This window comes from Alphaproteobacteria bacterium PA2, assembly GCA_002256425.1.
Taxonomy (GTDB): Bacteria; Pseudomonadota; Alphaproteobacteria; order Caulobacterales; family Caulobacteraceae; genus Phenylobacterium.
On sequence record NKIZ01000001.1, the window covers coordinates 281,919 to 393,333 of the forward strand.

A 111,415-nucleotide genomic window follows, 5' to 3' on the forward strand; every position below is an offset into this window, starting at 1 on the left:
GTGGCCACCCACATGTCGGCCGCCGCGGCCGGACTGGTCTGGGCCCTGATCGAATGGCGCCGGTTCGGCCGGGCCAGCATGGTGGGCATGGTCACCGGCGTGGTCGCCGGTCTGGCCACCGTCACGCCGGCCTCCGGCTTTGTCAGTCCCCTGGGAGGCGTCGCCCTGGGGGTCGCCGGCAGTCTGGTCTGCTATCAGGCCGTCGAATTCGTCAAACAGACCCTGAAGATCGATGACAGTCTCGACGTCTTCGCCGTGCACGGCGTGGGCGGCATTCTCGGAACCCTGGTGGTCGCCATCCTGGCCAGCCCGCAGTTTGGCGGTGTCGGCTATGCGTCGGGGGTCACCATGGGCGGTCAGGCCCTGACCCAGGTCATCGGCGTAGGGGCGGTGTGCGCCTGGTCGGCTGTGGCGACCCTGATCCTGGTTCCGGTGGTGCGTCGTCTGACCGGTCTGCGCGCCTCGGACGAGATGATCGATGACGGCCTTGACCTCTCCTCCCACGGAGAGCGGGCCTATAATCCCTAGGCTGTCGGGGCGGGACCGAAGGCCGATGTCAGGTCGGCGGTCCCGAGCCCGGCTATCTCCAGGGTCTTTACCCGGGCGGTTTCGCCGGAGACGATGCGCACACTGGATCTGGGACGGCCCAGGACCTTGGCGATCAGGGCGATCAGAGCCGTATTGGCCTGCCCATCGGTGGGGGCGGAGGTAACCCGGGCCTTCAGATAGATCCGGCCTGCGGCGTCGCGATCCCAACCGTCAATGGCGTCGCGGCCGCCCCGGGGGGTCAGGCGTACGACCAGCCTCTGGCCTGTACTCAGAGCAGGGGCCGGAAGATCAGGGGCAGCAGGCTGTGCTGGGCCGCCTGGATCACCAGAAGGGCGATGACCGGGGTGATGTCCACGCCGCCGAGGGGCGGGATGAAGCGCCGGAAGGGCGCCAGGACCGGCCGGCTGACGGCGCTGAGCGCATGCGCAATGCTCGCCACAGCCCGGTTCCGCAGATTGACCACGTCAAATGCCACCAGCCAGGACAGGATGGCGTCAGCAATGATGACCCAGACAATCAGGCTCAGCAGGCCGTTGCAGATTTCGTACAGAAAGCTTCCCATGGGTTCCGTTTAGCTGGCCTTGCCGTCCTGTGGCAAGGGATGGCGAAAATCCGGGCCTTGACAGGTGCGGGCTGAAACCGCTTATTCCGCGCCTTCCTGGGGCCGTAGCTCAGTTGGTAGAGCGTCTCGTTCGCAATGAGAAGGTCAGCGGTTCGATTCCGCTCGGCTCCACCAGGAAGCTAATAAGATCAACATCTTAGACATATACTAGCCAGCACACTCTAGGGCTGAATTGGCTTGGTGTATCACTGGGGTATCAGCGGCCCAAAATTGAAGCCGCCTTGTCACTCATTGCCTCTGGCCTCGCGTCCGCCCCGGTGGGGGGTTCGGGAGGCCACACTTGCGCGTCATATTTGAAGAGCCGGGAGGCCGGTCTAGATCCTCTAGTGTACCGGTGGTCTGTGAACTGGGTCCTCCCCCGGCCCGGTGGCCTTATACGGTGGGGCTAGGCGCGACCCTGTGTTCATTGGAAGTTCACCGCCATTCTGAACCGTGAACTATCGAGCTGCACTGCACCTTGAGAGGGTGGGGCCGCAAACTTTGGAGCGCCTGGAGCTGGGACCGGCGTCCATCATCCGGAAATTCAGCGCAGGTTTCCGGAGCCAGATTGATTTTTAGGGAGCGCCCAGGGGGGGGTGTGAAAAGTCTGCGGACCTTTACGGCGGGACCGGCATCCCCGTTTCGCAAATGTTTTCAAGAGTTTCCGGAGATATTTTTTTGCCGGGTCGGTCTGGGGGCGGCGACGTGCAATGCGGAGGCGGGAAAACAGACTGGGAACTGTGGGAACTCTGGGAACCTGCCTACTAAGTCTTTGAAGTTAGAGAGGTTGGAGGGCCGATGGCGGTTCCCAGTCTCTAACTATTGACTGGGAACTACTGGGAACCGCTCCCCCGCCTCACCACCGCCGTCCGGCGCCCAGATCGGGCCTGGCTAAAGGGTGAAGTCGGAAGCGAGGGTATGCATGGCGAACCCGGTTCGTATGCCCGACCGCGCGCGAGTGTGGCCCCCTCCCCACTGAATGGCGGCGGGCGGTGGTTTCTGGCGGCTCTGGGGGTTCGGGCTAGTTGGTCGACGGGCTGCCACGGGAATGGGGGCGCTGGCCAGCTCCAAGGCTGGGCGGCGGTAGTGACCATTGTCACCACCGCCTACCCCTATTTGCGCCTAGGCGTTCACGGTTGCCAAGGCGGCGGAGTGCTGGGCCTTCAAGTCGTCTATATCGGCAATAACTGAGGCCACATCGGCGAGCGCCTGGTACTTGTCCAAGACGGGCTGCATCTCATTGAGGAAAGAATAGAACGGCTCGCCGTTGTCGATCTTGCCTTCACCGTCCCCTAGCATGGTCAGCATGACCCGGTACTTGATTGCGACCTCCTGGGGGGTCTGGGCGGTCATGGCGAGGATCTGCTTGGAAAGGTCGTCTGCAGTTTTCGAGGTCCGGTTCGCGGCTTCCTCCAGGCCTGGAATCCCGAAGGAAGAGGCAATAGCCCCCGTTTGCTTGTCCCAAAGGTAGAAGGCCCCCTTGTCCTGAATGGGGGGCTGCGGCGGATAGAGCTCCATTGCCGCACGTTCTGCCGTGCCGAGCCGCGCAAACTCCTGCCGAGCCTGGTCATAGGCGGCTGACCACCGGGCGGCGAGGTCCGCCATCGAGGGCGCGGGATCGGCCTCAATCTGCAAGGTCTGTAACTGGGATTTCATTTGGGGATCTCCTTCTGGTTTGAGTTGGCGAACGGCGTTCGCCGGGGGGAAATTCGATGCCGAGTCCCGGGCCGCCATGGCGTCCGGGCGGCGGAGGTCAGGCCCCTATGCGGCTTGTGGCGTAACCGGCGGCGGCGGCGTTGGTCCTGGCGTAGGGGCTGGAGCCCAGGGCGCGGCGAATAGGGCTTGCGATCATGGAGCGGAGCTGAATGGTCCGCGTCACCACCACCGGTGCGGCTTGGCGAGCAACCCAACCCTTGATGAAGGTCCAAGCGGCGCGGAGCTGGTCGGCGAAGGTGGAAGCCTCACCATTGCGGATTGCGCCGCGGTGGTAGTTCCAGGCCCGCTTCATGATGGTGCGGAGGTTTTCGCGAGTGATGGTGGTCATGTGCCCAGCTCCTGCAATGAATACACTTGTATCCAAAATGGAGGGCTTGTCAACCATATAGATACGCTTGTATCCTCTTTCCCAGAATTAGAAGCGAGGTATCTAAATGCGGGTCACTCCCGAAGCCTGCCGAGCGGGTCGGGCTATCCTGAAATGGTCAATGCGTGACTTAGCCGAACATAGCGGCGTGGCCTGGACCACGATCAATCGGCTTGAAGCTGGGACCGAAGCCAGGGCGACCACCGCCGAAAAGATCGTGGCTGCCTTTGAATCGCACGGGGTCGAGGTCAGCACGGATGCCGACAAGACAGGCGCGGTACTGGTCTACGCTAAGCGGGTGGCCTGAATTATGGTTCTGCCCCGGTTCCTAGGCGCTGACGGTGTAACTCATGAGCTTTCGTGGACCCGGCTCAAGAGAGTTGCAGAGGTTAGCGTTACCGTGCCCCGGCTCCCTGAGCCAGCTTGGCGAGAGGATTTGAGCCTTGACCCACCGGTGGTCAAAGAGGCCGGAACTGCGTTTGACCGGCGTGTGTGGCAGGAAAGAACCGTAAAGGACCTAACCACCGGTCTCCGAACACGCGACGGGAGACCGATTGGTGGTCGCCTAAAGATTGGCGATAAAGTTTCATTCGAGCCAGATCGCCGACTAGCGGCAAGTGACCTTGAATGGGCATTGATAGAGGCGGAGAAAATCTTGGCGGCCCATGACTTCCCAGTGGGGCGACCATGGCCAGCTCCAGCCGCTTGGGCCTGGGATGGTGATGAGCTTTGGTGGGCGGATACACCCTGCGAGGGTCGCCTGGATATCGAGAGGCCAGGGCCAGATCAGGGAATGTCCGGCATTGATAGAGGCGGCTTACGATCAGTCCAAGGGATGGTCAGAACTGAGGATGAGCGTCGGCCCGCTGCCAATGGCTGGCCAAAGTTCTCGCCCTTTGATTGGGCTCTGACGATTTACGACGCGCTCGACCACACTAGAACCCTGCGAGCAGCCCTCAATGAGGGCCTAAAGGCTGCCTTCCAGGGATTCCCGGTAGGAGCAGGCCTGGCAGTCCCTTCCGATAACAAAGTAGATCCTGAAGAAGTAGGAGGGGGCCGCTTTGCGCGGGACCTGGAAATTGATTTGTTGTGGCTTCGACATCAGTCGTTTGAGCTGGGCGCGTACCTAGCTGAGTTTCAAATTCGGTCGGCCTTTGAGCCGTTGGTGAGGCGGGGCGAAGCGAACAAAGCCCAAACGAGTGACGGTGGATTCGCTGCCAAGAAGGCTAAAGCCGAAAAGCAAAAGAGCCGCCGAGATGAAGTTATGGCTTTGGCGCTCGGAAAGCTAAGTGGTTCAAGTGCCTGTCCCAGGGGTAAGCGCTGGAACGCGACTTCGCTAGGGACCCAAGTATGGGACGCCATGGACGTGAATTCTCGACCACCGGTTTCCACGATCATCAGCGATGTGGCCGCATTTAACTTGGAGTTTCCTCCGCTGCCTAGCAAACGGTAGACACGCGCTAGCGCGTGTCAGGCAAATACTAGCGTAACTAAGAGCGACGCTAGTGACGCATCTCTCAAATCGTCTTGTCCCTTCAAGCGGCCCCCACACATGCCCGGGGCGGCATCTTGAAAGGCTAGACCACTATGGATTTCCCCAAGTATCTTAACGTGAATGAGGCTGCCGACCGCCTTGGCGTGTCTGTCAGTTACCTCAATAAGCTGCGCCTCACTGAGGGTGACGGCCCCCCCTTCGTAAAGATGGGCGCTCGCGTCGTTTATGACCCTGCGGACCTGGCCGCCTGGGCAGAGTCGCAAAAGCAACGCTCCACTCGCTCACCCACCGCAACTTTCCCAGATCATGAGCTGCGGGCCGCGATCATCGACCAGTGCGGCGAGGCGTTTGCGGCGTCCTATCTGGACCCCTGCGCCTGGAACCCTAGGGCGCGCACTCTTACCCCTAAGACGGAAGTTGCCCGCCGCAAGCTGAGCGACCCGCTCGTTGTCCACATCATCGTTTCTCATGCCGTCACTATCGCCCATTCGCCTGGTGACGAGGCTCCCCAGACAGAAGGGGTTGCGGCATGACCGAGGCAAGCGAACGGCGTTCGCGCCGGGTCGATTTCGCCCGCATTAATGAGGCCGCGCTACGCAATTGTGAGGCGGTGGTGAGCGGGCTTCTACCGGATGGGCGCCGCTCCGGGCATGAATGGCTAGCCCGGAATCCGGCCCGGGCTGATCGCCGCCTGGGGTCCTTCAAGGTCAATCTGACCACCGGAAAGTGGGGTGACTTCTCATCTGGGGACCGAGGTGGCGATCTAACGTCGCTCGCGGCTTTGGTGGCTGGGCTTTCCCAGCGCGATGCCGCTATCAGGCTGGCTGAAAGCCTGGGCGTCGATCCCTTTGAGGGCGGGTGGTAACGGCATGAAGCGATATCAGCTCACGCCCGGACCGGTCCCGGAGCCCCATTGTCCTGCAATCATCTTCACCACCGGCGAAGAATTCTTCGTGACGCCGGGTCGCTGTCGCCTCGCCCGGTCTGCCCTGGGCTGGTCGCGCCAAAGGCTCTCCACTGAATGCAAGGCCACCGCCGACCATTGGCGACGCGGCGGGGTGTCGCCCTGGGTGATAAAGCTTTTCGAGGAAACCGGCGAGCTCGCTGGGCATGACCGCCCAGTCTTGGAAGAGACCCTCGCCAAATATGTCCGCTTCCCGGTGGTGCCTCATGAGTTGGGCGTGATCCTGCGGGGGGACGAATTGGACCTCATCACCGGCTCTCCAATTGAGTATTCCCGCCAATGACCACCGATAATGATAGCCCCAAGGGCGACCCCTTTGCGCGTGTGGCCAAGGCTGCGGCGGGGCAATCCCCCGTCGCCGCCAAGGCGAAGGACCGTGACAAGGGCGACCACCTGGCGCCCGCTCCCGACGACGCGCCAGAGCTGCCGGCGCAATGGAAGGGCTTAGGCGCTCATGCGAAGGCCTGGTGCTATAGGGATTCGGCGGGCCGGGTCCTGCGGTGGGTTCTCCGCTTTGAAAAGACCACCGGCGGCGAGGTCGAGAAGGACATAAGGCCGGCGACCCTATGGCGCGATGCGGCCGGAAAATTGGCCTGGCGCTTGGCAAGCGAACCCGGTTCGCTTCGGCCCCTGTACGGCCTGGACAAGCTGGCCTCCCGCATAGGCGCGCCGGTGCTCTTGGTTGAGGGTGAAAAGGCCGCTGACGCTGCGGGCGAGCGCTTCCCTGAATTCTTAGCCATGACGTGGCCCGGTGGGTCCAATGCGGTCGGCAAGGCCGATTTCGGCCCGCTGACCGGGCGGCACGTCTTGGTGTGGCCAGACGCGGACGAACCGGGCCGCAAGGCCGCCCAGGCGGCGGCGCGGGCCGCCCTGTCCGCTGGGGCATTGTCGGCGGCGGTGGTCGAGCTTCCCGGCTACTTGCCCAAGGGTTGGGATCTCGCCGACGAATGGCTATCCGCCTTCACCCATGCCGACGCTGCGGCCCTCATTTCGGAAACCCGCGAAGCCGCCCAGCCTGGCGGCGTCGTCTGGCCTTGGGCCTTCCGAATGGATGGCGGCGGCCTATGGTTTGACGCTCCCGCCCAGGGCGGCGGCAAGCCCGTTCCTTCCAAGATCGCGGGGCCTTTTGAGGTTGTCGGCGAGGCCCGCGACCCGGAAGGCGATGGCTGGGCAATCGTGATCAAGTTTCGGGACCGCGACGGGCGGGAGAAGATGCTGCCTATCGCCAAGAGCCGCCTCGCCTCCGGTGGTGCTGATGTGCGGGCGGAGTTGGCAGGGGCAGGTCTCATGGTCTCACCGGCGCGGGGCAAGTCGGACAAGTTCTGTATTGCCCTAATGGAGGTCGAAGCCTCTTGCCGCCTGGTCCTCGTATCGGCGACGGGCTGGACCACCGGGGAGCGGTTCGTTCTGCCCTCGCAAACAATCGGCCTAGGTCGCGGTGAAGACGTGATTTTCACCGGCGAAGCGGGCGCGCTGCATTATCGGCGGTCGGGGTCCCTGGACGGCTGGCGGAGCGCTGTGGCGGCCTTCGCCCCTGGAAACGACCTTCTAACCGTCGCGACCTCTCTGGCCTTCCTGGGGCCATTGCTGCGGCCTTTGGGTCTAGATGGCGGCGGGCTGCACATAAATGGAGGGTCGAGCAGTGGGAAAACGACTCTCATCCTGGCCGCTGGGTCCGTGTGGGGCGGGGGCGGCGAGGTGGGCTTCGGGGCCACATGGCGTCAAACAAGCAATGCTGCCGAAATGGTCGCATTCGGACACAATGACGGACTCCTAATTCTGGATGAATTGCAACTCTTGACGCCAGACGAGGCAGGGCCGGCGGCCTATTCCCTAGCTTCAGGACAATCAAAAGCTCGATCGAAGGCCGATGGAAGTCTTAGGCGCCGAGCGGAGTGGCGGGTTGCTATTCTCTCAACTGGCGAGGTGAGCCTATCAACGCACATTAGGTCGGGAAGCCGAAATTCTAAGCCAATGGCTGGCCAAGAGTTGCGGCTCTTGGATATCGCTGCGGATGCGGGCCAGAAAATGGGCATTTGGGAAGACCTGCATGGCCTGGCGGGACCTGCAGCCTTGTCAGACGCCATAAAGGCCGCATCCGGCAAACATTACGGCCATGCGGGTCCTGCTTTTGTGGAAGCCTTCATCGCCAAGCGGGAGGACTCCCTAAGAGCCGCTAAGGCCTTCATAGACGAATTTGAGCGCACGGTTAGGAGGGATGGGGATACTGGCCAAGTTCAGAGGGCTGCGAAGCGCTTTGCGGCTATCGCTGCGGCGGGCGAGCTGGCCACAAGTTTTGGTCTAACCGGCTGGCCAAAATCACAGGCCTTTGAGGCCAGCGCTCGGCTTTACCACCGATGGGCGGCGGCCTTCGGTCGCGATCAATCGTATGAGGTCCGCGCCGTCCTGCGGAAGGTCAAGGCGGTGATCGAAAGCGAAGGCGCAAGCTTTGCCCCTTGGGATGATTTTGAGGCCGAAGCGTCCATAGAGCCTTCCCGGGCTGGCCGGGATGAACAAGCGCGGGGTCTCAAGTCCTGGGGTTATCGCGTCAAGGTCGCCGGTGTTCTCGAGTTTCGGTTCAATGACGCCGGATTCGAGTATGCGACCCAAGGATTCGGCCAGAAGGCGGCGGCGGCGGCTTTACACGAGGCCGGACATTTTGAGCGGGGCGATGGGGACCACTGGAAGAAAAAGCACAAGCGCAAGGGCGTGAGTAGTCGCTATTGGACCGTCAAGGGCTCGATCCTAGAGGCCGATCTTGGCGATTGATGAGGCGGCCCGCGCCGCTGTCCTGGCTGTTCATGCCATGCTGTCCGGGCAGCCCCAGGCGGCGACGGAGGGTCGGCGGGAGCCGGAACCGCTAAGCCCAGGCCATGACGCCCCCTCACAAGCTGCTGTGGCCCTAGATCCTGAGGCCTTGGCGGAGTGGGAGGAGCGGGCCGCGATCTTGGAATTCGAAGGGGGCTTCAGCCGGGTGGATGCGGAGCGTCGGGCGTCGTCTGAATTGCAGGTCAGTCAAGTCGCTTTGGATAAAATCCTCGCCATACCCAAATTGCCAAAGCAATAAGACCGCCAACTATGACAGGAACGGCGATACCAATTTTAATAAGTACAGCTATTGATGCCTTGGCGGATTCCATTCGTTCGTAATATGTATTTGCCATATCTACGATCGACAGGTCGATCTCATCGAGTGGGCGACTTAAACCCTCTGCTGATATTTTCAGGGAGGTGTTGTACTGTCCGAGTGCATTTTTCCATTCAAGGGAAAATTTGACAATCAGGGTTGATATCGTCAGAGCCCAAATGCCGCTAGCTGCAATAATAGCCCTAAGCGCTCCTTGGCGGAGCGGAACCGTCGCGGGCATATTCATGTAACGCCACTTTCCATTCTTGGACCTTTACTTGATGGCTTACCTTCCTCGCCGCGGAGCGCATGATGTACATAACCGTCACTATTTTCCACGACGCGGCTGAGAGTTCGGAAGACGCATGGACCTTGGCAATATTAAAGGATCTGCCGATACGCGAAGAGCCCACGCAGACCTCTGGCAGTCGGTGGTTCTACTTGACCGGCAATGTCGAAGCCAAGGGCCTTCTAGATGTCATCGGGAAGATTTCAAAATGATCCAGCACATGGGAGAGGCGTCTTGGCAATTTGATGCCTTTCGCGGTTCCCAGTGATTTCCGACTGGGAACCGCATTTCCAAAAAGTGGGAACCATTTTAGCTGAATTAAATCATACGATTACGGGGTCCGGTTCCCGGGTTCCCAGGGTTCCCAGCAAAAAACAATAGGTATGGCCACGCACGGCCCGAAGGGGCCAGCTAGGCCCGGAGCTGAACCACGTTCTGCGGTGGTGTGATCGTCTTAACCACCGCGTTCACGTGAAGGCCCCAAGCAGTGAGAGCAGCCTTCCTCTCTGGCCTGTACTCGTGGCGCTGGTAGACTCCGACAAGCCCGCTTTGAGTGCCTGAGATGTGGTTTAGAACGCGCTCGACCACGTGGGGCGGAAACGACATAGCAGCCATGCCGGTGGCGGCGCTCCGGCGTAGATCGTGAAGCCGCCAAGCCCGGAGGGTGACAACTTGGCCCTTGGCCTCTTTGTCGGCGATCTCCTGCATAAGCTTATCTAGGCGGCGCTTGGTCGCTGAGAAACCGCGTACCGGGCCTTCATTGCGGGCCGGGAAGACAAGGCCCTTGGACTTGGGGATTTCCTTGAGCAGCTCCAGCGCCTGGGCGCTTAGGTCGACCTCGTGAGCCTTTCCATTCTTTGAGCGTTCAGCCGGTATGCGCCAAATGCCCTCCTTTAGGTCCAGCTCGCTCCAGGCCATGCCCGCGACTTCGGCTCGCCGCTGCCCTGTCAACATTAGGAGCTTCACCACCGGGCCGAAGGGATAGCCCAGGCTGTCGCTCGCAAGCCAGATCAGGCGCAACTCGTCGTCGCCTAGAACCCGGTCGCGCGCTGTCGGTCGCGGTGGTGCGGTCAGGCCATAGCAAGGTGAGGTCGCGATAAGGTCCCGCTCCAGACACCACGCAAAGAGGCCGCGCAAAGCTGCATAGGTGGCGCGGGCAACGGCTGGCGAGCGCTTCTTGATCGCGTCCATTAGGTCGGCCACATCGGAGCGCCTGATCTCGGCTATGTGTCGCTCGCCCCAGGCCGTCATGGGGCCGACGCCCTTAGCGGGCATTGTGCTGTGACCGCTCCGGCGCTTGGCCGGCTTGCTGACCACTTCGCCGAACTGCAATAGGCGCTCGGTTTCTGCCCAGGTGCGGTTAGACTTGGCGGCGGCGTCGATATAGCGGGCGGTGACGGCCCGGAAGTTTTCATTCTGCCTGATCTCGGCTTCACGCTTCGCCCTGGCCTCCTCCTCCGCTTCGGCGCGCCGCTTGGCCACTGCATCGGCGAATGGATCCTGGCCTATGTCCACCGGCGCTAGGAGCTTGCGGGCGGCGGCGCGGGCCTTGGTGGCGTTCCAAAGTTCGCCGTCATGTTTGCCTATCGAGATTTTGCGGATCTTCGAGGGTTCACCTGGTGCGGCCTTTGCTCGGTATTGGACCATGTAGATCTTGGATCCCGCCGGGGTGATGCGAAGGCCAAACCGGGGAAGCTCTGAGTCCCAGATATAGGCGTCCTTAGAACCCGGTTCGGCCCGCTCTACAGCGCCGTCTGTCAACTTGATTGCAGGCATTGCCGGAGGCCTCCGCTAGCATGATCCTTCCCCCCTCCGAAAATCTCTGGGGGATCGCTGGGGTATCCTCTTTTCAACCTTTCCGACAATGTCAGGCCGATTGATTGAGGGGCATAGGTATTCCCAATTCTTGAAACTCGCAATAGGCCAGAAGTTCCTAACGAATTCATTTCACGTAGGATATTGCCCACGAGGTCGAAGCCTTGGCCTTCACAAGACAGTACAGAACAAGGCGGCAAACACTGCCTTAAGGTGGTATAGCTTCTGTGAGAAGGTCAGCGGTTCGATTCCGCTCGGCTCCACCAGGAACTCCCGAAAACATTAAGCCGTCCCACCTGTGATCAGGTCAGGCAGGTTTTCCGCCAGGTCCCGAAAGCTGACCTGAGGGACCTAGCAGGTCTTGTGGGCGCCGTTGCCCGGGCGGGCCGGAAGGGCGTGGATATAGGCGCCGATGGCGGCCAGGTCAGCGTCGCTGAGATTGGATGTCGAGGCGACCACGTCCCGCATGCCGGTGGGCTCGTTGAAGCACTTGTCCGTGCCGGATTTGAGGAAGTCGGCAATGTCCTGGGCGGTCCAGTCCTCCAGACCATCCTTGTGCGGGGTGATATTGGAGGCAAACCGGCCGCCGGCTTCAAGGTGTGGGGCTCCGGCGTAGAGACGGCTCATCACCATCCCCCCAAGGGCCCCGCGGGGGGTATGGCACTCGGCGCAATGGGCGGGACCTTCGGCCAGATAGGCGCCGCGATTCCATTCCGCCGTCCGGTTCGGGTCGGCCTTGAACTCTGTCGGCCTGAAATAGAGCGCCTTCCAGAAGCCGACCGCCGGCCGCAGGTTGAACGGGAAGTTCAGCTCATGGGCCGCGGTTGCGCCACTCACGGCGGGCAGGGTCTTCATGAAGGCGAACAGGTCCCGGACATCGGACGTGGTCATCAGGCTGTAGGCCCCATAGGGGAAGGACGGATAGAGGTGCTCCCCCCGTCGGCCGACGCCCCGCTTCATGGCGTTGGCGAACTGGAGCTCGGTCCAGCCGCCAATGCCGTGTGTCCTGTCAGACGAGATATTCGGGGTGACGAAGGTTCCGAAGGGCGACTTCAGCTTCACGCCCCCGGCCAGCTTCCTGCGGTCGGATTCGCCGGGCGCCGTATGACAGGCCGAGCAATTGCCCGCGATGAACAGGGTCTCGCCGTTCGCCAGGTCAGGCTTGTATCCGGCCGCAAGGCTTTGCGCCGGCAGGCTGTGCGGCGCGACCATGAACCAGACGCCAATGGTCAGCACCAGCAGGACGGACGCCAGGGTCGCCAGGATTGGACGGGACATGCTCAGCCTGCCTTATGCTGCCGGCCGCAATCAGGCGGGCTTTTTCATGCGATAGATGTCGTGGCAGGACTTGCAGCTGGCGCCCAGGGCGCCGAGGGCCGGCTTCAGGGTCTCTGGCGAGGTCGCCTTGCCTGCCGTGGCGGCGAGGCTTCCCATGTCCGTCAGGCGCTTGTCGAAATCCGCCTTGCTGGCCCAGACCTTCGGGTCGGAGGCCGACTTGGGGTCAGCCGCGCTGGTGGCCGGAAACAGCTTGTGCAGTTTCACCGTCGCGGCGCTCACCTGACCAAGGGTGGACTTCACCACGGCGGCGTCAAAGGGCTTCTGACCGGAGGCGAAGCCCGAAACCTCCTTCATCGACTGGGCGATCAGTTTCATGGCGGCCTGCCGGTCAGCCACGGGATTGCCGGCTGCAGACGCGACTGAGGCAATGGTCAGGGAGAGGGTGACGCCAGCCGCCAGCCAGGCCGCCTTGCGGGTCGATTTCATTTGGAACTCCAGCTTGCATCCCACCCGGGGGATATTGTGTCCTCACGGCCGTTGAATTACCGCGTGTCTCACTCATAAGCCATGATCTGATACGCCCAGATTTCAACATTGGAATTTTGTCCCTCTCAACGGCTGAGAGGGAGGCGCCATCATCAGCGGGAAAAGGCTGCGTCAAACTTCCCCAGGGGCAATTTGAAATTCTCTCCTGGCGCCCCGCAGGCAGTTGAATTCCTGCGCCTCTGCCCCTCATATCGCCGCCAATCACAAGGCGTGGGAGGGTGTCGTCATGCAGACCGTTGATCCGAAGGACCTGGCGGCGTTCGAGGCCGATGCAGACGCCTGGTTCAACGAGAATGTCGTCCGGGATCCGGGCTTCATGCTGCCCCTGACCTTCATGGAAGTCGGCACGGACCAACAGTTCAACTTCCTCCGCGACTGGCAGAACAAGGTCTATGAGGCCGGCTATCTCGGCGCCGCCTGGCCGAAGGAATACGGCGGCGGCGGCCTCGACCAGGCTTTCCAGAATGCGGCCACCCGGGCCATGCGCCGTCACCACGGTCCGATCATGCTCAACGCCATCGGCCTGAACTGGACCGGCCCCCTGCTGCTGAACATGGGCTCGGAAGAGCACAAGAAGGCGCACCTGAAGGGCATTCTCTCGGCCGAGGACATCTGGTGTCAGGGCTTCTCCGAGCCGGGCAACGGGTCGGACCTGGGCAATGCCCAGACGAGGGCGGTGCGGGACGGCGACCACTATGTGGTCAATGGTTCGAAGATCTGGACCACCCTGGGCCGCTACGCCAAGTACATGATCCTTCTGGCCCGGACCGATCCTGACACGCCCAAGAAGTATGACGGCCTCAGCTTCTTCCTGGCGCCCATGAAGATCCCGGGCGTCGAGACCAATCCCATCAAGAAGCTGACCGGCGAACACGGCTTCACCCAGACCTTCTTCACCGACGCCCGCATTCCGGCCACGGGCCTGATGGGGGTCGAGGGCGGCGGCTGGAAGGTCGCCATGCGGACCCTGGAATTCGAACGGGGAACCCGTGGCGGCCAGGCCGGCGGCTATGTGGCCGTGGGCAGCAACGCCTTCGAAGTCCTGGACCTGGCCAAGCGGATGACCCGGTCGGGTAAGCCTGTGCTGGACGATCCCCAGGTGGCCGACCAGATGGTGGAGTTCCTGATGGAGATCCAGGCCCTGTCGCTCAACGGGCAGAGGACCCAGGTTCCCAACCTCGTGGCCGACCATCCCCAGGGCATTCCCCTGGCCTCCAAGCTGATGGGCACGGAAATGTCCCGGCGGCTCAATGAATTCGCCATCCGCCTGACCGGCGCCCGGGGCGCCTATTATGTGGGTGAGGAAGAGGCCGTGGATCGGGGTGTCTGGGCCCGGGCCTATCTCAACTCGTTCTCGGCGACCATCGGCGGTGGCACCTCGCAGATCCAGGCCAATATTGTCGGCGAGCATGTGCTCGGCCTGCCGAAGTCCTGAGGGGAGCCGCAGACATGCAAGATCTCGGACGGATCGGATTTTCCGAAGACCAGGCTGCCCTGCTGGACGTGGCCACGGACTTCTGCCTGCAGCGCTCGCCGGTCTCCACCGTGCGCCGCCTGATCGAGGACGAACTGGGCCATGACCCGGCGGTCTGGAAGGAAATGGGCGAGCTGGGCTGGCTGGGCATAGCCATTCCGGAAGACTTTGGCGGATCAGGCCTGAGCCTCGCCGAAGTGGTCCCGGTGGTGGAGCAGATGGGGCGGCGGCTGATGACCGGCCCCCTGATCTCGGCAACCCTGGCCGCCCAGGCCCTGGCGGTTGGCGGAACCGAGGCCCAGAAGCTGGCGGTTCTGCCCAGGCTCGCCGAAGGCCTTGCGGCTACCATCGCCCTGGCCGAGCCCGACTTTGACTGGGAGGCCGACACCGTGGCCTGTCAGGCCCAGGACGCCGCCGACGGCAAGTTGGCCCTCTCAGGTCAGAAGGTGCTGGTGGCTGACGCCGGCGTGGCCCAGTGGATCATCGCCTCGGTCCGCTACCAGGACGCCCCCGCCCTGGTCCTGATCCCGGCGGCGGCCCTGCCCGCAGGCGCCCTGCGCCGGGAAACCGTCATTGACGAGACCCGCCGGTCCTTCGCCCTGAACCTCGACGGGGTGTCGGTCTCGAAACAAGACTTACTGGATCCCGCCCTGGCCGGGACCACCCTCATGCACCTGCATCTGGCGGCCAACCTGCTGGCGGCGGCGGACATGGTTGGCGGGACCCAGTCCTGCATCGACTATACGGTGGACTACCTGAAAACCCGGGTTCAGTTTGGCAAGCTGATCGGCTCCTATCAGGCCCTGAAGCATCCCACGGTCGACGCCTACTGCAAGTATGAGCAGGCCAGGTCGCACCTCTATGCGGCGGCCCACTGTTTTGGTGAACAGGGGACAGGCGAGATCGCGGTGCGCATGGCCAAGGCGGCCGCCGACGCCGCCTACAGCTTCGCCGCCGACCGGGCCATCCAGTTCCATGGGGGCTTCGGCTTCACCTATGACTGCGACGCCCAGCTCTATCGCCGCCGGGCCATCTGGCACGCAGCCAACTATGGCGACGCCGGCTTCCACAAGGCCAAACTCGCCAGACTCCTCTTCTAGATCTCCGAAGGTAATCCATTCCATGGCCGACGCCGATCGCCCGCAGACCCGCCAGGCCGCCCTGGACATCCTCACCGCGCCGGGACAGCCCTATGAGCTGGAGACCCGCCAGATCGGCGGCTATGGCCGCCGGGTCTTTGCCTCCGCCCCGACCTCCCTGCGCGAACTCTTCGCCCAGACTGTCAGCGATAAGACCTTCCTGGTCTATGAGGATGAGCGACTGACCTTCGCGCAGACGGCGGCGGCGGCGGCGCGGCTGGGTCACGCCCTGGTCCACCGGTTTGGTGTGATCAAGGGCGACCGGGTGGCCATATCCACGCGGAACTTTCCGGAATGGGTGATCGCCTTCCAGGCCGCGACCTCGGTGGGCGCCATCGCCGTGGCCCTCAACGCTCTGTGGCAGGCCGACGAGCTGGAATACGGACTGAAGAACTGCCAGGCCAGGGTCTTCATCGCCGATCAGGAACGCCTGGACAGGCTGGCCCAGTGCGAAGACGCCCCGGACATTCCGGTCATCGCCGTGCGCGCCGAGCGCTTTGGCCCCAGGGCCATTTCCTGGGCCGCCCTGATGGCGGAGACCGGCGAGGTAGCCCTGCCTCAAGTGGATGTCCAACCCGACGACGACGCCATCATCTTCTATACCTCGGGCTCCACTGGCCATCCCAAGGGCGTGATCTCCACCCATCGCAATGTGATTTCAGCCCTGTTCTCCTGGGAGCTGGACTTGCAGGCCGGCGCCCTTGTGGCAGGGCTCGAGCCGGCAGTTCCGGAACATCAACCGGCAACCCTGATGGCTGTGCCCCTGTTCCACGTGACGGGCTGCCATGCCGTCTATCTGCAGTCCTACCGGGCCCAGCGCAAACTGGTCTGCATGTACAAGTGGGATGTGGCCCAGGCCGCCGCCCTGATCGAGCAGGAGAAGATCACCTCGGTGGTGGCGCCGGCCGCCATGACCGGCGACCTGGTGCGCGAGGCCCAGAGGACGGACCGCGACCTTTCCAGCCTGGTGGCCCTTGGCGGCGGCGGCGCCCCCCGGGCGCCGGAACAGGTGCGCCAGATCGCCGCCTTCACCAAGGCCATGCCCAATACGGGCTGGGGCATGACCGAAACCAACGCCATCGGCACGGGCATTGGCGGCGAGGACTATCTCAACCGCCCGGCCAGCTCGGGCCGCTGCTCGGCGGTTCTGGAATTGAAGGTGATCGATGACAATGGCCTGACCCTGCCAGCCGGGGAGCGGGGAGAGCTCCTGGTCCGCGGCGCCAGTGTGTTCCGGGGGTACTGGAACCGCGACGACCTGCGCGACACCACCTTCGAGGACGGCTGGTTCCGGACTGGCGACGTGGCCTATCTGGACGACGAGGGCTTCCTGTTCATCGTCGACCGGATCAAGGACCTGATCATCCGCGGCGGGGAGAACATCGGCTGCGGCACGGTGGAGGCGGCCATGGTCCTGCACCCGGGCATCCACGAAGCGGCGGTCTATGCGGTGCCCGATGAGCGGCTTGGCGAAGAGGTCGGCGCCACCGTATTTGGTGATCCCGGCCTCGATCCCGAAGAGATCCGCAACTTCCTGGGCGCGCACCTCGCACGGTTCGAGGTGCCGAAATACATCCATATCTCGCCAGAGCCCCTGCCGAGGATCGCCTCAGGCAAGATCCTGAAGCGTCAGCTTCGGGATGAAGCCGCCAAGCGCCTGGCCGACAGCTAGACGCTCTTGCGGTAGATGGAGCGCTTGGGGTGGGCCACCACCCGGCGGATCATCGGCTCGAAGGCTGAGAGCGGCATGGACTCATAGGCCGGATCGAAGCTGTTCTGATCGTAAAGGTGACAGAACTGGGCGGTGTATTCGAACCATTCGTGGCCGCGATACTCATCGCGCATGTCGCGATCCAGGCCCAGGTGATGGAAGAAGTAATAGCCCTGGAAGATGCCGTGCTTGTCCATCATCCAGTAGTTCTGCTCGGAGATGTAGGGCTTCATGATCATGGCCCCCAGCTCGGCATGGTTTGACGGGGCCAGAATGTCGCCGACGTCGTGCATCAGGGCGCAGACCACATATTCCTCATCCCGCCCGTCCCTGTGGGCCCGGGTGGCGGTCTGAAGGGAGTGCTCCAGACGGGTCACGGCGAACCCGCCGCTGTCGTCGGCCAGCATGTTCAGGTGGGCGATCAGTCGATCCGGAAAGGCCTGGTGGAAAGGCGCGCCTGCCCGGCCGATGGCGGCCCAGTCCTCTTTCGTGGACTCCACCATGGTGTGGAACTTCGCCTTGTCGAGGATTTCACCGTCAGCCATGTCCGTCTCCCGCAGATTTTCCTGAAGGTGGCCCTGCAATTTCCGGGCTGTCAACTTGGACATCGATGTCAAATTGCCGGGTCGCCGGACTTGGGTTAAGCCCAGAGGCCAGAACGGTCGGAAACAAGCCGTCCACGCACCCGGGGGAGAGACACATGGCGAACGACTTCAACAACCTGTTTTCGGTCAAGGGCAAGACGGCCCTGGTGACCGGCGGCTCCCGGGGCATTGGCGAAATGATCGCTGCGGGCCTGCTGGCTGGGGGCGCCAAGGTCTATATCTCGTCGCGCAAGGCCGATGTCTGCGACGCCACGGCAAAACGCCTCGCCGAAACCTATGGCGGTGAATGCATTTCCCTTCCAGCCGACCTGTCCCAGATGAGCGGCATCGTGTCCCTGGCCGGGCGCCTTTCCGAGGCCGAAGCCAGGCTCGACATACTGGTGAACAATGCCGGCGCCGCCTGGGGCGCGCCCATTGACGAGTTTCCCGAGGTGGGCTGGGACAAGGTCATGGACACCAATGTCAAGGGCGTCTTCTTCCTGACCCAGAAGCTCCTGCCCCTGCTGCGCAAGGCCGGCGCTGCCGGCGAACCGGCCCGGGTGATCAATATCGGCTCCATTGACGGCCTGAAGTCGGCGGCCTTCGACACCTTCTCCTACGGCGCCTCCAAGGCCGCGGTGCACCACCTGACCCGCTTCCTCGCCTCGCACCTGACCAAGGAGCGGATCCTGTGCAACGCCATTGCGCCAGGCCCCTATCCAACCTGGATGTTGTCCACCGGCGTCGGCTTTGGCGGGGACACGGAAAACGCTGACTGGGACCGGATCGGCCAGGGCAATCCCAGTGGCCGGGTCGGGACGCCCCAGGACATTGCCGGCCTGGTCATCTTCCTGTCCTCCCGGGCCGGGGAATATGTGGTGGGACAGACCATAGCCAGCGACGGCGGGGCGGTCGGGACCTCCTGACGTCGCCGGGACCAGGAAGAACACTTTAGGGGGATGGCATGCTGCTGCAGGGACTGAAGGTCGTGGAACTGGCGACCTGGATCGCCGCGCCGGGGTGCGCCGCCATCATGGCGGACTGGGGCGCCGACGTGATCAAGGTTGAGTCCCTGACCGGCGACGCCACCCGGACCTTCTTTCCCGAGAGCGAGGAGAGCCCTGGCAGCCCGATCTTCACCATGGAGAACCGCGGCAAGCGCGGCGTGGCCCTGGACATTGCCTCCGAGGACGGCCGCCAGGCCATGCTGGCCCTGCTGAAGGAGGCTGACGTCTTTGTCACCAATGTCCGGCCAGGCGCCCTGAAGCGGGCCAAGCTCGACTATGAATCCCTCAAACCCCATATGCCCCGGCTGATCTATGCCAGCGTCTCCGGGGTGGGCCTCGAGGGTCCGGACGTTGACCTGCCGGCCTTCGACATCACGGTTTTCTGGACCAAGAGCGGCGTGGGTCGCTCCCACATTCCGCCCGACCAGGAGCCCTTCGCCTGCCGCCCCGGCTTCGGCGATCACGCCACCGCGCTTGCGACACTGTCGTCGGTCCTGGCTGCGGTCCATGAGCGGCATGAGACGGGCCGCGGACGGCTGGTGGAATGCTCCCTGCTGCGCACGGCGGCCTATGCCCTGGGCTGGGACATGGCCACCCATCTGAGGTTCGGCGAAGCGCCGGTCACCCAGTCCCGTGACCAGAGACCCCATCCCATTTCCGGAGTCTATTTCCGCACCTCTGACGACCGCTGGCTGTGCTTTGTCCTGAAAGGCCCCGGCTGCTTCCCCAATCTGATGACCGTGCTGGGTCATCCCGAGGTGGTGACCAATCCCCGCTACGCCCTGCCAGCCACCGACCTGGAGATCGTCCGGGAAATCCGGGCCTATGCCGAGGACGCCTTTGCGAAAATGACCCTGGCGGAAGCGGCGAAGATCCTCACCGAGGCGGATCTTGCCTGGGCGCCCCTGCAGACCCTGACCGAGGCCATCACCATGCCCCAGTTCGAAGCCACCGGCTGCCGGGTCGAGGTGGACAATGGCTGGGGCGGTCGGATGTCCACAGTGGCGGCGCCGGCCCGTTTCCCGGAAGGGGCGCCAGAAGTCACGAGGGGCGCTCCCAAACTCGGCGAACACACCCGGGAAGTCCTCGAGGAAGTCGGTCTGTCCCCCGAGCTGGTGGCCAAGGTCATGGCGCGCCTCGGTGGATAACTCATCCTCAGACCAGATAGCGGTCCCGCAGGGCTCCCACAGCCGCAGCGTCGACCCCGAGGTCGGCGAGATAGGCCTCAAGGCTTCCGCACTCCCGGGCAATGGCCTGCAGGGCCGCGTCCAGATACTTGCCGTCCACCCCGAGGAACAGGCGCACGGCCGTGTCCGAGGGAACCTTGCCGAGGCTTTGCGCCAGGGCCTGGGCCACCATGGGGGCGCGGGCCTCGACCCGGGCTGCGGAATTGGTCAGCAGGAAATCGGCTATGGCGTCGTCCCTGTGGACACCCAGCGCCTGGTGGGTGAGGGCCGACAGCAGGCCGGTGCGGTCCTTGCCGGCTGTGCAGTGGATCAGGACTGTAGCGTCGGCTTCCAGCAGGGCCTCGAAATACCGGCGGAACAGGATGGGATGCCGGGGCTCGAACGGCGCCTTGGCGTAATAGTCCAGGAAGAAGGCGTCGACGCTGTCGGGCGTCAGGTCCGTGTCCCGCAGGAAGGCCACATGGGGCGCTTCGGCCCGGTCGCCGAGGTCGCATTCAATGATCTGGCCAGTGAACCCGTCAGGTCGCCTGGAAGGCTCTGAGTCCCGCTCCCTGGGGCGGCGCAGATCGACGACCGTCGTGAGGGCGAGGCTGTCAATGGCGTCCACATCCGCCGTCGTCGCCTTCCCCTGGTGAGCGGAACGCCAGAACCGCCCGCGCCGCATGTGGCGGCCATCCGCCGCGACATAGCCGCCAAAGTCCCGGAAGTTTTCCACGCCCTCCAGGGGCAGGATCCTGTCGGTCGGGGTCATGGGGGCTCCGGTCGAAGACAAGGAAAAGGCTCCGGACCATGAGATCCGGAGCCTTCAAGCTGTTATCGCCTTCGAGGCCTGAAGAACAGGCGTCCCGGCTCTAGTATTGACGGGATTCCGTCTTGCCCGGCCAGGTCAGGTAGCCATCCCGGTCACGACCGGCGGCCGGCGTTCCGGTGCAGCGGCAGTCGGCGCCCTGAGCCTGATAACCCTGGGCCTGATAACCATGAGCCTGGTAACCCTGGGTCTGGTGGCCCTGGCCCTGGTACCCGCCGCCGGATTGATATCCATAGCCGCTCTGGTGATAGGCGTAACCCTCGCGCCGGGCGCCGGAATAGGCCCTCTGCTCCTGGCGATAGAGGCCGCGATAGACCACCGGCGGGCCAGCGGAATGCTCGTAACGGTTATAGACCTGACGCCCATAGGCCGAGGAGGTGCGGTCGATTTCACGGTCCACATAGACTTCCGCCCGGCGGGGCTGCTCGTAGATCACCTGGGGCTGCGGCTGGTAGACCGGGCGATCCACGGTCACATAGCGCGTGTCGCGGATATAGTAGTTCTTGCGAACAACGACGACCTTGCGCGCCTTGGCTGTCTGGGTGCGATGGACAGCGCGGCGGGTATAGGTGTGCCGATGGTTTGCGGCCGCATAGGCGGTGTTGACCCGCGACGTGCTGTTGGTCGCCGCGGTTGAGGCGAAGCGATCATCGGCTGTGGTGGCGGCCGTGTTTGCGCCCGCCCCCGTCATGGCCTGACCGGCGTCGCCAGTGGCGACGGCGACCTTGTCGCCCTCGGGCGCCATGGCGGCTGGCGCCGCGCCCGGAGCCGGCGCGCAGGCCGGCAGGGGGTTGGGGGTGCAGGCGGCGCCTGAGGCGGTCGTCGGGACCGGCTTTGCGCCCGTCAATGCGGCAACCTTGGCGGAGTCGCAGGCTGCGAGGCCCAGAAGGGCGATGAGGGGCAGAAGGGGCGTAAGTCGCATGGCGGTTCTCTGAATTCCGGTTTGGCCGGACCATGGACATCAAGTTTCGATTGCGCTGTTAGTTTCACCTCGGGCGCGAAGATGGACCGGGCAACAGGTACCGCATTTGGCGAATTCGGGGGATTTCGCGTCCGAAAGCCGGTTCCCACCCCATGGAACCTGCTCTAGCTTCCCGCCCGCAGCAGGCGTGAGGGCGGAAGATGGCGATTTCAGCAGTGATCTGGGATTTCGGCGGGGTATTCACCTCATCGCCCTTTGAGGCCTTCACCCGGTATGAAGTCGCCAATGGCCTGCCAAAGGACCTGATCCGCACCATCAATTCCACAAACCCTGACAGCAATGCCTGGGCCCTGTTCGAGCGGAATGAAATCGACACCGAGGGCTTCGACAAGCTGTTCCTGGCCGAATCCACCGCCCTTGGTCATCCGGTTCCCGGCAGGGAGATCCTGCCCCTCTTGTCCGGACAGCTCCGGCCCCGCATGGTCGCCGCCCTGAAGTCCTGCAAGGAACATTTCAAGGTCGGCTGCATTACCAACAACATGGTGTCGCATCATTCCCCTGGCCGGGACGCCCCGGCGGCGGGCGCCATGGGTCAGGTCATGCCCCTGTTCGACCACATCATCGAAAGCTCCAAGGCGGGCGTCCGCAAGCCGGATCCCCGGATCTATCTGATGATGTGCGAGGCCCTGGGCGTGGCGCCCGGCGACTGCGTCTATCTCGATGACCTGGGCATCAACTGCAAGCCGGCCGCCGTGCTGGGCATGAGGGCGATCAAGGTGGTGGATGTTGACCAGACCCTGGCTGATCTGGCGGCTGCGACGGGCCTCACCTTCAGCGCGGCTGACGCCTGATGGCGCGTCCCACCGCGATCGGCGCCATAGACGCCCTGGAAAAGCTGCCCGACTGGTCCGACACCCCGGGCGATCGCGACGAGATTACCCGGACCTTCCAGTTCGCAGACTTCAATCAGGCCTTCGCCTTCATGACCCGGGTCGCCCTGAAGGCCGAGGTTTTGGATCACCACCCGGAATGGCGGAATGTCTACAACCGTGTGGAGGTCGTGCTGACCACCCATGACGCGGGCGGGGTCACCAGTCTGGATGTGGACATGGCCCGGTTCATGGACGCTGCGGCCAGGGAGCTGGGCGCGGCTAGTTGACCATGATGGAGCCGAGGAGAAGCCGCACGCCAGGCGCGCCGACCACCACATCGGTCTGCCTTTGCAGTTCGCGGGAGATATAGTCCGCATCCGGCACCCTGGTCGGCGACAGGTTTGCGGCGTAGATCTGGATGGACTGGACATAGGCGGCCTGCAGACGCGGAGTCAGGCGGGACGCCTTTTCGTAGAGCTTGGGGTCGGGAATATCTATGCCGGTCTCGATCGCCAGGACGCTGCGCCGACCACTGCTGCGCATGATGGAGGCGGTCACCAGGCCAACCGTCAGATAGCTGCCGTCGGGCTTTTTCTTGCCCTTCTCGCCTTCGCCGCCCTCGGCTTTCTTGCCAGAGGCCAGGGCGGGACGTGAAGCCGCCGCAAAGGCCAGGCCGGAAAGGGTCAGGAGCTGGGTGAATTTGCGACGATCCATGGGACCAGAGGCCCATATTATGGTTAGCAGTCTCTTTACGTCGGCGGCGCGAAAATCCTGTAGAGATTCGCAGTACCTAGTCCGGAGACTTCCGTGGGCCGATTCGCACCTACCTCCCTCAACCTTGACGGCAAGGTCATTCTTGTCACCGGCGGGACGGGATCCTTCGGCCGACGGTTCGTTGAAACAGTCCTGTGCCGATACAAGCCCCGGAAACTCATCGTCTTTTCCCGGGATGAACTGAAGCAGAGCGAAATGCAGGCCGACCTGGCCGAGCGCTTTGACCCCGCCGACCTGGTCTGCATGCGCTTCTTCCTGGGAGATGTCCGGGACCGCGAACGGCTCACCATCGCCTTCCGGGGGGTCGACATTGTCATCCACGCCGCGGCCCTGAAGCAGGTGCCAGCGGCCGAATACAATCCCTCGGAGTGCATTCACACCAATGTGCTCGGTGCTGAAAACGTGGTCTGGGCCAGCCTGACCAACCAGGTGAAGCAGGTCATCGCCCTCTCAACGGACAAGGCCTGCAACCCGGCCAACCTCTATGGCGCCACCAAGCTGGCCTCGGACAAGACCTTCGTGGCCGCCAACAACCTGTCCGGCGACATCGGCGCACGGTTCTCTGTGGTGCGGTACGGCAATGTGGTCGGCTCCCGCGGTTCCGTGGCGCCTCTGTTCCAGCGTCTGATCGCCAAGGGCGTGACGGAGCTGCCCATTACCGATGTCCGCATGACCCGGTTCTGGATCACCCTGACCCAGGGGGTGGACTTCGTGCTGTCATCCCTTTCCCTGATGCGCGGTGGGGAGATCTTCGTGCCGAAGATTCCCTCCATGAAGATGACAGATCTGGCCCACGCCATGGCGCCCGACCTGCCCGTCAAGGTCATTGGCATCCGCCCCGGCGAGAAGCTGCATGAAATGATGATCTCGGTGGACGACGCCCGCACTACGGCCGACCTTGGCGATCGCTACGCCATTGAGCCGGCCTTCGCCGAATACACCCGCTCGCCCTTCGCCCGGGAGTTCCCGACGGCGCCGGACGGCTTCTCCTATGGCAGCGACACCAATACCGAATGGCTGTCTGGTCAGGACCTGATCAACCTGCTGGACGACACCCCGCCGGTAAATCCCCGCCGCCGCCTGACGGATTGAGTTTGTGAGCGCCTTCCTCGCCTATGGTCGCCAGACCATCGAAGATGACGATATTGCCGCGGTCGCAGAGGCGCTGAAGTCTGATTTCCTGACCACGGGGCCAAGGGTCGACGCCTTTGAGGATGCCTTCGCCCAGGCCGTCGGCGCCCGGCATGCCGTCGCCTGCTCCAACGGCACAGCGGCCCTGCACCTGGCCATGATGGCCCTGGACGTCCAGCCGGGGGAGGTGGTGATCTGCCCCAGCATCACCTTCCTGGCCACCGCCAACTGCGCCCGCTATGTGGGCGCCGAGGTGATTTTCGCCGATGTGGATCCCGCCACGGGCCTGATGACCCCGGAAACCCTTGAGGCTGCCCTGAAACAGGTCGGCGCCCGGAAGCTGCGGGCGGTCCTGCCGGTCCACCTGCGGGGCGATGTCGCCGAACTTGACCGATTGCAGGCCCTGGCCGCCGCCGCCGGCGCGGTTCTGGTTGAGGACGCCCCCCATGCCCTGGGCTCGGAGGCCGTGTTCGGGAACCAGAAGGAGACCGTGGGGGACTGCCGCCATTCCGCCATGGCCACCTTCTCCTTCCATCCGGTCAAGACCATCGCCACCGGCGAGGGCGGCATGGTCACCACCAACGACCCGGACCTGGCGGCCCGCCTGAAGACCTTCCGCAGCCACGGCATGGTCCGCCCCGAGGGCGGCGAGCCCTGGTGGTATGAAATGCCGGAGCCGGGCTTCAACTACCGCCTCCCCGACATTCTCTGCGCCCTGGGCCAGTCCCAGCTGAAGAAGCTGCCGCGCTTCGCCGCCCAGCGTCGGGCCCTGGCGGCACACTATGACAGGGCGCTGGCTGACCTGGCCCCGGTGGTGAAGATCGCGGCCCGCCCCGACTGGAGCCAGCCGGTTCTGCACCTGCTGGTGACCCTGATCGATTTCGACGCCGTCGGTCTGACCCGCCGACAGGTGGTGGATGGCCTGAAGGCCAGGGGCGTCGGGACCCAGGTCCACTATATTCCGGTCCATACCCAGCCTTACTACCGGGCCCGCTATGGCCAGCTCGACCTGCCGGGCGCGCAGGCCTGGTACAGGTCCTGCCTGACCCTGCCCCTCTATCCCGGCATGACCCTTGAGGACGTGGAACACGTGGCGGCGAGTCTTCGGGACGTCCTGCAAGGCCAGGCCTGATTCTCCCGAAGTTCTATCTTTGTTCTTGATTTAGGCGGCCTGCTATGGTCGGGTTGTGGATTGATGAGGCTCAATCCAGAGGATGCTCATGGCGGCGCGGGTCATGACGGTGGCGTTTCAGGGGGTCGAGGCCCGACCGGTGGATGTCGAGGTCCAGCTGACCAGCGGCGAATTCGCCTTTGTGGTGGTGGGCCTGGGAGACAAGGCCGTGGGCGAGAGCCGGGAGCGGGTCCGGGCCGCCTTCGCAGGTCTGGGCCTGGCCCTGCCCGGTCGGCGCATCATCTGCAATCTCGCGCCCGCCGATCTCCCCAAGGAAGGAAGCCACTATGACCTGCCTATCGCCCTGGCGGTCATGGCGGCCATGGGGGTCATTCCCCCCGACGCCCTCAGCGGCTGGGCGGCCATGGGCGAGCTGTCCCTGGACGGCCGGATCGTCGCTGCGGTCGGCGCCCTGCCGGCGGCGGTGGCGGCCGGCGCCTTGGATCTGGGACTGATCTGTCCGGCGGCCTGCGGGGCCGAAGCCGCCTGGGCGGGGGAAACCCGCATACTGGCCGCGCCCTCGCTGATTTCCCTGGTCAATCATTTCCGGGGGACCCAGATCCTCTCGCCCCCAGCCCCCGGCCAGGTTCTTGAGGGGCCTCCCACCGCTGACCTGAAGGACGTCAAGGGCCAGGAAAACGCCAAACGGGCCCTCGAAGTCGCCGCTGCCGGCGGACACAACCTGCTGTTCATTGGTCCGCCGGGGTCGGGCAAGTCGATGATGGCTGCGCGCCTTCCCGGCCTTCTGCCGCCCCTGTCTCCGTCCGAGCTGCTGGAAACCTCCATGGTCCACTCCGTGGCGGGGTTGATCGCCCGCGGTGAACTGACCCGGGCGAGGCCCTTCCGGGCGCCCCACCACTCGGCCACCATGGCGGCCCTGACCGGTGGCGGTCACAGGGTCAAGCCGGGGGAGGTGTCCCTGGCGCACAATGGCGTGCTCTTCCTCGATGAGCTCCCGGAATTCAGCGCCCAGGCCCTGGATTCCCTGCGTCAGCCCCTGGAGACGGGAGAGGTGACGGTGGCACGGGCCAATGCCCATGTGCGATATCCGGCCCGGTTCCAGCTGATTGCGGCGGAGAACCCCTGCAAGTGCGGTCATGGCGGCGCCGGCCGGGGCGCCTGCGGCCGGGCGCCCCGATGTCAGCTGGACTATCAGGCCAAGGTCTCCGGCCCCTTCATGGACCGCATAGACCTGCAGATCGAGGTTCCCGCCGTGACGGCGGCTGACCTGTCCCTGCCGCCCCCCGCCGAAGGCACGGCTGAGGCTGCGAAGCGGGTGGCTGTGGCCCGGGATCTTCAGGCCGATCGGGCCCGCGCCTCGCAGAGGGAGGACGCCGAGCCCCTTAACGCCCGGGCCCAGGGGAGCTGGCTGGAGGCCATTGCGGAACTGGACGCCGACGCCCGGGCCCTGCTCAGCCGGGCCGCTGAGGCCGGGGGCCTGACAGCCCGGGGCTGGACGCGCACCCTGCGCCTTGCCCGCACCGTCGCCGATCTTGAGGGTGGCGGACCCATCCGGCGGGTCCACGTGGCCGAGGCCCTGATCTATCGCCGGGCGGGCGCCCAGGCGCTGATGCGCCAGACGGTTTGACCCGTCGTTAAGTCCCCCCTGCTAGCCTCGGGTCATGGACAAGACCCAGATTGTGGCCAATCGCGTGGGCGCCGAGGAACTGGCGGCCCTCAGTCACGAATTCAGGACCCCCCTGAATGGCGTCCTGGGCATGGCCCGCCTGCTGGAAGGCACGGGGCTAACCGGCGAGCAGAAGACCTATGTGACCGCCCTCCGGGACTCCGGCGAGCACCTCCTGGCCCTGGTCAATGACTTGCTGGACTTCGCCAAGCTGGGCGCCTCCAAGGTCGAGCTGCATCCCACCCGTTTCGAGGTCGAGGACCTGCTTCGGGCCGTGACGGAATTGCTGGCGCCGAGGGCCCAGGAAAAGGGCCTCGACATAGCCTGGGCGGCGCCGGAGGGAATCGGAGCCATACTGGCCGACGAGGGACGGCTACGGCAGATCCTGCTGAACTTCGCCGGAAACGCCATCAAGTTCGCCAGGGCTGGCGGCGTCCTGATCTCGGTCAGCCTCGAAGGGCCAGAGACCCTCAGATTCAGCATTATCGACACCGGTCCAGGGGTTCCCCAGGCCGACCGGGCCCGGATTTTCGAGGCCTTCACCCAGTCCAACCCCAATTATGACGGCGTCCAGCTGGGCGGCGCGGGGCTTGGTCTGGCCATTGCCCGCACCCTGGCGGACGTCATGGGCGGCGAAGTCGGAGTCGGCGACGCCCCGGGCGGCGGGGCTGAATTCTGGTTCTCCGGCCGGTTCCAGAGATGGGAAGGGTTGGCGGACTCCTCCCTCGCCGGCAGGATTGTCGGCGTGGTTTCGGACAATCCCATCGTCCTAGAAGCCGCAGTCCGCCAGATCAGGGCCTGCAGCGGCCAGGCCCTCACCGCCGCCAGGCCTGAGGACCTGGATCCTGCAGCCCAGGTCCTGCTCATCGATCACAGCCTTGAACCCCAGGGCCCCCCGGACAAGCGCCCGGCCCTGATCCTCCTGCCGCCGGAAGGCCGGGGGCGGATTGACGACTATCGCGGGGCGGGCTTCGCCGGCTATCTGATCAAGCCCCTCCGTCGCGCCTCCCTTGCCGAGCGGGTCCTGGCCGCCCTTGGGGCCGATCCCCGCCGGGGCGCCGCCGTCGTCGAGGACGAGCGCGTGGCCGCCGCGGTCGCCCAGGGAACCCGGGTCCTGCTGGTGGAGGACAACGCCATCAACGCCCTGCTGGCCCGAACCCTTCTGACCCGCGAAGGCTGTCTGGTGGACGTGGCGGGCGGTGGACAGGAGGCCCTGGCCGCCCTGGCCGTGGGCGCCTATGACCTGGTGCTCATGGACATGCGCATGCCCGATCTGTCGGGGGTCGAGACGACCCGCCGGCTCCGGGACGGCGGAGACCGGACCCCGATTGTCGCCCTGACGGCCAACGCCTTCGAGGATGATCGGCGTGCCTGCCTTGAAGTCGGGATGAATGACTTCCTGGTCAAACCCCTGGCGGCCGACGCCCTGCGGCGGGTCCTGACCCAGCTGGTCCGAGGCGGCTGGACGGAGGCCCCGGCGCGGGCCAAGCTGCCCTGAGGCCAAGGGGTGAGCTTTTCCTGGCCAGGTTCAGCCAAGGAGTCGCCGAATGAGCCCACTGCCAGACGATCAGCCAAAGCGGAGTATTGGCAAGGCTCTGGCAGCCTATGGTGAGCGGCAATCCCTGGTGATGCTGGCCCTGGGCTTTGCTTCGGGCCTGCCAAACCTGCTGATCTTTGACACCCTCTCGGCCTGGCTCCGGGATGCAGGCCTGTCGCTGGAAGTGATCGCCTTCTTCGGCCTGGCGACCCTGGCCTACTCCTTGAAGTTCCTGTGGGCGCCCTTGGTGGACCGCACGGTGATTCCAGTCCTCACCGCGCGGCTTGGGCATCGCCGCTCCTGGATGATTGTTTGCCAGGTCCTGATCATGTTGGGCCTGTGGCTGGTTGCGGGTTCCAATCCCGTCGGCGGGCTCGGCTGGATGGCGCTCCTTGCCGTGCTGGTAGGTTTTGTGTCGGCCACCCAGGACATCGTTATTGATGCCTGGCGGATCGAGGCGGCGGTCATCGAAAAACAGGGGGTCCTGGCGGCGGCCTATCAGTGGGGCTATCGCATCGCCATGATCGTGGCAGGTGTTGTGCCGCTGGCTCTTTCAGAATCCCTCGGTTGGAACACCTCCTATGCGCTGATGTCGATCCTGATGGTGATCGGGGTCCTTGGGGTGCTGGGGGCTCCACGGGAGGCTCAGCGTGTGATCCGGGCTATCCCCACCGATGGGATCGAGGCCGCCCCAGGGCGTGACCTCCTGGAGTGGCTGTTGAGAGGATTGATGTTCGTCGCCGGGGCGCTGGTGCTGGGCTCAGGGTTGGCGGGAAATGCCGCCATACTGGCCGCAGGTATTGCGCCGATCGCCGGGCCTGATGCGGCGACTGGCCTGACCGAGGCCTGGGCCGCAAAATCGACGGGCGTTTTCCTACAGCTGGCCGGAGTTCTGGCAGGCGGTGCAGTCATCGTCCTGGCGGCCATGCCCTTGCCAAACAGGAAGACCTTGCCAGGGCGCTATCTGGGCGTCGCGCTTGGGGAGCCCTTGGCAAACTTCTTCGGGCGGTATGGGCGCTCGGCAGGACTGATCCTGGCGCTGATCTGCCTCTATCGGCTGAGTGATTTTGTGCTCAACATCATGAACCCCTTCTATCTGGATCTCGGTTTCCAGAAGCTGCAGATCGCAGAGGTGCGTAAGGTTCTTGGGGTGATCATGTCGATCGCCGGGGTCGGGCTGGCCGGCTTTTGCATCGCCCGGTTTGGATTGATGCGCTCGCTCATCATCGGGGCGTTTGCCGGATCGCTCAGCAATCTGGTCTTTGGCTGGTTGGCGGCTGTTGGGCCGCAATTATGGGCGCTGGGCGTGGCTATCAGTGTCGACAATATCGCCTCGGGATTCGCGGGCACCTGCCTGATTGCCTATATGTCCAGCCTGACAGCGGAGGGCTTCACGGCGACGCAATATGCGCTCTTCTCGTCGCTTTATGCCTTGCTCGGCAAGCTGATCGCTTCCCAATCAGGGCGCATCGTCGAGGGGGCTGCGGCGGCCGCGGAGGCATCGGGACCCTTTGCGGCGTTGAGGGGCTTGTTCACGCAGCTGCCTCCACAGGCCTATGCCCAGGCAATGGAAAAGAGCCACGTCTCTTCTGCGGCGCTGGGGTCCGGCTATCTCGTATTCTTCATCTATTCGGCGGTGATCGGGATGGTGGGCGTCGCCCTGTCCTTTATTGTGGCGGGACAGGCGGCAAAGGCAGAAATGACCCGCACCTAGACCCTGTCCTGGTCGGTTTGAATCAAGCCAACCGGGATCAACAGGGTCGTCGTTTTTGGGCAAGTGCCCTACTTGTCCACTCAGGATGAACCATCCCCGGTGGGAAGGACCCTAGGTCTCCGACACACAGATCACCTTGGCCACCCGCAGGTCCCGGCGAAGGTCATCGGCGACAATCCCGTAATTCCCGGGGGTCACCGCCTCACCCGTGGCGAACCCCGCCGGCGCCTGGCGCGCAGAGGTAATGGCCTGGGAAAGGGTCTCCGGGGCCGTGGTGTAGATCCGGCCCCTGCGAGGCGCTTCGGCCACGGTCACCCCGATCACACGGCCGGCGCTGTCCAGGGCCGGGGCGCCTGACAGCCCCTCCAGATCCCCGACCAGGTTTTCAGTGCGACCTGTCTCCGCCCAGGCCAGCACCGGTTCTGTCCGGGCGCCCCGACCGCGGATGACCAGGTTTTCACGGCCCAGCAGCCGCGATGTCGCCTCTCCGGGCCGCCCCTGGGGGAAGCCGGGATGGAAGGCCCGGTCGCCACGCCGCAATCCCCGGTCCAGGCCAAGGGGCAGGGGCGAGGCGCCGCCTTCGGTGGTCAGAATGGCGGCGTCGCCCCGGGGGTCGATATGGACGGTGGCCGCGACCCCCCGACCCTCGCCCACCACAATGGCGACCTTGGCGCACCCTTCGACCACGTGGCGGGCGGTCACCCAGACCCCACGGTCGGCGATGGAAAATGCGGTTCCCACGGCGGGTCTTGTCTTTTCCGGCATGTCCACGACAACTGCCGGATCAAAGGCCGAGGCGGGTCCCAGCAGCAGGCCCTGCTCATTGGGCAGGGGCGGCGGGGCCGGAGGCGCGTTGACCCGCTCCTGCCGCCCGAGGGCGAGCACGACCAGCGCAACAACAATGACCAGATAGATTGACCAGTCTGGCAGGCGGGGGAAGTGCACCGGGGCTCCTTAGCCTCGCATGGCCGCGGCGAGAATGATGGCGGTGGCGAGCTTGGCCGCAACGAGAAGAGTGGCTGACGCCATCTCCCCTTCCTGAATCCGCTGGGGCAGGCCGTGGAGGATCAGGTCGACGATCCGGAAGACCAGAAGCTGCACAGCGACGGTGGAGGCCCCCCAGATCACGATCTCGACAATCGAGGTTGAGGCCGTCAGGGAAATGGCCAGGGGAATGGCAAGGCCCAGAAGTACGCCGCCAAGGGACATGGCCGCCGCAACATTGCCTTCACGGATCAGGGCGATTTCCCTGTGAGGGGTGAGCAATATGTAGAGGGCTGCGCCGAGGATCAGGAAAAAGACTGTCAGCCCGCCATGCAGCAGGGTGATCGGAAACCCGGCAGCGAAGGCCTGCAGCTCGGGGGACTGGAGTTGATGCGGCATGTGGACCTGTCTGTGGACCCGGGGAAGACCCTCAGTCTTACACGGCCTGGCCCCCGGGGTGAAAGCCTCAGTCGTTCCCCATGTCGCTATCGGCCGTCGACTGTTCAAGCTTGCGACGGGCGCTGGCCCTGAGCTTCTCGCTTTCGCTCTTCAGCTGACCGCAGGCGGCGAGGATATCGCGCCCCCGGGGCGTCCTGATGGGCGAGGCGTAGCCCGCGCGGTTCAGAATGGCGGCGAAGGCTTCAATGGTCTTCCAGTCCGAGCAGACATAGTCTGTCCCGGGCCAGGGATTGAACGGGATCAGGTTGATCTTGGACGGAATGCCCTTGAGCAGGCGGACCAGGGCCAGGGCCTCGGCCGGGGTGTCGTTCACCCCCTTCAGCATGACGTATTCGAAGGTCACCCGCTTGGCGTTGGACAGGCCGGGATAGGCGCGGATAGCCGCCATCAGCTGGGCGATGGGGTACTTTTTGTTGATCGGCACCAGGACATTGCGCAATTCGTCATTGGTGGCGTGCAGGGAAATGGCCAGGCCCGCCTGGGTGCGTCGACCTAGGGGTTCGAGTTCAGGCAGGACGCCGGAGGTCGAGACGGTGATGCGGCGCCTGGAGATGGCTATGCCTTCGCCGTCGGAAATGATGTCGATGGCGTCCGCCACATTGTCGAGATTGTAGAGCGGCTCGCCCATACCCATGAAGACGATATTGGTCAGGAGCCGGTCGGCCTTGGGGCTTGGCCATTCGCCAAGATCGTCCCGCGCCACCTGGACCTGGGCGACGATCTCCGCCGCGGTCAGATTGCGCACCAGAGCCTGGGTGCCTGTATGGCAGAAGGTGCAGTTCAGCGTGCAACCTACCTGGCTGGAGACGCACAGGGCGCCGGCCCGGCCGACGTCGGGGATGTAGACTGTCTCGACCTCAATCCCCGGCGCCATGCGGATCAGCCACTTGCGGGTGCCATCCTTCGACACCTGGCGCTCAACGATCTCGGGGCGGTCCAGGCGGAAGGCCGTGGCCAGTTCAGCCCGGGTTTCCTTGGCCACGTCCGTCATGGCCTCGAAGCTGGTCACCCCATAGTGGTGGATCCAGCGCCAGAGCTGGGTGGCGCGCATCTTCGCCTTGTCCGGCCGGACGATGCCGGACTCGATCAGGGCCTGGGCCAGGGCCGGGCGCGTCAGGCCCGCCAGATTCGGCAGGGCCGGTCGGGCAGGGGTTGCGCGGGACAGGTCGAGGGTAACGGTCAAGTCAGGCTCACGGTCGGGAGGAGGGCCCCTTATAGGCGATCGTGTCACGGCTTCCAAATCGCCCCGCCCCGGCGACGACCTCAAACAAATGTTCGGCCGACCTCTTCCGCCGCATTCGCCTGTGGGCTAGCGTCCGCCCTCACTTCGACAACCCAGAAAAACACCGGGGAGAAACAGACATGAAGGCCATTTTGAGCAAGGTGACCGGCGGACCTGAGACCCTGGTCTATGAGGACACCCCGGCGCCCGAGCTGAAGCCCGGCTGCGCCATTGTTTCGGTCAAGGCGGTGGGGATCAATTTCCCCGACGTGCTGATGATCGAGGACAAGTATCAGTCCAAGCCCCCGCGCCCCTTCGCCCCGGGCGGCGAAGTCTCGGGCATCGTCAAGGCCGTGGCCGACGACGTCACCGGCATCAAGGTCGGCGACCGGGTGCTGGCCCAGATCGGCAATGGCGGTATGGCCGAGGAAATCCTCAGCCCGGCTGGCCGGCTGACCAAGATCCCCGACGCCATGCCCTTTGATGAGGCCGCCGCCTTCATCCTCACCTATGGTACCTCCTATCACGCCATCCACGACCGGGGTCACCTGAAGGCCGGTGAGACCATGCTGGTTCTCGGCGCGGCCGGCGGGGTCGGCCTGTCAGCGGTGGAACTGGGCAAGGCGGCGGGCGCCCGGGTCATTGCGGCCTGCTCCACCCAGGAAAAGGTCGACCTGGCCATCGCCCATGGCGCTGACTCCGGGGTGGTCTATGGCCGCGGTCCCTTCGACAAGGAAGGCCAGCGCAATCTGGGCCAGCTGTTCAAGGACGCCTGCGGCCCCAATGGCGCCGACGTGATCTATGACGCCATCGGCGGCGACTATGCCGAGCCGGCCCTGCGCTCCATCGCCTGGGAAGGCCGTTATCTGGTGATCGGCTTCGCCGCCGGCGACATCCCGAAGATCCCGCTGAACCTGGCCCTGCTCAAGGGCTGCGATATTGTCGGCGTGTTCTGGGGCAACTGGACGGCGCGCAATCCGGATCTCTTCCAGAAGTCCATCCAGGAACTGCTCGAGCTCTACGCCCAGGGCAAGATCAAGCCCTATGTGTCCGAGCGCTTCCCCCTGTCGAAGGGCGCAGACGCCATCGCACACCTGGGCAGCCGCAAGGCCATGGGCAAGGTGGTCGTGACCATCGACTAGAAGTATCTGGCCGGACCGTTGAATTGGCGGTCCGGCCAGCCTCTTGTTTCAGCCTTGCCAGGACGGCGCAGTGTCCGAGGCCTGGGCCTTCTTGGCCGCCTTGAAGCCGTCCCGGGCCTGCATCCGGGCCCAGTAGTCGGCTATGGTCGGCGAGAAGCGTTCTGAAAGGTTCAGGGTTTCCGCCAGCAGCAGGGCATAGGCCACGGAAATGTCCGCGCCCGTAAACCGGCCGCCACAATAATAGCCGCCACCCTCGGCCAGGCGCGCGTCGAGGCCCCTCAGCCGGGCCATGAACCATTTGGCATAGTCTTCCGCCACCTGAGGATTGCGCCGCTCCTTTGGCTCCAGCCGGGTGTAGCGAAGCACCAGGGTCTGGGGGAAGGTCAGGGTCGCCTCGCCGAAGTGCAGACCGTTCAGCCAGGCGCCATAGGCAGGATCCCCAGGCTCCACGGACAGGACCGAAGGGCCCGACCGGGTCGCCAGATACTGGATGATGGCTGCAGACTCCGTCATCCGGGTATCGCCGTCCACCAGCAGGGGGATGGTCCCCAGCGGATTCTCCTTGAGATATTCCGGCGCCAGCATGCGGGGCGGGAAGGGCAGGAGCTTCAGGTCATAGGCAATCCCCAGCTCTTCCAGGGCCCACAGGGCCCGGAAGGATCTGGCGTCAGCGCAGTGATAGAGGACAGGCCTAGTCGGCATAGACGGCGGCGCGCTTCTGCATGTTGGACATGACGGCTTCCACCTGGTTGGGCGAGCCGATCAGGGCGGTCTGTTCCTTGCTCTCGGCCATCAGGATGTCCGCCGGGCTGGCGTCGGGCGCCAGGTCCAGCAGGCGCTTGGCGCCGCGGATGGCGTGGGGGTTCTTGCTGGCGATTTCTGCGGCAAGGGCCAGGGCTTCAGCCCGCGGGTCAGCGCAGACCCGGGTGGCGAAGCCCATCTGCAGGGCTTCTTCGCCATTGAAGACCCGACCCGTATAGGTCAGCTCCCGGGCCACATCGTCGCGGACCAGGCGCTTCATCAGGACAAGGCCGGCCATGTCGGGCACCAGGCCCCACTTGATCTCCAGGACCGCCATCTTCACGTCAGGGGTCACGAAACGGATGTCAGCGCCCAGGGCCAGCTGGAAGCCGCCGCCAAGGGCGACCCCGTGAATTGCGGCGATCACCGGGACGGTCTGTTCCCGCCAGACCATGACAGCGTGCTGTGCCCGGTTCGAGCCGCCCGGGGTGCGCTTGGCCGTCACCAGGGTGTCGCTCGTGGACTTCGCATTGGCCGGTGGCGCCGCCATGCGGGCGAAATTGCCCATGTCCAGACCCGCGCAGAAGCCGCGGCCTTCGCCTGACAGCACAATGGCCCTGACGCCGGGCTCGGTCTTCAGGCGCTCGCCCATGTCGATCAGGGCCTGGAACATGGCGTCGTCCAGGGCGTTCATCTTGTCCACCCGGACCAGGCGGACGTCAGCCACGCCGTCGGTCACGGTCAGTTGAATGCGGTCTTCCATGGGGTTCTCCCTGCAGTCTTTTCCGGTTTGTTGCGGCGGAAGGTGTCACGAAAATTCCCGCTCGGCCACCATGACCCGGCGTCAGTCCTTGTCCCGATCGGGCAGAATGGCGTGGCCGGGGTGGGAAGTGATGCTTTCCAGTATGGGGGCTTCGTCATAGGGCGGGAAGCTGGAGTCGATTTCATCCAGGGCCTCACGGATTTCCGCGTGACGTTCCGCCGTCAGACGCCAGCCCATGACACAGACCCCGCCCAGCATCACAAAGAAGATCGGGCCGACAATATAGGCCAGTTCCAGGTTGTGGATGGCCTGGGGCGTGTTGCGCACGCCCTCCTTCGCCACATATCCCAGGCGCTCCAGCAGGGGGAAGGTCAGTCCGATGGCGAAGGCGCCGGCAATCTTCGCCGCCAGGGTGTTGAGGGCGTAGATCAGGCTCAGCTGCTCCTTGCCCTGTTCGAGCCGCACCTCGTCTCCCACATCGGCCAGCATGGCCCGGACCATCAGGTCAAAACCCGAGGCCATGAAGCCGCACCAGAACATGGGCGCGAGGCCGGCGATCACACTGCCCTTGGGAATGATCATCAGGGTGCAGAGGCCCAGGGAATAGGCTGTGGTGGTCACCATGAGGGTGCGGTGCTTGCCAAGGCGGCGGGAGAGTCTGGCGGTGAGTGGGGCGCCGAAAACGCCAGCCAGTATGTAGAGCAGGAGCAGGCCGGAGGCGACGGCCGGCGTGTAACCCAGGCTCTCTGTGAAATAGAACAGGTAGAGGGCGCTCATCCAGCCCGGGCCCAGGGTCAGGCACATCTGGGCCAGGAACAGCCGCATGAGGTCGGGCTTGAGCAGCAGGGAAAGATAATCGCGGATCTGAAAGTGCTCGCTACCCAGTGTGCGGTTCACGGTCTCCGGGGTGGTGGCGACGGTGAAGAATATGGCCAGGGGCGAAATGGCCAGGATGAACCAGCCCATCTGCGGTACCGAAGCGGCGTCGCCAAAGCCCATGCCCTTCGAGAAGATCGGGATCAGCAGGATGATGACGGCGCCGATCACCCCGATGGCTGCGACAATGCCGAAGACCCGGCTGCGCTCATGATACTGGGTTGAAAGGGTCGCCCCCCAGGCCGAATGCCCCAGGGCGAGGATGGACGTGGCCAGATAGTAGATCAGCAGCCAGATGATCAGATAGCCGAAGCCGACCCCCTGGGGCGCCATGAACAGGGCGTAGACCGAGGCCATCAGGATGGGTGCGCCGATGACCATCCAGGGACGGTAGCGTCCGAACCGTGTCCGGGTGCGATCCATGACCAGGCCAAGCACCGGATCAACCACCAGATCGAGCATTCTGACTGTCGCCCATGCCCCACCGACAGCCGCCAGACTGACCCCGAGATGGCTCGCGAAATAGGGGGGCAGATAGACGGCGACGGCGACAGCCAGACACCCGAGGGGAAAGTTCGCGGCGGAAAACGCCAGAATGGCGTTCAGCTTCAACGGTGGTCTCGCGCCGGCGTCGGTACTCAAAACTCGTGCTCCCCGCCGCTCGAATCCGAGGGCGATGACAGTGAGACGTCTAACGCTGAAAAGGGCAAGGGATCAGCGATAGCGGATCAGGGCTTCCTGGGTCGCCGAGGCGACCAGCCGGCCGTCCTGGGTGAAGATCGAACCGCGATTGAAGCCCCGTCCACCTGATGCTGACGGACTGTCCTGGACGTAGAGGTGCCACTGGGAGAAATCGGACGGATGGTGGAACCACAGGGCGTGGTCCAGGCTGGCCACCTGGAGGCGACCTGAATCCCACTCCACCGCATGGGGACGCAGGGAAGCGTCCAGCAGGGTCATGTCAGACCCATAGGCCAGGGCGCACTGATTGGCGGCGACATCCGCGCCCAGGGATTGCCGGGCCCGGAACCAGCACATGTCAATGGGCGGCAGCTTGCCCTTGAAACCCGGCGGCGTCGGATCACAGGGCCGGACCTCGACCGGCCAGATCCGGCGGCTTTCCGGGTCCAGCCCGGCCTTGGCGCGGAGCTGTTCCTCATTGAGCAGGGTTTCCGGCTCTGGCGGCTGGGGCATCTGCAGCTGGTGTTCAAACCCGGTTTCCGGGGTCTGGAAGGAGGCCGCCAGATTGAAGATCTGCTTGCCGTGCTGGATGGCCACCACCCGGCGCACGGCGAAACTGCCGCCGTCCCGGGCGCGGTCCACCTGGAAGAGGATGGGAACCTTGGGGTCCCCGGGCCGGATGAAATAGGAATGCAGGGAGTGGCAATGGCACCCCTCAATGGTGCGGTAGGCCGCGGCCAGGGCCTGGGCCACCACCTGGCCCCCATAGATCCGCCGGTGACCGTCGCCGGGGGTCTGACCCCGGAACATGTCCAGGTCCAGGGTTTCCAGATTGAGGATGTCGAGCAGCTCGTTCGGCGCGGTCATGGTCAGAAACTCACCGGCGCAAGGTCCTTGAGACGGGGCAGGACCAGGTCCTTGTCGGACAGTATGGCGTCGCTGGCGTCAACGCCCCAGTCAATGCTCAGGTCCGGGTCATTCCAGAGCAGGCCGCCCTCACACTTGGGGGCATAGTCACCGTCAACCTTGTAGGCCAGGACGCAGTCAGGACCCAGGGTCACATAGCCGTGGGCGAAGCCCCGGGGCACCAGCAGTTGTTCTCCCCCCTCGGCGGTCAGGCGCGCCGACACCCATCTGCCGAAGGTCGGAGATCCCGCGCGGATGTCCACGGCCACGTCCAGAATGGCGCCGGCAAGGGCGCGCACCAGTTTGGCCTGGGCGTGGGGGGCTGTCTGGAAGTGCAGGCCGCGAACCGTGCCGGCCCTGGCGTTGAAGGCCTGATTGTCCTGAACGAAGTCATGGTCCAGGCCGTGTGCGGCCAGGGTTTTCCGGCTCCAGGTCTCGGAGAACCAGCCTCGGGCATCGCCATGGCGCTTGGGCGTGATAAGCAGGACATCGGGGATGGCGAGCGGCGTAAACGTCGTCATGTGACCTCTGGATCAGAAAGCGATGCGACCGATGGCGCGAGACGCCGCGAAAAACAAGCCCGCGAAACGACATCCGTCGGTCTCGGTCCTGATCGTGGCCTATGAGAGCGGCGATCATCTCCACCATTGCCTGAGCGCCCTAGCGGCCCAGACCTTCACCGATTTCGAGATCCTGATGGTCGACAACGCCTCGACCGACGGCGCGCCCCAGGCGGCCGCCAGGGCTTTTCCCCAGGTGCGTCTGATCGAGGCCGGATCCAATCTCGGCTTTGCGGCGGGCAACAATCTGGCCGCGGGCCAGGCCCTGGGCGACTGGCTCGCCCTGATAAACCCCGACGCCTTCGCCGCGCCCGACTGGCTGGATAGGCTGCTGGCGGCGGCGGGCGTCCATCCGGACATCAAGGCCTTCGGCTGCCGCCAGGACATGGATGACAATGCTGGCCGGCTGGATGGCATGGGGGACGTCATGTCCCTCCCCGGCTTTCCCTATCGCGGTGGCTATGGTCGTCCGGATCCCGGCGCCATCGAGGGCGGCGAGACCTTTTCCACCTGCGGCGGGGCCATGCTGATCGACCGTCAGACCTTCCTGGATCTGGGCGGATTTGATGAGCGCCTGTTCTGCTATTGCGAGGATGTCGACCTGGGCTACCGCATGCGGCTGGCGGGCATGGCCAGCCGGGTGGTTCCCGACGCGGTGGTCCGCCATGTGGGCTCGGCCTCCACCGGCGGACCGCGGTCAGACTTCGCCGTCTTCCATGGGTCGCGGAACCGCATCTGGGTCTTCATCAAGAACACGCCGCCCGTACTGTTCTGGCTGACCCTGCCCCTGCATGTCCTGACCACCCTGGTCCTCTTCGCCCGTCATGCGACCCGGGGCGAACTGTCCGCACCCCTGCGCGGGGCGAGGGCGGCCGTGGCTGGCCTGGCCATGATCCTGGCCGCCCGTCGGGAGACACAGGCTCAGCGCCGGGCGACCTCGTGGGACATAGCCCGGGCCATGACCTGGAACCCCCTGGACCTGCTCCTGAGACGGGTGGTCATTCGCAGGCCCACTCGATCAGCCGGGCCATGAAGTCAGCGCCCCGCTCCATCTGGCGTCGCTCGACATACTCATTGGGCTGGTGAGCCTGTTCGATGGAACCAGGACCGCAGATCACTGTCGAGAACCCGGCTTCCTGGAACTGCCCGGCTTCGGCGGTGTATGACACCACCCTTTGCGGGCCATTGTCGCCGGTGATCCGCCGGGCGAACCGTTCCGCCTCGCCGTCGATTTCGGGCCGCAGGGGCGGGGTTCCCGCGCCCTGGACAAGACTGGCGCCGCATTCCGGGAAGCGGGCCTTCAGCGCCTGATCCAGCTTCTGGACCGCCTCCCGGAAGTCCGAAAGGATGAGGTTCGGCTCCTGGCCGGCCGGGCAGCGCAGGTCGAACTGGAAGCTGCATTCCCGGGCCAGGATGTTCCCGGCTGTACCACCATTCAACAGGCCGATGGTCAGGGTTGCGTGGCCTGGCATGAAGGGTGAATTAGGGTCGGTCTCCCTCTCCAGCCGGTCAGCCAGGGCCTTCAGGTCGGCCAGGAGGGGCACGGCCTCCATGATCGCCGAGACGCCCAGATGGGTCAGGCTGGAATGGGCCTCATGGCCGGTCACCGTAACCCGGTAGGTGGAAATCCCCTTGTGGCCGCTCACCGCCTCCATGTTTGTTGGCTCGCCCACCACCACGAAGGCCGGTGCGGGAACCTCTGCGGCAATGGTCGCAATCATGGCGGGGGAGCCCAGGCAGCCGATTTCCTCGTCATAGGAAAAGGCCAGGTGGACGGGTCGGCGAAGGTTTGCCGCGACCAGCTCGGGGGCGGCCGCCAGGGCCAGGGCGAGGAATCCCTTCATGTCGCAGGTTCCCCGGCCATAGATCCGGCCATCGGCCTTTTCCGTAAGGGTGAAGGGATCGGTGTCCCAGGCCTGACCGGCGACCGGCACCACATCTGTATGCCCCGACAGCACGACCCCGCCGGCAAGGTCCGGACCGATGGTGGCGATCAGGTTGGACTTGGCGCCGTCCTCGCTCGCCACCCGCCTGTGGGCAATGCCCAGGTCATTGAGATAGGCCTCCACCCACTCGATCAGGGCAAGGTTCGAGAGGTGGGAGGTCGTATCGAAGGACACCAACCGGGCCAGGATCTCGATCGCGCGGGTCGCAAGGGCCATCAGCAAGTCCAGTCGTCAACGAAAGTTCACCATCTGTCTTATCGGCTTCTTGGCGCCGGAAAACCTAGTTTTCTTCCATGGAAACCAGGCATTCAGAGTGGTGGCGCGAGGCGCCCGGTCCGACGGACCGTGATGGAGTCTGTTCCAGTGAACTGATCGGCAGCTTCGATATCTGGCTGTCCCGGCGCCTTTCCGAGGCCCATCGCAGGGGCCAGAACCTGGCCTTCTTCGACACTGACCTGTTCCGGGACCCGGACGGTCTCTGGAACGGCTGGGCGCACATCTTCTTCGACCCCGGATGCCCGCCGGTCCTCGGCGACCGCTGGACGGTCTACGAGATCTTTCCTGCAGGCTAGGACTTGCGGACGCCGATCGGCAGGCCGCCGAGATCGTCAAACAGGCCAGGCGCATCGCCCACCCTTGCGCCCTCGATGGCCAGAAGCCTGAGTTTGGTGTCAACCCCGCCGGGGGCGGAAAATCCCACCAGCCTGCCGCCGGCGCCCAGCACCCGGTGGCAAGGCACGATGATAGGCCATGGATTGCGGCCCATGGCCTGGCCGACCGTGCGGGCGTCTGCCGTCCCGCCAAGGCGTGACGCGACCTCGCCATAGGTCAGGGTGGAGCCCGGCGGGATCATCCGGGCGACCTCATAGATCCGGCGGTAGGTTTCGCCCTGTCCATCCATGTCCAGGTGCAGACCGGTCAGATCAGCCCGCCCCGTTTCCGAAAGCGCCTGGATCAGCGTCGCTGCTATGGCGGCCTCACCCCCCAGGGGCGCCTCAACAGCCTGTGGAAACCGGCGCTGGATGGCAGGCTCAAGACTGTCGGGCTCCAGGGCCGGAAGGAAGGACCCCGCCAGTCCGACGTCATTCCAGACCAGTCCGCACCTGCCGATCGCCGTGTCAAAGAGGGCGAAAGCCAGGGTCAAGGATCAGCCCTGCTGGGCGTGCCCGGGACCTGGCAGGATGGCCAGGAGTTCAATCTTGAAGATCAGGGTGCTGCCGGGCGGTATGTCGCCAGCCTGATTGTCCCCATAGGCGAGGTTGGACGGCACATAGAGGATCCACTCGTCTCCGGGGCGCATGAGCTGCAGGGCTTCGATCCAGCCTGGAACCAGGGCGTCGAGGGGCAGGGCGGCGGGCACTCCGCGCTCGTAGGACGAGTCGAAGACCTTGCCCGAAATGAGCTTGCCTTCGTAATTGACCTTCACCTCATCGCCGCGCATGGGCTTCACGCCAGTGGCGGGGCCGGATTTGACCACCTTGTACTGCAGGCCGGAGGGCAGGGTGACCACTCCCTGGGCCTTGGCGTTGGCCGCCAGGAAGGTCCGGCCCTCATCCTGGGCTGCGGCGGTAATCGCCGCCCGGTCAGGGGCGCAGGCAGCCAGGGCCAGGGCGGCGAGGGCGCCAATCATCCAGCGGCTGTTCATCGGGCCAGGCTCTCCAGGGCGCGGGGCGGATAGCCCTTCTCGCGAAGGACCTCCATGATTTCCTGAGTATGCTGGGCGTCGCGGGTTTCGATCAAGATGTCGAACTCGGCGCCCTTGGCGGGAACGTCCAGGGCCAGGCGATTGTGCGCCACTTCGACAATGTTCGCCCCCATCTGGCCGATCACCGCCGAGACAGTGGCCAGCAGGCCGGGGCGGTCATCGCCGATGATCCGCAGGGACACCAGGCGCTGCTCGCGCACCAGTTCCCGGGTCAGGACCGAGGCCAGAAGCCGGGTGTCGATATTTCCGCCGGTGATGATCAGCCCGACCTTCTTGCCACGGAACTTGTCGGGATAGGCCAGCAGGGCCGCCAGGGCAGCGGCGCCGGCGCCCTCGACCACGGTCTTTTCCACATTGCAGAACAGGGCCACAGCCCGCTCGAAATAGGGCTCCTCGATCAGCAGCATGTCGTCGATGAGCGGCCGGACAATGCTGTAGCTCAGCTCGCCCACCTGCTTGACGGCTATGCCTTCGGCGATTGTAGCGCCGCCGCTGGCGCTCATGGCGACGCCGCGCATCTTGGAGGTGAAGGACGGGTACATGGCCGGCTCTACCCCGATGATCTTAACATGGGGATTGAGCGACTTGGCCGCCGTGGCGCAGCCGGCGATGAGGCCGCCGCCGCCGATGGGAATGGGCAGGATTTCCAGGTCAGGCTGGTCCTCGAACATTTCCAGGGCGACCGTGCCCTGACCCGCCATGACCTGCAGGTCATTGAACGGGTGGACAAAGGTCAGTTCCCGCTCGTCGCAGATGCGTTTGGCGACGGCGGCGGATTCGTCATAGCTATCGCCATCGATCACCACTTCGGCCCCATGGGCCCGGGTTTGCTGGACCTTCACGAAGGGCGTCGATTTCGGCATGACGATGGTCACGGGCACGCCCAGACGCGCCGCATGATAGGCCAGGCCCTGGCTGTGATTGCCGGCGGAGGCGGCGATGACCCCCCGCTTGGCCTCGTTGTCGGACAGCTGGAGGAGGGTATTGAGGGCGCCGCGCTCCTTGTAGGCCGCGGTGAACTGCAGGTTCTCGAACTTCACCCAGACCTCGGCCCCGGTAATCTCCGACAAGGTCCGCGAATGTCGGAGCGGTGTTCGTTCAACCCGCCCTTTCACCCGCTCTGCAGCGGCGCGGATATCGTCGAGTGTCAGGGTCATGGCGGAGCCGGATGAGGTCTGGAGGCTGGAAGGAGGCCACCTCTAGACGGGGAAGGCCTCTGCGGCAATGTCGCGCCGCTAGTGGAGGCTGCGGATCACATCCAGTCGACGGCGCGCCCGCGCCGGATAATGGGAGAACCTGCCCAGGGGCAGGGCTTCGGCTATGGTTGCGGCGCCATAGGCCGCCTCGCGCATCCAGGTCACAGGGGATGGCACGCCGATGGATCCTGAAACTACGCCCTGGGTGGCGTTGGCGAAGGCGCGTTTGAACTGATAATCCCCGGCGCCCAGATCCAGCCGGGTAAGCCCGACGGTTTCCATCCACCGTAGGATTTCCTGAAACAGGATGACCCCGGGTGAGAAGCTCTGGAACTTTTCAAAATGGGTGATCAGCCATCCGCTCAGGACCCGGCGGTTGCGGAGGTGAAGATGAATGGCCGCCAGTTCATCGCCCACATGCAGGGTGAAAAGACAGGCGCCAAAATCGGGTATCTCGCTCCTGAAGAGATCGTGGACCATGCTGTTTGACCATTGGGGCCCGAAGATATCCGACTTCCCGGTCTCCTTCAGCTGACCGGACTTCATCGCAATCAGCTGGTCCAGTATTTCCACCGAGGGTGACATGGCCGTGAAGCGCAGGGGTCCGAAATTCCTTTCCGCGTTCCGGCGGGAGGTTCCAAGGCGCTTGAAAATCTTTGCGCCCCTGGATTTCTGCTCGGCCTCGTAGGCGGCGTATCCATTTGGCAGGTCGACCAGGCGCGTCTCTGTGGCGTCCTTGCCAAACCGGGCCATGGGCTCCTGGCTCGCCAGGAGCGAGGTGAAGTCAAAGCGGTGGACCCCGAGGGCGCGGATGATTTCCACGGGATCGAAGTCAAGACCCGGCTCACAGACCACAGCCTGATAATCACAGAAGGGCGCGCCCACGGGCAGGGCGGTGAGGGCGCCGGTCCTGGCGGGCAGAAAACCGACGGCGCGACCGCCTTCCCGCAGGATCGCCACCTTGAACCCATATTTTCCGGGGCTCTGGGCCCGCTCGACAGCCTGAGCCCAATAGGGAGACAGGAAGGGGTTCTCAAAGGAAAGGTCGAGGGCCTGCAAGTCTGCCCAACGGGCAATGTCTTCGGGCGTCAAATCCTGAGGACGGACAATCTCGATATTCAAGGCAAGGGACCCCTGAGCCAGTAAAGGTCTCACTGTTAACCCTGAAATCTTTCCGCCAGATTTAGGCGCAGCTAGATCAGGTCGTCGTCGAACTCCGATACCCAGTGGCCGGATTCAACCTCAACAAGCCTTGGCAAATAGGTTTGCCCCGACGTTCCGGGGGTTCTAGCCGAGGGCAGGAAGCGCAGGGCGCTGTCCAGATCCATGGGGCTTCCCATGACCCCTGGAAGCTTGAGTCTCTGACGCTGGCGCTCGGTCCTGGGATCGGCGATCGGCGCAGCCGACAGCAGGGCCTTGGTGTAGGGATGTTTCGGGCTTTCATAGAGCTGGTCCCGGCCCGCCAGCTCCATCACCCGACCCAGATAGAGCACCATGATCCTGTGGCTGATCTCGCGGACCACAGCCAGGTCATGGCTGATGAAGATCATCGCCATGCCCATCTGCTGCTGGAGGGTGATCAGCAGGTCGATGATCTGGGCCCGGATTGAGACGTCCAGAGCCGAAACCGCCTCATCGCAGATGACCAGACGGGGCTTGAGGATCATCGCCCGGGCAATGCCGACCCTCTGGTTCTGTCCGCCAGACAGTTCGTGGGGATAGCGGTTGATCAGATCAATGGACAGGCCGGCCGCCGCCATGGCGGCGGTCACCTCTATGTCCCTGTCGCGACGGGCGAGGTCTGGCCGGTAGACCAGCAGGGGCTCGGCAATGGAGTCGCCTATGGTCATGCGGGGGTCCAGGCTGGCCATGGGATCCTGGAAGACGATCTGCAGGTCCCGTCGCGCCTGACGCAGGGATTCCCGATCAGCGTGGGTAATGTCGCGGCCAAGGACCGTCACGGTTCCTGACGTCGCCGGCAGGAGGTTCAGAATGGCCCGGGAAAGTGTGGACTTGCCACAGCCGCTCTCGCCCACCACCCCCAGGGTTTCGCCCTGACGCACCTCGAGGCTGACACCGTCCACAGCCCGCAATACCTGGGCCGGCGCCCCGAAGCGGTTGGGCTTCATCGGGAACCAGACCTTGATATCCTGTCCTGACACCACCACCGGCGCGTCGTCAGGAACCCGCGCTGTGACCGGGCGACCACCCCTGTCCTGGCGGTCCAGCCGCGGAATGGCGCTGAGCAGGGTCCGGGTATAGTCGCCTTTCGGTGCGGCGAAGAGGGTTTCGGCCGTCCCCTCCTCCACATAGGCCCCGTCCTTCATGACGCAGACCCGGTCAGCCAGTCGGGCGACGACACCCATGTCGTGGGTGATCAGCACCATGGCCGTGCCGGTTTCCCTCTGCAGCTCCGCCATCAGGTCGAGGATCTCGGCCTGGACGGTGACATCGAGGGCCGTGGTGGGTTCGTCGGCGATCAGCAGTCGGGGCGAGCAGGACATGGCGGCGGCGATCATCACCCGCTGACGCATGCCCCCGGACAACTCATGGGGAAACTGGGTCATGCGCCGGGCGGCGTCAGGAATCTGCACCCGGTCCAGCCAGGCCCTGGCCTCGGCTTCTGCAGCCCGGCCGGAGAGGCCCTTGTGCAGGCGAAGGGGTTCGGCGATCTGCTCGCCGATCCGCATGTGCGGGGTCAGGGCCGTCAGCGGGTCCTGGAAGATCATGGTCATTTTCGAACCACGAACCTGGTTCAGTTCCCGGGGCTTCAGGCCCAGCAGTTCCTGGCCCATGAAGCGGGCGGACCCGGAGGCCCGGCCGTTCCGCGCCAGCAGGCCCATGACCGCCATGAAGGTCTGGCTCTTGCCCGAGCCGCTCTCGCCGACCACGCCCAGGGTCTCGCCCGGATTGATCGACAGGGACACGCCGCGCACGGCGTTCACCATCCCGTCGTGGGTTTCGAAATCCACCACCAGATCCTGCAGGACCAGCACTGGATCGGAATTTTGCTCGGCCAAGGAAACCTCTGGGGACGGTCTTGAGTCGCTGACCATAGTCTGAGTTTCCGAAGAGATGAAACCGTGGTCGTGGCGCGCAAATTCGCTAGAATGACGCCTGTGACCTCAGACGCCTCCCTTCCGACCATCCGCCGCCCGGCCCTGTTCCTGGACCGGGATGGCGTGCTCAACGAAGACCGGGGCTATGTCCACCGCTGGGAGGACTTCACCTGGATTGACGGCGCCCGGGAAGCCATCGCCGCCTTCAACCGCGCTGGCTGGCTGGTCTTTGTGGTGACCAACCAGTCCGGGGTCGGTCGGGGCTATTACACCGAAGCCGATGTCATGACCCTCCATCGCCGAATGGCCGACGCCCTGGCCGAATCCGGCGGAAGGGTAGACGCCTTCTATTATTGTCCCGATCACCCGGAGGCCGCCGAACCCCGATACCGCCATCCGGACCCTCCGGATCGCAAACCCAATCCCGGCATGCTGCTCCGGGCGATGGCGGAATGGCCTGTTGACCCGGGGAAATCCCTGATGGTCGGCGACAAGGATGGGGATTTGGAAGCCGGGCGGCGGGCTGGCGTGCGGGCGAGGCTGTTCGACGGGGGCGATCTCATGGCCTTCCTGAGCCCGGAATTACCCTGAGCTTACCTCGGGTGATGATTGACCCCGGGGTTTGATGACCGCCATCCTGTTCCCATGACTGAAACATCACCCGACAGCGCCATTGCCGCCCGGATGGCCAATTCGACCCCGCAGGCCATCGCCCTGGGCTTTGAGGCCATCAGCATGGCCGCCGGTCGGGCCTCCATGCGCGTTCCCTGGCGGGAAGACCTTGTGGAGGAGGCCGGCTCGCAGTCCCTGGCTTCCGGGGTGATCACTACCCTGACGGACCATTGCTGCGGCATGGCGGTGGCGGCCGTCGAGGAGGACCGGTTTCCAACCGCCACGCTGGACTTGCGGATCGACTTCCTGCGCCCCGCAGCCCCGGGCGCCGGCGTCATGGTCGAGGCCCATTGCTACCGGACGACAGAGTCCCTCGCCTTTGTCCGGGCCAGCGCCTGGGACGTCAGTCCGGAGGATCCCATAGCCACGGTCCAGGCCGCCTTTGTCCTGAACGGCCCCCAATCACCGAGGCCTGCGTCGTGAACGAGAAGATTGCCCGCCTGCAGGCCTATCTGGACGCCCGACCCTATGCCCGGTTCCTGGGGGCGAAGGCCGACGCCGTGGAGGGCGAAGTGGTCCTGGCGCTGCCCTTCTCGCCCCACCTGATCGGCAATACGGCCCTGCCGGCCCTGCATGGCGGCGTCATTGGCGCCATCATGGAGCTGTCAGCCCTGTCCCGGCTGACCCTGGTTCACCCAAGGCTGAGTCCGCACCAGACCATCGACGTCACGATCGAATATCTGAGGCCCGGGCGGCCCCAGACCACCCTTGTCAGCGCCCATCTGAAAAAGGTCGGTCGGCGCATCGCCAATGTCCAGGTCGAGGCCTGGCAGGAGTCCCGGGATCAACCCATCGCCGCCCTGCGCGGGCATTTCCTACTTGGGCGCGAGAGCTAGGGCCTTCTGCTCGGCGTGAATGGCGTCGAGGTCGGCCTGGGCCCTGGCCCTGGCCTCGGCGTCCTGCCTGTTGCCCGCTTCGATCAGGGCCTCGGTCGCCTCCATCTCCCGGACGGGCAGGAGGTGGCTGTTGTCGGCGACCTTGAAGGGACCGGTCTCAATGCCCTTCAGGATCTCCCTCTGACGGACGGCTTCGGGGGTATCGCCGACGCCATAGGAGAAGATGAAGGCGCGGACCTTGGCCTTGACGGACTCGGGCACATCCTTGCGCCAGACCATGGGGTCTTCCGGAATGGTGGGCGAGGTCCAGATCACCTCGATATTGGCCAGGGTCTGTTTCGCCGCAGGCTCGGTCTTGGTGGACAGGCGGATAATGGACTGGGTGTTGTTGGTGGCCGCATCCACCTGGCCCATGGCGACGGCGAAGAGATTGGCCTCATGATTGGCGCTCTTCACGGTCTTGAAGCAGCCGGCGGGGGTCTGGTTCCTGGGCGCAAAAAGGTAGGTCATGGGCGCCAGGGTGCCCGAGGTGGACTTGGCGTCCCCCATGGCGAAGTTCAGGGTCCGGTCACAGGCCATGATCCTGTCCAGGGTCAGGCCGCTGCCCTTTTTCACGATGATGACGGATTGATAGCCATCAGGCCCGCTGGGCTTTGAGGTTCGGGCGAAGACTTCCCCGCCGGACCGGCGCACGGCTTCCAGGCCCGACTGGTTGGTGAACCAGCCCATCTCGGTCTGCTTGAAGCGCATGGCCTCAATCAGGGCGGTGTAGTTGGATCCGAAGAAGGGCTCGACCTTCAGGCCGGTGGCCTTTTCCATGTCGGCCAGGAAAGGCGCCCAGGACTTCTGCGCCGCCTGGGCGTTCTCGGTGGACATGATGGAGAAGCGGACGGTGTCGGTGGACTCCACTTCCTTCGCCGGTTTGCCGCAGGCCGCCAGGGCCAGGAGGAGGGCCAGGGCAAGGGCTGGTTTCCGTGCTGTCTTGGCTTGGATATTCATGATGTTCTGCTTTCCAGGGCCCGGTCCGCGACGGCCTTGATGCATGCACAAATGAAATGTGTGCTTGAGGCCGTCGTCATTGAGGGCTAACGCGCGGACCATGTCTCTGCAAGGTCTCTCCCATTCCGCCCGCGACGCCAAGAGCTGGCCCTTCGAACAGGCCCGGCTTCTGCTCGAACGCATTCTGCGCCTGCGCCTCTCCGACGGCGAGCGCGACCTGGCTGCATCGCTGATCCTCGAGGGCAAGGCCGCAGAGGCGGCGGCGACCTTCGAAGCCCTTCGCCGGCCGGTGGTCTTCCAGTGCGGCTTCGGCGCCTCAGGCCTGCCGCACATGGGCACCTTCGGCGAGGCGGCCCGGCCGACCATGGTGCGCAACGCGTTCCGCGCCCTGACCGACGACGCCATTCCCACCAAGCTGATTGTCTTCTCCGACGACATGGACGGCTTCCGCAAGATTCCGGACAATGTGCCCAATCGCGACATGCTCGAGGAAGACCGGGACAAGCCGGTCAGCCGGGTCCGCGACCCCTTCGGCGAGTACGAGAGCTTCGGCGCCCACAACAACGCCCGCCTGCGCGCCTTTCTGGACGGCTTCGGCTTTGACTATGACTTCATGTCGTCGACACAGACCTATCAGTCCGGCCAGCTGGACAGGGTTCTGCTGCGGATCCTGGAGCGGTTCGACGCCATCCAGGGGGTCATGCTGCCTACCCTGGGCGAAGAGCGTCGGGCCACCTATTCCCCCTTCCTGCCCATCAGTCCCAAGTCCGGTCGGGTGCTGCAGGCGCCGACCCTGGAACGCAATGTCGAGCGCGGGACCATTGTCTTCGCCGATGAGGACGGAACCCGGACCGAGGTCCCGGTCACCGGCGGCCATGTGAAGCTGCAGTGGCGCCCGGACTGGGCCGCCCGCTGGACCGCGCTCGAAGTTGATTACGAAATGTCGGGCAAGGACCTGGTGGACAGCGTCCGGGTGTCCAACAAGCTGGTCAAGGTTCTGGGCGGGACACCGCCCGAGGCCTTCCACTTCGAGCTCTTCATGGACGAGAACAACCAGAAGATCTCCAAGTCCAAGGGCAATGGCCTGACCATGGAGGAGTGGCTGCGCTATGGCGCGCCCGAGAGCCTCGCCTATTACATGTACCAGTCACCCAAGTCGGCCAAGCGGCTGTATTTCGACGTCATCCCCAAGGCGACGGACGAATACCTGCAGCAGCTGGACGCCTTCAACCGCGCACGCAGTGACGGATCCAACGCACCGGGCATCGACAATCCGGCCTGGCATGTCCATCGCGGCGCGCCGCCGGAGTCCGGTTCGCCGGTCTCCTTCTCCCTGCTGCTGAATCTGGTGTCGGCCGCCGACGCCTCCACCAAGGACATCCTCTGGGGCTTCATCCGGACCTATATCCCCGGGGCGACAGCGGAAACCCAGCCCCTGCTGGACCGGCTGGCCGACTATGCGATCAATTACTACGAGGACTTCGTAAAGCCGAACAAGCGCTTCCGGGCGCCCGACGCCATGGAGCGGGCGGCCATCGAGGATCTGGCCGCCCGGTTCCGGGCCCTGCCTGCCGGTTGCCAGGACGCCGAGCTGATCCAGGCCGAGGTCTATGAAGCCGGCAAGGCGGCGGGCTTCGAGCCCCTGCGCCTGTGGTTCACGGCGCTTTATGAGGTCCTTCTGGGACAGAGCCAGGGGCCACGCTTCGGCTCCTTCGCCGCCATTTTCGGGCTGGACCGCACCCTTGACCTGATTGATCGCGCCCTGTCCGGGAGTCTCGTCAGCGAGGGATAGGTGATCAACGATCATATTGACGCGCACGGAAGGCAGGCTTACGCTCCGGGAAGGTAAGAAGACCTTCGGGGAGGAAGTTCCAGTGCCTAATGATCTGCGCCGTCCGGCTCGCACCTTCACCATCCGGCAGCTCTGCCAGGAATTCAAATGCACACCCCGCGCCCTGCGCTTCTATGAGGACAAGGGTCTGCTGACCCCGGCCCGGGACGGCATGAACCGGGTCTATTCCTATCGCGACCGGGCCCGGCTCCAGCTGATCCTTCGGGGCAAGCGCGTCGGTCTGGCCCTGGCCGAAATCGGCGAAATCCTCGACCTCTATGAAGTGGACGACGGCGGCGCCACCCAGAACGCCAAGTCCCTTGGCAAGTTCCGCCAGCGCATTGTCGCCCTGCAGGCCCAGCGGGACGACATCGACAACGCCATTCTGGAGCTGGAAGAAGCCAGCAAGCGGCTGGAGGCCCACCTGGCCCAGACCCGCCCTGATCTCCTGCCCCAGGCGGCGGACTATGATCAGGTCCTGCGGGCGCGGCTCGGCGATCTCGAACACGCCAAATAGCGTCCGGGTATCTGGCCCCTGGCATCGGGACTATGCTCTAGTGTGTCTGTGACACATATGGAGCGCCCATGACCTACCAGCCCCCCGTTCGCGACCACACCTTCATCCTGGCCGATATCCTCAATATCGATCAGTACGGCGACCTGCCGGGCTTTGCCGAGGCGCCCATGGATGTGGTGTCGCAGATCATCGAAGAGTCCGGCAAGTTCACCGCCGAGGTCCTGGCTCCCCTGAACGCGGTCGGCGACAAGGAGGGCTGTCACTGGTCCCCTGACCATACGGTGACCACCCCCAAGGGCTTCAAGGAAGCCTATGCCAAGCTGGTCGAGGGCGGCTGGCCCGCCCTGGGCGCCGAGCCCGCCTATGGCGGACAGGGCCTGCCCCATGTGATCAACCTGTCCTTCACGGAGATGACCTCGTCGGCCAACATGGCCTTTGGCATGTATCCCGGCCTGACCCACGGCGCCTATTCCGCCATTCTGGCCGGGGGTTCCCAGGACCAGAAGGATCTCTACCTGCCCAAGCTGGCCTCGGGTCAGTGGGGCGGGACCATGAACCTCACCGAGCCCCATTGCGGCACGGATCTGGGCCTGCTGCGCACAAAGGCGGTTCCTCAGGGGGATGGCAGCTACAGGATCTCGGGCACCAAGATCTGGATATCCGGCGGCGAACACGACCTGGCCGAAAACATCGTCCACCTGGTCCTGGCCCGCATCGAAGGCGCCCCGGAAGGGGTTCGCGGCATTTCCCTGTTCATCGTCCCGAAATTCCTGCCGGACGCCGAGGGCAATCCGGGTGAGCGGAACAGCGTTTACTGCGACGGCCTTGAAGAAAAGATGGGCATTCACGGCAACGCCACCTGCGTCATGCGCCATGAAGCGGCGAAGGGCTGGCTGGTGGGGGTCGAGAACCAGGGCCTGCGCATCATGTTCGTCATGATGAACGAGGCGCGGATCGGGGTGGGCCTTCAGGGCATAGCCCAGGCCGAAATCGCCTATCAGGCGGCCGCCGCCTTCGCCAAGGACCGGCTGCAGGGGCGTTCCCTGACCGGACCCAAGAACGCTGAGGGTCCCGCCGATCCCATCATCGTCCATCCGGACGTCCGCCGCATGCTCATGGACAGCCGGGCCGTCATCGAGGCTGGCCGGGCCTTCCTGTTCTGGACCGCCCTGCATGGCGACCTGGCCCATTCCCACCCCGACGAGGCCGTGCGCCAGAAGGCGGGCGACTACATGGCCCTAATGACCCCGGTGGTGAAGGGCTATCTGACGGACCGCGGTCTGAAGGTCTGTTCCGATGCCCTGCAGATCCACGGCGGCTCGGGCTTTACCGAGCACTTCCCCGCCAGCCAGTACATGCGCGATGTGCGCATTTCCCTGATCTATGAGGGCACCAACGGCGTCCAGGCCCTGGACCTGGTGGGCCGCAAGCTGGCCGCGGACGGTGGCCGGGCGGTGATGAGCTTCTTCGCCGAGATCGACGCCTATGTGGCCGAACATGGCGAGGACCCGACCCTCAAGCCCTTCGTCGAAGGCCTGGCCGCCGCCAAGGTCCAGCTGCAGGACGGCACCATGTGGCTGATGCAGAACGGCCTGGCCAATCCCGACAATGCCGGCGCCGCCTCGACGGATTACATGCACCTCTTTGGCCTGACCGCCCTGGCCTATATGTGGGCCAGGATCGCCCAGGCGGCCCAGGCGAAGATTGCGGCCGGGGACACCGATCCCTTCTATGCCAACAAGCTGGTCATCGGCCGCTACTTCCTGGAACGTGTCCTGCCGGACACGGGCAGCCATCTGGCCAAGCTGAAGACCGGATCAGAGTTGATGATGGCCCTTCCGGCGGACGCCTTCTGACATGGCCCGCTACACGGCCGACGTCCTGTGGAGCCTGAAGGAGGGCGAAGACTTCGCCAATGGCCGCTACAGCCGGGCCCACACGATCAGCTTTGACGGCGGCGTCACCATGCCGGCTTCGGCCTCACCCCACGTGGTGGGCAAGTGGGCCGATCCCGCTGCCGTGGATCCCGAGGAATTGCTGGTGGCGGCCCTGTCCAACTGTCACATGCTGACCTTCCTGCACAAGGCGCGGCTGGCCGGGTTTTCCGTGGCCAGCTATGCCGACCACGCCGAGGGCGTCATGGAAGAGATAGCTCCGGGCCGGCTGGGCGTGACCCGGGTCTGGCTCAAGCCCGACATCGCCTGGGCCGGTCCCGCGCCCACGCCGGATCAGCTGGTGGACCTCCACCATGCCGCCCACGAGGAATGTTACATCGCCAACTCGGTGACCACCGAGGTGGTCATAGGTTAGGCGGCGTTGCGTCGGCGCGGATTGGAGAATTCCAGCACCCCGTCCTCCAGGGTCGAATAGCGCAGGCTCATCATGTCCCGGGCATAGTTCTGGTGCAGCTTCCACGGCGCCTTGGATCCCTGCTTGGGGAAGGCGGCGATGGAGCGCTGGACATATCCGGACGAGAAGTCGAGCCAGGGCTCCAGGCCCATGTCCGGATCATTGTTCCTCGGGGTAGCCTGCTGCAGGCCCGTCTTCTTCATGTGGTTCAGAAGTCGGCAGACATACTCGCAGGTCAGGTCGCACTTCAGGGTCCAGGACGCATTGGTGTAGCCGAAGGACGACGCCAGGTTCGGCACATCGGAATACATCATGCCCTTGTAGCTGAGGCTGGTCCCGGGATCGACCGCCTGGCCGTCCACGGTCAGCTTCAGGCCATTGAGCACCTGCAGGTTCAGACCCGTCGCCGTGACGATCACATCGGCCGGCAGCTCGGCGCCGGACTTCAGCTTGATACCGGTGGGGGTGAAGGTCTCGATATGGTCGGTGACCACCTCGGCCGCACCCGACTTGATGGCGTTGAACAGGTCGGCGTCCGGCACCAGGCAGAGGCGCTGGTCCCACGGATTGTATTTGGGCGTGAAGTGGGTGGCCACGTCATAGTCCGGGCCCAGCTCGGCCTTCACCATGTCGATGATGCCTTGCTTGGTCCGGTCGGGCCGGTTGCGGGCGATCCGGTAGAAGAACATGCCCCCCAGCACATTGCGCCAGCGGATGATCTGGTAGGCCAGCATGGAGGGCAGCCACTTGCGCAGCTTGTTGGCCATGGCGTCCTCGGCGGGGCGCGACACCACATAGGTGGGCGAGCGCTGCAGCATGGTGACATGGGCCGCGGTCTTTGCCATTTCCGGCACCAGGGTCACGGCCGTGGCGCCTGACCCGATCACCACCACCCGCTTGCCGGCATATTCCAGGTTTTCCGGCCAGTGCTGGGGATGGACCAGGGCGCCCTTGAAGTCCTTGGCGCCGGGGAAGTCCGGGGTATAGCCCTTGTCGTAATTGTAATAGCCGCCGCACAGGAACAGGAACTGGCAGGTCACCTGGACCGGCTTGCCATCAACCTGGGACTCAACGGTCCAGAGGGCGTCCGACGACGACCAGGAGGCGTTCTGGACCATGTGTCCGAACCGGATGTGGGGCTCGATTCCCTCGTCCTTGGCCGTATCGCGCACGTATTTCAGGATGGAAGGCCCGTCAGCAATCGCCTTGGCCTCGGTCCAGGGCTTGAAGGCATAGCCCAGGGTGTACATGTCGCTGTCCGACCGGATGCCTGGATAGCGGAACAGGTCCCAGGTCCCGCCGATCGCCTGCCGCCCCTCGAGGATGACATAGGATCGGTCCGGGCAGTTGGTCTGCAGGTGATGGGCCGCGCCGACGCCGGACAGGCCGGCTCCGATGATGACGACGTCAAAGTGTTCGGTGGGCATGGGGGAGAGCCTTTTAAACTACGCGGGCCGCTTATCGGACGAGAGGGACCGGCGGGCAAGCCGTCACAAGCCCTTCCAGCTTTTCCCGCCAGTCAGGGTCCGCCCTCATTTCACATTCCCACAGGACCAGGACCTTCCAGCCCAGGACTGTGAGGGCCTGCAGGCTGCCGGCGTCCCGCTCACGGTTGCGGCCGATCTTGGCCAGCCAGTAGTCCTGATTGGCCTTGGGGACCCGGGCGCCGCGGGCGCAGTCGTGGCCATGCCAGAAGCAGCCGTGGATGAAGATGGCCAGGCGCCGTCCCGGCATGACGATATCCGGTGAGCCCGGCAGGTCCTTCCGGTGCAGGCGATAGCGCAAGCCCATGGCGGTCAGGGCCTTGCGCACCTTCAGTTCCGGGCTGGTGTCCCTGCTGCGCACCCGGCGCATGACGGACGATCTTTTCTCCGGGGAAAAGACGTCCGTCACAGGCGGACCACTAGAGGCCGTCGAACAGGGCCGTGGACAGGTAGCGTTCGGCGAAGCTGGGAATGATGGCGACAATGGTCTTGCCGGCCATGTCATCCCGGGAGGCCAGGTCAAAGGCTGCAGTCAGGGCGGCGCCTGAGGAAATGCCTACCGGAATGCCTTCTTCCCGGGCCACGCGGCGGGCCATGGCGAAGCTGTCGTCATTGGAGACCTGGATGATCTCGTCAATGACGCCGCGGTCCAGGATGGACGGCACAAAGCCGGCGCCAATGCCCTGGATCTTGTGCGGGGCCGGCGAGCCCCCCGACAGGACCGGCGAGGAGGCTGGCTCGACCGCCACCATCTTCAGGGACGGCTTGCGTTCCTTCAGGACCTGACCGATCCCGGTAATGGTCCCGCCCGTGCCGACGCCGGAGACGACAGCGTCCACCTTGCCTTCGGTGTCGTTCCAGATTTCCTCGGCGGTGGAGACCCGGTGGATCAGGGGGTTGGCGGCGTTATCGAACTGCTGGGGCAGGACCGCGCCCGGAATGGCCTCCACCAGTTCCTTGGCCCGGGCGACCGCGCCGGCCATGCCGCGCTCGGCCGGAGTCAGTTCCAGCTGGGCGCCGAGCAGGAGCAGCATCTTGCGCCGCTCCACCGACATGCTTTCGGGCATGCAAAGGATGAGCTTGTAGCCCTTGGACGCCGCCACAAAGGCCAGGGCGATGCCGGTATTGCCGCTGGTGGGTTCCACAATGGTCGAGCCGGGCTTGAGGATGCCCTGGAATTCCAGGCTTTCGATCAGGCTGACCCCGATCCGGTCCTTCACGGAGGAGATCGGATTGAAGAATTCCAGCTTGGCCAGGACCGTGCCCTTGGGCTTCAGCGCCTTGGTCAGGTTGGGCAGGGCGACAAGAGGCGTATCGCCGATGGTGTCGATGATGGAGGCGTAGATCTTCCCCCGGCCCTTACGCTTGTGATTGGAGGCGTCATAGGTGGCCATGGCCGTAATCCCTGCAGAGTTTGGCTTTCGGGCTGAACTTAAGCCTGCCGGCGGGATTTGGAAGGGAGGTTCTGGGGGGCGGGGCTCAGGAAATCTGAAAGCCCTTGTCCAGCTCGGCCAGAAGGGGTTCGAGGATCTGGCCGGCCAGCCAGCGGACCGCGGGAACCGCAACGCCATCCCCGGTCACATGCAGGGCTGCGGTGACCGACTTCGGCAGGCGATAGGTTTCCGGCAGACCCATGAGGCGGGCCGCCTCCCGGGGGCTGATCAGACGCGAGCGGACTTCGCCACCGTCCACCAGGACCAGGGTCTGGCGTGATGATCCGCCGCGGGGGGTGCGAAGACACCCGGCCATACCGTCGAACCTGACCTCGGCCCTTTGCTGACGCCGACCGTCGACCTGCCGCGTGCGGCGGAAGAGGGCGCCGACGGCTCTTTCGCCTGAGGCCTTCAGCGCCTCGAGCCGGGCCCTGTGCGCCGGGCTCATCAGGCTGATCAGGTTGCTGGTTTCCTCGGGCGTGCTCCAGCGCGCCTCTGAATCGGGGTCAAGAATGTCGGCAAGACCCGCATTCCGTCGGGCTGGGGCCATTCCGGCCCAGTCCATCCAGTCGGACTGGAGACTTACTGGCAGACTTTCATAGGCCTTGTTGATGGCCGGCGTGCGGAAGGGGTTAGGACCCGTGAGGCCCTCAGGTCTCCCCCTGGCCGCAATCACGAAAACCCGGGGTCGGGACTGGGGCAGGAAGGGCGCGGCGTCGATCTCCAGGGCGCCATAGCAATAGCCCTGACTGGCCAGGGCTGCGCAGAGGGCGGCAAAGTCAGCCCCGCTGTTCGAGGTGAGCAGGCCCGTGACATTCTCGATGACCAGGGTCCGGGGGGCGCGGCCTTCCGCTCCCAGGGCGTCCACCAGCTTCCAGAAGCCGTAGAAGGCAGAAGATCGTCCGCCGGCCAGTCCCGCCCTGCCGCCGGCCAGACTGAAGTCCTGGCAGGGGGATGAGGCCCAGGCCAAGTCCGCCTGTCCGGGGAGGTCGGCAGCGGTCAGGGCCCAGACATCGCCTTCGACCAGGTGCCGCCCGGCGTCCGGAAAGTTGTCGCGATAGGCGCCGGCCTTGGCGGAATCGAAATCGTTGGCGAAGGCGCAGGCCCAGCCGTCCCCGAGACCCAGGCGCGCCATTCCGCCGCCAGCAAAGAATTCATAGAAGGTCCGACTCACGAGGCCAGACTAGCGGCGCTGGCAGGCGCCGTCTTGACGGATCAGCGCACCGCTATGGCGACCGTCTCCACCTGGGACTGCAGATGGGGACCCCGACCGGGCACCGGCAGCAGGAATCCGAGGGTGGCGGCCATCAGCGCCGCCGCCGCAAAATAGTACCGCACCACCATTGTCAGGGTTCTCCCCGCTCGTTCATGGCGAGGATAATGCCCTGTTACGGTTAAGGTTTTGGCCCACCACTGGTCGAATTTTCCCGCCAGTTTGGCGCCAAAGTGTCGCAGTTGGGCCCTGCCGGCCCTTGACCCGGGGCGAGGCAGGGGCGGTAATCGCTGCAAGCAAGGGGAGGCGTAGATGGGCAAGCTGGCTGACACGGCCTGGGACATGGTGATCCGCAATGGATCGGTCATTGATGGCTCTGGCGCCGCCGCCTTTGCCGCCGACATCGCCATCAGGGACGGACTGATCGCCCAGGTCGGCGCCGTGTCCGGCAAGGGGGCCGAGGAAATCGACGCCGCCGGCAGGCTGGTGATGCCGGGCTTTGTGGACATTCACACCCACTATGACGGCCAGGCGACCTGGGGCGAACACATGACCCCTTCGGCCTGGCACGGAGTGACGACGGTGGTCATGGGCAATTGCGGGGTCGGCTTCGCCCCCTGCCGGCCCGAAGACCACGACCGCCTGATCCGTCTCATGGAGGGGGTGGAAGACATTCCCTTCCCGGTGCTGACCGAGGGTCTGCCATGGAACTGGGAAAGTTTCCCCGACTATCTCGACGCCCTGGGCCGCCGGGCCTTTGACGTGGACATCGGCGCCCAGCTGCCCCACGCCGCCCTTCGGGTCTATGTCATGGGTGAGCGCGGGGCCAACCGCGAACCGGCCAGCCCCGCTGACATCGCCGCAATGGCGGCCATAGCCCAGAAGGCCATGGAAGCTGGCGCCCTCGGCTTTTCCACCTCCCGGACCCTCAATCACCGGACATCGGACGGCCAGCCCACCCCGACCCTCACCGCAGCCGAGGACGAGCTGACCGGCATAGCCAGGGGCCTTGGCGCCGCCGGAAAAGGCGTGCTGCAGGTGGTCTCTGATTTTGGCGACCCCCGGGCAGAGTTCGGCCTGCTGCGCCGGATGGTGGAGGCATCGGGCCGCCCCCTGTCCTTCAGCCTGGTTCAGAGCCCCAAGGGCCCCAATGCCTGGCGCACCCTGCTTGATGCCCTATCCGAAGCGACGGCGGCCGGCCTGCCCATGAAGGCCCAGGTCTGTGGTCGTCCGGTGGGCGTGCTGCTGGGCTTTGAGCTGACCCTCAATCCGTTCAGCCATACGCAGGCCTACAAGGCGATCGCTGACCTGCCCTTCGCCGAACGCCTGGCCCGGCTGCAGGATCCGACCTTCCGGGCGGCCCTTCTGGATCAGGCGACGCCGGCTGGCGGCCACGCCATTGCCGCGGGCCTGACCCGCAACTGGTCGACCATGTTCCTGATGGGCGATGAGCCCGACTATGAGCAGACCCCCGACCAGACCATTGCCGCCCTGGCGGAGACCCGGGGCATGACGCCGGACCAGCTTGCCCTTGATCACATGCTGTCCAGGGGGGGCAAGGGCATGCTCTACCTGCCCTTCCTGAACTATGCCGACGGCTCCCTTGACCCCAGCTACGCCATGCTGACCCACAGGGACACGGTGCCAGGCCTGTCGGACGGGGGCGCCCATGTGGGCATGATCTGCGATGGCAGCTTCCCCACCTCCAACCTCACCCACTGGACCCGCGACCGGACCCGGGGGTCGAAGATTCCCCTGGAGACCATGGTCCGCATGCAGACCCGCGATACCGCCGAGGCGGTGGGCCTGCACGATCGCGGCCTCATTGCGCCAGGCTATCGGGCTGACCTCAACATCATCGACTATGAGGCCCTGACCCTGGGGGCGCCCGGTGTCGCCTATGATCTCCCTGCCGGCGGCCGCAGACTGGTCCAGCGGGCGAAGGGCTATGTCGCCACCCTGGTGGCCGGCGCCGTCACCTATCGGGATGGAGAGCCCACCGGCGCCCTGCCGGGAAGACTGCTCCGTGGGGGCCAGCCAGCACCCGTCGCTCTGGCGGCGGAATAGGTCTTCGCGTCGCGAGCAACGCACGGCATAGGGGGGCCATGTCATCGGCCTTGCTCAACCAGGCGCGGGAAATCCTGCGCCGGACCTTCGGACACGCGGAATTCCGGGGTCGCCAGGCCGAGGTGATTTCGGAAATCCTGGCCGGGCGCTCTGCCCTGGCGGTCCTGCCCACCGGCGGCGGCAAGAGCGTCTGCTACCAGATTCCGGCCATGATGCGACCCGGCCTGGGCCTGGTGATCTCACCCCTTATCGCCCTGATGACCGATCAGGTGGCCAGCCTGCTGCAGGCCGGGGTTTCCGCGGCCCGTATCGATTCCACCGGCGAGGCCTGGGAGCGGTCAGAGACCTGGGCCAAGATCGAGGCGGGTCAGCTGGATCTGCTCTATGTTTCGCCCGAGGGCCTGATGGCTCCGGCCATGATGGAGCGGTTGAAACGCACGCCCCTGTCCCTGATCGCCATTGATGAAGCCCACTGCGTCAGTCAGTGGGGACACGACTTCCGTCCGGAATACCGGATGCTTGGTCGGCTGGCGGAAATCTTTCCTGAGGTTCCCCGGCTCGCCGTCACGGCGACAGCCGATGTGCGGACCCGGGAGGACATACGCACCGAGCTGAAGCTGCATGACAGCGCAGAATTCGTCGCCAGCTTCGCCCGCCCGGAACTGGCCCTGTCGGCGGAACGCAAGCGCGGCGCCGGACACAAGCGTGTGCTGGAGCTGGTGGAGGCCCGTCCCAACCGTTCGGGTGTGATCTATGCCGGCTCCCGGGACGGCACCGACAAGCTGGCCGAGGCCCTGCGCAGCGCCGGGGTTCCGGCCCTGGCCTATCATGCGGGTCTGGACAAGACGGTGCGGGCCGACCGCCTGGAGCACTTCCTGGAGTCCGAGGCCGGGGTCATGGTGGCCACCATCGCCTTTGGCATGGGGGTCGACAAACCCGACGTCCGTTATGTGATCCATGCCGATCCGCCCGCCTCCATCGAGGCCTACTGGCAGGAAATCGGCCGGGCCGGGCGGGATGGCGACCCTGCTGAGGGCATTACCCTCTATGGGGCTTCCGACATGGCCTGGGCCTATCGGCGTATTGAGGGGCGCGAGGTCTCCGACGAGGTCAAGTCGGTCCAGAACCGCAAGGTGCGTCAGCTCTACGCCCTGCTGGACGGCGCCTCCTGCCGGGCCGCCGGGGTAAGACGCTATTTCGGCGAAGAGGGGGTCGAGGCCTGTGGTCAGTGCGACCTCTGCCTGGGAACAGTCGAGACGGTGGACGCGACTGAAGCGGCGCAAAAGGCCCTGTCGGCGGCCCACCGCATGGGCGGCCGGTTCGGCCGGGGCCGCCTGGTGGAGCACCTGCTTGGCAAGACCAAGGACCCGTCCGCCTTCGAGGCCGGACTCTCCACCTTCGGCGTCGGCAAGGAGTTCAGTGCGACGGGCTGGCGCGATCTGGTGGACCAGCTGCTGTTTGATGGACTGCTGAAGGAAGACCCCAACGACGGTCGCCCCCTTATTGGTCTGGGTGATGTGGAAGGCGTCCGCGCCGTCTATCGCGGCGAAAAGCAGGTGGCCCTGCGGCGGGCGCTGGAAGATCATGATGCGACCGTTACCCGATCGCGCAAGCGCGGCCGTGACGCCGTCGAGCTGGCTGTGGGTGACCAGAAGCTGTTTGAGGATCTGCGATACTGGCGGGCGGCTGAGGCCAAACGCCAGCACGTGCCGCCCTATGTCATTTTTTCAGATCGCACCCTGGCGGAGATCGCCCTGAGGCGGCCCCGAACCTCTGCGACCCTGCTGGCTGTTTCCGGTGTCGGTGAGGGCAAGCTGACCCGTTATGGCGACGAGGTCATAGCGATCGTCAATTCGATATGAAGCGGGGGACCGGCCGCCTGGGCAGGCCGCCAGTCCCCCGATCAGGCCCTAGAACCTGGTCTTGAGTTCGACGCCGATCGTGCGCGGATCGTTGACGAAGCCCGTCAGGTTGTTGAAGTCGATCCCGCCTTCAAGGCTCTTGTCGTTGGTGATGTTGCGACCAAAGATCGCCACTTCCAGCTGACCGTCGGCCTTTGCATAGCCAAGGCGCAGACCGCCCTCCACCAGATGATCGTCGGAGTATTCGACGGAGTCATAGAGGAAGAAGTTGATCTTCGAACGATAGGCCCAGTCGGTATAGGCGAAGAACTCGCCGTCGCCGTAGGGGATGGCGTAGCGCGCCGTGACGCTGGCGATCCAGCGCGGGGCGTTGGGCAGGGTGTTGCCGTTGATATTGACGGTGCCGGCCAGGGCGCCCTTGGGATCAAGGACGGTGCAGCCCGAACCGCAAGGGGCGGTGGCGAGCTTGGAGTCGTCGATTTCCGTGTGGTTGTATGACCAGCCTGCCGTCAGGTTCAGATTGTCGATCGGCGCAGCTTCGGCATTGAATTCAAAGCCATAGCCATTGGCGTGCTCGGCATTGATCAAGCGGTTGAAATTGGCGCCGCCGCCGACCGCGGTCAGCTGCAGGTCATTGACCCGATAGGCGAAGACGTCGGCATCGAAGCGGATGCGGTTGTCATAGCCGGTGCCCTTGATGCCCGCCTCATAGGACATCATGGTCTCGGTGTCGGCCACGGACAGGGTGTCGCCGAACAGCAGGCGGCCCTGGATCGATGGCGCGCGATAGCCGCGGGCGATGCGGGCATAGGCGTTGACCTTGTCCGTCAGGGCATAGGTGGTGCTCAGGTTGAAGCTGACCTCATCGCTCGAAGGCGTGGCCTTCAGGCGAGCCGTCGCCGGGGCGCCGAAGGGCGAGACCAGACGCTGGGCGACGAAGTCCTTCTTGTCATTGGAATAGCGGACGCCGGCGGCGACATTCCACTGATCGGTCAGGGACCAGTCGCCATTGGCGAACAGGGCCCAGGACTTGGACTTCTGGTGCTGGTAGGCGAAGCCGTCCTGCTTGCCGCCGGCCAGGGTATTGTAATCGAAGCTGTCGATCTTCACGTCTTCGAAGAAGTAGAAGGCGCCGACCGTATAGCTCAGATTGTCCTTCTTGCCGGCGAGGCGGAATTCCTGGCTCCACTGGGCGTGGAAGGGAATGCCGTCAGCGCTTTCCGACGGGAAGGGGATGAAGCCGGGGCCGAAGGGCGGTGCGAAGGAGGCGCCAAAGCCGCCGTCAATGTCGCCGCGGGAATAGACCTTGGCGTTTTCATAGCCGGTCACCGAGGTCAGGACCGGGCCGCCGAGGTCGTAGGTCACCTTCAGGTTTGCGCCCGTGAGGTGAACCTTCTGGGTGGCGCGGCTCTGGGCGTCCTGGGCGATGGTGTCGCGGCGGAAGCCCGAGGCGAAGTCGTTGGAGCCCTTGGCGATGATGTTGGCGCGGAAGATCTGCGGCGTGCCGTCCAGATCCATGTGGTGGACGTTCAGCAGGGCGCTGAAGTCTTCAGACGGCGTGTAGAGCAGTTGGCCCCTGAAGGCGGTTTCGTCATAGCCGCCGGTCGCGTCGCTCTTCTTGGTGAAGGCGTTGTCGATCCAGTCGCCGCGGTGCTGATAGAGGACCGACAGGCGGCCGGACAGGACGTCGCCGACGATCGGACCGGAAATGGCGCCCTCGGCATTGATCGTATTGTAGGTAGCGGCCGAGATCTGGCCGTAGCCACCGAAGGTCTTGGTCGGCTTGGCGGACTCGAACTTCAGGACGCCGGCCGGGGTGTTGCGGCCAAACAGCGTGCCCTGCGGGCCGCGGAGGACTTCAACCTGGTCGATGTCAAAGAGCGGCAGGCCCTTCAGGATGGGGCTCTCGAGGACGACTTCGTCATAGACGAAGGAGACGGGCTGGGAGGCGTTGAGGTCGAAGTCGGTATTGCCAAGGCCACGGATGTAGGGGCGCGGGAAGGTGCGGCCAAAGCTGGACTCAAGGGTCAGGCTGGGGGCTCGCGCCGACAGGACGCGGATATCGCCGCCGGATGACCGGATGACATCAAGCTTCTCGCCGCTGACGGCGGTGACCGATTCCGGAACGTCGTTGATGTTTTCCGACTTCTTCTGAGCCGTGACGACGACTTCAGCCACGGTGTTGTCGGCGGCGAAGGCGGGCATGGCGAGGCCGGCCGCGAAGATCAGGGCGGCGCCGGCGGCGCTCCCGAGGGCCAGAGTTCGTTGAGTGGTGCGCATTTTCGTATCCCCTGCGAAGAATGAGGCGGGGGTTCTAGACTTTCAGCGACCGTCACGAAAGCGACGTCCGGTCGTCATGCGCACGTCACGTCCCGATTGTGGCCATTACGCCGCACAATCAATGAGTTGTATCAGTTTTATGACAGTTCCGTGACGGTCTAGGCGTCAACTTCCGCGTCCAGGGCGTTGGCCTGGATGAACTCGCGGCGGGGCTCCACCAGATCGCCCATCAGCCGGGTGAACATGTCATCGGCGTCGTCGGCATGGGTCACCTTGACCTGCAGCAGGGTGCGGGCGTCGGCGTCCAGGGTGGTTTCCCAGAGCTGATCGGGGTTCATCTCGCCCAGGCCCTTGTAACGCTGGATGGACAGACCCCTGCGACCGGCGTCCATGACGGCGGCCACCAGGTCCATGGGACCGCGCACTGTTGTGGTCCGGTCCCGGCGGGTGAAGGTTCCCGGCGCGGCGAAGAATTCCGCCAGATCCTGGGCCCGCTCGCCCAGTCGCCGGGCGTCGGCGGCGTTCAGCAGCTGTTCGTCCAGGACCACCTTTTCGGTGACCCCGCGCTTGATCCGGGCGAAGGCGTATCCGCCTCCGGGCGCCTTTTCCCCCGACCACTGGCCATCGCCTTCTTCGGCATAGAGATCCAGACGGCGTGCGGCGGCAGCCAGATCCTCGGATCCGCCCAGCAGGCCGGCCAGGGCCGCCTGTTCCACGGCGAAGGCCGGAGCCCGGGCCGACAGGCGCTCGATATTGGCCTTGGCGCTGCGGGCGGTCTGGACGAGGTTCAGCAGGTCGCCGCCGGTCAGACGCTCGCCTGAGGCCAGCTCCAGCACTGCGCCATCGACACCTTCATCGGTCAGATAGGATTCCAGCATGGCGTCGTCCTTGAGATAGCGCGAGGACTTGCCTTTGGAGGCCTTATAGAGGGGCGGCTGGGCGATATAGAGATAGCCCCGCTCGATCACCTGCGGCATCTGCCGGTAGAAGAAGGTGAGCAGCAGGGTGCGGATGTGGGCGCCGTCGACGTCGGCGTCCGTCATGATGACGATCTTGTGGTAGCGGATCTTCTCGATGTCGAAATCGTCCCGGCCGATCCCGGCGCCCAGGGCGGTGATCAGTGTGCCGATCTGGTCGGAGCCCAGCATCCGGTCGAACCGGGCCCGCTCGACGTTCAGGATCTTGCCGCGAAGGGGCAGGACGGCCTGGTTCTCACGATTGCGGGCCTGCTTGGCCGAGCCGCCGGCGGAGTCGCCCTCCACCAGGAAGATTTCCGACTTGGCGGGATCCTTCTCCTGGCAGTCCGCCAGCTTGCCGGGCAGGGAGCTGATGTCCAGGGCCGACTTGCGCCGGGTGAGCTCGCGCGCCTTGCGGGCGGCCTCACGGGCGGCGGCGGCCTCGGTGATCTTCTGGACGATCATCTTGGCTTCGACGGGGTGTTCCTCGAACCAGGCGCCCAGGCCTTCGCTGACCAGGCCTTCAACGGCCGGGCGGACTTCGGAGGAGACCAGCTTGTCCTTGGTCTGGGACGAGAACTTGGGATCGGGAACCTTGACCGACAGGACGCAGGTCAGGCCTTCCCGGGCGTCTTCACCGGAGACCGAAACCTTCTCGCGCTTGGCGGCGCCTGAAGTCTCCGCATAGCTGGAAATGATCCGGGTCAGGGCTGAACGGAAAGCCGCCAGGTGGGTGCCGCCGTCCCGCTGGGGGATGTTGTTGGTGAAGCAGAGGACGTTCTCGTGGTAGCCGTCATTCCACCACAGGGACAGGTCCAGCTCGACATTCTCGCGCTTGCCGCGGACGACGATGGGGGTCTTAAGGATGCCGGTCTTGGCCTTGTCCAGGTGGCGGACAAAGGCTTCGACCCCGCCCTCATAGTGGAGCATTTCCACATAGGGCTCGGCTTCCCGGTGATCCTTCAGCCAGATGGTCACGCCGGAGTTCAGGAAGGCCAGCTCCCGGAGGCGGTGTTCCAGGGTCTTCCGGTCAAATTCGATGAACGCGAAGGTTTCCACCGACGGGTAGAAGGTGACCTCGGTGCCGGACAGGAATTCCCCGTTCTCACGCAGGGGCGCGTCGCCGGTGACGATCAGGGGCGAGACCGCGTCGCCGCGGCGGAACTCCATCTCATAGGCCTTGCCGCCCCGGTAGATCTTCAGCCGCAGCCAGTCGGACAGGGCGTTGACCACCGAGACGCCCACCCCGTGCAGACCTCCCGAGACCTTGTAGGAGTTCTGGTCAAACTTACCGCCGGCGTGCAGCTGGGTCATGATGACCTCGGCGGCTGAAACGCCTTCGCCTTCGTGGATGTCCACGGGAATGCCGCGACCGTCATCGGTGACCGTGCAGGAGCCGTCAGCGTTGAGGATGACCTCGACCCGGGTCGCCCAGCCGGCCAGGGTTTCGTCGATGGCGTTGTCCACCACCTCATAGACCATGTGGTGCAGGCCCGACCCGTCGTCGGTGTCGCCGATATACATGCCCGGGCGCTTGCGCACGGCGTCGAGGCCCTTGAGGACCTTGATCGATTCAGCCCCGTACTCGTTCTGTCCGTTGTTTTCCGGGGTGTTGTCGGGCTTGGGGGGCAGGTCGGTCATTCAGTATCCAGAATCGCCAGATTCGAGCCGTCCACATGGACGCCCTGGGCCCGGCCCTTCAAATCTTCGAACAGGTGCTCGTCCGTCCCGGTGAGAAAGGCCTGAAGGCCGAGCGCCTCGATTTCGTCGAACAAGGCGGCCCGCCGGCGGCGGTCCAGATGTGCGGCGACTTCGTCGAGCAACAGTATAGGGTCCGGCGCTGATTCTGCACGTGAAAGACGCGAGGCCTGGGCTAAAATCAGGTTCAGAATCAGGGCTTTCTGCTCCCCTGTTGAACATTCCGCAGCCGGACGTTGCTTTTCGGCGTGGATGACCGCCAGATCGCCGCGGTGCGGGCCGGTCAGAGCCCTTCCCGCCGACGCATCCCGGGCTCTCCCGGCGGCCAGATCCCGGATAAGTTTCCCCTCGATCTCGCCCAGATCCGCCCCGTTGGCGGCCATGGTCTCCCACTCGCCGGTCAGGGAAAGGCGGGCCATGGGAAAGGGTCTGTCGGCGCGGGTTTCAATCTCGGCCTGCAGGGCGGCCAGGGTGCGCGCCCTGGCGGTGGCCACCATGGCGCCGGACTCGGCGAGCCGCGCCTCCAGGGCGTTCAGCCAGTCAGCGTCCGGAGGGCCGTCGGTCAGCAGGCGCATGCGTTCGCGCCCGGCCTTTTCATAGGCAGAAGCATTGCGGGCGTGTCCGGGCTCGGCGGCGAAGACCAGGCGGTCGAGAAAGCGGCGGCGGTCCCCTGCGCTCTCGAGAAATAGCCGGTCCTGGGCCGGTGTCAGCCAGACCTGCCGGGTCAGGTCCGACAGGCGGGCCGGAGGGATGGTCTCGCCCTCAAGCCGCACGGCCCTGCGGCTCTGACCGGCGCCTTCCAGGCCCGTTCCCAGCCTGACCGGTTCTCCGTCCTGGGTGACAATGGCCGACACCGCCCAGGCGCCGCCGCTGGGCGCCCCCGGCGCGCGCCGACCCATATCGGCCAGGGCGGCATTCCTCAGGCCCCGGCCTGGGGTCAGCAGGCTGACGGCCTCCAGAAGATTGGTCTTGCCCGCCCCATTGGGCCCCACCAGAAACACCGGCCGCCCGTCCAGCGCGATCTCGCTGCGGGCATAGGACCGGAAGTCCGTCAGGATCAGTTGGGTCAGGGCGGTGCGCACGGCGCGGTCTTAGCCCGTTTCGTCCGGAAGCGCGAAGACCTCCGCCTAGACCCGCAGCGGCATCAGCACATAACGGACGTCGGGGTCGGTCGGATCCAGAACCAGGGCCGGATCATTCGGACCGCCGAACCGGAACTCCGCCTGGTCGGCGGTGATCTGGTCAGTGACGTCCAGCAGATAGCGGGCGTTGAAGGACAGCTCGAAGCTGTCGCCCGCATAGTCGACTTCGATTTCCTCGACCGCCTGCCCGGCTTCCATGTTGCGCACGGTCAGGATGACCCGGCCCGGCTCGATGGCCATGCGGACCGAGCGGCTCTTCTCGGCGGAAATGGTGGCCACCCGGTCGACGGCCTGGGCGAACAGCTTGTTGTCAACCATCATGACCTTGTCATTGTCCCGGGGGATGACGCGGACATAGTCGGGGAAGTTGCCGTCAATGACCTTGGAGGTCAGGGCCGCGCCGCCGAATTCGAAGCGGACCTTCTGGGGGCTCAGCGCCAGGTCAAGGGATTCCCCGGCGTCTTCCAGCAGGCGCCGGGCTTCATTGATGGTCTTGCGGGGCACGATGACCCCCGGCGAACCCGCCGAGCCCTCGGGCGCCAGCATTTCAGCCAGGGCCAGGCGGTGACCGTCCGTAGCCACGGCGCGCAGCTTGGCGACCCCGCCCTCGACCACCGTGTGGAGGTAGAGGCCGTTCAGGTAATAGCGGGTCTCCTCGGTGGAGATGGCGAACTTGGTCTTGTCGATCAGGCGGATCAGATCGCCCACATCCACCCCGATCCGGCCCGACAGGCCGTCGGATGACATGACCGGGAAGTCCCCGGCCGGCAGGACCGGCAGGTTGAAGCGCGAACGGCCGGCGGCCACGGTCAGGCGCGGATCCTCGCCCGTGAAGGACAGGGAGACGTCAGAGCCTTCCGGCAGCTTGCGGACGATCTCATACAGCGTGTGGGCCGGCGCAGTGATCTGGCCGGGCTGATCGACCTGGGCCAGGGCCTCATCGATGATTTCCATGTCCAGGTCGGTTGCAGAAAAACTCAGCCGGTCGCGATCGGCCGACAGCAGGACATTGGACAGGATCGGAATCGTATTGCGGCGCTCCACGGCGCTCTGCACGTGTCCCAGCGCCTTCAGCAGCGCCGCGCGTTCAATGGTCAGCTTCATTGTGTCGTCCGAAATCTCAAACCGCCGGCAAGCGATTCGTCGCCAGCCCGAAGTTCCGAAGGGACCTGCGACTTTAGCGAATTCCGTTCATCAAGAAAGAGCGCCGATACGAGAATTTCAGCCTAGGCCCGGGTATCGAATGACCCACCGGTTTCAGCCTCGGCTTCTTCGCCCGCCGCATAGGGATTGGCGCCCTGGGATTCCACAGCCGCTTCACCCGTCGAGCCCTTGGCGGCGACCACCACCATGGCCGGCCTGACCAGTCGGCCGAGAAGCTCATAGCCCGGCTGGAGGGTCTGGATGACGCTCCCCGCCCCGACTTCCGCCGAGACCTGTTCCATCATGGCCTGATGCTGGTGGGGATCGAACTTCGTGCCCTTGGCCGGCTCGACCCGCTTCAGGCCATTGGTCTCGAACGCCGTCTGAAGGGCCTTTTCGGTCATTTCCACGCCGACCAGGAAGTTCTTCACCGCCGGATCCTCACTGGCGGGCGGGGCGGTAAGGGCGCGGCCCAGGGTGTCGGCCACGGTCAGCAGGTCGCGGGCGAACTTCTGGATGGCGTAGGCCCGGGCGTCATTGGCTTCCCGCTCGGCCCGGCGCTTGGTGTTCTCGGCGTCGGCGGCGAAGCGGAGGACCTGCTCCTTGAGGGAGGCGTTCTCCGCCGCCAGGGCTTCCATGTGATCAAGGGCCGCGTCAGCCACGGCGTTGAATTCCTCGGTCGCCGTTTGATCGTCGGACATGTCTAGAACCTCTTATCCATTCGTGACCTGGGAGAGCATGCGGGCGGTATAATCCACCAGCGGGATCACCCGGGCGTAATTCAGTCGGGCCGGCCCAATCACCGCGATTGCGCCCAGCACCTTTTGTCGCCCCGTCATATAGGGCGCCGCGATCACGGCGGAACCCGAAAGCGAGAACAACCGCGTTTCCGCACCGATAAAAATGCGCACGCCCTGGGCCTCGCGAACGCCGTCCAGCAAACCGATCAGCTGTTCCTTTTGTTCCAGGTCGTCGAACAGCATGCGGACCCGCTCGAGGTCATCAATGCTCTCTCGGTCGCTCAGCAGGTTGGCGCGGCCCCGGACGATCAGGGCGCGGTCGGCGCCTTCGCCCCCGCCCCAGGCGGCCAGACCATCCTCCACCAACCGCGCGGCGGTCTCATTGAGCTGACGCTGGGCCTGTTCCAGTTCGATCCGGATGTCGGCCCCGGCCTCAGCCAGGGTCTTTCCGCGCAGGCGGGAATTGAGGAAGTTGGAGGCTTCCTGCAGGGATGACGGCGTGACGCCGGCGTTGAGGGTCATGACCCGGTTTTCCACCGTGCCGTCCTCGAAGACCATGACCGCCAGGGCCTGCCCGCTGCCCAGGGCGACAAACTCCACATGCTTGACCCCGGCGTCGCGAACGGGGGTCACGACAATCCCCGCTCCCCCGGCCAGGCCTGAAAGCAGGGAGGTGGCCTCGGTCAGGGCGTCGTCGAAGGATCCGCCCTTGGCCGCCAGACGGCTTTCAATGGTCCGGCGTTCGTCCTCGCCCACATGGCCCACCTCCATCAAGCCGTCCACGAACAGGCGGAGCCCGGCATGGGTGGGCAGGCGCCCGGCGCTCACATGGGGCGCGCCCAGCAGGCCAAGCGTGGTCAGGTCCTGCATGGTGTTGCGGATCGAGGCGGGCGAAAGCTGGACACCCCCCTTGGACAGGGTCCGGGAGCCCACAGGCTCGCCGGTCTCGATATAGCTCTCCACCACCCGTCGGAAGATTTCCCGGGCGCGGCTGTCCAGCTCGGTCAGCGAGGGCCCGGAGGTCAGGAAGGATGGGGTCAAGTCGGTGGGTCGCATGGGAACATGGACGAAGCCTCTCTGATCTAGGATAAGCGCGCAAACCCCGGGCGCAAGACGCTCATGACAAAGGAATCCCATGCGCCCTTCAGAACGGTTGGTTGATCAGCTTCGCAGTGTGACCCTCGAAACCAATGTGAACCGCTATGCCGAAGGGTCCTGCCTCGCCAGTTTCGGCCACACCAAGGTGCTGATCACCGCCAGTGTCGAAGAGCGGGTTCCCCCCTTCATGCGCGGTCGCGGCCAGGGCTGGGTCACGGCCGAGTACGGCATGTTGCCCCGCGCAACCCACACCCGCGGCCGTCGGGAGGCCTCTGAAGGCAAGCAGTCGGGCCGCACCCAGGAGATCCAGCGTCTGATCGGACGCTCCCTGCGGGCCATCATCGATCCCGCCGCCCTCGGCGAGCGTCAGATCTCCCTGGACTGTGATGTCGTCCAGGCCGATGGCGGCACCCGCACCGCAGCCATTACCGGCGCCTGGGTGGCCCTGCGGCTTGCGACCCAGAAGCTGCTCAGCGAAGGCGTCATCACCAGGGACCCGATCCTGGACCAGGTCGCGGCCATATCCTGCGGCATCTATAACGGCCTGCCGGTGCTGGATCTGGAATATGAGGAAGATTCAAACGCCGAAGCCGACGCCAACTTCGTGCTGACCGGCTCGGGTTCGATTGTGGAGATCCAGGCCACCGGTGAAAAGCGCGGCTTCCACCAGGAAGAGTTCGAGGCCCTGTTCGCCCTGGCCCGTTCCGGAATTGCGGACCTCTGCCAGCTCCAGAAGCGGGCGGTCGGCCTCTAGCCCTCCAGCCAGGCGGCAGGCACAAAAAAAGCGACCGGCGCAAACCGGTCGCTACTCTTTTTCGTCCTGGAGCCGACCCTAGCGATAGGCGAGCAGTTGGCGGAAGGCCGACTCCGGCATGCGGGCCAGCTCTTCGGCGAAGGGGGCCATCAGGCGGTCGATAAAGCTTTCAATGGCGCGGGCCATGGCTGAATTCCTTGTGCGTTGCAGCAATTGTTGCGGTGCACATAGGGATCAAATCCTAAGAATTCAACACTTATCCTGCGTAATTCCGCCGGAAACATGCTGCGCTGCAGCTATTCCATGTCGTCATCATCTTCAAAGGGCCCCGGCTCATAGGCGATCAGGTCGCCGGGTTGGCATTCCAGCTCCCGACAGAGGGCCGCCAGGGTGGAAAACCGGACCGCGCGGGCCTTGCCGGTTTTCAGTATGGAGAGGTTGGCGATGGTGACCCCGACCCGGTCAGCCAGTTCTGTCAACGACATGCGTCGCTTGAGAAGCATTCGGTCAAGCTGGATGCTGATGGGCATGGCTAGATGGTCAGCTCTGCTTCGCGGCGAAGGCGGGCGCCTTCCCGGAAGACTTCGGCCAGCACGAACACCACCAGCACCGAGAACCATGGGGTGGTTGAAATGGTCGGCTCAACCTTGTTGATCCCCGGAAACAGCCAGATGCTGATCCCCCAGAAGGTGTAGCGAATGAGCTCAAGGGCCGCCAGGGCCAGGCCGATCACCCTCAGGCGCGAGACGTTGTCCGGGTGAAAGGGGTCTCCGGCCATCAGGGTGGCGAAGATCCGTCGCAGGCGACCGACAATCACCAGAATGCCGGCCAGATAGAGCGAAGCTGTGAACAGGCCTGTGATGACAGCTGGCCATTGCCGCACCAGCTTGTCGCCATTGAAATTCACCGTGAAGCTGCCCAGCAGATCGGGGTTGAAGCTCAGGAGCAGGGCGCCCAGGGTCACCAGACTGACAGCCCCGACGCCAATCCAGAGCGCCACGAAGACAACATCCAGAATGACCTTCAGCAGGCTGGAGATGGAGCCAGGTCCAAGTGTGCGCATCAGCGGCATGTCTGTTCCTCCCCCCCAGCGCTTCCCGGTCCGCCGGCTTCACTCCCGACGGGGCTTCGGACCTTCACGCACGGTGCGAGTCCGCCTCCCGTCTGGAAAGCCTAGGCCATCAGGCTGTTCACAGCTACGGCCAGGGTGGGCACAGCGGCCAGAACGACAACCAGGGACATGGTGATCCGGTCCATAAGGGACATGAGCGAGCTAAACATTATATTTCTCCGTTGGTTAAGAATGCTGCGATGCAGCAATTGCGGTGGAGACATATGCCTCCGATGGAGAAATTCAATAGGCCGTCATCGCTTTTCGATCAATAGAATTATCGTTTGTCGATATTAAACTTCCGCAATGAAATTACATTTTTGCAATGCAGCATGCAAATCGAGCCATTAGATTGGCCCACGACACCTGGAGCTCCACATGTCCCTGATCCTGCAGCCTGGCGCCCGCATCGTTGTCGCGACCCATAATCCGGGCAAGGCGCGCGAACTGGCCGAAATTCTCGAGAACCGATTCGAGCTGGTGACAGCGGGTCAGCTGGGCCTTGCAGAGCCTGAAGAAACCGAGACGACCTTTGAAGGCAACGCCCTGCTGAAGGCCCGGGCGGCGGCCCGGGCCAGCGGGCTGGTGGCCCTGGCTGATGATTCCGGCCTGTCCGTGACGGCGCTCGGCGGCGCTCCGGGAATCTTTTCAGCCCGTTGGGCCGGCGAGACCAAGGACTTCGGCATCGCCATGGCGCGGATTGAGGCCGAGCTTGCCGCCCTGGACACCGGCGATCGCAGCGCCTGGTTCACCTGCGCCCTGGCCGTGGCCTGGCCGGACGGTCCTGCGGTGGTGGTCGAGGGACGCCTTGATGGCGACCTGACCTTTCCGGCGAGGGGAGATCGCGGGTTCGGCTATGATCCGATCTTCGTGCCGAAAGGCAGGACCGAAACCTTCGGCGAAATGGACCCCCTCATGAAGGACGCCATGAGTCATCGGGCCCTGGCCTTCGCCCAGCTGCGGGCAGCCGTGCTTTGAGGCCGCCCCTCGGCGTCTACGTCCACTGGCCTTTCTGCGCCCGGATCTGTCCCTATTGCGACTTCAACGTCTATCGCCACCGGGGCCGGGAAGATCAGGGTCTGGCCCTGAAGACCGCCATACTCCGGGACCTCGAAGCCCAGGCCGCCGGTCTGGAAAATCGGGAACTGGTCTCCGTCTTCTTCGGCGGCGGCACCCCCTCCCTGATGGAGCCGGACTGGGTCGCCGAGATCCTGCAGACCTGCCGTAGCCTGTGGCCAGGGGCTGCGGACATTGAAGTCAGCCTGGAGGCCAATCCGACCGACGCCGAAGCCGCCCGGTTCGAGGCCTTTGCGGCGGCCGGCGTCAACCGCCTGTCCCTGGGCCTGCAGGCGCTGGATGACCAGGATCTGCAACTGCTCGGGCGCGACCACTCGGCGTTGGAGGGTCTTCGCGCCGCCAGACTCGCCGCAACCATCTTCCCGCACCTGTCGATTGACCTGATCTATGCCCGCCCTGGCCAGACGGTCGAAGCCTGGACCCGCGAGCTGGAGGCCGCCCTGGAACTGGGCGCCCAGCATGTCTCGCCCTACCAGCTGACCATTGAACCAGGGACCGCCTTTGACCGCGCCGTCGGTCGCGGGCGCATGATCCCGCCGGGGGAGGACCTTGCCGCCGATCTCTATGAGGTTACCCAGGAGATTCTCGGCCGCGCCGGTTTCGAGGCTTATGAGGTCTCCAACCATGCCAGGTCGCCGGCCCACCAGTCCCGGCACAACCTCGTCTACTGGCGGGGGGAGGACTATCTGGGGGTCGGTCCCGGCGCCCATGGCCGTGTCACGCAAAACGGGGTCAGGCAGGCGACCGTCGCCGCCATGACCCCCGGGGCCTATATCGGTCAGGTTGCTGCGGGCGGCACTGGGCTGGCCGAGCAGGAGGCCCTCAGCCCGGTCGCCGCGGCTGAGGAGAGACTGCTATCCGGGCTTCGCACCTGGGAAGGCGTTTCCTATGGCGAACTTGCCGCCCTTGGCCTGACCTCAGATCACCCGGAGGTCATCGCCCTGACGACCGACGGCCTGCTTGCGCCCGACGTCGACCGCCTGAGACCAACCCCGGCCGGCCGGCTGGTGCTCAACTGGCTGACAAGTCGTCTCGCCCTTGCGTGAGGGCGGCGAACCGGCGATGCCTAGACCATGTCGCGCCATCCACCGCCCCCGCCCCTCTCCGATGCCGAACTGGCGCCAGGCCTCTATCTTGTCGCGACGCCCATCGGGAACCTGCGGGACATCACCCTGCGCGCCCTGGACATACTGAACGGCGCCGACATGGTCCTGGCGGAAGACACCCGGGTCACGGCAAAGCTGATGAACGCCTATGGCCTGTCCAAGAAGCTGGAACGCTATGACGAGCACGCCGCCGAACGGGCCGCGCCGAAGATCCTGAGGGCGCTCGCCGATGGCGCCCGGGTCGCCCTGGTGTCCGACGCCGGCACGCCCATGGTGTCGGATCCCGGCTTCCGGCTGGCGCGGGACGCCCTCGCCCAAGGGTCCAGCGTCTTTCCAGCGCCCGGCGCCTCGGCGGTCCTGGCGGCCCTGGCCGTGGCCGGGCTTCCGACAGACATGTTCATGTTCGCCGGCTTTCCGCCGCCCAAGAGTGCGGCCCGCAGGACTTTTTTTGAGTCCCTCGGCAATGTCCCGGCGACCCTGGTCTTTTTCGAAGGCGCCAGTCGTGTTTCGGCAAGCCTGCAGGACATGGCCGCCGTATTCGGCAATCGCGACGCCGCCGTCGCCCGGGAGCTGACCAAGCTTTATGAGACCGTGGTCCGCGCCCCTCTGGGCGCCCTTGCCGCCAATCCCGACTTTGCAGATCCCAAGGGTGAATTCGTTATTCTGGTAGGCCCCGGCGTGGCTCAGGCGGCCACATCGGATCAGGTGGACCAGGCCCTGCGCGACGCCCTGGCGCGGCTGAGACCCGCCGACGCCGCCGCCGAGGTCAGCAAGGCCTACGGGCTACCCCGGCGCGAGCTCTATAACCGGGTCATGGCCCTGAGGGCCGAAGACCGGTGAGCCAGGCCCGTCGGGTCCGGGGTGCGGCCAGCCGCAAGGCGGGACGACAGGCCGAGGTCCTGGCGGCGGTCTGGTTGATGCTCAAGGGCTATCGCATTCTGGGGTTCCGCCTGAAGACCCCCCAGGCTGAAATTGACATACTGGCGCTGAAGGGACCGGTTCTGGCGGTGGTCGAGGTCAAGTCCCGGACCACGCCCATGGCGGCCCTGGAAGCTGTCGGACATGACCAGAGGGAGCGCCTGCGCCGGGCCGGCCGATCCATCGCCTCAAGTCGACCGCGACTGGCTGAAGCGGCTGTCCGCCTCGACCTGATCGCCATGTCCCCGGGCCGGTTCCCCCGGCACATCCAGGACGCCTGGCGCGGCGGATAGCGATCAAGGCTGGCCTAGCGGCGCTCATCCCACTATCTGCAAGTCTTCAATCCGCCAGGGAGCTGAACCATGTCGCTGAAGGTCGCCGTCCAGATGGACCCGCTGGAGACCATCCGCATTGCTGGCGACACCAGCTTTCTGATGATGCTCAACGCCCAGGCCCGTGGTCACAGCCTGTTTGTCTACACCCCCGAGAAGATGTCACTGGAAGATGGCCGCCTGCTGGCCCGCGGACGTTCAGTGACGGTGCAGGACGTGGAGGGGGACCACGCAAAATTCGGTCCCTGGGAGGTGCGTGACCTCTCGGAAATGGACGTGGTGCTCCTGCGCCAGGACCCGCCCTTCGACATGGCCTACATCACCTCGACCCACTTCCTGGACGCCATCCACCCCGGGACCCTGGTGGTGAACAATCCGACAGAAGTGCGGAACGCTCCGGAAAAGCTCTACGTCACCACCTTCCCCGGCGTGCAGCCGCCGACCCTGGTGACCTCGGACATCGAAGCCATCTACGACTTCCGCGAACGGCATGGCGACATCGTGCTCAAGCCCCTCTATGGCGGCGGCGGGTCGGGGGTGGCGCGGCTTCTGGCTGACGACCCCAATCTCGACGCCCTGCTGGATCTTCACCGCATGATCGGCCGCGAGCCCGTCATCGCCCAGAAGTTCATCCCGGCGGTGGTCAAGGGCGACAAGCGCATTCTCCTGGTGGACGGCGAGCCTGTCGGCGCCATCAACCGCATACCCAAGGCGGGCCAGATCCGCTCCAACCTGGCCGTCGGCGGCAGCGCCGTCGCCGTTGAACTGACCGCCCGTGACCGGGAACTCTGCGGCATAATCGGGCCGGAACTGAAGCGCCGCGGCCTGATGTTCGTGGGAATTGACGTGATCGGCGACTATCTCACCGAGATCAACGTGACCTCGCCCACCGGATCGCGGGCCCTGAAGGCCTTCACCGGCGTCGACGCCACTGAAATCATGTGGGACCGGATCGAAGCCCTGCGCCGTCAGGCCTAGGCCGCCGCCCTGGTGAGCTGCTGGAGCATGGCGCGCACCTGGCCGGCATGGTCCGGGTTTCTGGACAGTTCGGACCGCACATCGTCCTGACGGGCCAGCTTCATCGCCTCGGCCGCCGCCCGCTCGGAAACGGCGCCCAGGGGCGCAGCCTCGCCAATCGCCATTTCAAGCAGCAGGATCAGGCGCTGCACCGGGGCCTTCTGGGCGCGTCCCAGCTGCTGGATGAGCTTGGTGTCTGACTCCACCAGGGCCGCCACTTCAGCGACCTTGGCCTGAATGGGCTGGAAATCCTCAGGCGCCAGACCGCAGCGGGCCAGGCTTTTCTGCAACCTGGCCAGGGCGCGCAGGCGTGCCGGGGGGCTCTCAATGCCGAACCGGAATTCATTTTCAAACCGCAGACCGGCGATCCCGGCCGACAGATAACGCGCGGCCTGACGCTTGTTAGCTGCGCCGATGACATTCTCGACCAGATAGATCATGGCGAAGGCGTCGTCGGCGGCATAGCTGGACCGGCCCAGATAGCTCTCGATGAAATCTGCTGTGACCAGCATTCTGGAGCGAACGGTAAAGGCCTCCTGGATGTCCTCAGGCAGGATTGAGTCTGCGGCGCCCGCCATCAGGGCCATGGCCAGGGCGCGAATGATCTCGATCTCGCCCTTCGGATCGCTCGGGCGCAGGCGGCGCGGCCCCACCAGTTCCGCCATGACGTTCTTTGCCAGGGCGACCCGGACCTCCTGGAAGTCCTCCGTGGCCAGCCACATGGCCAGGCGCGAGCAGGTCCCGTTGAACTGCGGCATGGCCTTGGCCACCAAAGGCTCGACCTTCATCAGGGCTTCGACATTCCTGTGAAAGGCCAGCCGGGTCATGATGGCCAGTCTGGCGCCAAGGTCGTGGCCGGAGCCCAACAGGTCGTCCAGCCCGGTCCTGCTGCCCAGTTGTTCCGAGAGCGGCTGTTCCAGAACCGAAAGGGCCAGGGCCCGGGGCGGGCCTGCAGCCGGGGCGCTGTTGGCCAGTTCCAGGAGCCGCTGGATCTTTTCCGATCGCGACATGGCCGAAGCGATGGCGTTGGCGACAGCGCCGCCGAGCAGATAGGCACGCTCGGGTTCATGGCAAATCCGCTGGGCGGCGTCGGCGAAGGATTCCTTTGTCAGGTCCGGAAATGCGTTCTGCCGAGCATCCTTGGTCAGGCGCTTGATGCTGCGGTCTGCCAGACTCTGAAAGCTGCGCACCAGCTCATGGACACTGGCGCCCCTCGCCTGGGCCTCGGGAACGGCAATCTTCTGGATGGCGTGCTGCAGGTCTGTGCCGGAGGACTCCAGAACCTCCGCCAGGTCAGATCTGTGCAGGAGTTCAAAGGGGGTGACGCCATTGGTCCTCAACCAGCCCTCGAGCAGGCGGCCGATCCTGTCCCGTGCGTGGGCCGAATAGATGTCCTGGGGCGCGACACAGAGGGGCTCGTGATTCTCCCGGACCTTTTTCTTCCTGTCGGGCGCCTGCTCCCCGAGGGTCAGGATGGTTACGGTCTGGAATTCCCGCGTCTCGGCATCGAGGGTCTCCTTGGCGACCTTGACGCCAATGGCCTTGTGTTCGGCCATCATGGCTTCGGCGGTGGCTATGGCCAGTCCCCGGTCCTCTGTCGCCAACTCAAGCGACCAGCCGTCCGCGCGGGTTTTCCGCACAGAAAGCTCGTAATGGATTTGCGCCGACGCGGACATTAAGCACCCCAGTTGACGCCAACTGTGGGCGAACAAGCTTAAAGTCTGATTGATCTTGTTTTCCGGAGTGGCTGAAGGGGGCTGGACCTCGCCCTTATCGCGCCCCATTGAGGCCATGGTGTAGGCTGACTAGTCTGCAGGTATGATGCGCCCCGCCAGGAAGCGCGGCCCGTTTGAGGAACTGACGAAAGACCATGGCCAAGATCACGCTAGTGGACGACGACGAGAACATCGTGACCTCCGTCAGTCTCGCCCTTGAGAGCCACGGTCATGTGGTCAAGGCCTATCACGATGGCGCCAGCGGCCTTGCGGCCCTGGAGAACGACCCCGCGGACCTGGCGATTCTGGACGTGAAGATGCCCCGCATGGACGGCATGGAAGTCCTTCGCCGCCTGCGCCGCACCTCGGACATGCCGGTCATCATCCTGACGTCCAAGGACGAGGAAATCGACGAGATCCTGGGCTTCAACCTCGGCGCCGACGACTACATGCACAAGCCCTTCAGCCAGCGTCTGCTGATCGAGCGGGTAAAGGCGCTGTTGCGGCGCGCCGGCGCTGATGGCGAGGAAGCTCCGCCGCCCACAGGCGACCCCGCCTCCCGCGCACTTCAGCGGGGCAAGCTGACCCTGGATCCGGCCCGCCATGACTGTCTGTGGGAGGGCAAGCCGGTCAAGCTGACCGTGACCGAGTTCCTGCTGCTCCAGTCCCTGGCCCAGCGGCCGGGCTTTGTGAAAAGCCGGGATAACCTGATGGACGCCGCTTACGACGACCAAGTCTATGTGGACGACCGCACCATCGACAGCCACATTAAGCGGATGCGCAAGAAGTTCCGGGAAGTGGCTCCCGAGTTCGACGCGATCGAAACCCTCTATGGCGTCGGATATCGATACCGCGAATCCTGATCGAGGCGATGGCTTCGGATGGCTGAACTGGCTTCCAGGCTCGCGCCTGGGGCGGCTCATCATCGTGCTCAACACCCTAGGTCTGGCCACTGTGATTGGCGGCGCCCTGGTGCTGAACGAACTGCGCCAGGGGCTGGTCAACGCCCGGATGGACAGCCTGACCACCCAGGGCGAGCTGATCACCACCATCATCGATCAGGCCGCGACCGTGGGCGAGCCCGAGCCGGCCATGGACGCCGGCTATGCCAGCCAGATCCTGCAATTGCTGTCCAATCCCAAGACGCAGAGGGCCAGGCTCTTTGACCGGGATGGCCGGTTGATCGCAGACAGCGACTGGGTCGTCGATCGGGTGGAGTCAAAGGTCCTTCCCCCCGCCAAGCCCAGGGATGCGGCGAGACCCGGCGCCGGTCCCGAAAAGGCATCCCCCCAGGGCGGCCGCGCCGCCGACCAGGTGGCCCAGTCCCTCAAGGATGAAGTCGCCCGGGCCCTGACCGGACGCCATGTCTCCGACACCCGTCGCGCCGAGGATGGCCGGCTGGTGGTGTCTGTCTCCATGCCCATCCAGCACGTCCAGGCCATACTCGGCGTCCTGACCCTTGAGGCCAATGACGTGGACCAGATCATCGCCCGTCAGAGGGCGGCCCTGATCCCCTTCATCCTGCTCTCCATTGTCGTGACGGCGGCCTCGTCCTTCATGCTGAACACGCTCATAGCCCGTCCGGTGCGGCGCCTGTCCCGGGCGGCCGATACGGTGAGGCTGTCCCGGGCCCGGTCCATATCCCTGCCGGACATCGCCCGGCGGGATGACGAACTTGGCGATCTGACAAGGGCGCTGGAGGCCATGACGGACGCCCAGTCCGAGCGTATGGACGCCATTGAGCGGTTCGCCGCCGACGTGGCCCATGAGATCAAGAACCCCCTGACCTCCATGCGTTCGGCGGTGGAAACCCTGGACCTGGTCCGCGACGGGCCGCCACGGGACAAGTTGCTGGGTATCATCAAACAGGACGTCCAGAGGCTGGACCGGCTGGTCACCGACATTTCCAACGCCTCGCGGCTTGACGCGGAACTTTCCAGGGAGGACGCCCGATCCATCGATCTTGGCCGCCTGCTCGCTGACATTGTCCAGGCCTATCAGGACTCCCAGCGGGCCGGCGAGGCGCGGCCCACTGTAACCATTCCCGACGGACTGGAAGCCGTCACGGTCTCGGGGGCTGAAGGCTCCCTTGGGCAGGTCTTCCGCAATCTGATCGACAACGCCAAGTCCTTCAGTCCCCCCGGCGGGGGGGTGCGCATCGCCCTTGAGTCCCTTCGCGGCGAGGCTGTGGTCACGGTGGATGACGAGGGCCCCGGCATTCCCCCCGACAATCTGGAGACCATTTTCCAGCGGTTCTACACATCAAGGCCCAAGGGCTCGGCCTTTGGCGGCAATTCGGGTCTGGGACTCTCCATCGCCCGTCAGATTGTCGAGTCCCAGGGCGGGGTTCTGACAGCCTCAAACCGCCAGGATGCGATCGGGGAGATCTGCGGCGCCCGGTTCACCGTCCGCCTGCCCCTGGCCCGGCGCTGATTCCATGGACCAGGTTCTCCATGCCGGCCTGATGGCCCTTCGACAGGAGGGGCTGTGGCAGGGCGTCCTGATCACGGGGCCCTCGGGCTCGGGCAAGAGCGATCTGGCCCTGCGTCTCCTGGCCGACGGATACCGGCTTGTCGCTGATGACCGGACCCTTGTCTGGACGTCCGGCGGGGTCCTGTTCGGGCGGGCGCCGGACCCCCTCAGCGGCAGGATCGAGGTCCGCGGCCAGGGAGTTTTTGCAGGCCAAAGGTTCCTTCCCGCCTGCCGGATCGTCCTTGAAGTCCGTGACGGGGTCAGCGAGCGCTGGCCCGATCCGGACCATGCGTCCTATCTGGGATTGCGGATTCCGCGCCTTACGCTATCCCTGCTGGAAGTTTCTGCGGTTTCAAAGCTAAGTCATGCCCTCTGGCATCTTGGACGCGGCGCGGAAGGCGCGTATCTAGACGGCCTTGCGAGCAGCGCCTCGCTCCGGTCGGGTGGGGATTCCCGTTGAGAGAGTTTCAATGATCGGCCTCGTGATCGTGACGCACGGGCGACTGGCCGAGGAGTTTGTCTTCGCCATGGAGCATGTGGTCGGCCCGCAGTCAGCGGTATCGGCCATCTGTATTGGTCCCGACGACGACATGGAAAAGCGCCGTCAGGACATACTGACGGCCTGTGAGCGGGTGAACACAGGTTCCGGAGTCATACTCCTGACCGACATGTTCGGCGGCACGCCTTCCAACCTCGCCATTTCCGTCATGGAACAGACCCGGGCCGAGGTGATCGCCGGACTGAACCTGCCCATGCTGATCAAGCTGGCCAGCCTGCGCACCAAGCTCTGTCTTGAAGACTGCGTCGCCCAGGCCCAGGAGGCCGGCCGGAAGTATATTTCGGTGGCGTCCTATGTTCTGGCAGGGGACAAATGACGGCGAGGGCCACCGTCGACATCATCAACAAGCGCGGCCTTCATGCCCGCGCCTCGGCGAAGTTCGTCAAGCTGGCCTCCACCTTTGAGGCGGAAGTCACGGTGTCGAAGGACGGCCAGAGTGTCGACGCCCGCTCGATCATGGGCCTGATGATGCTGGCGGCCGGCGTCGGCTGCTGCATAGACATTTCCGCTGAAGGCCCGGAGGCCGAGGCCGCCGTGGAAGCTCTCAAGGCCTTGGTGGACGGTCGCTTCGACGAAGGCGAATAGCCGCTCTAGGCCTTCAGCTTGTAGCCGGTCCGGAAGATCACCGTGATGGCGATCAGGCAAGCGATCATGAAGCCGAAAGTGGCCGCCAGACTCAGGCCCACCGGTACATCCGAAATTCCGTAGAACGACCAGCGGAACCCCGACACCAGATAGACCACGGGGTTGAACAGGGCGATCTTCGCCCAGATCCCCGGCAGCATGTTGATCGAATAGAAGCTGCCGCCCAGGAAGGTCAGTGGGGTGACAATCATCATGGGAATGATCTGCAGTTTCTCCCAGCCGTCAGCCCAGACGCCGATCACGAAGCCGAACAGGCTGAATGTGACCGAGGTCAGGACCAGGAAGCTCGCCATGACCAGGGGATGGGCGATCTGGTAGGGCACGAAAAGCCGGGCCGTGACCATGATGATCAGCCCCAGAATGACCGACTTGGTCGCCGCCGCGCCCACATAGCCGATGACGATTTCCAGGGCCGAGATCGGCGCTGACAGCACCTCGTAGATCGTGCCGGCGTATTTGGGCATGTAGATGCCGAAACTGGCGTTGGAAATGCTCTCGGTCAGTATGGACAGCATGATCAGCCCCGGCACGATGAAGGCTCCGTAGGAGACCCCGTCGATCCTGGCCATGCGGGCGCCAATGGCAGCGCCGAACACGATGAAATAGAGCGAGGTCGAGATCACCGGAGAGGCGATGGACTGGATCAGGGTCCGCCATGTCCGGGCGAGCTCGAAGTGGTAGATGGCCCGAATGGCATAGAGGTTCATGCTGCGGCCCTCACCAGGCTGACAAAGATATCTTCCAGGGAGCTCTCCTGGGTCTTCAGGTCGCGAAACTCAATGCCCTGGTCATTCAACCGCCTCAGCAGGGCCGCAATGTTCTTCTGATCGGACTGGCCGTCAAAGGTGAAGACAAGCTCGGTCCCGTCCGCCGACAGTTCGAGGGATTCTCCGGCAAGGCCGACCGGCGTTTCGCTGAGCGGCGTAACCAGGGACAGGATCAGCTGCTTCTTGCCCAGCTTGGACATGAGGGCGGCCTTGTCCTCCACCAGTATGATCTCGCCGCGGGAAATCACCCCGATCCGGTCGGCCATTTCCTCGGCCTCCTCGATATAGTGGGTGGTCAATATGATGGTGACACCGCTGTCGCGAAGGCGCCTGACCATGGCCCACATATCCCGGCGCAGCTCGACGTCGACCCCCGCCGTCGGCTCGTCGAGAAAGAGGATGGCGGGCTCATGGGAGAGGGCCTTGGCGATCATCACCCGGCGCTTCATGCCGCCGGAAAGGTTCATGATCTTTTCCGACCGCTTGTCCCAGAGGCTGAGGTCCTCCAGCACCTTCTGCAGATAGGCTGGATCCGGCGCCTTGCCGAACAGGCCGCGGGAGAATTTCACCGTATCCCAGACGCTTTCGAAGGCGTCGGTGTGCAGTTCCTGGGGCACCAGGCCGATCCGGCGGCGGGCGGCGCGATAGTCTGCGATGATGTCGCAGCCATCGGCCAGGATCTTTCCCGACGTCGGATTGACGATGCCGCAGATGATGCTGATCAGGGTGGTCTTGCCCGCCCCGTTCGGACCGAGCAGGGCGAAGATCTCACCCTTGCGGATGGTGAGATTGACCGATTTCAGGGCGGAAAATCCGCTGGCATAGGTCTTGTTGAGGTCAGTTACTTCAATGATGGGCGTCACGGTCGTCCTCGGGGCTGACGCTCAGAATGCCGCGCCCCGGCCCCCGACGCCAGCGCGACATCATCGCCCTAGGGTGATGGCGCCTCATGGGCTAGGGTCTGACAGCCTTGTTCCGAGGCCTGAACTGTCTGCAGAAGCGTGAGCGTCAGGGGGCGTCGCTGACCGGTCGGGAAGTCGAACTCAAGTTTCGCTGCGAGGCGCGGGATCTGGACGCCGTGCTGGCGGCCGCCCCTGGCGAGGGCCTGCAGACCCGTGACCTGGTCTCAACCTATTTCGACACCCCGGATGGCGCCCTGAGTGGACGCCACATGTCGCTCCGCCTCCGGGAAAGCGCTGGCGGCGCTGTTGTCCAGACCTTCAAGGCCGGCCAGGGGCTGACCCGCCAGGAGCTGGAATGGCCGGCGCCACAGGGTCTGGACCTGGGCCACCCCAAGCTGAGGGCCGTATTGAAGGCGCCCTTGCGCAAGGCCCTGGCCGAAGCCTTCACCGTCACCATCAGCCGTCGTCAGAGGACTTTCGACTATAAGGGCGCGCAGATCGAACTGGCCCTGGACGAAGGCGAGGCGCGAAGGGGTGATCAGCGACGGGCGATCTGTGAAGTCGAGCTGGAGCTCAAGTCCGGCTCCAGCGCCGCCCTCTTTGACCTGGCCAGGGAGCTGTCGCGGGTAGCGCCGCTGAGACTGTCCTTCCTGGGCAAGGCTTCCCAGGGTCAGATGCTCGTGCAGCAGGCGCCTTCATTTTCCCGGGACACAGATCTGGCCCTGACCCGGGATACATCCCCCGGCGAAGCCTTCCAGGTTCTGGCCCGCCGGGCCTTTGTCGACCTGACCCTGCATGCCGAAGCCTACAGCGAATCCGGCCATGGCAGGGCGCTGCATTCCCTCAGGGTGTCCACCCGGCGATTGAAGAGTTATCTGGCGACCTTCAGCCCGCTCCAGGACGAGACCGCCGCCAGCGCTGTGCGCAAACATCTGAACTGGCTGCTTCAGGTCAGCGCCGAAGCGCGCAACCTTGATGTCTTCGCCGAGACCTACCTGCAGTCGGATCCGTCCGGCCCTCTTGCCCAGGCGGTGAAGGCTGCAAGCGCCTCAGCCCATGCCAGGACCCGCGCCGCACTTGCCTCGGGACGGCTTCGGCAACTCCTGCTGGATCTCGCCGCCTGGGTCGAGACCGATGCCTGGCAGGGAAGGTCAGATCAGGCTGCAGGCGCCCTGAAGCAAAGGCTGAGGCCCTTCGCGCGCCGGGTCCTGAATCAGAGCCTCAAGCGTCTGGCTCGACATGCGAAGGATCTGCGAGCTCTTGATCCCGAAGCCCGCCATCTTGTCCGGCTGAAGGCCAAGCGGCTGCGCTATGTCCTGGAAGCCTTCATCCCGTTGTTCGCATCAGGACATGCGACCCGTTATCTGACAACGCTGCGAGCGATCCAGACCGACCTCGGTGATCTCAATGACGCTGCGGCGGCCGTCCCTCTGGTTCAGGGCCTCAATCTGGGTGATGGCGAGACTCTCGCCCTTCAAGGGATAGCTGCCCGGACAACGGCCCTGGAGGCAGGGCTGGCGACGACAAATCGCAAGCTCAGGCGCCTCCTCGATCAAGCTCCGCCGTGGGCGACATAAAGACTTCTTTATATGTTTCTTGCGAGAGTCCGATCTTGCGGGTATAGGGCCCGCAGATTGTGACAGGACGCCCCCAAATGACCGACTATGTGGTGAAAGACATCTCCCTGGCCGATTTCGGCAACAAGGAGATCGCCATTGCCGAGACCGAAATGCCCGGCCTGATGGCTGTGCGCGCTGAGTTCGGCAAGGCTCAGCCGCTGAAGGGCGCCCGGATCGCCGGCTCCCTGCACATGACCATCCAGACGGCGGTGCTGATCCAGACCCTGGAAGCCCTGGGCGCTGACGTGCGCTGGGCCTCCTGCAATATCTTCTCGACCCAGGACCACGCCGCAGCGGCCATCGCCGCCAACGGCACCCCTGTCTTCGCCATCAAGGGCGAAACCCTGGAAGAATACTGGGACTACGCCCACCGGATCTTCGAATGGTCGGACGGCGGCTACCCCAACCTGATCCTCGATGACGGCGGTGACGCCACCCTGCTCTGCGTCCTGGGCCCCAAGGCCGAGAAGGACCCGTCGGTCCTGTCCAACCCGCAGAACGAGGAAGAAGAAGCCCTCTTCAAGGTGATGAAGCGTTACCTTGCCGAAAAGCCCGGCTTCTACTCTGGCATCCGCGACGCCTGTAAGGGCGTGTCGGAAGAAACCACCACGGGCGTGCACCGCCTCTACCAGATGGCAGAGCGCGGCGAGCTGCCCTTCCCCGCCATCAACGTCAATGACAGCGTGACCAAGTCCAAGTTCGACAACCTCTATGGTTGCCGCGAGAGCCTGGTGGACGCCATCCGTCGCGGCACCGACGTCATGCTCTCGGGCAAGGTCGCCGTGGTCCTGGGCTATGGCGATGTGGGCAAGGGTTCCGCCGCCAGCCTGCGCAATGGCGGCGCCCGGGTCATCGTCACCGAAGTCGACCCGATCTGCGCCCTGCAGGCAGCCATGGAAGGCTATGAAGTCCAGACCATGGAAGACGTGGCCGACAAGGGCGACATCTTTGTCACCGCCACCGGCAACAAGGACGTTCTGACCGTGGACCACATGCGGGCCATGAAGAACAACGCCATCGTCGCCAATATCGGTCACTTCGACAGCGAGATTCAGGTGGCCGGCCTGAAGAACTTCAAGTGGGACAAGATCAAGGATCAGGTCCACCACGTGGAATTCCCGGATGGCAAGAAGATCATCCTGCTGTCCGAAGGCCGTCTGGTGAACCTGGGCAACGCCACGGGTCACCCCAGCTTCGTGATGAGCGCCTCCTTCACCAACCAGACCCTCGCCCAGATGGAGCTGTGGACCAACGGCGCCAGCTACGAGACCAAGGTCTACACCCTGCCCAAGCATCTCGATGAAAAGGTCGCCATGCTTCACCTGGCCAAGCTGGGCGCCAAGCTGACCCAGCTGTCCAAGGACCAGGCCGACTATATCGGCGTGCCGGAAGCCGGTCCGTTCAAGCCGGATCACTATCGCTACTAGGATTACCCGCCTCTCCAGCGGTGAAGGGGGCGCAGCCCATGCGCCCCCTTTTTCTTGCCTGCAGGGTCAGGTTTCCACGGCATCCATGGCCGCTGACACTCGCCGCATGCGCAGCCAGGCGCCCACGGCATAGACTGACGCCCCGCCCCAGATGAAGACGAAGGACAGGGCGCGTAGGGGCGTAAAGGCCTCGCCCTCCGCCACGCCGATGGCGAAGCCAATGGTCGGACCAATGAACTGCAGGAAGCCGATGGTCGACAGGGGAATGCGCCGCGCCGCCCAGGAGAAGAGGACCAGGGGGATCGCGGTGATCGGTCCCGCCGCCAGCAGCCAGAGGGTGCTGACCGTGTTCAGGCCGAAGTGGGCGCCGCCGGTCGTTGGCAGCCACAGGGCGTAGATCAATCCGGGAACGGCCAGGATCAGACACTCGATGAAGAGACCGGTCTGGGCGTCGGCGGCGATCTGCTTGCGGACAATGCCATAGGCGCCGAAGGATACGGCCAGGATCAGCGAGACCCAGGGCAGGTGGCCCACAGCAATGCCCTGCACCGCCACCCCTATGGCCGCCAGCACCATGGCGGCTGTCGACACCCTGTCCAGGCGCTCGCGGAAGAACACCACCCCTGCCGCCATGTTCAGCAGGGGCGTCAGGTAATAGCCAAGGCTGGTCTCCAGCACCCGGCCGGAATTCACCGCCCAGACATAGAGGGCCCAGTTTGAACCGATCAGCATGGCCGACAGGAAGAGGCCAGCCAGCAGGCGGGGATTGCGGAACACCGCCAGGGCCTGGGGCCCCTGTCCGGCCATGAGGACAAACAGCAGGGCGGTCGGCGCCCCCCAGAGGGAGCGATGGGCCAGGATCTCCCAGGACCCCATGCCCAGCCGGCCCATGGCCTGGAAGACCAGGGGCACGAAGCCCCAGATCAGATAACAGAGGACCCCGGCGACAAGCGGTGTTGCAGGCCTGGTCATCCCTGTAACATCCGACAGCCCGCCTTAGGTCAGGGCGGCCTGACGGATCAGGCCCCGTTCGTGAAGCAGCTGGGCGATCTGGACCGCGTTCAGGGCCGCGCCCTTGCGGAGGTTGTCCGCCACTACCCACATGTTCAGGCCATATTCGACCGTGGTGTCATTGCGGATGCGGCTGATGAAGACCGGGAATTCGCCCTGGGCTTCCTTGGGGGTGATGTAGCCCTTGTCGTTGCGCTGATCGACGACGATGATCCCGGGGCTCTCGCGCAGCAGGTCGCGGGCCTCTTCCTCGTCCAGGGGCTCCCAGAATTCCACATTCACCGCTTCAGAGTGGCCGACCATGACCGGCACCCGCACGCAGGTGACGGTGAGCTTGATCTCCGGATCGATCATCTTGTGGGTTTCATTCCACATCTTGGCTTCCTCGTCGGTATAGCCGTCGTCCTCGAAGGCGCCGATGAAGGGGATGACGTTGAAGGCGATCTGCTTGGGGAACTTCTTGGGCTCAGGGGCGCCCAGGACGAAGATGCCCTTGGTCTGGTCCCAGAGCTCGTCCATGCCTTCCTTGCCGGCGCCAGACACCGACTGATAGGTCGAAACGACAACGCGCTTGATCCGGGCCCGGTCGTGCAGGGGCTTGAGCGCCACCACCAGCTGGGCGGTGGAGCAGTTGGGATTGGCGATGATGTTCTTGCGGTCCGCCCATTCCACATCGTCCGGATTCACTTCCGGCACGATCAGCGGCACGTCCGGATCCATGCGGAAGGCCGAGGAATTGTCGATGACGATGGGACCGGCCTCGCCGATCTTCGGCGACCATATCTTGGAAAAACTGCCCGAGACGCTCATCAGCACCAGGTCCACGGTCGAGAAATCGAACTGCTCGATGTCCTGGCACTTGATGATCTTCTCGCCGAAGGAGACCTCGACGCCGATGGACTTGCGGCTGGCGATGGCGTGAATCCTGTCTACGGGGAACTCGAGTTCCTCAAGGATGTTCAACATTTCGCGGCCCACATTACCCGTGGCCCCAACGACGGCGACGCGATAGCCCATCGTGGTCTCTCCCGATTTAAAAGGAGCGTCCGTCTACGCCGGGGGGGCGCCAAATGCAATCTCGGGGGTTCAAGCCTCGCCCGCCATGCGCAGGATTTCAGCCCAGGCTAGGGGGCTGACCGGGGAAACCGACAGCCGCGACTGCCTCAGCATGGCCATGTCCGCCAGGGCGGGATTGGCCTTCATCTGCACCAGGGATACGGGCCGGGGCAGGGGACGGACTGGCGTCAGCTCCACAGCCACAAATCGTCCCGCAGCGTCGGAGGGATCGGGGAAGGCGGTTCTGGCCACCTCAGCAACCCCCACCACCGCAAGGCCTTCCTGCGAGTGATAGAAGAAGACCTGATCGCCGACCTGCATGGCCTTCAGATGCAGGGCCGCAGCATTGTTGCGCACGCCATCCCAGACCGTGCGACCGTCCCGCACCAGATCCTCGAAGCTGTATGTGCCCGGTTCTGACTTCACCAGCCAGCAAGGCCTTGCATCCGTCATGGCGCCCTCCCAAGTCATCGAAGGATGATACCATGACGGCAGTCGGGTCGAAGTCGGGAAAGGTCGGGTTAACCCGAATTCGCCCATGCCTGTCCGGCGGACATGAAACCTGCGCCGTATGTGCCGCTGAAGGAGACGTGATGATCTGTTCGCGCCGCACCCTGCTCGCCGCCGGTCTTTCCCTGGCCGCGCCCTCCGCCCTCGCCGCCGGTCCAGCCAGCGGGAGACTGGCCTTCGCCGTCTATCGCAATGAGGTAAAGGTCGGCGAGCACCTGATGGTGTTCACGGGCGATCCCTCAGCACCGGTGGTGACGACCGATGTCTCCATGCAGGTGAGGCTGGGACCGGTCCCGGTCTATCGCTACACCCACCATGCCGTCGAACGCTGGACGGGCGGGCGGTTCGCCAGCCTCGACACCAGCACCAATTCCAACGGCAAGCGGGAAAAGGTCACCGCCCGGCGATCGGCGGACGGCCTGACCATCGAAACCCTCAAGGGCCCCGTCGCTGCCCCGTCGTCGGCCGCGCCCTTCACCCACTGGAATTCCGAAGTCTTCGGCAAGCCCCTGTTCAATCCCCAGGAAGGCAAGATGCTGAAGGTATCCGCCAGCCGGAAGGGCGCCTCGCAGATTGCCCTGGCCAATGGCCGCAAGATTGACGCCCAGCTGTGGGCGATCCGGGGCGAGACCGAGATTGACGACTGGTATGATGCTTCAGGCGTCTGGGCTGGCCTCAAGGGCCGGGTCCAGGACGGCTCGATGATCGAGTATCGCAGGCTCTAGGCTGCGGTCTTTTCCAGGGCGGCCAGGACGGCGTCGCCCATCTGAACGGTAGAGAGCATGCCCCCCAGATCGCGGGTGCGGGCCCCGTCCTCGAGGGCGCGGATGACCGCCGCCTTCAGGTGATCAGCCGCCGCCGTTTCGTCCAGGGACCAGCGCAGGGCCATTTCGAAGGACAGAATGGCGGCCAGGGGATTGGCCACGCCCTGGCCGGCGATATCCGGCGCCGAACCATGGATCGGCTCGTAGAGGCCGGGCTTGCCCGCCACGCCCAGGGCTGCGGAGGGCAGCATGCCCAGGGACCCGGTCAGCTGGGCCGCAGCATCGGACAGGATGTCGCCGAACAGGTTGTCTGTGACCATGACGTCGAACTGTTTGGGCGCCTTGACGATCTGCATGGCGGCGTTGTCGGCCAGGATATGCTCCAGCTGGACGTCGGCATATTCCCGCTTGTGCAGGTCGGTAACGACCTCACGCCACAGCAGGCCTGAGTCCATCACATTGGACTTTTCGGCCGAGTGGACCTTGTTGCGACGACCCCGGGCCAGTTCGAAGGCGACCCTGGCCACCCGCTCGATCTCGGCGGTGGTGTAGACCTGGGTGTCCACGGCGCGGCGACCGCCGCCAGGCAGGTCCTCGATGAAGCGCGGACTGCCGAAATAGATGCCGCCGGTCAGTTCCCGGACGATCATGAAGTCCAGGCCCTCCACCAGCTCGCGCTTGAGGCTGGAGGCGTCAGCCAGGGGCTGGAAGCAAAGGGCGGGACGCAGGTTGGCGAAGACCTCCATGCCGGCCCGAAGGTTCAGCAGGCCGGCTTCCGGCCGCTTGTCCCGGGGGGAGCCAGCCCATTGCGGGCCGCCGACAGCCCCCATCAGGGCGGCGCGGGAGGCCTTTGCAGCCTCGAGGGCTTCGTCGGTCAGGGGCACGCCATGGGCGTCATAGCTGCAGCCGCCGAACAGGCGCTCGTCCAGCTTGAGGTGCGGGGTCAGGCTCTGCGCCACCCGGCGGACCTGGGCGGTGACTTCGGGGCCAATCCCGTCGCCGGGCAGGAGAAGAAGGTCGGTCATGCGCGTTCCAGCCAGGGTTGGTCCAGGGCCCGCCTGGACTCATAGACATCGATGTCGGCGGCGGAGGTCAGGGTTTCGCCAATGGCGTCCAGACCCTTGAGCATCTTGGTCCGGCGCTGGGCGTCGATTTCGAAGGTAAAGGTCTTGCCGGAGGGCGAGGTCACGGTCTGGGTCTCCAGATCGATGCTGACCATGTGGTTGCCACCCTTGGCCTCGTCCATGAGGACCGAGACCTCCTCGGCCTTCAGAACTACCGGCAGCAGGCCGTTCTGGAAGCAGTTGTTGTAGAAGATGTCGGCGAAGCTGGTGGAGATCACACAGCTGACGCCGAAGTCCAGCAGGGCCCAGGGGGCATGCTCACGGGACGATCCGCAACCGAAGTTATCCCCGGCCACCAGAACGCCGGCGCCCTTGTATTCCGGGCGATTGAGGACGAAGTCGGGCTTCTCCCTGCCTTCCGGATCGAACCGGAAGTCATAGAACAGACCCTTGGACAGACCCTCCCGCTCCACCGTCTTGAGGAACTGTTTGGGGATGATCTGGTCGGTGTCGATATTGGCGATCTGCAGGGGTGCAGCGCGGGCGTCGAGGCGGGTGAAGGCTTTCATTGACTGTCCTCTGCCAGCGCTCTTGCGCCCTGGCTGATCATGAGGGTCGGAACGCCGCCAGGGCCGTCGCGAACCGTAAAGACATGGGTTCCGGGCTTTCGACCGGTGCGAATCTCGGAAACGTTGAAGCCTTCTGCGGCCAGCCGGGCCTGGGCAGCGGCGGCGTCTGCGACCCGCCAGGCCAGACCACCGAATTCATCAGGCTTGTCCGAGGGGGCCGCCTTCAGGCTTGCGCCGAATTCCACCACTGCGTCTCCGGCCCGGAAGAACAGCTGACGCACGCCCCAGCCTTCATTGGCGCGATCCAGCCGAAGGTCCAGGCCGAGCTTGGCGCCATAAACGCCCAGGGCGCGGTCCACATTGGCGGTATGCACCACCACATGATCCAGCCCTGCAATCGCGCCCTCGCCGGTTGCTGGCGAAATCCGCACCGACACCTGCGGCTTCATGAAGATCTGGAGCCCTCCAGTGTCCCGGGGCTCAAGACTTAGAGCCTGAGCGGGCGGCGCCAGGATTTCGCCGCCAATGCCCAGTCGCGACAGACGGGCCTGGCAGGCCTCCAGATCCGGCGTCGCAAACGCCAGGGACCAGAGCCCTTCCCCCTTGGCGTCCAGCTGGGTACGCACCCGGTCTCCGGCGCCGCCAGCGCCATCCGGGGCCATCAGCTCAAGGGCCATGTTGGGAAAACGGAACCAGGCCCGGGCAGCGCCATTGTCATCCTGCCGATCCGGCTCGACGCCCAGCAGGCGGGTATAGAGGGCCTGTGCTGCGTCAATATCGCGAACCGCAATGGCGACGTGATCAAGCGCCGTGATCATCGCAGATAGTCCCGGACGTCGACAATATGGCCGGCGACCGCGGCAGCCGCGGCCATGGCCGGGCTCATCAGGTGGGTGCGCCCGCCCCGGCCCTGCCGGCCCTCGAAATTGCGGTTTGAGGTGGAGGCGCAGCGCTCGCCGGGCGCCAGGCGGTCCGGGTTCATGCCCAGGCACATGGAGCAGCCCGGCTCGCGCCAGTCAAAGCCGGCGGCGATGAAGATGGCGTCCAGGCCTTCTTCCTCGGCCTGGGCCTTCACCAGACCAGATCCAGGGACGACCATGGCGCGGACGTGGGACGCGACCTTGCGACCCACGACTATGGTTGCGGCGGACCGGAGATCCTCGATCCGGCTGTTGGTGCAGGAGCCGATGAACACCACATCGACCTTCGCCTCGGTGATCGGCTGGCCGGCGGTCAGGCCCATATAGTCCAGGGCCCGTTCCACTGCGGTCTTCTTGTCGGCGGTGGTGAACTGGTCGGGGCTGGGGGCGACGCCGGTCACAGCCACCACATCCTCGGGGCTGGTGCCCCAGGTGACCAGGGGCGCAATGTCGGCGGCGTTGAGGACAACCTCCCGGTCGAACACGGCGTCATCATCGGTGACCAGGGTCTTCCAGTAGCTGAGCGCCATGTCCCAGGCGCCGGCCTTGGGGGCGGCGGCGCGACCCATGAGATAGGCGAAGGTGGTTTCGTCGGGCGCCACAAGTCCGGCCCGGGCGCCGCCTTCGATGGTCAGATTGCAGAGGGTCATGCGGCCTTCCATGGAAAGCGCGCGAACCGCCTCGCCGGCATATTCGATCACATAGCCTGTACCGCCGGCTGTCCCGATCTCGCCGATCACCGCCAGGGCGAAGTCCTTGGCGCCAACGCCGGGCGCCGGGGTCCCGTTGATGGTCACCCGCATGTTCTTCGCCTTCTTGGCGCGGAGGGTCTGGGTGGCGAGGACGTGTTCGACCTCGGAGGTGCCGATGCCATGGGCCAGGGCCCCGAAAGCGCCGTGGGTCGAGGTGTGGCTGTCGCCGCAGACAATGGTCATGCCCGGCTGGGTCCGGCCCTGTTCGGGCCCCACCACATGGACAATGCCATTGCGGATGTCGCCCATGGGGAAGAACTCGATCCCGTAATCCTTGACGTTGCGTTCCAGGGTCTGGAGCTGCAGACGGGCCTCTTCATCGGCCACGGCGCCGACGCCTTTGGCCTGTCCCTCGGTCGGGATGTTGTGGTCCGCCACCGCCAGGGTGCGGTCCGGTCGCCGGACCGGGCGCTTCTCTGCTCGCAGGCCTGCAAAAGCCTGGGGGGTGGTGACCTCATGGATCAGATGCAGGTCGATATAGAGAATGGCCTCGCCGTCCTGTTCGGCGACGAGGTGCGCATCCCAGATCTTGTCATAAAGGGTCTTGCCGGACATGGGCGGCATCTAGTGCGGGATGTGTGGGGCTGTGAAGTCGCTTTCCGCCCTAATCCATATGTCTGGCCCAGATTTTCGCCAGAATCACGCGGCCATCGGGGCTTCAGTCCCGAGACAACCCTGGCCGATCAGGGTCGCTTTGAGGGCGACATCCAGCGGTGTGTGAGGTTCTGATCCCAAGGTTCCGACAAGCTTGCTGTTGTCCAGCCGCACCTCCTTTTCCCAGAGATAGCGCATTTCCAGCATTTCCCGGACCATCTCCACAAAGGGGGCGGCGAGGGAAAAGGCGAACCAGGGCAGGTTGCGACGGGCCAGCTTGCGGCCAGCGACCCGGTCCAGGGCCTCCGCCAGTTCCAGGCCGGTGACCTGGTGGCCACCATGGTTGAAAACCGCCGCTGAGGGCAGGGCCGCCTCCATCGCGATGAGGCCGACAATGCTCCGGGCGAAGTCGGGCAGATAGGCCCAGGTGTGTGCAACATCCAGCGGGCCTGGGACCGTGATGGCCTTGAGGGGCTTGCCCTTGGCCACCCAGCCCTCGGTCAGCCAGGACGACCCGCTGGCCGGCCCGAAGAAATCCCCGGCGCGGACTACCAGACTGCGGACGCCTTCCGAGGATGCATCTGCCAACCGCTTTTCCAGGGTTACGCGAATGGCGCCCTTCCTTGTCCTTGGATTTTGCGGAGAGGTTTCGGAGACAAGGGGCCAGGCATCCGGACCGTAATTGTAGACATTACCCGGCAGGACGATGCGGGCTCCGCTCGCCTTGGCTGCGGCTATGCAGGACTCCATCATGCCGGGCTGGAACCTGGCCCAGTTGGCGTAGCCTGGGGGATTTGCGCCCTGGAAGATGACCTTGGCGCCCTGGGCGGCTGCCAGAATGTCACCGGGATTCATGGCGTCGCCCGTGATCCATTCCACACCACGAAGATCAGGTCGATCAGGCCGGTTTGGGGACCGGTTCAGGCCACGGACATGCCAGCCCTCCGCCAGCAGGGCTGCGGCGACAGCGCCGCCTATGGATCCGGTGGCGCCGATGACGAGGGCGATGGGCCTTGTGGACATGTCGTGTTCCTTTCCTTTCGAACGCCGGTGACTATCCGCCAAACTCCTGATCTGCGTAATTGCGCTTTGATGTGGCTCTGATATGCATATTCGTATGAGCACAGAACCTGCCTGGGACCTCTATCAGAGCCTGCACGCCGTCCTCCAGACCGGCAGCTTCTCCGCAGCCGCCCGGGCCAGGGGCCTGACCCAACCGACCCTTGGACGTCACATTGAGTCCCTGGAACAAAGCCTGGGAGCGCCCCTTTTCCTGCGCAGCTCCCGGGGGCTGACCCCGACCGATCTGGCCGAGACCCTGCGGCCTCACCTGGATGAAATGGCCGCCGCTGCTGGCGCGGCCCTGCGCGACGCTTCTGGCGCAGCCGATGGTGAGCGCGGCGTGGTCCGGGTGGCGGTCAGCGAATTCATGGGGGTGGAGGTCCTGCCGCCCATCCTCTCCAGCTTCCACGAAAAGCACCCGGATATCGTCATCGAGATGGTCCTGTCCGACAAGACCGAGGACCTCTCCCGTCGGGATGCCGACATCGCCGTGCGCATGATCCGCCCCACCCAGGGCGCCCTTGTGGCGCGGAAGATCGGCGCCATTCGCCTAGGCTTCTATGCGTCGGAGAGCTATGTGGCGCGACACGGGGTTCCGGCCGGGTTCGATGACCTGCGGAACGGCCACACCCTGATCGGCTATGACCGCGAGCGCATTGATCTGGAAGCCCTGCGCCATGTGGACTTCGGCGGCATCGACATTACCCGCAACACCTTCCAGGTCCGGACCGACAACAATGTGGCCCAGGTGGCTTCAGTCCGTGCTGGCCTGGGCATTGGCGCGGTGCAGAACACCCTGGCCCGACGCTGGGGTCTGGTGCCTGTCATGCCCAACGCCTTCCACTTCGAACTGGAGGTCTGGGTGGCCATGCATGAGAACCTCAAGGGCTCCCGGCGCATGCGTCTGATGTTCGATCATCTGGCCGAGGGCCTGGCCGTCTTCCTTGCGGAAGAGAAGAAGGCCTAGCCTCCGGCCTGGGCCACAACGTCCAGAAGATAGCGGCCGTAGGCCGTCTTGCCGAATACTTCCCCGCGGGCCTTCAACTGGTCACGGGTGATGAAGCCGTTGTGGAAGGCGATTTCCTCCAGGCAGGCCACCTGGACCCCCTGACGCTTCTGGACGGCGCGGACAAACTCGGAGGCTTCGATCAGGCTCTCATGGGTGCCGGTGTCGAGCCAGGCATAGCCCCGGGAAAGCTGCTCCACATAGAGCTCGCCCATTTCCATATAGGCGCGGTTGAGATCGGTGATCTCGTATTCGCCCCGGGCCGACGGCTTGACCTTCTTGGCCAGCTCCACGACCCGGTTGTCGTAGAAATAGAGACCTGTAACGGCTTGCCGGGACTTGGGCGCCTGGGGCTTTTCCTCAAGGCTGATGGCGCGACCGTCACTGTCCAGTTCGACGACGCCGTAGGCTTCGGGCGTATCCACCTGATAGGAAAAGACGGTGGCGCCCTTTTCCCGCTTCACCGCCCGGGCCAGCAGGGCCGACATGCCGGCGCCGAAGAAGATGTTGTCGCCCAGGACCAGGGCGGCCCGATCGTCACCGATGAAGTCTTCTCCCAGGACGAAGGCCTGGGCCAGGCCATCGGGGCTGGGCTGTATCTTGTACTGGATTTCCAGGCCCAGATCTTCGCCAGTGCCGAACAGGCGGCGGTAGTTGTCGATATATTCCGGCGACGAGATCAGCAGGATCTCCCGGATGCCGGCCAGCATCAGCACCGACATGGGATAATAGATCATCGGCTTGTCATAGATCGGCAGCAGCTGCTTGTTCACCGCCAGGGTGGCCGGGTGCAGCCGGGTGCCGGATCCACCGGCGAGGATGATGCCCTTCATGTCCGTTCCTGTTTCGCGGGTTGGGCCAGGAGGGCCGTGACCACGTCACTGACAGCTTCCTGCCAGGGACGGAGTTTGAGTCCGAAGTCGCGCGTCAGCCTGGCCGTGTCCAGTCGTGAATTACCCGGACGTCTTGCAGGGGTGGGGTAGTCGCTGCTGGGAATGGCCTTCAGGACGGGGACCTTGCGCCCCGCGGCCTCAGCCTGACCGAAGACGGCGGCGGCAAGATCATGCCAGCTGGCTTCCCCCGAATTGACCAGATGATAGGTTCCGTAGGGAGGTTCTGCGGCTTCCAGGCGGTGCAGGGCAGACTTCAGGGCTGCAGCTATGTCGTCCGCACTGGTCGGGCAGCCGATCTGGTCATTGACCACCGAAACCTCGTCCCGGGTTTCCGCCAGGCGCAGCATGGTCTTGATGAAGTTATTGCCGTCGGGGCTGACCACCCAGGCGGTCCGCAGGATCAGGTGTCGGGGGTTCCCCGCCGCGACCGCCAGTTCGCCTGCGGCCTTTGAGGCCCCATAGACCCCCAGGGGTCCGATCGGGTCGCTCTCGACATAATATGTGGTCTTGGTTCCGGCGAAAACGAAATCCGTGGACAGGTGCAGGATGGGAATGCCCGCCCGCGCCGCCGCTGCAGCCAGGGCCGCAGGGCCCCGGGCGTTCACCGCCCATGCGGTCTCGATATCGGTTTCGGCCCGGTCGACGGCCGTATGGGCCCCCGAGCTGATCACCGCCCGCCAGGGTCGGCTGGCGACCAAGGCCTCGATGGCGGACGGATCGGACAGGTCCAGTTGATCCCGGCCAGGGGCCTGGATCCGGAAGCCTTCCCCCGACAGCCGGCGCAGGGCCGCGCCGACCTGTCCCGTTCCGCCGGTCAGCAGAATGGGGAGATCATTTTCAGGTTTCGGGGCGACTGAGCTCACAGAGCCTCCTGGCGCACGATGACCGTGATGGGCGGGGACGCCAAACAGAAACGGCGGCCCTTGTGGAAAGGGTCGCCGCTACTTGATCGGAGAGATCTTACCGATGGCCTCAGCCTTCGGTGGTTTCCTTGGGCGCCTGGTTCATCTGGCGCTCGGCGATGCGCGCGGACTTTCCGCGGCGGTCGCGCAGGTAATAGAGCTTGGCGCGACGGACGACGCCGCGACGCTTCACTTCGATGGATTCGATCATCGGCGAGAAGATCGGGAAGACCCGCTCTACGCCTTCACCGAAGGAAATCTTGCGGACGGTGAAGCTCTCATTGATGCCGGCGCCCTGACGGGCGATGCAGACACCTTCGTAGGCCTGAACGCGCTCGCGCTCGCCTTCCTTGATCTTCACATTGACGCGGACGGTGTCGCCCGGCTGAAATTCCGGCGTCGACCGGGCAGCGCCCAAACGGTCGGCTTCTTCCTTTTCCAGGGTCTGGATCAGGTTCATGACTTCATTCCTTGTCTTCCGGGCTTAATCGCCCTTTGCCTGTTGATTGGCGAGATGCTGCGCCCACAAGTCCGGACGCCGCTCCCGCGTGGTTTGTTCCCTCTGCGCCTGCCGCCACTTGCCCACCTGGGCATGATGGCCGCTGAGCAGCACGTCGGGGATATCCAGGCCTTCAAAGTTCCGCGGTCGCGTGTACTGCGGATGCTCCAGAAGCCCGTCCTCGAAACTCTCTTCACTGAGGCTCTGCGCCGCGCCGAGAACTCCGGGCACCAGCCTTACGCACGCTTCGATCACCACCATGGACGCCGCCTCGCCACCGGCGAGCACCGCGTCTCCGACGGAGACCTCCTCGAACCCCCGGGCGTCGAGCACCCGTTGATCCACCCCCTCGAACCGACCTGCCAGGACAATCAGTCCTGGCCCTTCGGCCCAGGTCTTTACCCGCGCCTGGGTCAGGGGCCGACCCCGGGCGCTCATATACAAAAGCGGCCGCCCCCGAAGCTCAACGCTGTCCAGCGCTGCTGCGATGACGTCCGCCCGCATGACCTGTCCGGGACCGCCACCCGCAGGGGTGTCGTCGAGGAAGCCGCGCTTATCTGTGGAAAACTGCCGAATGTCCAGTGTTTCCAGACTCCAGAGTCCGGCTTCCTTCCAGGCGGTTCCGATCAGGGAAACCCCCAGCGGACCCGGAAAGGCCTCGGGAAACATGGTCAGGACTGTGGCGTCAAAGGACATGGCGAGGGGCTAATGACCCAAGATGGCTGGCATTAGAAGACTTCTTATCAGAGGCGCGACCTTGCGGGCGCCTGAAGTTGGGCCTAATTCCACCCCTTCCGCAGTGCAGCATCGATTGAGATCGTCCATGGACACCCCTGAAGACCTCACCGAGACCCTGGCCCTTGAACGCCTGGAAGTGAACCTTTTCAGGGGCGTTTCGCCTGATGACGGCCCGGGCCGTATCTTTGGCGGACAGGTGATCGGACAGTCCCTGCTGGCGGCCTATGAGACGGTCGAGGACCGGATCTGCCATTCCCTGCACTGCTATTTCATCCGTCCGGGCGATCCCCGGGTGCCGATCATCTTCGAGGTCGACCGGTCAAGGGACGGCGGGTCCTTCACCACCCGGCGGGTGGTCGCCATCCAGCACGGCCAGCAGATCTTCAACCTCGCCGCCTCGTTCCAGGTGGCCGAAGAGGGCTTCGAGCACCAGTCCGACATGCCCGATGTTCCAGGCCCGGACGATCTGGCCGATGAGGTTGAGGCCATGAAGGCCATGGTCGCCAAAATGCCGGAGGAGGCCCGCAAGTGGGCGACCCGCCCTCGGCCCATCGAAATGCGTCCTGTGGACGGCACGAGCTTCTTTGATGGCAAGCCGCCTGAGGCGCGCAAGCCCGAGAGCCAGACCTGGATGCGCGCCAAGGCGCCGATCGGCAACGACCAGCACATGCACCAGGTGCTGCTGGCCTATGCGTCAGACATGGGCCTTCTGGCCACGGCCATGCGCCCCCACCGGGTCCACTGGCAGACCAAGGGCTTCCAGTCCGCCAGCCTCGATCACGCCATGTGGTTCCACAAGCCGATCAATTTCAATGACTGGCACCTCTATACGCACGACAGCCCCAGCGCCTCGGGCGGCCGCGGCTTCATTCGTGGATCTGTCTATACGCAGTCAGGGGAACTGGTCGCCAGCGTGGCCCAGGAAGGCCTGATCCGGATGCGCAAGCCCACCTGAGGCGCGCGCGGTCGGGTGGCTATTCGACTTCGTCAGGTTTGACGGCGATGATCCGGCCTTCGGAGATGATCACTTCCGGAACAGCCTCCCGGGTGAAGGGCAGCCACCAGCTGGCGCCCTTGGCCGGCTGGATTTCCAGAAGGTCGCCGGCGCCAAAGTCCTGGACAGCCTTGACCCTGCCGATGGCCTCGCCCTCGGGGGACTCGACCTTCAGGCCGATCAGGTCGGCCAGGTAGAACTCGTCTTCGTCTGGATCAGGAAGATCGTCCCTGCGCACATGCAGGGTCAGGCCGCGCAGGGCCTCGGCCTGGTCCCGGGTGTCGACACCCTTTGCGCGGGCTATGACGGCGCCCTTTACCGGACGGACACTGGTCAGTGAGAGGCCGCTGGAACCGTCCTCACGCAGCAGGTCCCGATAGCGGCCAATGGCCGTCGGGTCCTCGGTGAAGGTCGTTATTCGGATTTCACCCTTCACGCCGAAAGCTCCGGCGACACGGGCGACGAGAAGGAGGCGGTCAGCCATGGGTCAACCGCCTCCTGCAGTACGTCTTAGGCTTCCGACTCAGCGGCGGCTTCCGCGGTCGGCTCTTCCGGCGCAGCTTCAGCAGCGGCCTCGACCGGGGCTTCGACAGCGGCTTCAGGCTCGGCGACCGGTTCCGGGGTGGGCTCAGGCGCCGGTGCGGCGGCGGCTTCAGCAGCGGCGGCGGCGGCGTCAGCTTCCTTCTGGGCGCGTTCTTCAGCGCGTTCCTTGGCCTTCTTGCCGGGGACGCCCTTCTTCAGGTTCTGGCCGTGGACCCAGGTCATGACGCCAGCGACGGCGAGGAAGCGGGCGACACGGTCGGTGGGCTGGGCGCCCTTGGAGAGCCAGCCCTGGATTTCTTCCAGCTTCAGGGTCACCCGGTTCGGATCATCCTTCTTCAGCAGGGGATTATAGGTCCCCACCTTTTCGATGAAGCGGCCATCGCGGGGCGAATGGCTGTCAGCAACGACGATCGAATAATAGGGGCGCTTCTTGGCGCCGCCACGGGCGAGACGAATCTTGAGCATATTAAGTCCTTGTAGTGTCTAGGATTTCTTGAAGGGGTTAAATCCGGGTGGGAGGTTTCCCAGTCCCGGGAGATTGGGGGGCGAGCCGCCGCCAAGACCGGGCAGGTTCAACCCGCCGGCCATCTTGCCGAGCTCTTCCAGTTGCGAGGCGTCAGGGGTCGGCAGCTTGCCGCCGCCCAGGGATTTCAGGCGGTCCATACCGCCAGCGCCGCCGGGACCGCCCAGCATGCTGGCCATGCGGGCCATGCCCTTGCCGCCGTCACGACTCATCATCTTGAAGGCGTCGGCCATCTGGCGATGCTGCTTGAGCAACCGGTTGACGTCAGCCACGTCCACCCCGGCGCCAGCGGCGATCCGGCGCTTGCGGGAGGCGGCCAGAATGTCCGGCTTCTTGCGTTCCAGCTTGGTCATGGACGAGATGATGGCCGACTGTCGGTCCAGCACCTTGTCCGAGATATTGGCCTCGGCGATCTGCTTCTTGATCTTCTGCACGCCAGGCAGGAAGCCCATCATGCCTTCCATGCCGCCCATGCGCTTCATCTGGGCGAACTGGTCGGCCATCATGTCCAGGTCGAACTGACCCTTGGCCAGCTTCTTGGCCATGGCCTCGGCCTTGGCCACGTCCAGGTCCTGGCTGGCCTTTTCCACCAGGGCGATGATGTCGCCCTGACCGAGGATACGGCCCGCCACCCGGGAGGCGTCGAAGACGTCCAGGCCGTCGATCTTTTCAGAGACGCCCAGGAACTTGATCGGCAGGCCGGTGACCGCCCGCATGGACAGGGCCGCGCCGCCGCGGCCGTCGCCGTCAGCCCGGGTCAGGACCAGGCCAGTGAGGGGCAGGCGTTCGTGGAAAGCCGTGGCCGTGCGCACCGCGTCCTGACCTGTCAGGCTGTCGGCCACCAGCAGGGTTTCCGAGGGCGTGGCGATCTTCGCGATCTCGGCGGCCTCGGCCATCATGGCTTCGTCGAGGGTGGTCCGACCGGCCGTGTCGAGGATCAGTATGTCATAGCCCTGGAGCTTCGCCGCCGACATGGCCCGTCGGGCGATGTCAGGCGCCGACTGGCCTGCAACGATGGGCAAGCTGTCCACCTGGGCCAGCTGGGCCAGGGTCGCCAGCTGCTCCATGGCGGCCGGACGGCGGGTGTCCAGGGAGGCCAGAAGGACCTTCTTGCGTTCCCGCGACAGCCTCAGGGCCAGCTTGCCGGCCGTCGTGGTCTTACCCGAGCCCTGCAGACCGGCCATCATGATGACGGTGGGCGGGTTCAGGCTGATGTTCAGGGGTTCGGCGGTCTCGCCGCCCAGCATTTCAACCAGGCCGTCATAGGTGATCTTGACCACCTGATCGGCGGGGCGGACCGAGCGGATCACTTCCTCGCCGGCGGCCCGTTCCTTGGCCCTGGCGATGAACTGCCGCACCACCGGAAGGGCGACGTCGGCCTCGAGCAGGGCGAGGCGGACTTCCTTCAGGGCTTCATCAATGTCCTTTTCCGACAGCACCCCGCGACCGGACAACCGGTCGAAGACGGAGGACAGTTTATCGGTCAGGGCGTCGAACAAGTGGGCCTCATCAGTGTGGCCCAAACGCAATCGACCCCCGTGGACGATCACGTCGACGGGGGGCCTCGCCGTCCTCGTCCTGCCATGAGACGGCAGGGGTCGTGACGGTGGAGGGCGCGATTGCTTTGCGCCGGAAGGGGCGGTCCATGCACGAAACCCGCCGGAAGGTCAAGGATTTGCAGACTCGCCGGCCGGCTACAGGCATTGACTGCAGCCGGCCGGCGGCCCGGAACCCGCCTAGGACGTGGGGAAGCCCTTGTCCCGCAGATAGGCCTTCACGTCCGGATCGCGACCGCGGAAGGCCCGGTACTGGTCAGCCGGATCCACGGTGTTTCCCCGGCTCATGATCTTGTCATGCAGGCGCTTGGCCACCGCCTTGTCATAGGGACCTCCCGCCTCGGTGAAGGCCTCGAAGGCGTCATGATCCAGCACCTCTGACCAGAGATAGCTGTAATAGCCGGCTGAATAGCTGTCGCTGGCGAAGATGTGCTGGAACTGGGGAGTCCGGTGCCGCATGGGCAGTTCCGACGGCATGCCCAGCTTGGCCAGCTCGTCCTTTTCAAAGGCGCGGGGATCAATGTCGGCGTCGCCCGCCAGGTGCAGCTTCATGTCGATGAGGGCGGAGGCCAGGAATTCCGTGACCTCAAAGCCCTTGCGGAAGGTGTGGGCCTTTTCGATCTTGGCGACCAGGTCCTTGGGTATCGCCTTGCCGGTTTTGTAGTGCAGGGCGAACTGGTTCAGGACCTCCGGGGTCGCAAGCCACTTCTCGTTCACCTGGCTGGGGAACTCCACATAGTCGCGCGAGACATTGGTGCCGGAAAGCGTCGGGTAGACCACGCTGGAATTCAGGCCGTGCAGGGCGTGGCCGAACTCGTGGAACATGGTGGTGGCGTCATCCCATGACACCAGGACCGGCTCGCCAGGCGCCGCCTCCACGAAGTTGGAATTGTTCGAGACAATGGTCGTGACCACGCCATTGAAGGTGCTCTGCTCCCGATAGGCGTTCATCCAGGCGCCGGACCGTTTGCCCGACCGGGCATAGGGGTCGAAGTACCAGAGGCCGCGGTGCTTGCCGTCCGCGCTGCGGACTTCCCAGATCTTGATGTCCGGATGGGCCACGGGCAGGCCGGTCACCGGGTGGAAGGTCAGGCCATAGAGCTGACCGGCGGCCCAGTGCATGCCCTCGCGAAGCTTGTCGAGTTGGAGGTATTCCTTCACCTCGTTCATATCGAGGTCGTACTTCGCCGTCCGGACCTTTTCGGCATAATAGCGATAGTCCCAGGGCGCGATCTTGACGCCGGCCTTTTCGCTGTCGGCGATGGCCTGCATTTCCGCCACTTCCTCGCGGACCCGGGCAATGGCTGAAGGCCAGACCCGCATCATCAGGTCCATGGTGTTTTCAGGCGTCTTGGCCATGGCGTCGGCCACCCGCCAGTGAGCGTGGGTGGGGAAGCCCAGAAGCTTTGCGCGCTCGGCCCGCAACTTGAGGATCTTCCTTATGACCCCATTATTATCCTTGGCGTCATTGTTGTCGCCGCGGCTGTAATAGGTCCGCCAGACCTTCTCGCGCAGGTCGCGCTTGTCGGAATAGGTCAGGAAGGGGTCCATGGAAGAGCGGGTGTTGAGCACGGCCCACTGACCCTTCTTGCCCCTCTGTTCAGCCGCCGAGGCCATGGCGGCCTTCACGTCGGCGGGCAGGCCGGCCAGGTCAGATTCCGAGGTCAGGAACAGGACGTAGTCGGTTTCATCCGCCAGGAGGTTCTGGCTGAAGGTGGTGAAATAGCCGGCCAGTTCCTGGTTGATCTCTGCGACCCGGGCCTTGTCCTTCGTCGACAGGTTGGCGCCCGCCCGGGTGAACCGGTTCCAGTATACCCAGACCAGCCTTTGCTGCTCGGGGGTCAGGGACGCGCGCGCCGCATAGATCGCATTGATCCGGGCGAACAGTTCAGGGTTCTGGACGATCTTGTCATAGTGAGCCGCCAGCAGGGGCTCTACGGTGGTTTCCACCTGCTGGACTTCCGGGGTCGAGAGGGTGCTGCTCCAGATCCCGTAAAAGGTCCCGACCCGGAGACTGGTCTGGCCCGATTTTTCCAGGGCGACGATGGTGTTTTCGAAGGTCGGCTTGGCCTTGTTGCCGGCAATGGCGGAAATCTCGGCCAGTTCCGCGGCCATGGCCTGCTTCAGGGCCGGGACGAAGTCAGACACCTTGACCTTGTCAAAGGCCGGGACCCCGCCGAATGGGCCGGTCCAGGGCTGGGTCATGGGGATTGTCGCCGCCAGGGCGCCCTTGGGCAGGGCCGAGGTGGCGGCGAGGGCGGCGGATGCCGCCAGGAAGCTGCGCCTTTGCATGGAAACTCCAAACTGATCCGGGTTGCGGCGGTAGGCCGCGATTGACGACAGACTAGCGGGGCTTTTCGCCGCCGTCACATGTCCGAAAATTCATTTTCGGCGTGGTCGGGCCGCTGCGTCTGGCTACCTCTGGTCTTGGGGCTTCAGGTCCGGTAATCCGGGAGCATGGCGATAGGCGTTTTTGATTCCGGAATCGGCGGTCTGACCGTCCATCGAAAGCTTGTGGACCGGCTTCCGCAGGCCGACCTGATCTATCTCGCCGACCAGGCCAACACGCCGTATGGCGGCAAGGATGGCGAGGCCATTGTCGACCTGACCCGCGCCGGGTGTGAGCGGCTGTTTTCAGCAGGCTGCGACCTGGTTGTCCTGGCCTGCAACACGGCCTCGGCCATCGCCCTTCGTCGGCTCCAGCAGACCTGGCTTCCTGGTTATCGCCGGGAACTTGACCGCCCGGTGAATGTGCTGGGCATTATCGTGCCTACCATCGAGGCCGCCACTGGCATGCCCTGGGAGCACGAAGCCGAGCGTCGCGGGGACAAGGTCGAGAAGCTGGACATTCTGGCGGTGTTCTCAACGCCGGCCACAGCCCGGTCCCGGGTCTATGAGATCGAGATCGACAAGCGGCGACAGGATGTGGCCGTGTTCGTGGAGCCCTGTCCGACCCTCGCCAGCCTGATTGAAAACGGAGCTGGCGCCGTTGAACTGGCCACCGCCGTTGAGGCCCATGTGAAGTCGGTCAGCGCGCGCATCGGCCGCGCGCCGGATCGGGCCATACTGGGCTGCACTCACTACGAGATTGTGGCCGACATGTTCCGCGCTGCCCTCAAGCCTGGAACGCCCCTGATCCATCAACCCCAGGCCACGGCCGACGCCCTGGTCGATTATCTGGCCAAGCATCCCCAGTACTATGTCGGATCTTCGGGTCGGCGTCTGTTCCTGACGACCGGGAAGCCAGGCGCCCAGCACATGCTGGCCGAGACCTTCTGGGGCGGGCCTTTGACTTTCGAGCAGGCGTGAATATGTCCAGGGCCTTCGGAAAGATCTTCCTCGCCGCGGCCTTCTCTCTAGGGCTGGCTTCGGGCGCTCTGGCGGAAGTCATCGAGTCCGGCCTTGGCGGGTTCCAGGTTCGCCAGGTTGCAAGCCTTGAGGCGCCGCTTCCCGCTGTCCGTGCGGCCCTGCTGAATGTGGGCGCCTGGTGGAGCAGCGACCACACCTATTCCGGAAATGCCGCCAATCTCTCAATGGATCTCACGTCCGGATGCTTCTGCGAGAAGCTCAAGGATGGATTTGTCCGTCACATGACCGTGGTCTACGCCGACAGCCGGACCCTTCGGCTTTGGGGCGGTCTTGGCCCCCTGCAGACGACGGGCGCCGCCGGGCATCTGGCGTTCAATCTGGCTGAGAGTGGATCAGGCGGGACCCGGCTGGTATTGACCTATGATGTCGGTGGCTTTGCCAGGGGCGGGCTCGGGCCTGTCTGGGCGGCGCCAGTTGACGAGGTCCTCGGCCTGCAGGTCCTGCGCCTGAAGTCCTATGTCGAGTCCGGCGCGAAGGCTGGCGGGCCACCTCCAGGCCACTAGCTTCGCGTTCATTTCCGACCCTTGAGGCCCTGACCTGATGCTTCCGACGCTTCGGCAACTGCAATACCTGAAGCTGCTGGCCGAGCATGGGGCTTTCGGCAAGGCGGCCGACGCCGCCCATGTGACCCAGCCGACGCTGTCTGCGGGTATTCAGGAACTGGAGAAGATCCTCGGAGCCCCGGTGGTGGACCGCGCCCGGTCCGGCGTGATCCTGACCGCCGTGGGCGAGGCGGCCCTGGCTCGGGCCCACGTCATCCTCAATGAGGCTGAAGAACTTGTGCAGGCGGCGCGGAACGCCGGTCAGCCCCTGACGGGTCGTTTCCGGCTTGGGGTCATCCCGACCATAGCGCCCTTTCTCCTGCCCCGGGCCTTGCCGGTCCTGCGCACCAGATTTCCCAGTCTGAAGCTCTTTCTGCGGGAGGACCTGACCCAGAGGTTGATCGCCGCCCTGCGGGCCGGGCAGCTGGACGCCGCCCTCATCGCCCTGCCCTTCGACACAACCGGTCTGGCCTGCGCCCATGTTTCGGATGACGAACTCATGGCCGCGCTGCCGGCCAATCACCGGCTGGCGGGCCTCTCTGAAATGACCGCTTCAGCCCTCGAGGGTGAAGACCTGATCCTGCTGGAAGATGGCCACTGCCTGCGCGACCACGCCCTGGCCGCCTGTGGTCTGCGGCCGCCCAAGGCCACCGGTGACGAAGAGGCTTTCGCCGCCACCTCCCTTCCAACCCTGGTGCAGATGGTGGGGTCGGGGCTAGGGGTCAGCTTCCTGCCGGCCATGTCGGTGACGGCGGGACTGGTGGACAGCGCGCCTGTGACCATCCGCCCCCTGGGCTCCAAACACCCCAGCCGCGAAATTGTCGTGGCCTGGCGGCAGGGGTCCAGCCGGGGCGCCGAGGGGCGTCTGCTGGCCGAGACCCTTCAGGACATTCCCTAGTCCATCAGCTTCTGGGCCAGATAGACATAGTGTCTGGCCCAGCGGCGGGCGTTCAGTTCCGGATCGGCGTCATTGGCGTGCCCGCCGAAGGTCTGCTCGTAGTAGAGATAGGGAACGCCCATGGCCTGCAGTTTCGCGGCGAACTTGCGCGCGTGCCCCGGGTGGACCCGGTCATCCTTGGTATTGGTGGTGATGTAAGCCTCGGGATATTTCACCCCGGCTTTCAGATTCTGATAGCCAGAATAGGCGCCTATGAAGGCGGCGTCGGCCGGGACATCGGGGTCCCCGTATTCGGCGATCCAGGACGATCCGGCTGACAGCTTGTGATAGCGCAGCATGTCGATCAGCGGGCTCTCGACCACCACGGCGTTCCAGAGTTCCGGATGCTGGGTCATGGAGACTGTGGTCAGGACGCCGCCATTGGACCGGCCGTAGATCCCAAGTCGTCGCGGCGAGGTCAGACCCCGTGCGGTCATGTCCCTGGCGACAGCGGCGAAGTCATCAAAGGCCAGCTGACGTTTTTCCCGGAGGACGGCGTCATGCCAGGCGGGGCCGAATTCCCCGCCGCCGCGGATATTGGCGATCACATAGGCGCCGCCCCGCTCGAGCCAGATCCTGCCCATCTCGGGCAGGTAGACAGGCGGTTTGGACAGTTCGAAACCGCCATAGCCGTACATCAGGGTCGGGGTGGAGCCGTCCAGCTTCGCCGCCTTGGGGCGCACGATGAAATAGGGGACCTTCACGCCGTCGGATGACGTGGCCCAGTATTGCTCAACCACATCCCTGGACGCATCGAACTGGGGCGGCAGTTCCTTGATTTTCGCCGTCATTCCTGTTGCGGCGTCGGCCAGCCACAGGCTCGGCGGGTCGAGGAAGCCCTCCGCCGAGACGAAAATCTGATCGTCCGGGTCGTTCAGGGACCGGATCTGGAAGCTGGAATCCTTGGGCAGGTTCAGGGTCTCGCCAACCCATTTTCCGCGGGCCAGATCAAAGACATTTACCCGACCCTTCACATCGTCGAGCAGGTTGACCACCACCTTGCCGGCCGTGACGTCCACGGACTGGATGGCCTGCCTCGGACCGGGCTGAAAGACGATTTCCGGCGCCGGACCCAGGTCGGTCAGCTTATAGGCGATCACTGATCCAGAGGATGCGCCTTGCCAGTCTTCCTTGAGGGTGAAGATCAGTCGCCCGTTCACGTAGCCGTCGAACTGGGACTTGAGAGGCACGGGAAGCCGGATCCGCTTGCCGTCTTTCCAGAGATAGAACTCTGTCTTGAAGTAAGCCACCTCCCGCCGCAGAACGACGCCGTCGGTCTTCCCATTCCGGCCGCGCAGGACGGAGAAGCCGACTCCAACATCGGATTTTTCAGCCTGATAGACGACGGCGACGGCGCCATTGCGTGAAACCGTCTTGATCACCAGCGGATAGCCAGAGCTGGAAATATCCGATGATTGCCAATCCCGCGCAGCAATCAGGGTGTCGGCGTCAAGCCAGGCATTGACCTGTTTGCTGGCCGGGGCAGTGAACCCGCCTGCGACAAACTGCCGGGTCCGGGTGTCGAATTCGCGGATTTCCACGGCGTCCGTGCCGCCATCGGACAGTCGCACAAGGCAGACGGTCTCATCCGGCTGGCGGCAGGTTGCGCCCTTCCAGATCCAGTTGCGGCCCTCAGCCTTCGAAAGGGCGTCGAGGTCGAGAAGGGTTTCCCATTCCGGAGTCGCAGACCGGAAAGAGGACAGTGTGGCGTGTCGCCAGATCCCGTGGATGTGGGTCCCGTCCTGCCAGAAATTGTCCACGCCGCCCGCCCGGAAGTCTGGCCAGGGAATCCGGTCGCTGGAGGTGAAAATGGTCCGCGCCTGACTGTGGAAGGTCTCATAGCGCGGATCGCCTTCCAGACGTTTGGCTGTCTGCGCGTTTTCCGCCGCCACCCAGGCCATGGAGCTGGGCGCCTCGACGTCCTCAAGGCCCAGGAAGGGATCAGCCTGCTGGGCCAGGACAGAGTTACCGGAAATGGAGATAACGCCGGCGCAGGCCAGAGACAGAAGGGATCGTTTCATGATCGGACCAGGGGCGACTTTGATGATTTGTGGGGTCTAAGGTGATCCGGGAAGATTTCTCACTTATAAACACCAGATCATGAGCCGTCCGTTTCTGAAAATGAACGGGCTCGGCAACGACTTCGTCGTCGTCGAGGCCCGCACCCAACCCTTTGAACCGACCCCGGACGAGGTGCGTTCGATCGCCCGGCGCGAGGGGGGGATCGGCTGCGACCAGCTCATTTCCATCAGCCCCGGCGCATCGGATGCGCCATTGGTCCGGTTCTGGAATTCGGACGGGGAAGAGATCGGCGCCTGCGGAAATGGCTCCCGCTGCGTGGCCTGGCTTCTGATGCGGGCGAGCGGCGCAGAGGAGGTCGGCTTCGACACGCTTGGCGGCCGGCTGACGGCCCGGCGGGCGGGCGATCTGAGGGTCAGTGTCGACATGGGCCCGCCGCGTCTGAATTGGGACGAGATTCCCCTGTCCGAGGACATGGATACCCGGGGCATAGAACTTCAGGTCGGCCCCATTGACGCGCCGCTCCTGCACACCCCCGGCTGCGTCTCCATGGGCAATCCCCATGTGGTGTTCTTTGTCCCTGATATCGGGACCGCGCCGGTAAGTGAAGTTGGTCCCTTGATCGAGCACCACCTGCTTTTCCCGGAAGGGGTCAATGTCGGGTTCGCCCAGATCAAGGCCCGCGACCACATCCGCCTTCGGGTATGGGAGCGGGGCGCCGGCCTGACCAGGGCCTGTGGCACGGGCGCCTGCGCCGCCCTTGTGGCGTCCGCCCGGCGGGGTCTCACAGATCGCATGGCCACCCTTGAGCTGGACGGCGGCGATCTGGTCATTGAGTGGCGGGAGAGCGACGATCACGTGATCATGACCGGTCCCGTGGCCATCGAATTCGAAGGCAGGCTGCCGTGACCGACAAGGTCGACATTGTCACCTTCGGCTGCCGTCTCAACGCCTATGAGAGCGAGGTCATCCGCGCCCGTGCGGCGGAGGACGGCCTTGAGAACGCCGTGGTCTTCAACACCTGCGCCGTCACCGCCGAGGCTGTCCGCCAGGCTCGGCAGGCGATCCGCAAGGCGCGACGCGAACGTCCTGACGCCCGGCTGATCGTCACCGGCTGCGCCGCCCAGATCGATCCGGCGGCCTTTGCAAGCATGGCTGAGGTTGACCTCGTCCTGGGCAATACGGAGAAGGCCGCCAAGGGGTCCT

General features: G+C 64.7%; 112 protein-coding genes and 1 tRNA gene (2 of these 113 only partly in view). 55 read left to right on the plus strand and 58 right to left on the minus strand.

Annotation, left to right across the window (positions count from 1 at the left end; all coding sequences use genetic code 11):
- On the plus strand, window positions 1–528 hold the 3' portion of the coding sequence (locus CFE28_01375; GenBank protein ID OYU68763.1) for an ammonia channel protein. Its footprint begins 765 nt before the window's first position; only the last 528 of its 1,293 coding nucleotides appear in the window; its start codon lies beyond the left edge, outside the window; it ends in the stop codon at window positions 526–528.
- On the opposite strand, the gene CFE28_01380 is transcribed toward CFE28_01375, so the two are convergent.
- On the minus strand, window positions 525–791 hold the full coding sequence (locus CFE28_01380; GenBank protein ID OYU68764.1) for a hypothetical protein: 267 nt from the start codon (window positions 789–791) through the stop codon (window positions 525–527). The genes CFE28_01375 and CFE28_01380 overlap by 4 nt on opposite strands.
- Before the next feature lie 26 nt (window positions 792–817).
- Window positions 818–1,111 (minus strand): hypothetical protein, encoded by a 294-nt coding sequence (locus CFE28_01385; protein ID OYU68765.1) that lies wholly within the window; start codon window positions 1,109–1,111, stop codon window positions 818–820.
- Between the two features lie 98 nt (window positions 1,112–1,209).
- Here CFE28_01385 and CFE28_01390 point away from each other — a divergent pair.
- A tRNA-Ala gene (locus tag CFE28_01390) sits at window positions 1,210–1,285 on the plus strand.
- 987 nt (window positions 1,286–2,272) lie between these two features.
- On the opposite strand, the gene CFE28_01395 is transcribed toward CFE28_01390, so the two are convergent.
- A complete protein-coding gene (locus tag CFE28_01395; GenBank protein OYU68766.1) occupies window positions 2,273–2,806 on the minus strand; it encodes a hypothetical protein in 534 nt (177 codons plus the stop codon).
- A gap of 97 nt (window positions 2,807–2,903) precedes the next feature.
- Window positions 2,904–3,194 carry a hypothetical protein gene (locus CFE28_01400; GenBank protein OYU68767.1) on the minus strand — a complete coding sequence of 97 codons (291 nt, stop codon included), beginning with the start codon at window positions 3,192–3,194 and terminating at the stop codon, window positions 2,904–2,906.
- 106 nt (window positions 3,195–3,300) lie between these two features.
- On the opposite strand from CFE28_01400, the gene CFE28_01405 reads away from it, so the two are divergent.
- From CFE28_01405 to CFE28_01440, 8 genes are all read left to right on the plus strand, one after another.
- Window positions 3,301–3,540 (plus strand): hypothetical protein, encoded by a 240-nt coding sequence (locus CFE28_01405; protein OYU68768.1) that lies wholly within the window; start codon window positions 3,301–3,303, stop codon window positions 3,538–3,540.
- A gap of 358 nt (window positions 3,541–3,898) precedes the next feature.
- Window positions 3,899–4,144, plus strand: coding sequence for a hypothetical protein (locus tag CFE28_01410; protein ID OYU68769.1), 246 nt, complete (start codon window positions 3,899–3,901; stop codon window positions 4,142–4,144).
- 676 nt (window positions 4,145–4,820) lie between these two features.
- Window positions 4,821–5,261: a hypothetical protein gene (locus CFE28_01415; GenBank protein OYU68770.1), complete on the plus strand. Its 441-nt coding sequence runs from the start codon at window positions 4,821–4,823 to the stop codon at window positions 5,259–5,261.
- The gene (locus CFE28_01420; protein ID OYU68771.1) at window positions 5,258–5,593 is read left to right on the plus strand and encodes a hypothetical protein; all 336 of its coding nucleotides are present in this window, start codon (window positions 5,258–5,260) and stop codon (window positions 5,591–5,593) included. Before CFE28_01415 ends, CFE28_01420 begins: the two co-directional genes overlap by 4 nt.
- Before the next feature lie 4 nt (window positions 5,594–5,597).
- Window positions 5,598–5,975, plus strand: a complete 378-nt coding sequence (locus CFE28_01425) for a hypothetical protein (GenBank protein ID OYU68772.1) — start codon at window positions 5,598–5,600, stop codon at window positions 5,973–5,975.
- Window positions 5,972–8,461 (plus strand): hypothetical protein, encoded by a 2,490-nt coding sequence (locus CFE28_01430; protein ID OYU68773.1) that lies wholly within the window; start codon window positions 5,972–5,974, stop codon window positions 8,459–8,461. Before CFE28_01425 ends, CFE28_01430 begins: the two co-directional genes overlap by 4 nt.
- Window positions 8,451–8,759, plus strand: a complete 309-nt coding sequence (locus tag CFE28_01435) for a hypothetical protein (protein ID OYU68774.1) — start codon at window positions 8,451–8,453, stop codon at window positions 8,757–8,759. The genes CFE28_01430 and CFE28_01435 overlap by 11 nt, the downstream gene beginning before the upstream one ends.
- A gap of 369 nt (window positions 8,760–9,128) precedes the next feature.
- Window positions 9,129–9,320 carry a hypothetical protein gene (locus tag CFE28_01440; GenBank protein ID OYU68775.1) on the plus strand — a complete coding sequence of 64 codons (192 nt, stop codon included), beginning with the start codon at window positions 9,129–9,131 and terminating at the stop codon, window positions 9,318–9,320.
- Between the two features lie 199 nt (window positions 9,321–9,519).
- On the opposite strand, the gene CFE28_01445 is transcribed toward CFE28_01440, so the two are convergent.
- The 3 genes from CFE28_01445 to CFE28_01455 all read right to left on the minus strand — a co-directional run bounded on the left by CFE28_01445 (window position 9,520) and on the right by CFE28_01455 (window position 12,687).
- A complete protein-coding gene (locus tag CFE28_01445; protein ID OYU68776.1) occupies window positions 9,520–10,884 on the minus strand; it encodes an integrase in 1,365 nt (454 codons plus the stop codon).
- Between the two features lie 390 nt (window positions 10,885–11,274).
- A complete protein-coding gene (locus CFE28_01450; GenBank protein OYU68777.1) occupies window positions 11,275–12,201 on the minus strand; it encodes a hypothetical protein in 927 nt (308 codons plus the stop codon).
- Window positions 12,202–12,231: 30 nt separating this feature from the next.
- Entirely contained in the window at window positions 12,232–12,687 is a 456-nt protein-coding gene (locus CFE28_01455) for a hypothetical protein (GenBank protein OYU68778.1), read from the minus strand.
- A gap of 286 nt (window positions 12,688–12,973) precedes the next feature.
- Between CFE28_01455 and CFE28_01460 the strand changes: the two genes are divergently transcribed.
- The 3 genes from CFE28_01460 to CFE28_01470 are packed head-to-tail and all read left to right on the plus strand — an operon-like array spanning window position 12,974 to window position 17,032.
- Window positions 12,974–14,182 (plus strand): acyl-CoA dehydrogenase, encoded by a 1,209-nt coding sequence (locus CFE28_01460; protein OYU71497.1) that lies wholly within the window; start codon window positions 12,974–12,976, stop codon window positions 14,180–14,182.
- Between the two features lie 14 nt (window positions 14,183–14,196).
- Window positions 14,197–15,321: an acyl-CoA dehydrogenase gene (locus CFE28_01465; GenBank protein OYU68779.1), complete on the plus strand. Its 1,125-nt coding sequence runs from the start codon at window positions 14,197–14,199 to the stop codon at window positions 15,319–15,321.
- 22 nt (window positions 15,322–15,343) lie between these two features.
- Entirely contained in the window at window positions 15,344–17,032 is a 1,689-nt protein-coding gene (locus CFE28_01470) for a fatty acid--CoA ligase (protein OYU68780.1), read from the plus strand.
- On the opposite strand, the gene CFE28_01475 is transcribed toward CFE28_01470, so the two are convergent.
- Window positions 17,029–17,616, minus strand: a complete 588-nt coding sequence (locus CFE28_01475; GenBank protein OYU71498.1) for a phosphohydrolase — start codon at window positions 17,614–17,616, stop codon at window positions 17,029–17,031. The genes CFE28_01470 and CFE28_01475 overlap by 4 nt on opposite strands.
- A 155-nt stretch (window positions 17,617–17,771) precedes the next feature.
- Between CFE28_01475 and CFE28_01480 the strand changes: the two genes are divergently transcribed.
- Together CFE28_01480 and CFE28_01485 are read left to right on the plus strand one after the other, a co-directional pair.
- Window positions 17,772–18,581 (plus strand): 3-oxoacyl-ACP reductase, encoded by an 810-nt coding sequence (locus CFE28_01480; GenBank protein OYU68781.1) that lies wholly within the window; start codon window positions 17,772–17,774, stop codon window positions 18,579–18,581.
- A 41-nt stretch (window positions 18,582–18,622) separates the two neighbouring features.
- The gene (locus tag CFE28_01485) at window positions 18,623–19,810 is read left to right on the plus strand and encodes a CoA transferase (GenBank protein OYU71499.1); all 1,188 of its coding nucleotides are present in this window, start codon (window positions 18,623–18,625) and stop codon (window positions 19,808–19,810) included.
- A 7-nt stretch (window positions 19,811–19,817) separates the two neighbouring features.
- On the opposite strand, the gene CFE28_01490 is transcribed toward CFE28_01485, so the two are convergent.
- Together CFE28_01490 and CFE28_01495 are read right to left on the minus strand one after the other, a co-directional pair.
- Complete coding sequence (locus CFE28_01490) at window positions 19,818–20,600, minus strand: protein tyrosine phosphatase (GenBank protein OYU68782.1); 783 nt, start codon at window positions 20,598–20,600, stop codon at window positions 19,818–19,820.
- Window positions 20,601–20,700: 100 nt separating this feature from the next.
- Window positions 20,701–21,579: a hypothetical protein gene (locus CFE28_01495; protein ID OYU68783.1), complete on the minus strand. Its 879-nt coding sequence runs from the start codon at window positions 21,577–21,579 to the stop codon at window positions 20,701–20,703.
- Window positions 21,580–21,779: 200 nt separating this feature from the next.
- Here CFE28_01495 and CFE28_01500 point away from each other — a divergent pair, with 200 nt between their 5' ends.
- Together CFE28_01500 and CFE28_01505 are read left to right on the plus strand one after the other, a co-directional pair.
- Window positions 21,780–22,430: an HAD family hydrolase gene (locus tag CFE28_01500; protein OYU68784.1), complete on the plus strand. Its 651-nt coding sequence runs from the start codon at window positions 21,780–21,782 to the stop codon at window positions 22,428–22,430.
- On the plus strand, window positions 22,430–22,738 hold the full coding sequence (locus CFE28_01505) for a 4a-hydroxytetrahydrobiopterin dehydratase (GenBank protein ID OYU68785.1): 309 nt from the start codon (window positions 22,430–22,432) through the stop codon (window positions 22,736–22,738). The genes CFE28_01500 and CFE28_01505 overlap by 1 nt, the downstream gene beginning before the upstream one ends.
- On the opposite strand, the gene CFE28_01510 is transcribed toward CFE28_01505, so the two are convergent.
- On the minus strand, window positions 22,731–23,165 hold the full coding sequence (locus CFE28_01510; GenBank protein OYU68786.1) for a hypothetical protein: 435 nt from the start codon (window positions 23,163–23,165) through the stop codon (window positions 22,731–22,733). The genes CFE28_01505 and CFE28_01510 overlap by 8 nt on opposite strands.
- Before the next feature lie 93 nt (window positions 23,166–23,258).
- Here CFE28_01510 and pseB point away from each other — a divergent pair, with 93 nt between their 5' ends.
- The 5 genes from pseB (at window position 23,259) to CFE28_01535 (ending at window position 30,405) form a co-directional block, all read left to right on the plus strand.
- Window positions 23,259–24,317 carry a UDP-N-acetylglucosamine 4,6-dehydratase (inverting) gene (pseB, locus tag CFE28_01515; protein OYU68787.1) on the plus strand — a complete coding sequence of 353 codons (1,059 nt, stop codon included), beginning with the start codon at window positions 23,259–23,261 and terminating at the stop codon, window positions 24,315–24,317.
- A 4-nt stretch (window positions 24,318–24,321) separates the two neighbouring features.
- Window positions 24,322–25,488, plus strand: coding sequence for a UDP-4-amino-4,6-dideoxy-N-acetyl-beta-L-altrosamine transaminase (pseC, locus tag CFE28_01520; GenBank protein ID OYU68788.1), 1,167 nt, complete (start codon window positions 24,322–24,324; stop codon window positions 25,486–25,488).
- A gap of 88 nt (window positions 25,489–25,576) precedes the next feature.
- A complete protein-coding gene (locus tag CFE28_01525) occupies window positions 25,577–27,115 on the plus strand; it encodes an AAA family ATPase (GenBank protein ID OYU71500.1) in 1,539 nt (512 codons plus the stop codon).
- A 34-nt stretch (window positions 27,116–27,149) separates the two neighbouring features.
- Window positions 27,150–28,652: a hybrid sensor histidine kinase/response regulator gene (locus CFE28_01530; protein ID OYU68789.1), complete on the plus strand. Its 1,503-nt coding sequence runs from the start codon at window positions 27,150–27,152 to the stop codon at window positions 28,650–28,652.
- A 49-nt stretch (window positions 28,653–28,701) separates the two neighbouring features.
- Entirely contained in the window at window positions 28,702–30,405 is a 1,704-nt protein-coding gene (locus CFE28_01535) for a permease (protein OYU68790.1), read from the plus strand.
- Window positions 30,406–30,516: 111 nt separating this feature from the next.
- Here the strand turns inward: CFE28_01535 and CFE28_01540 are convergent, their stop codons facing one another.
- The 3 genes from CFE28_01540 to rlmN form a co-directional block, all read right to left on the minus strand.
- Window positions 30,517–31,350, minus strand: a complete 834-nt coding sequence (locus tag CFE28_01540) for a serine protease (GenBank protein ID OYU68791.1) — start codon at window positions 31,348–31,350, stop codon at window positions 30,517–30,519.
- Window positions 31,351–31,359: 9 nt separating this feature from the next.
- Window positions 31,360–31,788 (minus strand): hypothetical protein, encoded by a 429-nt coding sequence (locus CFE28_01545; GenBank protein ID OYU68792.1) that lies wholly within the window; start codon window positions 31,786–31,788, stop codon window positions 31,360–31,362.
- 67 nt (window positions 31,789–31,855) lie between these two features.
- Entirely contained in the window at window positions 31,856–33,031 is a 1,176-nt protein-coding gene (gene rlmN, locus CFE28_01550; protein OYU68793.1) for a 23S rRNA (adenine(2503)-C(2))-methyltransferase RlmN, read from the minus strand.
- Between the two features lie 179 nt (window positions 33,032–33,210).
- Here rlmN and CFE28_01555 point away from each other — a divergent pair, with 179 nt between their 5' ends.
- Window positions 33,211–34,212 (plus strand): NADPH:quinone oxidoreductase, encoded by a 1,002-nt coding sequence (locus tag CFE28_01555; GenBank protein OYU68794.1) that lies wholly within the window; start codon window positions 33,211–33,213, stop codon window positions 34,210–34,212.
- Between the two features lie 48 nt (window positions 34,213–34,260).
- On the opposite strand, the gene CFE28_01560 is transcribed toward CFE28_01555, so the two are convergent.
- The 5 genes from CFE28_01560 to rfbC all read right to left on the minus strand — a co-directional run bounded on the left by CFE28_01560 (window position 34,261) and on the right by rfbC (window position 38,700).
- Entirely contained in the window at window positions 34,261–34,914 is a 654-nt protein-coding gene (locus CFE28_01560; protein OYU68795.1) for a glutathione S-transferase, read from the minus strand.
- Window positions 34,904–35,716: an enoyl-CoA hydratase gene (locus tag CFE28_01565; protein OYU68796.1), complete on the minus strand. Its 813-nt coding sequence runs from the start codon at window positions 35,714–35,716 to the stop codon at window positions 34,904–34,906. The genes CFE28_01560 and CFE28_01565 overlap by 11 nt, the downstream gene beginning before the upstream one ends.
- An 81-nt stretch (window positions 35,717–35,797) precedes the next feature.
- Window positions 35,798–37,270, minus strand: coding sequence for a hypothetical protein (locus CFE28_01570; GenBank protein ID OYU68797.1), 1,473 nt, complete (start codon window positions 37,268–37,270; stop codon window positions 35,798–35,800).
- A gap of 36 nt (window positions 37,271–37,306) precedes the next feature.
- Complete coding sequence (locus tag CFE28_01575) at window positions 37,307–38,140, minus strand: acyl-CoA thioesterase II (GenBank protein ID OYU68798.1); 834 nt, start codon at window positions 38,138–38,140, stop codon at window positions 37,307–37,309.
- A 2-nt stretch (window positions 38,141–38,142) separates the two neighbouring features.
- Window positions 38,143–38,700, minus strand: a complete 558-nt coding sequence (gene rfbC, locus CFE28_01580) for a dTDP-4-dehydrorhamnose 3,5-epimerase (GenBank protein ID OYU68799.1) — start codon at window positions 38,698–38,700, stop codon at window positions 38,143–38,145.
- A gap of 31 nt (window positions 38,701–38,731) precedes the next feature.
- Between rfbC and CFE28_01585 the strand changes: the two genes are divergently transcribed.
- Window positions 38,732–39,772, plus strand: a complete 1,041-nt coding sequence (locus CFE28_01585; protein OYU68800.1) for a glycosyl transferase — start codon at window positions 38,732–38,734, stop codon at window positions 39,770–39,772.
- On the opposite strand, the gene argE is transcribed toward CFE28_01585, so the two are convergent.
- Window positions 39,738–40,901 (minus strand): acetylornithine deacetylase, encoded by a 1,164-nt coding sequence (gene argE / locus CFE28_01590; GenBank protein ID OYU71501.1) that lies wholly within the window; start codon window positions 40,899–40,901, stop codon window positions 39,738–39,740. The genes CFE28_01585 and argE overlap by 35 nt on opposite strands.
- Before the next feature lie 77 nt (window positions 40,902–40,978).
- Here argE and CFE28_01595 point away from each other — a divergent pair, with 77 nt between their 5' ends.
- Window positions 40,979–41,257, plus strand: a complete 279-nt coding sequence (locus tag CFE28_01595; protein ID OYU68801.1) for a hypothetical protein — start codon at window positions 40,979–40,981, stop codon at window positions 41,255–41,257.
- Here the strand turns inward: CFE28_01595 and CFE28_01600 are convergent.
- The 5 genes from CFE28_01600 to CFE28_01620 form a co-directional block, all read right to left on the minus strand.
- Window positions 41,254–41,829 carry a cysteine methyltransferase gene (locus tag CFE28_01600; protein OYU68802.1) on the minus strand — a complete coding sequence of 192 codons (576 nt, stop codon included), beginning with the start codon at window positions 41,827–41,829 and terminating at the stop codon, window positions 41,254–41,256. The genes CFE28_01595 and CFE28_01600 overlap by 4 nt on opposite strands.
- 3 nt (window positions 41,830–41,832) lie before the next feature.
- Entirely contained in the window at window positions 41,833–42,330 is a 498-nt protein-coding gene (locus CFE28_01605; GenBank protein OYU68803.1) for a peptidylprolyl isomerase, read from the minus strand.
- Window positions 42,327–43,547: a threonine ammonia-lyase gene (locus CFE28_01610; GenBank protein ID OYU68804.1), complete on the minus strand. Its 1,221-nt coding sequence runs from the start codon at window positions 43,545–43,547 to the stop codon at window positions 42,327–42,329. The genes CFE28_01605 and CFE28_01610 overlap by 4 nt, the downstream gene beginning before the upstream one ends.
- 78 nt (window positions 43,548–43,625) lie before the next feature.
- Window positions 43,626–44,708 carry a cellulose biosynthesis protein CelD gene (locus CFE28_01615; GenBank protein OYU68805.1) on the minus strand — a complete coding sequence of 361 codons (1,083 nt, stop codon included), beginning with the start codon at window positions 44,706–44,708 and terminating at the stop codon, window positions 43,626–43,628.
- Window positions 44,709–44,779: 71 nt separating this feature from the next.
- Entirely contained in the window at window positions 44,780–46,642 is a 1,863-nt protein-coding gene (locus CFE28_01620) for an ABC transporter ATP-binding protein (protein OYU68806.1), read from the minus strand.
- A 54-nt stretch (window positions 46,643–46,696) separates the two neighbouring features.
- Between CFE28_01620 and CFE28_01625 the strand changes: the two genes are divergently transcribed.
- From CFE28_01625 to CFE28_01635, 3 genes are all read left to right on the plus strand, one after another.
- Window positions 46,697–47,236, plus strand: a complete 540-nt coding sequence (locus CFE28_01625) for a D,D-heptose 1,7-bisphosphate phosphatase (GenBank protein ID OYU68807.1) — start codon at window positions 46,697–46,699, stop codon at window positions 47,234–47,236.
- Between the two features lie 93 nt (window positions 47,237–47,329).
- Window positions 47,330–47,740 carry a thioesterase gene (locus tag CFE28_01630; protein OYU71502.1) on the plus strand — a complete coding sequence of 137 codons (411 nt, stop codon included), beginning with the start codon at window positions 47,330–47,332 and terminating at the stop codon, window positions 47,738–47,740.
- Window positions 47,737–48,153, plus strand: coding sequence for a thioesterase (locus tag CFE28_01635; GenBank protein OYU68808.1), 417 nt, complete (start codon window positions 47,737–47,739; stop codon window positions 48,151–48,153). The genes CFE28_01630 and CFE28_01635 overlap by 4 nt, the downstream gene beginning before the upstream one ends.
- On the opposite strand, the gene CFE28_01640 is transcribed toward CFE28_01635, so the two are convergent.
- The gene (locus tag CFE28_01640; protein OYU71503.1) at window positions 48,133–49,152 is read right to left on the minus strand and encodes a phosphonate ABC transporter substrate-binding protein; all 1,020 of its coding nucleotides are present in this window, start codon (window positions 49,150–49,152) and stop codon (window positions 48,133–48,135) included. The genes CFE28_01635 and CFE28_01640 overlap by 21 nt on opposite strands.
- Window positions 49,153–49,252: 100 nt before the next feature.
- On the opposite strand from CFE28_01640, the gene CFE28_01645 reads away from it, so the two are divergent.
- The 4 genes from CFE28_01645 to CFE28_01660 all read left to right on the plus strand — a co-directional run bounded on the left by CFE28_01645 (window position 49,253) and on the right by CFE28_01660 (window position 53,810).
- Window positions 49,253–50,944, plus strand: a complete 1,692-nt coding sequence (locus CFE28_01645) for a lysine--tRNA ligase (protein ID OYU68809.1) — start codon at window positions 49,253–49,255, stop codon at window positions 50,942–50,944.
- 82 nt (window positions 50,945–51,026) lie between these two features.
- The gene (locus CFE28_01650) at window positions 51,027–51,500 is read left to right on the plus strand and encodes a transcriptional regulator (protein OYU68810.1); all 474 of its coding nucleotides are present in this window, start codon (window positions 51,027–51,029) and stop codon (window positions 51,498–51,500) included.
- A gap of 68 nt (window positions 51,501–51,568) precedes the next feature.
- On the plus strand, window positions 51,569–53,356 hold the full coding sequence (locus CFE28_01655; GenBank protein ID OYU68811.1) for an acyl-CoA dehydrogenase: 1,788 nt from the start codon (window positions 51,569–51,571) through the stop codon (window positions 53,354–53,356).
- Between the two features lies 1 nt (window position 53,357).
- Complete coding sequence (locus tag CFE28_01660) at window positions 53,358–53,810, plus strand: peroxiredoxin (protein OYU68812.1); 453 nt, start codon at window positions 53,358–53,360, stop codon at window positions 53,808–53,810.
- Here CFE28_01660 and CFE28_01665 read toward each other — a convergent pair.
- The 4 genes from CFE28_01665 to CFE28_01680 all read right to left on the minus strand — a co-directional run bounded on the left by CFE28_01665 (window position 53,807) and on the right by CFE28_01680 (window position 57,901).
- Window positions 53,807–55,276 carry an FAD-containing monooxygenase EthA gene (locus CFE28_01665; protein ID OYU68813.1) on the minus strand — a complete coding sequence of 490 codons (1,470 nt, stop codon included), beginning with the start codon at window positions 55,274–55,276 and terminating at the stop codon, window positions 53,807–53,809. The genes CFE28_01660 and CFE28_01665 overlap by 4 nt on opposite strands.
- Before the next feature lie 31 nt (window positions 55,277–55,307).
- Window positions 55,308–55,742 (minus strand): very short patch repair endonuclease, encoded by a 435-nt coding sequence (locus CFE28_01670; GenBank protein ID OYU68814.1) that lies wholly within the window; start codon window positions 55,740–55,742, stop codon window positions 55,308–55,310.
- 10 nt (window positions 55,743–55,752) lie between these two features.
- Window positions 55,753–56,727, minus strand: coding sequence for a cysteine synthase A (gene cysK, locus CFE28_01675; GenBank protein OYU68815.1), 975 nt, complete (start codon window positions 56,725–56,727; stop codon window positions 55,753–55,755).
- A gap of 85 nt (window positions 56,728–56,812) precedes the next feature.
- Entirely contained in the window at window positions 56,813–57,901 is a 1,089-nt protein-coding gene (locus CFE28_01680; protein OYU71504.1) for a DNA (cytosine-5-)-methyltransferase, read from the minus strand.
- Between the two features lie 399 nt (window positions 57,902–58,300).
- Between CFE28_01680 and CFE28_01685 the strand changes: the two genes are divergently transcribed.
- Together CFE28_01685 and recQ are read left to right on the plus strand one after the other, a co-directional pair.
- Complete coding sequence (locus CFE28_01685) at window positions 58,301–60,046, plus strand: amidohydrolase (protein ID OYU71505.1); 1,746 nt, start codon at window positions 58,301–58,303, stop codon at window positions 60,044–60,046.
- 38 nt (window positions 60,047–60,084) lie between these two features.
- A complete protein-coding gene (recQ, locus tag CFE28_01690) occupies window positions 60,085–61,908 on the plus strand; it encodes a DNA helicase RecQ (protein ID OYU68816.1) in 1,824 nt (607 codons plus the stop codon).
- Window positions 61,909–61,956: 48 nt separating this feature from the next.
- On the opposite strand, the gene CFE28_01695 is transcribed toward recQ, so the two are convergent.
- From CFE28_01695 to hrcA, 6 genes are all read right to left on the minus strand, one after another.
- Window positions 61,957–64,188 carry a TonB-dependent receptor gene (locus CFE28_01695; protein ID OYU68817.1) on the minus strand — a complete coding sequence of 744 codons (2,232 nt, stop codon included), beginning with the start codon at window positions 64,186–64,188 and terminating at the stop codon, window positions 61,957–61,959.
- Window positions 64,189–64,346: 158 nt separating this feature from the next.
- Window positions 64,347–66,785, minus strand: a complete 2,439-nt coding sequence (gene gyrB / locus CFE28_01700) for a DNA topoisomerase (ATP-hydrolyzing) subunit B (GenBank protein ID OYU68818.1) — start codon at window positions 66,783–66,785, stop codon at window positions 64,347–64,349.
- Window positions 66,782–67,924: a DNA replication/repair protein RecF gene (locus CFE28_01705; protein OYU68819.1), complete on the minus strand. Its 1,143-nt coding sequence runs from the start codon at window positions 67,922–67,924 to the stop codon at window positions 66,782–66,784. Before CFE28_01705 ends, gyrB begins: the two co-directional genes overlap by 4 nt.
- A 45-nt stretch (window positions 67,925–67,969) precedes the next feature.
- Window positions 67,970–69,088 carry a DNA polymerase III subunit beta gene (locus CFE28_01710; protein OYU68820.1) on the minus strand — a complete coding sequence of 373 codons (1,119 nt, stop codon included), beginning with the start codon at window positions 69,086–69,088 and terminating at the stop codon, window positions 67,970–67,972.
- A gap of 122 nt (window positions 69,089–69,210) precedes the next feature.
- Window positions 69,211–69,828: a nucleotide exchange factor GrpE gene (locus tag CFE28_01715; GenBank protein OYU68821.1), complete on the minus strand. Its 618-nt coding sequence runs from the start codon at window positions 69,826–69,828 to the stop codon at window positions 69,211–69,213.
- Window positions 69,829–69,840: 12 nt separating this feature from the next.
- On the minus strand, window positions 69,841–70,923 hold the full coding sequence (hrcA, locus tag CFE28_01720; protein OYU68822.1) for a heat-inducible transcriptional repressor HrcA: 1,083 nt from the start codon (window positions 70,921–70,923) through the stop codon (window positions 69,841–69,843).
- A 79-nt stretch (window positions 70,924–71,002) separates the two neighbouring features.
- On the opposite strand from hrcA, the gene CFE28_01725 reads away from it, so the two are divergent.
- Window positions 71,003–71,719 carry a ribonuclease PH gene (locus tag CFE28_01725; GenBank protein ID OYU68823.1) on the plus strand — a complete coding sequence of 239 codons (717 nt, stop codon included), beginning with the start codon at window positions 71,003–71,005 and terminating at the stop codon, window positions 71,717–71,719.
- A 296-nt stretch (window positions 71,720–72,015) separates the two neighbouring features.
- On the opposite strand, the gene CFE28_01730 is transcribed toward CFE28_01725, so the two are convergent.
- Window positions 72,016–72,249 carry a transcriptional regulator gene (locus tag CFE28_01730; GenBank protein ID OYU68824.1) on the minus strand — a complete coding sequence of 78 codons (234 nt, stop codon included), beginning with the start codon at window positions 72,247–72,249 and terminating at the stop codon, window positions 72,016–72,018.
- 2 nt (window positions 72,250–72,251) lie between these two features.
- Window positions 72,252–72,782 carry a hypothetical protein gene (locus CFE28_01735; protein ID OYU71506.1) on the minus strand — a complete coding sequence of 177 codons (531 nt, stop codon included), beginning with the start codon at window positions 72,780–72,782 and terminating at the stop codon, window positions 72,252–72,254.
- 426 nt (window positions 72,783–73,208) lie between these two features.
- Here CFE28_01735 and rdgB point away from each other — a divergent pair, with 426 nt between their 5' ends.
- From rdgB to CFE28_01760, 5 genes are all read left to right on the plus strand, one after another.
- Window positions 73,209–73,808: a non-canonical purine NTP pyrophosphatase, RdgB/HAM1 family gene (gene rdgB, locus CFE28_01740; GenBank protein ID OYU68825.1), complete on the plus strand. Its 600-nt coding sequence runs from the start codon at window positions 73,209–73,211 to the stop codon at window positions 73,806–73,808.
- Window positions 73,805–74,953, plus strand: a complete 1,149-nt coding sequence (locus tag CFE28_01745) for a coproporphyrinogen III oxidase (GenBank protein ID OYU68826.1) — start codon at window positions 73,805–73,807, stop codon at window positions 74,951–74,953. Before rdgB ends, CFE28_01745 begins: the two co-directional genes overlap by 4 nt.
- Window positions 74,954–74,980: 27 nt before the next feature.
- The gene (gene rsmI / locus CFE28_01750; GenBank protein ID OYU68827.1) at window positions 74,981–75,853 is read left to right on the plus strand and encodes a 16S rRNA (cytidine(1402)-2'-O)-methyltransferase; all 873 of its coding nucleotides are present in this window, start codon (window positions 74,981–74,983) and stop codon (window positions 75,851–75,853) included.
- On the plus strand, window positions 75,850–76,224 hold the full coding sequence (locus CFE28_01755) for a hypothetical protein (GenBank protein OYU68828.1): 375 nt from the start codon (window positions 75,850–75,852) through the stop codon (window positions 76,222–76,224). The genes rsmI and CFE28_01755 overlap by 4 nt, the downstream gene beginning before the upstream one ends.
- Before the next feature lie 69 nt (window positions 76,225–76,293).
- Window positions 76,294–77,241 (plus strand): glutathione synthase, encoded by a 948-nt coding sequence (locus CFE28_01760; protein OYU68829.1) that lies wholly within the window; start codon window positions 76,294–76,296, stop codon window positions 77,239–77,241.
- Here CFE28_01760 and CFE28_01765 read toward each other — a convergent pair.
- The gene (locus tag CFE28_01765; protein OYU68830.1) at window positions 77,238–78,956 is read right to left on the minus strand and encodes a hypothetical protein; all 1,719 of its coding nucleotides are present in this window, start codon (window positions 78,954–78,956) and stop codon (window positions 77,238–77,240) included. The two genes, CFE28_01760 and CFE28_01765, sit on opposite strands and share 4 nt — an antisense overlap.
- Before the next feature lie 194 nt (window positions 78,957–79,150).
- Here CFE28_01765 and CFE28_01770 point away from each other — a divergent pair, with 194 nt between their 5' ends.
- From CFE28_01770 to CFE28_01790, 5 genes are read left to right on the plus strand one after another with little or no spacing between them, the layout of a single operon-like run.
- The gene (locus CFE28_01770; protein ID OYU68831.1) at window positions 79,151–79,858 is read left to right on the plus strand and encodes a DNA-binding response regulator; all 708 of its coding nucleotides are present in this window, start codon (window positions 79,151–79,153) and stop codon (window positions 79,856–79,858) included.
- Entirely contained in the window at window positions 79,827–81,428 is a 1,602-nt protein-coding gene (locus CFE28_01775) for a histidine kinase (protein ID OYU68832.1), read from the plus strand. Before CFE28_01770 ends, CFE28_01775 begins: the two co-directional genes overlap by 32 nt.
- Before the next feature lie 4 nt (window positions 81,429–81,432).
- On the plus strand, window positions 81,433–81,927 hold the full coding sequence (locus CFE28_01780; protein ID OYU71507.1) for a serine kinase: 495 nt from the start codon (window positions 81,433–81,435) through the stop codon (window positions 81,925–81,927).
- 10 nt (window positions 81,928–81,937) lie between these two features.
- Window positions 81,938–82,342 (plus strand): PTS fructose transporter subunit IIA, encoded by a 405-nt coding sequence (locus CFE28_01785; protein ID OYU68833.1) that lies wholly within the window; start codon window positions 81,938–81,940, stop codon window positions 82,340–82,342.
- On the plus strand, window positions 82,339–82,611 hold the full coding sequence (locus CFE28_01790) for an HPr family phosphocarrier protein (protein OYU68834.1): 273 nt from the start codon (window positions 82,339–82,341) through the stop codon (window positions 82,609–82,611). The genes CFE28_01785 and CFE28_01790 overlap by 4 nt, the downstream gene beginning before the upstream one ends.
- Window positions 82,612–82,616: 5 nt before the next feature.
- Here the strand turns inward: CFE28_01790 and CFE28_01795 are convergent, their stop codons facing one another.
- Both CFE28_01795 and CFE28_01800 read right to left on the minus strand, forming a co-directional pair.
- Window positions 82,617–83,378, minus strand: coding sequence for a sugar ABC transporter permease (locus CFE28_01795; GenBank protein OYU68835.1), 762 nt, complete (start codon window positions 83,376–83,378; stop codon window positions 82,617–82,619).
- Window positions 83,375–84,301: a multidrug ABC transporter ATP-binding protein gene (locus CFE28_01800; protein ID OYU68836.1), complete on the minus strand. Its 927-nt coding sequence runs from the start codon at window positions 84,299–84,301 to the stop codon at window positions 83,375–83,377. Before CFE28_01800 ends, CFE28_01795 begins: the two co-directional genes overlap by 4 nt.
- Before the next feature lie 107 nt (window positions 84,302–84,408).
- Between CFE28_01800 and CFE28_01805 the strand changes: the two genes are divergently transcribed.
- Window positions 84,409–85,917, plus strand: coding sequence for a hypothetical protein (locus CFE28_01805; GenBank protein OYU68837.1), 1,509 nt, complete (start codon window positions 84,409–84,411; stop codon window positions 85,915–85,917).
- Between the two features lie 77 nt (window positions 85,918–85,994).
- On the plus strand, window positions 85,995–87,386 hold the full coding sequence (locus CFE28_01810) for an adenosylhomocysteinase (protein OYU68838.1): 1,392 nt from the start codon (window positions 85,995–85,997) through the stop codon (window positions 87,384–87,386).
- A gap of 66 nt (window positions 87,387–87,452) precedes the next feature.
- On the opposite strand, the gene rarD is transcribed toward CFE28_01810, so the two are convergent.
- From rarD to CFE28_01825, 3 genes are all read right to left on the minus strand, one after another.
- Window positions 87,453–88,358, minus strand: a complete 906-nt coding sequence (rarD, locus tag CFE28_01815; GenBank protein OYU68839.1) for a protein RarD — start codon at window positions 88,356–88,358, stop codon at window positions 87,453–87,455.
- 24 nt (window positions 88,359–88,382) lie between these two features.
- The gene (locus CFE28_01820) at window positions 88,383–89,414 is read right to left on the minus strand and encodes an aspartate-semialdehyde dehydrogenase (GenBank protein ID OYU68840.1); all 1,032 of its coding nucleotides are present in this window, start codon (window positions 89,412–89,414) and stop codon (window positions 88,383–88,385) included.
- 69 nt (window positions 89,415–89,483) lie between these two features.
- Window positions 89,484–89,924: a ubiquinol-cytochrome C reductase gene (locus tag CFE28_01825; GenBank protein ID OYU68841.1), complete on the minus strand. Its 441-nt coding sequence runs from the start codon at window positions 89,922–89,924 to the stop codon at window positions 89,484–89,486.
- A gap of 122 nt (window positions 89,925–90,046) precedes the next feature.
- Here CFE28_01825 and CFE28_01830 point away from each other — a divergent pair, with 122 nt between their 5' ends.
- Entirely contained in the window at window positions 90,047–90,688 is a 642-nt protein-coding gene (locus CFE28_01830) for a hypothetical protein (protein ID OYU68842.1), read from the plus strand.
- On the opposite strand, the gene leuB is transcribed toward CFE28_01830, so the two are convergent.
- From leuB to CFE28_01855, 5 genes are all read right to left on the minus strand, one after another.
- Window positions 90,685–91,752: a 3-isopropylmalate dehydrogenase gene (leuB, locus tag CFE28_01835; GenBank protein OYU68843.1), complete on the minus strand. Its 1,068-nt coding sequence runs from the start codon at window positions 91,750–91,752 to the stop codon at window positions 90,685–90,687. The two genes, CFE28_01830 and leuB, sit on opposite strands and share 4 nt — an antisense overlap.
- A complete protein-coding gene (gene leuD, locus CFE28_01840) occupies window positions 91,749–92,360 on the minus strand; it encodes a 3-isopropylmalate dehydratase small subunit (GenBank protein ID OYU68844.1) in 612 nt (203 codons plus the stop codon). Before leuD ends, leuB begins: the two co-directional genes overlap by 4 nt.
- Entirely contained in the window at window positions 92,357–93,178 is an 822-nt protein-coding gene (locus CFE28_01845; GenBank protein ID OYU68845.1) for a glyoxalase, read from the minus strand. The genes leuD and CFE28_01845 overlap by 4 nt, the downstream gene beginning before the upstream one ends.
- Window positions 93,175–94,587, minus strand: a complete 1,413-nt coding sequence (gene leuC, locus CFE28_01850) for a 3-isopropylmalate dehydratase large subunit (GenBank protein OYU71508.1) — start codon at window positions 94,585–94,587, stop codon at window positions 93,175–93,177. Before leuC ends, CFE28_01845 begins: the two co-directional genes overlap by 4 nt.
- An 84-nt stretch (window positions 94,588–94,671) precedes the next feature.
- Window positions 94,672–95,649 carry a hypothetical protein gene (locus tag CFE28_01855; protein ID OYU68846.1) on the minus strand — a complete coding sequence of 326 codons (978 nt, stop codon included), beginning with the start codon at window positions 95,647–95,649 and terminating at the stop codon, window positions 94,672–94,674.
- 94 nt (window positions 95,650–95,743) lie between these two features.
- Here CFE28_01855 and CFE28_01860 point away from each other — a divergent pair, with 94 nt between their 5' ends.
- Window positions 95,744–96,655: a LysR family transcriptional regulator gene (locus CFE28_01860; protein ID OYU68847.1), complete on the plus strand. Its 912-nt coding sequence runs from the start codon at window positions 95,744–95,746 to the stop codon at window positions 96,653–96,655.
- On the opposite strand, the gene rfbA is transcribed toward CFE28_01860, so the two are convergent.
- From rfbA to CFE28_01880, 4 genes are all read right to left on the minus strand, one after another.
- A complete protein-coding gene (gene rfbA, locus CFE28_01865; protein ID OYU68848.1) occupies window positions 96,652–97,527 on the minus strand; it encodes a glucose-1-phosphate thymidylyltransferase in 876 nt (291 codons plus the stop codon). The two genes, CFE28_01860 and rfbA, sit on opposite strands and share 4 nt — an antisense overlap.
- On the minus strand, window positions 97,524–98,450 hold the full coding sequence (gene rfbD, locus CFE28_01870) for a dTDP-4-dehydrorhamnose reductase (protein OYU68849.1): 927 nt from the start codon (window positions 98,448–98,450) through the stop codon (window positions 97,524–97,526). The genes rfbA and rfbD overlap by 4 nt, the downstream gene beginning before the upstream one ends.
- A 109-nt stretch (window positions 98,451–98,559) precedes the next feature.
- Entirely contained in the window at window positions 98,560–98,949 is a 390-nt protein-coding gene (locus CFE28_01875) for a 50S ribosomal protein L19 (protein ID OYU68850.1), read from the minus strand.
- Between the two features lie 24 nt (window positions 98,950–98,973).
- On the minus strand, window positions 98,974–99,684 hold the full coding sequence (locus tag CFE28_01880) for a tRNA (guanosine(37)-N1)-methyltransferase TrmD (protein ID OYU68851.1): 711 nt from the start codon (window positions 99,682–99,684) through the stop codon (window positions 98,974–98,976).
- 127 nt (window positions 99,685–99,811) lie between these two features.
- Between CFE28_01880 and tesB the strand changes: the two genes are divergently transcribed.
- A complete protein-coding gene (tesB, locus tag CFE28_01885; GenBank protein OYU68852.1) occupies window positions 99,812–100,681 on the plus strand; it encodes an acyl-CoA thioesterase II in 870 nt (289 codons plus the stop codon).
- A 19-nt stretch (window positions 100,682–100,700) separates the two neighbouring features.
- Here the strand turns inward: tesB and rimM are convergent, their stop codons facing one another.
- The 4 genes from rimM to CFE28_01905 all read right to left on the minus strand — a co-directional run bounded on the left by rimM (window position 100,701) and on the right by CFE28_01905 (window position 105,634).
- Window positions 100,701–101,204, minus strand: coding sequence for a 16S rRNA processing protein RimM (gene rimM / locus CFE28_01890; GenBank protein OYU68853.1), 504 nt, complete (start codon window positions 101,202–101,204; stop codon window positions 100,701–100,703).
- Between the two features lie 26 nt (window positions 101,205–101,230).
- On the minus strand, window positions 101,231–101,728 hold the full coding sequence (locus CFE28_01895; protein OYU68854.1) for a 30S ribosomal protein S16: 498 nt from the start codon (window positions 101,726–101,728) through the stop codon (window positions 101,231–101,233).
- 18 nt (window positions 101,729–101,746) lie between these two features.
- Window positions 101,747–103,285, minus strand: a complete 1,539-nt coding sequence (locus CFE28_01900) for a signal recognition particle protein (protein ID OYU68855.1) — start codon at window positions 103,283–103,285, stop codon at window positions 101,747–101,749.
- A gap of 237 nt (window positions 103,286–103,522) precedes the next feature.
- On the minus strand, window positions 103,523–105,634 hold the full coding sequence (locus CFE28_01905; protein ID OYU68856.1) for a peptidase M3: 2,112 nt from the start codon (window positions 105,632–105,634) through the stop codon (window positions 103,523–103,525).
- A gap of 165 nt (window positions 105,635–105,799) precedes the next feature.
- Here CFE28_01905 and CFE28_01910 point away from each other — a divergent pair, with 165 nt between their 5' ends.
- Genes CFE28_01910 through CFE28_01920 form a run of 3 tightly spaced genes read left to right on the plus strand, consistent with a single transcriptional unit; the run spans window position 105,800 to window position 108,151 of the window.
- Window positions 105,800–106,651 carry a glutamate racemase gene (locus CFE28_01910; GenBank protein ID OYU68857.1) on the plus strand — a complete coding sequence of 284 codons (852 nt, stop codon included), beginning with the start codon at window positions 105,800–105,802 and terminating at the stop codon, window positions 106,649–106,651.
- Window positions 106,652–106,653: 2 nt separating this feature from the next.
- Window positions 106,654–107,214, plus strand: coding sequence for an ATPase (locus CFE28_01915; GenBank protein ID OYU68858.1), 561 nt, complete (start codon window positions 106,654–106,656; stop codon window positions 107,212–107,214).
- A gap of 34 nt (window positions 107,215–107,248) precedes the next feature.
- The gene (locus tag CFE28_01920) at window positions 107,249–108,151 is read left to right on the plus strand and encodes a LysR family transcriptional regulator (protein OYU68859.1); all 903 of its coding nucleotides are present in this window, start codon (window positions 107,249–107,251) and stop codon (window positions 108,149–108,151) included.
- Here CFE28_01920 and CFE28_01925 read toward each other — a convergent pair.
- The gene (locus CFE28_01925; protein OYU68860.1) at window positions 108,148–110,211 is read right to left on the minus strand and encodes a S9 family peptidase; all 2,064 of its coding nucleotides are present in this window, start codon (window positions 110,209–110,211) and stop codon (window positions 108,148–108,150) included. The two genes, CFE28_01920 and CFE28_01925, sit on opposite strands and share 4 nt — an antisense overlap.
- Window positions 110,212–110,290: 79 nt before the next feature.
- Here CFE28_01925 and CFE28_01930 point away from each other — a divergent pair, with 79 nt between their 5' ends.
- Both CFE28_01930 and CFE28_01935 read left to right on the plus strand, forming a co-directional pair.
- Window positions 110,291–111,118 carry a diaminopimelate epimerase gene (locus tag CFE28_01930; GenBank protein ID OYU71509.1) on the plus strand — a complete coding sequence of 276 codons (828 nt, stop codon included), beginning with the start codon at window positions 110,291–110,293 and terminating at the stop codon, window positions 111,116–111,118.
- A protein-coding gene (locus CFE28_01935; GenBank protein OYU68861.1) for a tRNA (N(6)-L-threonylcarbamoyladenosine(37)-C(2))-methylthiotransferase MtaB crosses the window boundary here: on the plus strand, window positions 111,046–111,415 show its beginning. The gene runs 950 nt beyond the window's last position; only the first 370 of its 1,320 coding nucleotides appear in the window; it begins with the start codon at window positions 111,046–111,048; the stop codon falls past the right edge of the window. Before CFE28_01930 ends, CFE28_01935 begins: the two co-directional genes overlap by 73 nt.

Excerpts from the sequence above, each read along its gene's own strand:
- CFE28_01385 (OYU68765.1), bottom strand. The coding sequence starts at position 1,111 with ATGGGAAGCTTTCTGTACGAAATCTGCAACGGCCTGCTGAGCCTGATT.
- CFE28_01395 (OYU68766.1), bottom strand. The coding sequence starts at position 2,806 with ATGAAATCCCAGTTACAGACCTTGCAGATTGAGGCCGATCCCGCGCCC.
- CFE28_01400 (OYU68767.1), bottom strand. The coding sequence starts at position 3,194 with ATGACCACCATCACTCGCGAAAACCTCCGCACCATCATGAAGCGGGCC.
- CFE28_01405 (OYU68768.1), top strand. The coding sequence starts at position 3,301 with ATGCGGGTCACTCCCGAAGCCTGCCGAGCGGGTCGGGCTATCCTGAAA.
- CFE28_01410 (OYU68769.1), top strand. The coding sequence starts at position 3,899 with ATGACTTCCCAGTGGGGCGACCATGGCCAGCTCCAGCCGCTTGGGCCT.
- CFE28_01415 (OYU68770.1), top strand. The coding sequence starts at position 4,821 with ATGGATTTCCCCAAGTATCTTAACGTGAATGAGGCTGCCGACCGCCTT.
- CFE28_01420 (OYU68771.1), top strand. The coding sequence starts at position 5,258 with ATGACCGAGGCAAGCGAACGGCGTTCGCGCCGGGTCGATTTCGCCCGC.
- CFE28_01425 (OYU68772.1), top strand. The coding sequence starts at position 5,598 with ATGAAGCGATATCAGCTCACGCCCGGACCGGTCCCGGAGCCCCATTGT.
- CFE28_01430 (OYU68773.1), top strand. The coding sequence starts at position 5,972 with ATGACCACCGATAATGATAGCCCCAAGGGCGACCCCTTTGCGCGTGTG.
- CFE28_01440 (OYU68775.1), top strand. The coding sequence starts at position 9,129 with ATGATGTACATAACCGTCACTATTTTCCACGACGCGGCTGAGAGTTCG.
- CFE28_01445 (OYU68776.1), bottom strand. The coding sequence starts at position 10,884 with ATGCCTGCAATCAAGTTGACAGACGGCGCTGTAGAGCGGGCCGAACCG.
- CFE28_01450 (OYU68777.1), bottom strand. The coding sequence starts at position 12,201 with ATGTCCCGTCCAATCCTGGCGACCCTGGCGTCCGTCCTGCTGGTGCTG.
- CFE28_01455 (OYU68778.1), bottom strand. The coding sequence starts at position 12,687 with ATGAAATCGACCCGCAAGGCGGCCTGGCTGGCGGCTGGCGTCACCCTC.
- CFE28_01460 (OYU71497.1), top strand. The coding sequence starts at position 12,974 with ATGCAGACCGTTGATCCGAAGGACCTGGCGGCGTTCGAGGCCGATGCA.
- CFE28_01465 (OYU68779.1), top strand. The coding sequence starts at position 14,197 with ATGCAAGATCTCGGACGGATCGGATTTTCCGAAGACCAGGCTGCCCTG.
- CFE28_01470 (OYU68780.1), top strand. The coding sequence starts at position 15,344 with ATGGCCGACGCCGATCGCCCGCAGACCCGCCAGGCCGCCCTGGACATC.
- CFE28_01475 (OYU71498.1), bottom strand. The coding sequence starts at position 17,616 with ATGGCTGACGGTGAAATCCTCGACAAGGCGAAGTTCCACACCATGGTG.
- CFE28_01480 (OYU68781.1), top strand. The coding sequence starts at position 17,772 with ATGGCGAACGACTTCAACAACCTGTTTTCGGTCAAGGGCAAGACGGCC.
- CFE28_01490 (OYU68782.1), bottom strand. The coding sequence starts at position 20,600 with ATGACCCCGACCGACAGGATCCTGCCCCTGGAGGGCGTGGAAAACTTC.
- CFE28_01495 (OYU68783.1), bottom strand. The coding sequence starts at position 21,579 with ATGCGACTTACGCCCCTTCTGCCCCTCATCGCCCTTCTGGGCCTCGCA.
- CFE28_01500 (OYU68784.1), top strand. The coding sequence starts at position 21,780 with ATGGCGATTTCAGCAGTGATCTGGGATTTCGGCGGGGTATTCACCTCA.
- CFE28_01505 (OYU68785.1), top strand. The coding sequence starts at position 22,430 with ATGGCGCGTCCCACCGCGATCGGCGCCATAGACGCCCTGGAAAAGCTG.
- CFE28_01510 (OYU68786.1), bottom strand. The coding sequence starts at position 23,165 with ATGGATCGTCGCAAATTCACCCAGCTCCTGACCCTTTCCGGCCTGGCC.
- CFE28_01525 (OYU71500.1), top strand. The coding sequence starts at position 25,577 with ATGGCGGCGCGGGTCATGACGGTGGCGTTTCAGGGGGTCGAGGCCCGA.
- CFE28_01530 (OYU68789.1), top strand. The coding sequence starts at position 27,150 with ATGGACAAGACCCAGATTGTGGCCAATCGCGTGGGCGCCGAGGAACTG.
- CFE28_01535 (OYU68790.1), top strand. The coding sequence starts at position 28,702 with ATGAGCCCACTGCCAGACGATCAGCCAAAGCGGAGTATTGGCAAGGCT.
- CFE28_01545 (OYU68792.1), bottom strand. The coding sequence starts at position 31,788 with ATGCCGCATCAACTCCAGTCCCCCGAGCTGCAGGCCTTCGCTGCCGGG.
- CFE28_01555 (OYU68794.1), top strand. The coding sequence starts at position 33,211 with ATGAAGGCCATTTTGAGCAAGGTGACCGGCGGACCTGAGACCCTGGTC.
- CFE28_01560 (OYU68795.1), bottom strand. The coding sequence starts at position 34,914 with ATGCCGACTAGGCCTGTCCTCTATCACTGCGCTGACGCCAGATCCTTC.
- CFE28_01565 (OYU68796.1), bottom strand. The coding sequence starts at position 35,716 with ATGGAAGACCGCATTCAACTGACCGTGACCGACGGCGTGGCTGACGTC.
- CFE28_01575 (OYU68798.1), bottom strand. The coding sequence starts at position 38,140 with ATGACCGCGCCGAACGAGCTGCTCGACATCCTCAATCTGGAAACCCTG.
- rfbC (OYU68799.1), bottom strand. The coding sequence starts at position 38,700 with ATGACGACGTTTACGCCGCTCGCCATCCCCGATGTCCTGCTTATCACG.
- CFE28_01585 (OYU68800.1), top strand. The coding sequence starts at position 38,732 with ATGGCGCGAGACGCCGCGAAAAACAAGCCCGCGAAACGACATCCGTCG.
- argE (OYU71501.1), bottom strand. The coding sequence starts at position 40,901 with ATGGCCCTTGCGACCCGCGCGATCGAGATCCTGGCCCGGTTGGTGTCC.
- CFE28_01595 (OYU68801.1), top strand. The coding sequence starts at position 40,979 with ATGGAAACCAGGCATTCAGAGTGGTGGCGCGAGGCGCCCGGTCCGACG.
- CFE28_01605 (OYU68803.1), bottom strand. The coding sequence starts at position 42,330 with ATGAACAGCCGCTGGATGATTGGCGCCCTCGCCGCCCTGGCCCTGGCT.
- CFE28_01610 (OYU68804.1), bottom strand. The coding sequence starts at position 43,547 with ATGACCCTGACACTCGACGATATCCGCGCCGCTGCAGAGCGGGTGAAA.
- CFE28_01620 (OYU68806.1), bottom strand. The coding sequence starts at position 46,642 with ATGGTCAGCGACTCAAGACCGTCCCCAGAGGTTTCCTTGGCCGAGCAA.
- CFE28_01625 (OYU68807.1), top strand. The coding sequence starts at position 46,697 with ATGACGCCTGTGACCTCAGACGCCTCCCTTCCGACCATCCGCCGCCCG.
- CFE28_01630 (OYU71502.1), top strand. The coding sequence starts at position 47,330 with ATGGCCAATTCGACCCCGCAGGCCATCGCCCTGGGCTTTGAGGCCATC.
- CFE28_01640 (OYU71503.1), bottom strand. The coding sequence starts at position 49,152 with ATGAATATCCAAGCCAAGACAGCACGGAAACCAGCCCTTGCCCTGGCC.
- CFE28_01645 (OYU68809.1), top strand. The coding sequence starts at position 49,253 with ATGTCTCTGCAAGGTCTCTCCCATTCCGCCCGCGACGCCAAGAGCTGG.
- CFE28_01655 (OYU68811.1), top strand. The coding sequence starts at position 51,569 with ATGACCTACCAGCCCCCCGTTCGCGACCACACCTTCATCCTGGCCGAT.
- CFE28_01660 (OYU68812.1), top strand. The coding sequence starts at position 53,358 with ATGGCCCGCTACACGGCCGACGTCCTGTGGAGCCTGAAGGAGGGCGAA.
- CFE28_01665 (OYU68813.1), bottom strand. The coding sequence starts at position 55,276 with ATGCCCACCGAACACTTTGACGTCGTCATCATCGGAGCCGGCCTGTCC.
- cysK (OYU68815.1), bottom strand. The coding sequence starts at position 56,727 with ATGGCCACCTATGACGCCTCCAATCACAAGCGTAAGGGCCGGGGGAAG.
- CFE28_01680 (OYU71504.1), bottom strand. The coding sequence starts at position 57,901 with ATGGCGCGCCTGGGTCTCGGGGACGGCTGGGCCTGCGCCTTCGCCAAC.
- recQ (OYU68816.1), top strand. The coding sequence starts at position 60,085 with ATGTCATCGGCCTTGCTCAACCAGGCGCGGGAAATCCTGCGCCGGACC.
- CFE28_01695 (OYU68817.1), bottom strand. The coding sequence starts at position 64,188 with ATGCGCACCACTCAACGAACTCTGGCCCTCGGGAGCGCCGCCGGCGCC.
- gyrB (OYU68818.1), bottom strand. The coding sequence starts at position 66,785 with ATGACCGACCTGCCCCCCAAGCCCGACAACACCCCGGAAAACAACGGA.
- CFE28_01710 (OYU68820.1), bottom strand. The coding sequence starts at position 69,088 with ATGAAGCTGACCATTGAACGCGCGGCGCTGCTGAAGGCGCTGGGACAC.
- CFE28_01715 (OYU68821.1), bottom strand. The coding sequence starts at position 69,828 with ATGTCCGACGATCAAACGGCGACCGAGGAATTCAACGCCGTGGCTGAC.
- hrcA (OYU68822.1), bottom strand. The coding sequence starts at position 70,923 with ATGCGACCCACCGACTTGACCCCATCCTTCCTGACCTCCGGGCCCTCG.
- CFE28_01725 (OYU68823.1), top strand. The coding sequence starts at position 71,003 with ATGCGCCCTTCAGAACGGTTGGTTGATCAGCTTCGCAGTGTGACCCTC.
- CFE28_01730 (OYU68824.1), bottom strand. The coding sequence starts at position 72,249 with ATGCCCATCAGCATCCAGCTTGACCGAATGCTTCTCAAGCGACGCATG.
- CFE28_01735 (OYU71506.1), bottom strand. The coding sequence starts at position 72,782 with ATGCGCACACTTGGACCTGGCTCCATCTCCAGCCTGCTGAAGGTCATT.
- rdgB (OYU68825.1), top strand. The coding sequence starts at position 73,209 with ATGTCCCTGATCCTGCAGCCTGGCGCCCGCATCGTTGTCGCGACCCAT.
- rsmI (OYU68827.1), top strand. The coding sequence starts at position 74,981 with ATGTCGCGCCATCCACCGCCCCCGCCCCTCTCCGATGCCGAACTGGCG.
- CFE28_01760 (OYU68829.1), top strand. The coding sequence starts at position 76,294 with ATGTCGCTGAAGGTCGCCGTCCAGATGGACCCGCTGGAGACCATCCGC.
- CFE28_01765 (OYU68830.1), bottom strand. The coding sequence starts at position 78,956 with ATGTCCGCGTCGGCGCAAATCCATTACGAGCTTTCTGTGCGGAAAACC.
- CFE28_01770 (OYU68831.1), top strand. The coding sequence starts at position 79,151 with ATGGCCAAGATCACGCTAGTGGACGACGACGAGAACATCGTGACCTCC.
- CFE28_01775 (OYU68832.1), top strand. The coding sequence starts at position 79,827 with ATGGCGTCGGATATCGATACCGCGAATCCTGATCGAGGCGATGGCTTC.
- CFE28_01780 (OYU71507.1), top strand. The coding sequence starts at position 81,433 with ATGGACCAGGTTCTCCATGCCGGCCTGATGGCCCTTCGACAGGAGGGG.
- CFE28_01785 (OYU68833.1), top strand. The coding sequence starts at position 81,938 with ATGATCGGCCTCGTGATCGTGACGCACGGGCGACTGGCCGAGGAGTTT.
- CFE28_01790 (OYU68834.1), top strand. The coding sequence starts at position 82,339 with ATGACGGCGAGGGCCACCGTCGACATCATCAACAAGCGCGGCCTTCAT.
- CFE28_01795 (OYU68835.1), bottom strand. The coding sequence starts at position 83,378 with ATGAACCTCTATGCCATTCGGGCCATCTACCACTTCGAGCTCGCCCGG.
- CFE28_01810 (OYU68838.1), top strand. The coding sequence starts at position 85,995 with ATGACCGACTATGTGGTGAAAGACATCTCCCTGGCCGATTTCGGCAAC.
- rarD (OYU68839.1), bottom strand. The coding sequence starts at position 88,358 with ATGACCAGGCCTGCAACACCGCTTGTCGCCGGGGTCCTCTGTTATCTG.
- CFE28_01820 (OYU68840.1), bottom strand. The coding sequence starts at position 89,414 with ATGGGCTATCGCGTCGCCGTCGTTGGGGCCACGGGTAATGTGGGCCGC.
- CFE28_01825 (OYU68841.1), bottom strand. The coding sequence starts at position 89,924 with ATGACTTGGGAGGGCGCCATGACGGATGCAAGGCCTTGCTGGCTGGTG.
- CFE28_01830 (OYU68842.1), top strand. The coding sequence starts at position 90,047 with ATGATCTGTTCGCGCCGCACCCTGCTCGCCGCCGGTCTTTCCCTGGCC.
- leuB (OYU68843.1), bottom strand. The coding sequence starts at position 91,752 with ATGACCGACCTTCTTCTCCTGCCCGGCGACGGGATTGGCCCCGAAGTC.
- leuD (OYU68844.1), bottom strand. The coding sequence starts at position 92,360 with ATGAAAGCCTTCACCCGCCTCGACGCCCGCGCTGCACCCCTGCAGATC.
- CFE28_01845 (OYU68845.1), bottom strand. The coding sequence starts at position 93,178 with ATGATCACGGCGCTTGATCACGTCGCCATTGCGGTTCGCGATATTGAC.
- leuC (OYU71508.1), bottom strand. The coding sequence starts at position 94,587 with ATGTCCGGCAAGACCCTTTATGACAAGATCTGGGATGCGCACCTCGTC.
- CFE28_01855 (OYU68846.1), bottom strand. The coding sequence starts at position 95,649 with ATGTCCACAAGGCCCATCGCCCTCGTCATCGGCGCCACCGGATCCATA.
- CFE28_01860 (OYU68847.1), top strand. The coding sequence starts at position 95,744 with ATGAGCACAGAACCTGCCTGGGACCTCTATCAGAGCCTGCACGCCGTC.
- rfbA (OYU68848.1), bottom strand. The coding sequence starts at position 97,527 with ATGAAGGGCATCATCCTCGCCGGTGGATCCGGCACCCGGCTGCACCCG.
- CFE28_01875 (OYU68850.1), bottom strand. The coding sequence starts at position 98,949 with ATGAACCTGATCCAGACCCTGGAAAAGGAAGAAGCCGACCGTTTGGGC.
- CFE28_01880 (OYU68851.1), bottom strand. The coding sequence starts at position 99,684 with ATGTCCTTTGACGCCACAGTCCTGACCATGTTTCCCGAGGCCTTTCCG.
- tesB (OYU68852.1), top strand. The coding sequence starts at position 99,812 with ATGGACACCCCTGAAGACCTCACCGAGACCCTGGCCCTTGAACGCCTG.
- rimM (OYU68853.1), bottom strand. The coding sequence starts at position 101,204 with ATGGCTGACCGCCTCCTTCTCGTCGCCCGTGTCGCCGGAGCTTTCGGC.
- CFE28_01895 (OYU68854.1), bottom strand. The coding sequence starts at position 101,728 with ATGCTCAAGATTCGTCTCGCCCGTGGCGGCGCCAAGAAGCGCCCCTAT.
- CFE28_01905 (OYU68856.1), bottom strand. The coding sequence starts at position 105,634 with ATGCAAAGGCGCAGCTTCCTGGCGGCATCCGCCGCCCTCGCCGCCACC.
- CFE28_01910 (OYU68857.1), top strand. The coding sequence starts at position 105,800 with ATGGCGATAGGCGTTTTTGATTCCGGAATCGGCGGTCTGACCGTCCAT.
- CFE28_01915 (OYU68858.1), top strand. The coding sequence starts at position 106,654 with ATGTCCAGGGCCTTCGGAAAGATCTTCCTCGCCGCGGCCTTCTCTCTA.
- CFE28_01925 (OYU68860.1), bottom strand. The coding sequence starts at position 110,211 with ATGAAACGATCCCTTCTGTCTCTGGCCTGCGCCGGCGTTATCTCCATT.
- CFE28_01930 (OYU71509.1), top strand. The coding sequence starts at position 110,291 with ATGAGCCGTCCGTTTCTGAAAATGAACGGGCTCGGCAACGACTTCGTC.